This window comes from Actinomadura sp. GTD37, from assembly GCF_041951365.1.
Classification (GTDB): Bacteria; Actinomycetota; Actinomycetes; order Streptosporangiales; family Streptosporangiaceae; genus Spirillospora.
In genome coordinates, this window is sequence record NZ_JBGNUS010000009.1 from 170,077 (window position 1) to 255,085 (window position 85,009).

General features: G+C 73.1%; 81 protein-coding genes, 1 tRNA gene and 1 pseudogene (1 of these 83 cut by a window edge). 30 read left to right on the forward strand and 53 right to left on the reverse strand.

What is annotated here, in order from left to right; genetic code table 11:
- Positions 1-448: the 5' portion of a TetR/AcrR family transcriptional regulator gene (locus ACA511_RS34455; RefSeq protein WP_375028887.1), read on the reverse strand. It extends 167 nt beyond the left edge of the window; only the first 448 of its 615 coding nucleotides appear in the window; the start codon lies at positions 446-448; its stop codon lies off the left edge, out of view.
- A gap of 210 nt (positions 449-658) precedes the next feature.
- On the opposite strand from ACA511_RS34455, the gene ACA511_RS34460 reads away from it, so the two are divergent.
- Genes ACA511_RS34460 through ACA511_RS34470 form a run of 3 tightly spaced genes read left to right on the forward strand, consistent with a single transcriptional unit; the run spans position 659 to position 3,848 of the window.
- Entirely contained in the window at positions 659-2,125 is a 1,467-nt protein-coding gene (locus ACA511_RS34460) for a flavin-containing monooxygenase (protein WP_375028888.1), read from the forward strand.
- Positions 2,126-2,139: 14 nt separating this feature from the next.
- Positions 2,140-2,460, forward strand: coding sequence for a twin-arginine translocase TatA/TatE family subunit (locus ACA511_RS34465; protein WP_375028889.1), 321 nt, complete (start codon positions 2,140-2,142; stop codon positions 2,458-2,460).
- Between the two features lie 47 nt (positions 2,461-2,507).
- Entirely contained in the window at positions 2,508-3,848 is a 1,341-nt protein-coding gene (locus ACA511_RS34470) for an oxygenase MpaB family protein (protein ID WP_375028890.1), read from the forward strand.
- Between the two features lie 35 nt (positions 3,849-3,883).
- On the opposite strand, the gene ACA511_RS34475 is transcribed toward ACA511_RS34470, so the two are convergent.
- Genes ACA511_RS34475 through galU form a run of 4 tightly spaced genes read right to left on the reverse strand, consistent with a single transcriptional unit; the run spans position 3,884 to position 6,982 of the window.
- Positions 3,884-4,351: a molybdenum cofactor biosynthesis protein B gene (locus ACA511_RS34475; protein ID WP_375028969.1), complete on the reverse strand. Its 468-nt coding sequence runs from the start codon at positions 4,349-4,351 to the stop codon at positions 3,884-3,886.
- 8 nt (positions 4,352-4,359) lie between these two features.
- The gene (moaC, locus tag ACA511_RS34480) at positions 4,360-4,827 is read right to left on the reverse strand and encodes a cyclic pyranopterin monophosphate synthase MoaC (RefSeq protein WP_375028891.1); all 468 of its coding nucleotides are present in this window, start codon (positions 4,825-4,827) and stop codon (positions 4,360-4,362) included.
- A complete protein-coding gene (glp, locus tag ACA511_RS34485; RefSeq protein ID WP_375028892.1) occupies positions 4,824-6,029 on the reverse strand; it encodes a gephyrin-like molybdotransferase Glp in 1,206 nt (401 codons plus the stop codon). The genes moaC and glp overlap by 4 nt, the downstream gene beginning before the upstream one ends.
- A 26-nt stretch (positions 6,030-6,055) precedes the next feature.
- The gene (gene galU / locus ACA511_RS34490) at positions 6,056-6,982 is read right to left on the reverse strand and encodes a UTP--glucose-1-phosphate uridylyltransferase GalU (protein ID WP_375028893.1); all 927 of its coding nucleotides are present in this window, start codon (positions 6,980-6,982) and stop codon (positions 6,056-6,058) included.
- A 33-nt stretch (positions 6,983-7,015) separates the two neighbouring features.
- Between galU and ACA511_RS34495 the strand changes: the two genes are divergently transcribed.
- The 8 genes from ACA511_RS34495 to ACA511_RS34530 all read left to right on the forward strand — a co-directional run bounded on the left by ACA511_RS34495 (position 7,016) and on the right by ACA511_RS34530 (position 15,658).
- Positions 7,016-7,597, forward strand: a complete 582-nt coding sequence (locus ACA511_RS34495) for a 5-formyltetrahydrofolate cyclo-ligase (protein ID WP_375028894.1) — start codon at positions 7,016-7,018, stop codon at positions 7,595-7,597.
- An 89-nt stretch (positions 7,598-7,686) separates the two neighbouring features.
- Positions 7,687-8,676: an NAD(P)-dependent oxidoreductase gene (locus tag ACA511_RS34500; protein WP_375028895.1), complete on the forward strand. Its 990-nt coding sequence runs from the start codon at positions 7,687-7,689 to the stop codon at positions 8,674-8,676.
- Between the two features lie 103 nt (positions 8,677-8,779).
- Positions 8,780-10,264 (forward strand): potassium/proton antiporter, encoded by a 1,485-nt coding sequence (locus ACA511_RS34505; RefSeq protein ID WP_375028896.1) that lies wholly within the window; start codon positions 8,780-8,782, stop codon positions 10,262-10,264.
- A 190-nt stretch (positions 10,265-10,454) separates the two neighbouring features.
- Positions 10,455-10,838: an FmdB family zinc ribbon protein gene (locus ACA511_RS34510; protein WP_375028897.1), complete on the forward strand. Its 384-nt coding sequence runs from the start codon at positions 10,455-10,457 to the stop codon at positions 10,836-10,838.
- Between the two features lie 315 nt (positions 10,839-11,153).
- The gene (locus tag ACA511_RS34515; protein WP_375028898.1) at positions 11,154-13,277 is read left to right on the forward strand and encodes an MMPL family transporter; all 2,124 of its coding nucleotides are present in this window, start codon (positions 11,154-11,156) and stop codon (positions 13,275-13,277) included.
- 160 nt (positions 13,278-13,437) lie between these two features.
- Complete coding sequence (locus ACA511_RS34520) at positions 13,438-14,259, forward strand: S-methyl-5'-thioadenosine phosphorylase (protein ID WP_375028899.1); 822 nt, start codon at positions 13,438-13,440, stop codon at positions 14,257-14,259.
- Positions 14,256-15,062, forward strand: coding sequence for an SAF domain-containing protein (locus ACA511_RS34525; protein WP_375028900.1), 807 nt, complete (start codon positions 14,256-14,258; stop codon positions 15,060-15,062). Before ACA511_RS34520 ends, ACA511_RS34525 begins: the two co-directional genes overlap by 4 nt.
- A 182-nt stretch (positions 15,063-15,244) precedes the next feature.
- The gene (locus tag ACA511_RS34530) at positions 15,245-15,658 is read left to right on the forward strand and encodes an MscL family protein (protein WP_375028901.1); all 414 of its coding nucleotides are present in this window, start codon (positions 15,245-15,247) and stop codon (positions 15,656-15,658) included.
- Between the two features lie 7 nt (positions 15,659-15,665).
- Here ACA511_RS34530 and ACA511_RS34535 read toward each other — a convergent pair whose 3' ends face one another.
- Together ACA511_RS34535 and ACA511_RS34540 are read right to left on the reverse strand one after the other, a co-directional pair.
- On the reverse strand, positions 15,666-16,754 hold the full coding sequence (locus ACA511_RS34535) for a D-alanyl-D-alanine carboxypeptidase family protein (RefSeq protein WP_375028902.1): 1,089 nt from the start codon (positions 16,752-16,754) through the stop codon (positions 15,666-15,668).
- An 82-nt stretch (positions 16,755-16,836) separates the two neighbouring features.
- Positions 16,837-17,277, reverse strand: a complete 441-nt coding sequence (locus ACA511_RS34540) for a hypothetical protein (protein ID WP_375028903.1) — start codon at positions 17,275-17,277, stop codon at positions 16,837-16,839.
- A 133-nt stretch (positions 17,278-17,410) separates the two neighbouring features.
- On the opposite strand from ACA511_RS34540, the gene ACA511_RS34545 reads away from it, so the two are divergent.
- Positions 17,411-17,486, forward strand: a tRNA-Arg gene (locus tag ACA511_RS34545).
- A gap of 194 nt (positions 17,487-17,680) precedes the next feature.
- Here the strand turns inward: ACA511_RS34545 and ACA511_RS34550 are convergent.
- The 14 genes from ACA511_RS34550 to ACA511_RS34615 form a co-directional block, all read right to left on the reverse strand.
- Positions 17,681-19,117: an aldehyde dehydrogenase gene (locus ACA511_RS34550; protein WP_375028904.1), complete on the reverse strand. Its 1,437-nt coding sequence runs from the start codon at positions 19,115-19,117 to the stop codon at positions 17,681-17,683.
- Between the two features lie 2 nt (positions 19,118-19,119).
- Entirely contained in the window at positions 19,120-19,314 is a 195-nt protein-coding gene (locus tag ACA511_RS34555) for a 2-hydroxymuconate tautomerase (protein ID WP_375028905.1), read from the reverse strand.
- Complete coding sequence (locus tag ACA511_RS34560; RefSeq protein WP_375028906.1) at positions 19,305-19,904, reverse strand: cysteine hydrolase family protein; 600 nt, start codon at positions 19,902-19,904, stop codon at positions 19,305-19,307. The genes ACA511_RS34555 and ACA511_RS34560 overlap by 10 nt, the downstream gene beginning before the upstream one ends.
- Positions 19,901-20,620 (reverse strand): FadR/GntR family transcriptional regulator, encoded by a 720-nt coding sequence (locus tag ACA511_RS34565; RefSeq protein ID WP_375028907.1) that lies wholly within the window; start codon positions 20,618-20,620, stop codon positions 19,901-19,903. Before ACA511_RS34565 ends, ACA511_RS34560 begins: the two co-directional genes overlap by 4 nt.
- Complete coding sequence (locus ACA511_RS34570; RefSeq protein WP_375028908.1) at positions 20,617-21,720, reverse strand: amidohydrolase family protein; 1,104 nt, start codon at positions 21,718-21,720, stop codon at positions 20,617-20,619. Before ACA511_RS34570 ends, ACA511_RS34565 begins: the two co-directional genes overlap by 4 nt.
- Positions 21,713-22,042: an extradiol ring-cleavage dioxygenase gene (locus ACA511_RS34575; RefSeq protein ID WP_375028909.1), complete on the reverse strand. Its 330-nt coding sequence runs from the start codon at positions 22,040-22,042 to the stop codon at positions 21,713-21,715. Before ACA511_RS34575 ends, ACA511_RS34570 begins: the two co-directional genes overlap by 8 nt.
- A 32-nt stretch (positions 22,043-22,074) precedes the next feature.
- On the reverse strand, positions 22,075-22,923 hold the full coding sequence (locus ACA511_RS34580) for a hypothetical protein (RefSeq protein WP_375028910.1): 849 nt from the start codon (positions 22,921-22,923) through the stop codon (positions 22,075-22,077).
- Positions 22,916-23,815 (reverse strand): creatininase family protein, encoded by a 900-nt coding sequence (locus ACA511_RS34585; protein WP_375028911.1) that lies wholly within the window; start codon positions 23,813-23,815, stop codon positions 22,916-22,918. The genes ACA511_RS34580 and ACA511_RS34585 overlap by 8 nt, the downstream gene beginning before the upstream one ends.
- Positions 23,812-24,666 carry an ABC transporter ATP-binding protein gene (locus ACA511_RS34590; protein ID WP_375028912.1) on the reverse strand — a complete coding sequence of 285 codons (855 nt, stop codon included), beginning with the start codon at positions 24,664-24,666 and terminating at the stop codon, positions 23,812-23,814. Before ACA511_RS34590 ends, ACA511_RS34585 begins: the two co-directional genes overlap by 4 nt.
- Positions 24,663-25,451: an ABC transporter permease gene (locus ACA511_RS34595; RefSeq protein ID WP_375028913.1), complete on the reverse strand. Its 789-nt coding sequence runs from the start codon at positions 25,449-25,451 to the stop codon at positions 24,663-24,665. Before ACA511_RS34595 ends, ACA511_RS34590 begins: the two co-directional genes overlap by 4 nt.
- Complete coding sequence (locus tag ACA511_RS34600) at positions 25,448-26,320, reverse strand: ABC transporter permease (RefSeq protein WP_375028914.1); 873 nt, start codon at positions 26,318-26,320, stop codon at positions 25,448-25,450. Before ACA511_RS34600 ends, ACA511_RS34595 begins: the two co-directional genes overlap by 4 nt.
- 1 nt (position 26,321) lies before the next feature.
- Positions 26,322-27,317, reverse strand: a complete 996-nt coding sequence (locus tag ACA511_RS34605; RefSeq protein WP_375028915.1) for an ABC transporter substrate-binding protein — start codon at positions 27,315-27,317, stop codon at positions 26,322-26,324.
- Between the two features lie 41 nt (positions 27,318-27,358).
- A complete protein-coding gene (locus tag ACA511_RS34610; RefSeq protein ID WP_375028916.1) occupies positions 27,359-28,144 on the reverse strand; it encodes a 2-keto-4-pentenoate hydratase in 786 nt (261 codons plus the stop codon).
- Between the two features lie 158 nt (positions 28,145-28,302).
- The gene (locus ACA511_RS34615) at positions 28,303-29,295 is read right to left on the reverse strand and encodes a LacI family DNA-binding transcriptional regulator (RefSeq protein WP_375028917.1); all 993 of its coding nucleotides are present in this window, start codon (positions 29,293-29,295) and stop codon (positions 28,303-28,305) included.
- 282 nt (positions 29,296-29,577) lie between these two features.
- Between ACA511_RS34615 and ACA511_RS34620 the strand changes: the two genes are divergently transcribed.
- Complete coding sequence (locus ACA511_RS34620) at positions 29,578-30,966, forward strand: glycoside hydrolase family 16 protein (RefSeq protein WP_375028918.1); 1,389 nt, start codon at positions 29,578-29,580, stop codon at positions 30,964-30,966.
- Between the two features lie 74 nt (positions 30,967-31,040).
- On the opposite strand, the gene pabB is transcribed toward ACA511_RS34620, so the two are convergent.
- Positions 31,041-33,113, reverse strand: a complete 2,073-nt coding sequence (gene pabB, locus ACA511_RS34625; protein ID WP_375028919.1) for an aminodeoxychorismate synthase component I — start codon at positions 33,111-33,113, stop codon at positions 31,041-31,043.
- A 183-nt stretch (positions 33,114-33,296) separates the two neighbouring features.
- Here pabB and ACA511_RS34630 point away from each other — a divergent pair, with 183 nt between their 5' ends.
- Together ACA511_RS34630 and ACA511_RS34635 are read left to right on the forward strand one after the other, a co-directional pair.
- Complete coding sequence (locus ACA511_RS34630; RefSeq protein ID WP_375028920.1) at positions 33,297-35,813, forward strand: DUF4118 domain-containing protein; 2,517 nt, start codon at positions 33,297-33,299, stop codon at positions 35,811-35,813.
- Positions 35,810-36,475 (forward strand): response regulator, encoded by a 666-nt coding sequence (locus ACA511_RS34635; RefSeq protein ID WP_375028921.1) that lies wholly within the window; start codon positions 35,810-35,812, stop codon positions 36,473-36,475. Before ACA511_RS34630 ends, ACA511_RS34635 begins: the two co-directional genes overlap by 4 nt.
- A 59-nt stretch (positions 36,476-36,534) precedes the next feature.
- Here the strand turns inward: ACA511_RS34635 and ACA511_RS34640 are convergent, their stop codons facing one another.
- The 9 genes from ACA511_RS34640 to ACA511_RS34680 all read right to left on the reverse strand — a co-directional run bounded on the left by ACA511_RS34640 (position 36,535) and on the right by ACA511_RS34680 (position 44,288).
- Entirely contained in the window at positions 36,535-36,699 is a 165-nt protein-coding gene (locus ACA511_RS34640) for a DUF397 domain-containing protein (RefSeq protein WP_375028922.1), read from the reverse strand.
- 35 nt (positions 36,700-36,734) lie between these two features.
- On the reverse strand, positions 36,735-37,229 hold the full coding sequence (locus tag ACA511_RS34645) for a hypothetical protein (protein WP_375028923.1): 495 nt from the start codon (positions 37,227-37,229) through the stop codon (positions 36,735-36,737).
- A complete protein-coding gene (locus tag ACA511_RS34650) occupies positions 37,229-37,675 on the reverse strand; it encodes a hypothetical protein (protein ID WP_375028924.1) in 447 nt (148 codons plus the stop codon). The genes ACA511_RS34645 and ACA511_RS34650 overlap by 1 nt, the downstream gene beginning before the upstream one ends.
- A complete protein-coding gene (locus ACA511_RS34655) occupies positions 37,662-38,987 on the reverse strand; it encodes a hypothetical protein (protein ID WP_375028925.1) in 1,326 nt (441 codons plus the stop codon). Before ACA511_RS34655 ends, ACA511_RS34650 begins: the two co-directional genes overlap by 14 nt.
- A 334-nt stretch (positions 38,988-39,321) precedes the next feature.
- Positions 39,322-40,230, reverse strand: coding sequence for a potassium-transporting ATPase subunit C (locus ACA511_RS34660; RefSeq protein WP_375028926.1), 909 nt, complete (start codon positions 40,228-40,230; stop codon positions 39,322-39,324).
- A gap of 1 nt (position 40,231) precedes the next feature.
- Positions 40,232-42,364 (reverse strand): potassium-transporting ATPase subunit KdpB, encoded by a 2,133-nt coding sequence (kdpB, locus tag ACA511_RS34665; protein ID WP_375028927.1) that lies wholly within the window; start codon positions 42,362-42,364, stop codon positions 40,232-40,234.
- Positions 42,361-44,025 (reverse strand): potassium-transporting ATPase subunit KdpA, encoded by a 1,665-nt coding sequence (gene kdpA, locus ACA511_RS34670; protein ID WP_375028928.1) that lies wholly within the window; start codon positions 44,023-44,025, stop codon positions 42,361-42,363. The genes kdpB and kdpA overlap by 4 nt, the downstream gene beginning before the upstream one ends.
- Positions 44,026-44,115 (reverse strand): potassium-transporting ATPase subunit F, encoded by a 90-nt coding sequence (locus tag ACA511_RS34675; RefSeq protein WP_375028929.1) that lies wholly within the window; start codon positions 44,113-44,115, stop codon positions 44,026-44,028.
- Positions 44,112-44,288, reverse strand: coding sequence for a hypothetical protein (locus tag ACA511_RS34680; RefSeq protein WP_375028930.1), 177 nt, complete (start codon positions 44,286-44,288; stop codon positions 44,112-44,114). Before ACA511_RS34680 ends, ACA511_RS34675 begins: the two co-directional genes overlap by 4 nt.
- Positions 44,289-44,448: 160 nt before the next feature.
- On the opposite strand from ACA511_RS34680, the gene ACA511_RS34685 reads away from it, so the two are divergent.
- Positions 44,449-44,844, forward strand: a complete 396-nt coding sequence (locus ACA511_RS34685) for a YchJ family protein (protein WP_375028931.1) — start codon at positions 44,449-44,451, stop codon at positions 44,842-44,844.
- On the opposite strand, the gene ACA511_RS34690 is transcribed toward ACA511_RS34685, so the two are convergent.
- Positions 44,822-45,412: a hypothetical protein gene (locus ACA511_RS34690; protein ID WP_375028932.1), complete on the reverse strand. Its 591-nt coding sequence runs from the start codon at positions 45,410-45,412 to the stop codon at positions 44,822-44,824. The genes ACA511_RS34685 and ACA511_RS34690 overlap by 23 nt on opposite strands.
- Positions 45,413-45,575: 163 nt before the next feature.
- Between ACA511_RS34690 and ACA511_RS34695 the strand changes: the two genes are divergently transcribed.
- Positions 45,576-46,031, forward strand: coding sequence for an ROK family protein (locus ACA511_RS34695; RefSeq protein ID WP_375028933.1), 456 nt, complete (start codon positions 45,576-45,578; stop codon positions 46,029-46,031).
- Here ACA511_RS34695 and ACA511_RS34700 read toward each other — a convergent pair.
- From ACA511_RS34700 to ACA511_RS34735, 8 genes are all read right to left on the reverse strand, one after another.
- The gene (locus ACA511_RS34700) at positions 46,028-46,435 is read right to left on the reverse strand and encodes a cupin domain-containing protein (RefSeq protein WP_375028934.1); all 408 of its coding nucleotides are present in this window, start codon (positions 46,433-46,435) and stop codon (positions 46,028-46,030) included. The two genes, ACA511_RS34695 and ACA511_RS34700, sit on opposite strands and share 4 nt — an antisense overlap.
- Positions 46,436-47,257, reverse strand: a complete 822-nt coding sequence (locus ACA511_RS34705; protein WP_375028935.1) for a phosphoenolpyruvate hydrolase family protein — start codon at positions 47,255-47,257, stop codon at positions 46,436-46,438.
- Entirely contained in the window at positions 47,254-48,456 is a 1,203-nt protein-coding gene (locus tag ACA511_RS34710) for a Tm-1-like ATP-binding domain-containing protein (RefSeq protein WP_375028936.1), read from the reverse strand. The genes ACA511_RS34705 and ACA511_RS34710 overlap by 4 nt, the downstream gene beginning before the upstream one ends.
- Before the next feature lie 98 nt (positions 48,457-48,554).
- Positions 48,555-49,370: a TrmH family RNA methyltransferase gene (locus tag ACA511_RS34715; RefSeq protein WP_375028937.1), complete on the reverse strand. Its 816-nt coding sequence runs from the start codon at positions 49,368-49,370 to the stop codon at positions 48,555-48,557.
- A 149-nt stretch (positions 49,371-49,519) separates the two neighbouring features.
- Positions 49,520-50,212, reverse strand: coding sequence for an ABC transporter ATP-binding protein (locus ACA511_RS34720; RefSeq protein ID WP_375028938.1), 693 nt, complete (start codon positions 50,210-50,212; stop codon positions 49,520-49,522).
- Complete coding sequence (locus tag ACA511_RS34725) at positions 50,209-51,123, reverse strand: ABC transporter ATP-binding protein (protein ID WP_375028939.1); 915 nt, start codon at positions 51,121-51,123, stop codon at positions 50,209-50,211. Before ACA511_RS34725 ends, ACA511_RS34720 begins: the two co-directional genes overlap by 4 nt.
- Positions 51,124-53,688, reverse strand: coding sequence for an ABC transporter permease (locus ACA511_RS34730; protein ID WP_375028940.1), 2,565 nt, complete (start codon positions 53,686-53,688; stop codon positions 51,124-51,126).
- Positions 53,685-57,002: an ABC transporter permease gene (locus ACA511_RS34735; RefSeq protein WP_375028941.1), complete on the reverse strand. Its 3,318-nt coding sequence runs from the start codon at positions 57,000-57,002 to the stop codon at positions 53,685-53,687. Before ACA511_RS34735 ends, ACA511_RS34730 begins: the two co-directional genes overlap by 4 nt.
- Positions 57,003-57,236: 234 nt before the next feature.
- Between ACA511_RS34735 and ACA511_RS34740 the strand changes: the two genes are divergently transcribed.
- Positions 57,237-57,797 carry a dihydrofolate reductase family protein gene (locus ACA511_RS34740; protein WP_375028942.1) on the forward strand — a complete coding sequence of 187 codons (561 nt, stop codon included), beginning with the start codon at positions 57,237-57,239 and terminating at the stop codon, positions 57,795-57,797.
- A gap of 1 nt (position 57,798) precedes the next feature.
- Here the strand turns inward: ACA511_RS34740 and ACA511_RS34745 are convergent, their stop codons facing one another.
- Complete coding sequence (locus ACA511_RS34745; RefSeq protein WP_375028943.1) at positions 57,799-58,698, reverse strand: helix-turn-helix domain-containing protein; 900 nt, start codon at positions 58,696-58,698, stop codon at positions 57,799-57,801.
- Positions 58,695-59,516 (reverse strand): SAM-dependent methyltransferase, encoded by an 822-nt coding sequence (locus ACA511_RS34750; protein ID WP_375028944.1) that lies wholly within the window; start codon positions 59,514-59,516, stop codon positions 58,695-58,697. The genes ACA511_RS34745 and ACA511_RS34750 overlap by 4 nt, the downstream gene beginning before the upstream one ends.
- A 269-nt stretch (positions 59,517-59,785) precedes the next feature.
- Between ACA511_RS34750 and ACA511_RS34755 the strand changes: the two genes are divergently transcribed.
- Both ACA511_RS34755 and ACA511_RS34760 read left to right on the forward strand, forming a co-directional pair.
- Positions 59,786-60,142, forward strand: a complete 357-nt coding sequence (locus ACA511_RS34755) for a YciI family protein (RefSeq protein ID WP_375028945.1) — start codon at positions 59,786-59,788, stop codon at positions 60,140-60,142.
- 181 nt (positions 60,143-60,323) lie between these two features.
- Entirely contained in the window at positions 60,324-61,505 is a 1,182-nt protein-coding gene (locus ACA511_RS34760) for an RNA polymerase sigma factor (protein WP_375028970.1), read from the forward strand.
- Here ACA511_RS34760 and ACA511_RS34765 read toward each other — a convergent pair.
- Entirely contained in the window at positions 61,499-62,656 is a 1,158-nt protein-coding gene (locus tag ACA511_RS34765; RefSeq protein ID WP_375028946.1) for an FAD-dependent monooxygenase, read from the reverse strand. The two genes, ACA511_RS34760 and ACA511_RS34765, sit on opposite strands and share 7 nt — an antisense overlap.
- A 202-nt stretch (positions 62,657-62,858) precedes the next feature.
- Here ACA511_RS34765 and ACA511_RS34770 point away from each other — a divergent pair, with 202 nt between their 5' ends.
- Complete coding sequence (locus ACA511_RS34770) at positions 62,859-63,791, forward strand: threonine/serine dehydratase (RefSeq protein WP_375028947.1); 933 nt, start codon at positions 62,859-62,861, stop codon at positions 63,789-63,791.
- Between the two features lie 18 nt (positions 63,792-63,809).
- Here ACA511_RS34770 and ACA511_RS34775 read toward each other — a convergent pair whose 3' ends face one another.
- Positions 63,810-65,198 carry a serine hydrolase domain-containing protein gene (locus ACA511_RS34775; RefSeq protein ID WP_375028948.1) on the reverse strand — a complete coding sequence of 463 codons (1,389 nt, stop codon included), beginning with the start codon at positions 65,196-65,198 and terminating at the stop codon, positions 63,810-63,812.
- A 129-nt stretch (positions 65,199-65,327) separates the two neighbouring features.
- Positions 65,328-66,230, reverse strand: a pseudogene (locus ACA511_RS34780) (RNA polymerase sigma factor); the annotation flags it as partial.
- Between the two features lie 193 nt (positions 66,231-66,423).
- Between ACA511_RS34780 and ACA511_RS34785 the strand changes: the two are divergent.
- Positions 66,424-67,038: a TetR/AcrR family transcriptional regulator gene (locus tag ACA511_RS34785; protein ID WP_375028949.1), complete on the forward strand. Its 615-nt coding sequence runs from the start codon at positions 66,424-66,426 to the stop codon at positions 67,036-67,038.
- Between the two features lie 68 nt (positions 67,039-67,106).
- Here the strand turns inward: ACA511_RS34785 and ACA511_RS34790 are convergent, their stop codons facing one another.
- The 4 genes from ACA511_RS34790 to ACA511_RS34805 form a co-directional block, all read right to left on the reverse strand.
- Positions 67,107-70,484 (reverse strand): pyruvate carboxylase, encoded by a 3,378-nt coding sequence (locus ACA511_RS34790; RefSeq protein ID WP_375028950.1) that lies wholly within the window; start codon positions 70,482-70,484, stop codon positions 67,107-67,109.
- A gap of 240 nt (positions 70,485-70,724) precedes the next feature.
- Complete coding sequence (locus tag ACA511_RS34795; RefSeq protein ID WP_375028951.1) at positions 70,725-71,453, reverse strand: hypothetical protein; 729 nt, start codon at positions 71,451-71,453, stop codon at positions 70,725-70,727.
- A complete protein-coding gene (locus ACA511_RS34800) occupies positions 71,450-71,788 on the reverse strand; it encodes a PadR family transcriptional regulator (protein WP_375028952.1) in 339 nt (112 codons plus the stop codon). Before ACA511_RS34800 ends, ACA511_RS34795 begins: the two co-directional genes overlap by 4 nt.
- A 38-nt stretch (positions 71,789-71,826) precedes the next feature.
- Positions 71,827-72,573 (reverse strand): CPBP family intramembrane glutamic endopeptidase, encoded by a 747-nt coding sequence (locus ACA511_RS34805; protein WP_375028953.1) that lies wholly within the window; start codon positions 72,571-72,573, stop codon positions 71,827-71,829.
- Between the two features lie 221 nt (positions 72,574-72,794).
- Between ACA511_RS34805 and ACA511_RS34810 the strand changes: the two genes are divergently transcribed.
- Positions 72,795-72,977: a hypothetical protein gene (locus ACA511_RS34810; RefSeq protein WP_375028954.1), complete on the forward strand. Its 183-nt coding sequence runs from the start codon at positions 72,795-72,797 to the stop codon at positions 72,975-72,977.
- A gap of 78 nt (positions 72,978-73,055) precedes the next feature.
- On the opposite strand, the gene ACA511_RS34815 is transcribed toward ACA511_RS34810, so the two are convergent.
- Positions 73,056-73,727 (reverse strand): TetR/AcrR family transcriptional regulator, encoded by a 672-nt coding sequence (locus ACA511_RS34815; RefSeq protein ID WP_375028955.1) that lies wholly within the window; start codon positions 73,725-73,727, stop codon positions 73,056-73,058.
- Positions 73,728-73,873: 146 nt separating this feature from the next.
- Here ACA511_RS34815 and ACA511_RS34820 point away from each other — a divergent pair, with 146 nt between their 5' ends.
- Positions 73,874-75,700, forward strand: a complete 1,827-nt coding sequence (locus tag ACA511_RS34820; RefSeq protein ID WP_375028956.1) for a serine/threonine protein kinase — start codon at positions 73,874-73,876, stop codon at positions 75,698-75,700.
- 209 nt (positions 75,701-75,909) lie between these two features.
- Here ACA511_RS34820 and ACA511_RS34825 read toward each other — a convergent pair whose 3' ends face one another.
- Entirely contained in the window at positions 75,910-76,161 is a 252-nt protein-coding gene (locus tag ACA511_RS34825) for a DUF397 domain-containing protein (protein ID WP_375028957.1), read from the reverse strand.
- Positions 76,161-76,982, reverse strand: coding sequence for a helix-turn-helix domain-containing protein (locus tag ACA511_RS34830; protein WP_375028971.1), 822 nt, complete (start codon positions 76,980-76,982; stop codon positions 76,161-76,163). The genes ACA511_RS34825 and ACA511_RS34830 overlap by 1 nt, the downstream gene beginning before the upstream one ends.
- Before the next feature lie 379 nt (positions 76,983-77,361).
- Here ACA511_RS34830 and ACA511_RS34835 point away from each other — a divergent pair, with 379 nt between their 5' ends.
- From ACA511_RS34835 to ACA511_RS34860, 6 genes are all read left to right on the forward strand, one after another.
- Entirely contained in the window at positions 77,362-77,874 is a 513-nt protein-coding gene (locus ACA511_RS34835; RefSeq protein WP_375028958.1) for an ATP-binding protein, read from the forward strand.
- Between the two features lie 144 nt (positions 77,875-78,018).
- Complete coding sequence (locus ACA511_RS34840) at positions 78,019-78,372, forward strand: STAS domain-containing protein (protein ID WP_375028959.1); 354 nt, start codon at positions 78,019-78,021, stop codon at positions 78,370-78,372.
- Between the two features lie 243 nt (positions 78,373-78,615).
- On the forward strand, positions 78,616-79,872 hold the full coding sequence (locus ACA511_RS34845) for a M16 family metallopeptidase (RefSeq protein ID WP_375028960.1): 1,257 nt from the start codon (positions 78,616-78,618) through the stop codon (positions 79,870-79,872).
- Positions 79,869-81,233, forward strand: a complete 1,365-nt coding sequence (locus ACA511_RS34850; RefSeq protein WP_375028961.1) for a M16 family metallopeptidase — start codon at positions 79,869-79,871, stop codon at positions 81,231-81,233. The genes ACA511_RS34845 and ACA511_RS34850 overlap by 4 nt, the downstream gene beginning before the upstream one ends.
- Positions 81,234-81,430: 197 nt before the next feature.
- Positions 81,431-83,314 carry a sporulation protein gene (locus ACA511_RS34855; protein ID WP_375028962.1) on the forward strand — a complete coding sequence of 628 codons (1,884 nt, stop codon included), beginning with the start codon at positions 81,431-81,433 and terminating at the stop codon, positions 83,312-83,314.
- Between the two features lie 105 nt (positions 83,315-83,419).
- Positions 83,420-84,301, forward strand: a complete 882-nt coding sequence (locus ACA511_RS34860; RefSeq protein WP_375028963.1) for a hypothetical protein — start codon at positions 83,420-83,422, stop codon at positions 84,299-84,301.
- Here ACA511_RS34860 and ACA511_RS34865 read toward each other — a convergent pair.
- On the reverse strand, positions 84,302-85,009 hold a 708-nt coding region (locus tag ACA511_RS34865; RefSeq protein WP_375028964.1), incomplete at its 5' end, for a hypothetical protein. It abuts the gene before it with no gap.

Consider the following 85,009-nt stretch of genomic DNA (forward strand, 5'->3'; position numbering starts at 1 on the left):
CCGCGGCGCGGATGTCGTCGCCGAGCAGGGCCGTCACCGCCTGGGTGCGCGACTCCCGGATGCCCAGGCGGACGGTGCGGATCTCCGGATCGTCCTCCCCCGTGGCGTCGAACAGCACTTTCCTCGCGGCGGGGCTGGTTTCGGCGAAGCTGAAATAGGCGTCGATCGTCGACCGCATCCGCTCCTCGGCCGGCCCCGAACCCTTGATGCGGGCCCCCACGTACTCCACCAGCGCAGCGTTCTGCTCCTGCATCACCGCGAGGAGGAGCACCCGCTTGGACGGGAAGTGGTCGTACAGGACCGTCCGCGCCACCCCCGCCGCCTTCGCGATCTCACCGAGCGACGTCCCGTGGTACCCCTTGCTCGCGAAAATCCGCACCGCGGCGGCAGTGATCAACGCGCGCCGCGCGGAGGCGCGCATCCGCGTCTTGGGGGGATTTTCCGTCATCGTCTTGACTCCCGTCGCTAGTTCCGTTCACTCTATCCGACATAGGTGTCGGTAACTGCTGAGCCAGATCGGGGGCGCGTTCCGCCCGGACGCGAACACCCGGCACCGGCACATGACAGCACAGGGACGCGCGGCCCGGCACCGGACGAGCCGGCACAGGGCCGACCGGCACCGAACCGAGAACGCGCGACCGGACAGCAGGGAGCCGCCATGGGGCGCAGGAACCCGTCGATCGCCATCGTCGGAGCCGGATTCAGCGGCATCGGCCTGGCCATCCGCCTGAAGCAGGCCGGCTTCACCGACCTCACGGTCTACGACAAGGCCGACTCCCCCGGCGGCGTCTGGCGCGACAACACCTACCCCGGCGCCGCCTGCGACGCCCCCTCCCACCTGTACTCCTACTCCTTCGAGCCCAAGCCCGACTGGACGCGCCGCTTCGCCGAGCAACCCGAGATCCTGGCCTACCTGCGGCACTGCGTCGCCGAGTACGGCCTGACCCCGCACCTGCGCCTCGGCACCGAGCTCACCCATGCCGAGTTCCTGCCCGCCGGGGCCTGGCGCGTGCACACCCGGGACGGCGACTGGCACGATCACGACCTCGTGGTCGCCGCCTGCGGCCAGCTGTCCAACCCCGCCGTGCCCGACCTGCCCGGCCAGGACGCCTTCACCGGCACCGTCTTCCACTCCGCCCGCTGGAACCACCACCACGACCTCACCGGCGAACGCATCGCCGTCGTCGGCAACGGGGCCAGCGCGATCCAGTTCGTCCCGCACATCGCGCCGGACGCCGCGTCCCTCACGGTCTTCCAGATCGAGGTCCACTGGATCAGCCGCAAACCCGACCGCCGGTACCCGCGCTGGCGGCACGCGCTCAACCGCCGCGTCCCCGCCGTCCAGCGGCTGTCCCGCCTCGGGATCTTCCTGTGGTTCGAGCTGCTGCTGAACCCGAGCCTGATCGCCCCCCGCGCGCGCCGCGCCCTGTCCTTGCACATCCGCGCCCTGTGCAGGTTCGCGCTGCGCACGGTCCGCGACCCCGCGCTGCGCGACCGGCTGACGCCCCGCTACGAACCCGGGTGCAAACGCATCCTGACCTCCAGCGACTACTACGCCACCCTCAACCGCCCCAACGTCGCCGTCGTCGACAGCCCCATCACCGAGGTCACCCCGCGCGGCGTCCGGACCGCCGACGGCGGGCACCACCCCGCCGACACCATCATCTTCGCGACCGGATTCCGGTCGCAGGACTTCGTCGCCCCCATGCGCGTCGTCGGCGCGCACGGCACCGAACTCAACGCCGCCTGGAAGGACGGCGCCCGCGCCTACCTCGGCCTCGCCGTCCCCGGCTTTCCCAACTTCTTCCTCATGTACGGGCCGAACACCAACGTGGGCTCCGGCTCCATCGTCCACATGCTGGAGAGCCAGGCCGCCTACATCGTCCAGGCGGCCCGTCTCCTCGCCCGCGGCGCCGCCACCCTGGAGGTCCGCGAGGACGTCCTCGACCAGTTCGACGCCGAGACCCAGCGCCGCCTGTCCACCTCGGTCTGGAACCGGGGCGGCTGCGACAGCTGGTACCTGGACGCCGACCGCCGCAACACCAACAACTGGCCGGGCTCCATGACCGGCTACCGGCGGCGCACCCGCCGCCTCGCCCCCGCCGACTACCACGTCCAGCACTGACGGAAGGAGAGACCGTGGCCGGCCTCGGCACCACCGAGATCCTGATCATCCTGCTGGTCGTCCTGCTGCTCTTCGGCTCGACGAAACTCCCGCAACTGGCCCGCTCCCTCGGCCGGTCGGCGCGCATCCTCAGAACCGAGACCCAGGGCCTGCACGACGACGAGCCCGACGACCGGCCCGCGCAGCGGGCGGGCGGCGCCCGGGAACACGCCGCGCACCCGCACGAGGAGGACGCACGCCATCGACCGCCGACGCGGCCGCAGGCATCGCTCCCACCCGGACGACCGCCCCAAAGGGCCCCCGGCGAGACCAGCGACACCCGCCCGGCCACATAGCCGGAGCCGACCGCCCGACCGTCGTCCACCTTGGAGCGCCCCACCACATGCTGAACGAACGCGCCGCCGCCCGGCCCGCCGCCGCCCGGCACCCCTACGACTACTACTACCGCGAGGGCATGACACTCCGGCCGGTCCCCGAGACGGCCGCCGTCTCCGATCTCTGGCGGACCAAGCCCCACATCGAGCAGTTCTCCCCCTGGATCCCGGTACGGCGCGTCCCCGTGCAGACACCGCTGACCAGGCTCTTCGACGACCACCGCTGGCAGGGCGACGAACTGATGGACGCCGTCGTGCTCGCCTTCCGCGAGACCGGGATGACCCGGGGACGCGCCATGCTCGACCAGGCGCTCGACCAGGGAATCGACGCGGTGGCCGACCCCCCGCCGGCCCTGGTGGCCCTCTTCCGCCGGCTGGACGACCCGCCGGACTGGTTCGACGCCGGCACTTGGGAGCGGGGACGTCGCCTGTGGATCAACGCGTCCCTCTCCGGGAAGCTCACCATGACGCTCAGCGACGCCATGGGGACCTTCGTCGGCGCCGAGGTCTCCTCGGCGACCGGGCAGACCCGCAGATTCCTCACCGACTTCCGCCGGCGGGAACTGGAGACCGTCACCTGGTTCCACGGCGTCACCCGCCCCGGCGGCGCCGACCGCCACTCGCCGGTCTTCAAGAGCATCCTGCGGGTCAGGCTGATGCACGCCCAGGCACGGCTCGCCCTGCGCCGGATCTGGGGCGACGACCACTTCGCCCGGCACGGCAACCCCATCTCCAACGCCATGACCATGGGCGCGGCGGTGACCTTCGGGCTGCTCCCCCTCCTGTTCGACCACGCCCACGGACGACGCGTCACCCCGGCCGACCTGGACAGCGTCATGCTGTACTGGGCCTACATCGCCCACCTGATGGGCGTCGCCGACGAACTCGTCCCGCGTAACGCCGTCGAGGGCCTGCAGATGGCCCACCACATGATCCTCACCGCCGGCGGCCCCACCGAATGGACCGACACCACGGTCAAGGCCGCGTGCGCGCACGTCCTCAGCCGCAATCCGGCACTGCGGCGGCTGCAGATCCACGCGTCCGCCCCGGCACTGGGCCTGGTCTCCGCCCTGACCGGCGAATCCCTCGTCCGGGCACTGCTGCGCGCGTCACCGTTGGCGGACGTACGGCTCCGGCCCTGGCAGGACATCGCCGAACACCTTGTCCACCTCAACGTCGTCCTGCGCAGAGCGGGCGACCGCCTCCCCGGCGCCGAACGCAGGCTGGAGCGGCGAGCGCGCCATGGGGACGCCTGGCAGAGAGCCGGCGTCGCCCTGGCGACCAGGCTCGCGGCCCGCTCGGGAGTGTCCGGCACCCCCTACGACCACCACGACACCAGCGTGAAATGAACTCCGCGGGAATCGCCCCGGAAACACGGTCGGGGTCAGGGGCGGGGGTGGTCGCCGCCCCTTATCTGGTCTACCGCGTGGGACAGGACGCGGCCCAGGACGGTCATTCCGTCGCGGACGCCGCCGGTGGAGCCGGGGAGGTTGACGATCAGGGTGCGGCCCGCCACGCCGGCCAGCCCCCGGGAGAGGATCGCGGCGGGCACCTTGTCGCGGCCCTCCAGGCGGATGGCTTCGGCGATGCCCGGGATCTCCCATTCGAGGACTTGGCGGGTCATCTCGGGGGTCTGGTCCATCGGGGTCAAGCCCGTGCCGCCGGACGTGACGACGACGTCGTAGCCCTGGGCGGCCGCGTCGCGGAGGACTTCGGCGACCGGGGGGCCGTCCGGGATCACCACCGGGCCGTCCACCTGGCAGCCCAGGTCTTCCAGCATCTCGACCAGGGCCGGGCCGGACTTGTCGGCGTAGACGCCGGCCGCGGCGCGGTTGGAGACGGTGACCGCCATCGCGCGGATCACCGGCGCCACACCCCGGTCTTGCCGCCGGTCTTCTCCTCGACCCGGACGTCGGTGATCACCGCGGCGGGGTCGACGGCCTTCACCATGTCGATCAGGGCGAGGGCGGCGACGCTGACGGAGGTGAGCGCCTCCATCTCGACGCCGGTGCGGTCGGCGGTGCGGGTGACGGCCTCGATCGCGACGCCGTCGTCCCCGATCTCCAGGTCGACGGTGACGCCGTGCAGCGCGATGGGGTGGCACAGGGGGACGAGGTCGGGGACGCGCTTGGCGCCCATGATCCCGGCGATGCGGGCCACGGACAGGGCGTCGCCCTTCGGGATGTCGCCCGCGCGCAGCAGGGCGACGCACTCGGGGGAAAGGCGGACGAAGCCCGTCGCCGTCGCGGTGCGGGCGGAGACGTCCTTCGCCGACACGTCGACCATGCGGGCCGATCCCGTGTCGTCCAGGTGGGTGAACTCTGTCACGACGGCAACCTCAGCACGTTGACGTGGGACCCGGCGGGCATGGCCTCGGCGTCCTCCGGCAGTTCGATGAGCGCGTTCGCCGCGGAGAGGGAGCCGAGCTGGTGCGACCCCTGCACGTCGGCGGCGGTGACGCTGTAACCGCGGTCGAACGACAGCCGGCCGCGCAGGTAGTGGCGCAGCCCGGCCGGTGACTTGACGTCCTCGGCCAGGACGGCGCTCACGGTCGGCAATGCCTCCGGGGGCAGGCCCTGCATGGCCAGCAGCGCGGGACGGACGAAAACCTGGAACGAGACGTAGGCGCTCACCGGGTTGCCGGGGAGCGTGAACACGGGCGTGCCTTCGAGGAGGCCGAACCCCTGCGGCTTACCGGGACGCATCCGCACCTTGTGGAAGTTCACCGTGCCGGTGCCGGTGAGCACTTCTTTGACGACGTCCCTGGTGCCCATGGAGACGCCGCCCGTCGTGACGATGGCGTCGGCCCGGACGAGTTGGTCGTGGAGCATTTCCAGGACCTTGCCGGGCTCGTCCTCGACGGTGGGCTGCCGGAAACCCACTCCGCCCGCCTCGACCACGGCGGCGGTGAGCATGAAGCTGTTCGATTCCCAGATCTGGCCCGGCGCCAGAGTCGAACCGGGCTCGCGCAGCTCGTCGCCCGTGGAGACCACCACGACGCGGGGTTTCGGACGTACCGTCACCCGGGGCCGCCCCACCGCCGCGATCATGCCGAGCTGGGGCGCGGTGAGCCGGACGCCGGCGTCCGCGACGACCTGCCCGGCGAGGACGTCCTCGCCGGCGCGCCGGATGTAGTTGCCGGGCGGGGCTGCGCGGAAGATCTGGACGTTGGCGTTCCCGCCGTCCGTCCACTCGACCGGGATGACCGCGTCGGCTCCGGCGGGCAGCGGCGCGCCCGTCATGATCCGCGCGGTCAGGCCGGGCCGGATCGCCGACACGCCGGAGTCGCCCGCGACGATGTCGCCGACGACGGGCAGCGCGACCGGGGCCGCGTCGGTGGCCGCCGCGATGTCGGCCGCGACGACGGCGTAGCCGTCCATCGCGGAGTTGTCGAACGGCGGCAGCGGCACCGGCGCGGAGACGGGCTCGGCGAGCACCGTGCCCTGCGCCTCCAGCAGCGCCAGGTCGAGCGGCGGCAGCACCCGCACGCTGCCGAGGATCTCCGTCAGATGCTCATCGACCGTTCTCATGACCACCCTTCCAGTCTGGCGGGTGGTCACGCGTCCCCGGCGCCGCCCACGCCGTCGTGCTCGCGGACGAACTCGCGCAGCCACGGGATGAACTCCGACGCCAGGTCGGGGCGTTCCGCGGCGAACTGGACGACGGTCCGCAGGTACTCCAGCTTGTTGCCGGTGTCGTAGCGGCGGCCCCGGAACTTCACGCCGAAGACGCCCCCGCCCTGCTCGGCGGGCGTGTCGGCGAGGGTGCGCAGCGCGTCGGTCAGCTGGATCTCGCCGCCGCGGCCGGGCGGGGTCTTCTCCAGGACGTCGAACACCGCGGGGTCGCAGACGTACCGGCCGATGATGATCCAGTTGCTCGGCGCCTCCTCGGCGGCGGGCTTCTCGACCAGGTCGGAGATGCGGACGACGTCGTCCTCGTCCGTCGCCTCGATGGCCGCGCACCCGTACGCGGAGACCTGGTCGGGCTCGACCTCCATCAGCGCGATCACGCTGCCGCCGTACTGGCCGCGCACCTCGATCATGCGGCGCAGCAGCTTGTCGCGGGCGTCGATCATGTCGTCGCCGAGCAGCACCGCGAACGGCTCGCGTCCGACGTGCTGGCGGGCGCAGTGCACGGCGTGCCCGAGCCCGCGCGGCTCACCCTGCCGGACGTAGTGCACGACCGCGAGGTCGCTGGCCTCGCGCACGGCGTCCAGCCGCCCCTCGTCGCCCTTCGCGCGCAGCGCCTCCTCGAGCTCGTAGGCTCGGTCGAAGTGGTCCTCGATGGACCGCTTGCTGCGGCCGGTGATCATCAGGACGTCGCTGAGGCCGGCGTCGACCGCCTCCTCGACGACGTACTGGATCGCCGGTTTGTCGACGATGGGCAGCATTTCCTTGGGTGTCGCCTTGGTGGCGGGCAAGAATCGGGTACCGAGGCCGGCCGCCGGGACGACCGCCTTGAGCACTGGTGCAATGTCGGCCATGTACCGACCCTAGCCATCCGTGAGGACGACAGCGTGCAGGACATCGTTACGAAGACCGATCTCCGTGCGGAATTGCTCGGACGACGTGCGGCGAGGCCGCCGGAGGCCCGTGCCGCGGCGGCACGCCCGATCCGGGACGCCCTGCTGACCGCCCCGGAGGTGGAGATGGCGGGGACGATCGCGGCGTACGTGTCGATCGGCGACGAGCCGGACACGCGGAGCCTGCTGTTCGCCCTCTGGAAGCGCGGGACGTACGTGATCCTCCCCCGCCTGCTCCCGGACGGCGATCTCGACTGGGCGTCCTACGAGGGCCCCGACTCGCTGGTCCCGGGGCCGCGCGGCTGCCTGGAACCGTCCGAGCCGCCGCGCGGGCCCGGCACCATCGCCGGCGCGGACGTCGTCCTGGCCCCGGCGGTCGCCGTCGACCGGACGGGCGTGCGCCTCGGCCGCGGCGGCGGCTCCTACGACCGGGCGCTGGCGCGCGTCGGCCCGGCGATCCTGACGGTGGCGCTGCTGTACGACGGCGAAGTGGTGCGGGAGCTGCCGGCCGAGCCGCACGACCAGCGGGTCCGTGCCGTCGTGACGCCGTCGGAGGGCCTGGTCAGGTTCGGCTGACCCGCCCCGTCCGGACGGCTCGTAGGGTGGGGAGCAAGATCGCGTAGCCGGTGGACGCGGGCGGACGAGGGCCCTTCAGGAGGTTCGAGATGACGGCGCCGTGGCGGATCCTTTCCCTGCCCCCGATCGGTCGGGAGGTCGTCCGGGGCATGTTCGAGCCGCTCGGCGACGCCGCCGAGGTGGTGTTCCCGCAGACCGGGGACCGCGCCGGCCTGCTCGCCGCGCTGCCGTCCGCCGACATCGTGATCGCCGACTTCGCGCGCGGGTTCGTGCTGGACGCCGAGGCCGTGGCCGCCGCGCGGCGGCTGTCGTTCGTCCAGATGCCGGCGGTCGGCGTCGACCGCCTCGACCTCGCCGCGCTGACCGCCGCGGGCGTGCCGGTGGCGAACGCGGCGGGCTTCAACGCCCGCGGGGTCGCGGAGTGGGTGCTCGGGGCGGCGCTCGCGCTGTGCCGGAACCTCGCCTGGGGCGACCGGGCCGTCCGCGCGGGCGGGTGGCCGCAGACGGAGATGGGTGGCCGGAACCCGCGCGAACTCCACGACCAGCGGGTCGGCGTCGTCGGGTTCGGCGCGATCGGCCAGGAGACGGCCCGGCTGTTCGCGGCGCTGGGCTGCACCGTCTCGTACTGGACGAGGCGGCGGCGTCCCGGGGCCGCGGCGACGTACCGCGAGCTGGACGACCTCATGGCGACGTCCGACATCCTCGTCGTCGCCCTGCCGCTGACGGACGGGACCAGGGGCCTGATCGGGCCGGAACGCCTCGCCCTCCTTCCGGCCGGGGCGCTGCTGGTGAACGTGGCGCGCGGGGGCATCGCGCCGGACGACGCCGTCCTCGGCGCCCTGGATTCGGGACGGCTGGCGGGCGCGGCCCTGGACGTGTTCGACCGGGAGCCCCTGCCGCCGGACCATCCGCTCCGTTCGCACGAGGAGGTCCTGCTGTCGCCGCACACGGCGGGGGCGTCCGTCCAGTCGCAGCTGAACCTGATCGCGGCGGTGCGCGACAACGTCACCGCGGCCGTCCAGGGACGAGACGTGCAGAACATCGTCAACGGGGTAAAACCGCAGGTCATACGGCGATAACGAGCTTTCTCGACATGCCGTCCCTGAACTGGAAATGCGCGATCGGGCGTTGAATCTGTAGGATTCCTAAACGATCAACTTTGACGACCTCGAAGGGTGGGATGTGCACCTCGACATCTGGCTACTCCTCGGGGCCGTGCTCGTACTCAGCGCCATCATCGCGGTCCGGCTGTCCCACAAGGCCGGCCTCCCGACCCTGCTGGCGTACATGGCCCTCGGCCTCTTCATCGGCGAGTCCGGCCCCCTCCACATCCACTTCGACGACGCCGCGCTGGCCGAGACACTCGGCCTCGCCGCGCTCGTCCTGATCCTCGCCGAGGGCGGCGTCACCACCGACTGGCGGCGGATGCGCCCCTCGGTCCCCGTCGCGATCAGCGTGTCCACCATCGGCACCCTGATCAGCATCGGCGTGGTGGCGCTCGCCGCCATGTGGCTCATCGGAATGGACTGGCGTCCCGCGTTCCTGCTCGGCGCCGTGCTCGCGCCGACCGACGCGGCGGCCGTGTTCTCGGTGCTGCGGCGGCTCCCCCTGCCGTCCCGGCTGATGGGCCTCCTGGAAGGCGAGTCCGGGTTCAACGACGCCCCCGTCGTGATCATCGTCGTGACCCTCAGCGCGCACAGCGCCGCCCCCGACCTGGCCGAGCTGTTCGGCGTGATGGTGTACGAACTGGCCGCCGGCGCCGTCATCGGCATCGCGATCGGCTGGCTCGGCGCGCAGGGCCTGCGCCGCATCGCGCTGCCCGCCTCCGGCCTCTACCCCATCGCGGTGCTGTCGCTCGCCGTCGGCTCCTACGGCGCCGCCTCCCTGCTGCACGCGAGCGGGTTCCTCGCCGTCTACGTGAGCGCCGTCGTCCTCGGGAACGCGCGGCTTCCGCACCGTCCCGCCACGCGCGGCTTCGCCGAAGGCGTCGGGTGGCTCGCGCAGATCGGGCTGTTCGTGATGCTCGGGCTGCTGGCCGACCCCGGCGACCTCCCGGGTCAGACCGTGCCCGCGCTCGTCGTCGGGTTCGTGCTGCTGCTCGTCGCCCGTCCGATATCGGTCGTGCTGTCGACGATCGGGTTCAAGCTGACGTGGGGCGAGAAGATCTTCACGTCCTGGGCCGGGCTGCGGGGCGCCGTGCCGATCGTCCTCGCCACGATCCCGATGGTCGCGGACGTCCCGGGCGCCGACCGGCTGTTCGCGATCGTCTTCAACATCGTCGTCGTGTTCACCCTGCTCCAGGGCCCGACGCTGCCGCTGGTCGCGCGCTGGTGCCGGCTGGAGAGCGACGAGCAGGCCCGGGAGCTGGACGTGGAGGCGGCGCCGCTGGAGGAACTGCACGCCGACCTGCTGGAGGTCCGGATCCCGGGCGACTCGATGCTGAACGGCGTGGAGATCTTCGAGCTGCGGCTGCCGCCCGGCGCGTCCATCACGCTGATCGTGCGGGACGGGTCGAGCTTCGTGCCCGAGCCCACCACGCCCTTGCAGGCCGGCGACACGCTCCTGGTCGTGACCACCGACTCCGTGCGCGAGGCCACCGAACGGCGGCTGCGCGCGGTCAGCCGCAAGGGCAGGCTGGCGGGCTGGTTCGGCGAGACCGGCGCCTGACCGGGCCGGGCGGCCGCCTGACTGGCCGGCGGCCGCCCGGCGCGACCGGCGGGACCGGCGCCCGGACGGTTCCCTGACCGGTCAAGGAACAGGGCGGGGGCGAAACGTGTTCCACACCTGGGTACCATTAGCAGTCGTTCAGAGTGAGTGCCAGTCCGGACTCGCCGGGCTGAGTCAGCTAGGAGGAACCGTGCCGACGTATCAGTACGTTTGCACCGAGTGCGGCGAGCCCCTGGAGGTCGTGCAGAAGTTCAGCGACAACGCGCTGACCGATTGCCCGGCGTGCAGCGGCAGGCTCCGCAAGGTCTTCTCCGCGGCGGGGATCATCTTCAAGGGGTCGGGCTTCTACCGCACCGACAGCCGCGGCTCCGGCAAGTCGTCCTCGACCACGGGCGCGGCGTCCAACGGGTCGTCCTCGTCCAACGGGTCGTCCTCGTCCGAGGGTTCGGCCGGCGGTTCCTCGGGCGGCGACTCCGGCAAGTCGGACTCGTCCTCGTCGTCCTCCTCCTCGTCTTCGGGGTCTTCGGGCGGCTCCTCGTCGACCGGCAAGTCGTCCTCCGAAAAGGTCGCCTGACCTCCTAGGACTCCTTCACGACCGACCCGGCGGATCCAGCGGAGATCCGCCGGGCCTTCGTCGTGCCCGGCCGCCGACTACATCTCAAGAGGTAGTCGGCGGCCTTCCCATGCCTCGCACGACGTAGCGGCGTTCCCTTCTCGCGCCGGACGCGCGGCGCTCGCCTCCTCGCGACGATTGAGGGGATGGGAGCCGGGCGCTCCGCCTCCTCCCAGCCATCCGGGAATCGCGATACTACTTGACATCTCTCGACAAGCGAGAGATCGTTGCCAACGCGACATATCTCGATAACGCCTTAGGCTTCAGGAGAGGGACATGAGCGGACCAAGCCCGGCGCCACCCAGATCGCCGGCCCACCGGCTGGCCGGAGTCATCGCCGGACGGCGCGGCAAGTGGGCCGTCCTCGCCCTGTGGATCGTCCTGCTGCTGGCCCTCGGCCCGCTCGCCGGCAAGCTCGGCGACGTCGAGGAGAACGACGCGGCCGCCTGGCTGCCCACCGGCGCCGAATCGACCCGGGTCGTCGAGCTGGAGGAGCAGTTCCGCAAGGACGAGACGATGCTCGCCGTCATCGTCTACGAGCGGTCCGGCGGGATCACCGCGGCCGACCGCGCCAAGGCCGCCGCCGACGTCGCCGGGCTGCAGAGGCTCCCCGGCGCCCAGAAGGCGCAGGGGCCGTTCCCGTCCAAGGACGGCAAGGCACTGCAGACGCTCGTCCCCCTCACCGACGACGACGTCACCAAGGCCGTCGACGACGCGCGCGACCTCGTCCAGCGCGGGCCTCCCGGGCTGGACGCCCACGTCGCCGGGCCCGCCGGCAGCGGTGCCGACATGTTCAAGGTCTTCAACAGCATCGACGGCTTCCTGCTCATGGCCGCGGGCCTCGTCGTCATCGTCATGCTGCTCTTCATCTACCGCAGCCCCATCCTGTGGTTCGTTCCGGTCCTCAGCGCCGTCGTGGCCTTGGGACTGGCCCAGTCGATGGTCTATGTGCTCGCCAAGTACGGCGACCTCACCGTCAACGGGCAGAGCGCGGGGATCCTGACCGTCCTCGTCTTCGGTGTCGCCACCGACTACGCCCTGCTGCTCGTCGCCCGCTACCGGGAGGAGCTCCACCGCCACGAGGACCGGCATGAGGCCATGGCCTTCGCGCTGCGCCGCGCGGCGCCCGCCATCATCGCCTCCGCCGCCACCGTCGCGGTCGGCCTGCTGTGCCTGCTGCTCGCCGACATGAACTCCACCGCCGGCCTGGGCCCGGTGGCCGCCGCAGGCGTCCTCACCGCCCTCGCCGCCATGACCACCCTGCTGCCGGCCCTCCTGGTCATCTTCGGCCGCTGGCTGTTCTGGCCGCTCATCCCCCGGTACGACGAGAAATACCTCAAGCCGGAGGCGTACGAGGCCGAGCACAGCGTGTGGAGCCGTGTGGCCGGTCTCGTGGGCAGGCGCCCGCGCGCGCTCTGGGCCCTCACCATGCTGGGCCTGATCGTCCTCACGCTCGGGTTGGGCTCGCTCAAGGCCGACGGACTGTCGGACGCCGGGCAGTTCACCGGAACGCCCGACTCGGTGAAGGGATCGGCGGCCGTCGCCCGCCACTACGCGGCCGGATCCGGCGCCCCCGCCGTCGTCATCGGCCAGGCCGCGGCCTCGGACCGGCTCGCGCAGACCGTACGCGGGACGTCCGGCATCGCGGAACTCGGGCCGCCCGTCACCGCGGACGGCCTGGTCAAGTACGAGGCGGTGCTGAAGGACCCGGCCGACAGCGAGGCGGCGCGCACGACCATCGACCGGCTTCGCGCCGCGGTGCACGACGTCCCGTCCGCGGACGCGAAGGTCGGCGGCACGACCGCGACCTCGCTGGACATCGGGCGCGCCTCCACCCGCGACAACAAGGTGATCATCCCGGTCGTGCTGGGCGTGGTCCTCCTGATCCTCATCGCGCTGCTGCGCGCCGTGGTCGCGCCGCTGCTGATGATCGGCACCGTCGTGCTGTCGTTCCTGGCCTCCCTCGGCGCCTGCGCGGTGATCTTCACGCACGGCTTCGGGTTCGAGGGGACCGACGCGGGCTTCCCGCTGCTGGCCTTCATCTTCCTGGTCGCGCTCGGGGTCGACTACAACATCTTCCTGATGCACCGCGTCCGGGAGGAGTCGCAGGCCCTCGGCACGCGCCGCGGCATCCGGCGCGGCCTCACCGTCACCGGCGGAGTGATCACCTCGGCCGGGCTGGTGCTGGCCGCCACGTTCGCGTCCATGGTCACGCTGCCGCTGGTGGGCATGGTGGAGATGGGCTTCGTGGTCGCCTTCGGCGTCCTGCTCGACACGCTCATCGTCCGGTCCCTGCTGCTGCCGGCCCTGTCGCACGACATCGGGCGGCGGATCTGGGCGCCGGGACGGCTCGCGAAGGAACCCGTCGCCGAGCCCAAGGTCCTGGATCCGGTCGGCTGATCGAAAGCCCGGCTCCGGCCGGGCAGGGGCCCGGCTCCGGCCGGGGTGGGCCCGGCTTCGGCCGGGGTGGAGGGGCCCGGCTTCGGCCGGGCTCCTCGGGTTATCCACAATTGGCGGACGGTCTGCCGGCGGTGGCGGCGGGATGGCTAATGTCGGCGCCATGTCCACTACCGGTTCCCAGCCCACCGCCGAGATCGGGGTCATCGGCGGCTCGGGGTTCTACTCGTTCCTCGACGACATCGAAGAAGTCCGGGTCGACACCCCCTTCGGCGCGCCGAGCGACCCCATCGCGGTCGGCGAGCTCGCCGGCCGCCGCGTCGCGTTCGTCCCCCGGCACGGCCGCGACCACCGGTTCCCCCCGCACCGGATCCCCTACCGGGCCAACCTGTGGGCGCTGCGCTCCCTCGGCGTCCGGCAGGTCCTCGCGCCCTCGGCGGTCGGCTCCCTCACCCCCGACTACGGCCCCGGCACGCTCGCCGTCCCCGACCAGCTCGCCGACCGGACGTCCGGCCGCGACCAGACCTTCTACGACGAGGGCGCCGCGATCCACGTGTCGTTCTCCGACCCGTACTGCCCCACCGGCCGCCGCACCGCCGTCGAATCCGCCCGCACCGCCGGCTGGGCCCCGGTCGACCGCGGCACGCTCGTCGTCATCGAGGGCCCGCGCTTCTCCACCCGCGCCGAGTCCCAGTGGTTCGCCTCCCAGGGCTGGACGCTGATCGGGATGACCGGCCACCCCGAGGCCGTCCTCGCCCGCGAACTCGCGCTCTGCTACACGTCCCTGTGCCTCGTCACCGACCTCGACGCGGGCATCGAGGAGGGCGAGGGCGTCACCATGCAGGAGGTGCTCCGCGTCTTCGGCCAGAACATCGACCGCCTCCGCACCCTCGTCGCCGACGTGGTCGAGGCGCTGCCCGCCGAACGCGCCTGCCCCTGCCCGAGCGTCCTGGACGGCGTGAAACTCCCCCTGGAGCTGCCGTGACCGCCCGCTTAGCCCGCCTGCGGCGGCCCCTGGCGGCCCTGTTCGCCGCGGCCGCCGCCGGCCTCGTCCTGCTGGCGCTGCGCCCGGGGCCGCCCCCGTCCGTCCGCGTCCTGGCCGCCGCCCGCGACCTTCCCGCCGGGAAGCGCCTCGCCCCGTCCGACCTGCAGCGGGTGGCCCTGCCGCCGTCCGCCGTCCCGGCCGGCGCCCTCCGCGAGGGCGCCGGCCGCGTCCTGGCCGGGCCCATGCGGCGGGGCGAGTCCCTCACCGACGCCCGCGTGATAGGCGACGCCCTGCTCCAGGGCTACGGGCCCGACACGGTGGCCGCCCCCGTCCGCATCACCGACCCCGCCGCCGTCCGCCTACTGCGCCCGGGCGACCGGATCGACGTCCTGTCCGCCCCGACCGACGAAGCCCGCCCCTTCCCGCCGGCCGAGGGAGCCGGCACACCCTCCTCGCAGCGGCCCCCGGCCGCCGTTCCCTCCGACATCCGGCCCGCCCCGCCGGGGGCCGCGCCGTCCGAGAACGTCCACCAGGCCGCCGAGCACAGGGCCGCTCGCGGCAACCCGTCCGCAGACCCGGCGGCACCGCGGAACGCGCTGACGGCGAGGCTCACGGCCCAGGGCGCGCCGAATTGGACCACTGCTCGGGTAGTGGTCTCGGACGTGCCGGTCGTAGCGGTCCCCCCGCCGGACGAGAACGGCGAGCAGCAGGGAGCGCTGCTCGTCCTCGCGACCGACAGAGCCCAAGCCCTGGCCCTGGCAGCCGCCGGCCCACTCCTCTCCCTGACGATCACCGGTCACTGACGATCCGATCGCCCCGCCGACGCGGCACCACGCGTGGCGGGTGGGCGGCGGGGGCCGGGAGATCGCAGGTGGGAGGCGTTTGCGGGCGACTTGGCGAATGCGGACGGGTTCATTACTATCCGTAGCCATTCCCGTGCCCCTGTCAGACGGAGGGGCACGCCCCCGACATCTCTGGAGCCCCCATGAGCGGATTCAAGAAGTTCCTCTTCCGCGGGAACCTGGTCGACCTCGCGGTCGCGTTCGTCGTCGGAGCCGCGTTCGCGGGTCTGGTGAAGGACTTCGCGACTTCGTTCATCACCCCGCTGATCGCGCTCCTCGGCGGAAAGCCCGACTACACCCGGCTGGCCGTCACCATCGACGGGACCGCGTTCCCCTACGGGGTCTTCGTCACGTCGGCGATCGCGTTCACCATCACGGCGGCGATCGTCTACTTCCTGGTCGTCCTGCCGACGTCGAAGCTCATCGAGCGGATGGACCGCGGCAAGGAGGCCGCCGAGCGCGAATGCCCGCAGTGCCTCAGCGACATCCCGGTGAAGGCCCGCCGCTGCCGCTACTGCACGGCGGAGATCGTCCCCGCCACCGAGGTCCCTTACTAGACCCGAGTCACTCGTTCTCGGTGCCGAACTCCCAGTGCCAGGGCTCGAACGGGTTGCTGTAGGCCCACGCCGGATGAATCCAGCCGTACTTCCCGGCGTGGGCCTCCATCCAGTTGAACTGGAGCGAGCCCGAGCTCTGCACACCGCCGCACAGGTCGAGGGCCTGGCCCTTGCCGTGGTTGCTCGTCCCCGGGACGGCCGCGAACCCGGGGCGGTTCGCGTAGACGGCGTGCTGCTCCGACAGGCTCCGGTACGCGTCCGTCACGCACATGTCGCGGCCGAACCGGCGCTTGTACGCGGCGTTCAGCTTGTAGAAGGTGAGCGCCGCGTCCGCGCGCAGCTTGTGCCCGCCCTTCTGCGGCAGCGGGCACAGGTACTTCGCCGGGATCAGCCCGTTGGGGAACTTCTTCGCGTCCGCGGCGAGACTCTTGTCACAGCCCAGTTCCAGCCGCTTCTGCCGGCTCACCGCGAGCTTGTCGAGCATCGCGTTGAGCTGCTGCGTCAGCTGCGCCGACTTGCTCTTCAGCCCGTCCACGTCCTGCTGGAGGCGGGTCTGCTCCACCGCGTTGCGCGACTGCAGGTCCTGCGCGGTGGACGCGAGCCGCTGCCGCCGGTCCTGCAGCTCGTCGGCACGGTCCACGAGCGCCTGCTGCGACTGGGCGAGCAGCGTCACGTCCGCCGTCGACCGCAGCGCCTGGCCCGGATCGCCGCCGCCGAAGATCGCCATCGAGCCGGCCGCGCCGCTCTGCTGGTAGGACGAGTTCGCCAGCCTGGCCAGCGGCTCCCTGATCCGGTTCAGCTCGGCCTCGGCCCCGGCGAGGTCCTTCAGCGTGCCGCGCAGCTTGACCTGCGAGGACGCGAGTTCCTTCTGCCGCCCCTTCATCTGATCGGTGGCCTTCTCCAGCTGGTCACGGGCCTTCGACGCCTCGCGCCGCAGCGACTCCAGCGTGTCGGCCCGGCCGCCCGAGGCCGCGTCCGCGACGCCGCCCGAGGCCGCGTCCGCGGCACCGCCCATAGCCGCGTCCGCGGCGTGCGATGACAGCGTCGCCATCACCAGGAATACCGCGGTCAGCGCCGCCGACCGGGGGTTCGGCACGGTGGTCTTCCTCCTGATGCCCAGATGCGAAACAGCGGCAGAACGCTACTACAGCTTCTACGATGACCTGTGCGTAACCGGTTCAACGGTCACCGTAACCGTGGCGCTCGCACCACCGGCGCATCCACCAGACGTCGTCCCAGCCCGCCGGGCACGGCCGCCGCGACTGCTCCGGCGGCGACGGCTTGGGCGCGACGGTCCTGCGCGGCTTCGCCACCCGCGCGGGCGGCCGCTCCGGCGCCTTCGTCGCGACCTGCGGCTCCGACTCGGGCGGCACGTACTTGCCGTACGTCGGCTCGCTGTCCGGCGTGGCCGACGCGAGGCTCTGCACGGGCGTCCCCGCCGTCTCCGGCCGCTCCCGGACGGGCTCGTCCCGCATCCCGACCGCGATCACGGACGCCACGAGCACGGGAACCAGGAAGGCGCCGACGATCACCGCGACGCGTCCACGCCGGGACGCGCGCTCGTCCACCTCGTCCTCGGCGTCCCTGATCTTCGGCTGCCCGCGATGCCGTCCCGTCACGGCACCGAAGCGTACCCACACCGGCCCCACCCGGCCTAGAGCCCCAAGGGACCCCATAAGGGGAAGCGTTCACCGCTCCCTTTCCCCTACCCTGTACATGCCGTCCGCTACGCTTTTGCGCAAGCGACGACACGCCTCCGTAGCTCAGGGGATAGAGCACCGCTCTCCTAAAGCGGGTGCCGCAGGTTCGAATCCTGCCGGAGGCGCCACCTTCCCCGGCACGAACAAGCCCCTGACCAGTACCGACACCGGACAGGGGCGTTGCTCTGCATACGGCTCCGCGCACAGCCGTGCGCGACTCCTTGCCGAGCAGGATCGTGCGGCGGCGCCCTGCGCTCGGGACGAAGTGCCAACTGGGGGCGAGGGCACGTCGGCACGGGGATGTGGTGGGGTTCCTGGGTGGTCAGTCGTCGATGGCCATGACCACTGCCTTCGGTTCGGTGAAGAACTCCCGGCTGTAGGTGCCGCCCTCGCGGCCTAGGCCGGAGTCGCCGACGCCGCCGAAGGGGGCTCGGAGGTCGCGGACGAAGAAGCAGTTCGTCCAGACCGTGCCGGCCTTCAGGGAGGCGGAGACGCGGTGCGCGCGGGACAGGTTCTCGGTGAAGACCATGGCGTTCAGGCCGTACGGGGTGTCGTTGGCCGCGGCGACGGCCTCGCTCTCGGTGTCGAAGGGCGTGACGACGGCCACCGGGCCGAAGATCTCCTCGCGGCACACGCGGGCGGCGGGCGGCGCGTCGACGACGACCGTCGGCCGCACGAACAGGCCCTCGGAGGCCGCGCCGCCGGTGGCGATCTTGCCGCCGTCGGCGGGGACGGTGTCGAGGTAGGACGTCACCTTCGCGTAGTGCTCCGCGGACGCGAGGGGGCCGAGTTCGGTCGCGGGGTCCTTGGGGTCGCCGGCGGTGAGGGCCTCGGCGGCGGCGGTGAAGCGGTCCAGGAACTCCTGGTAGACGTCGCGCTGGACGAACAGGCGGCTGCCGGCCAGGCAGACCTGCCCGGCGTTGCTGAAGATGGCCTTGATCGACCAGGAGACGGCGAGGTCGAGGTCCGCGTCGCCGAACACCAGGTTGGCGCCCTTGCCGCCGAGTTCGAAGCTGACCGGGGTGAGGTTCGCGGCGGCCGCGGCGGCGATGGCGCGGCCGGTGGCGGACTCGCCGGTGAAGGTGATGCGGTCGACCCGCGGGTCCGTGGTGAGCGCCTCGCCGGCGGATCCGGGTCCGTGACCGTGGACGACGTTCAGCACGCCGGGCGGCATCCCGGCCTCCAGTGCCAGCTTCGCCAGCAGGGACGCCGACGCGGGGGTCTGCTCGGCGGGCTTCAGCACCACCGTGTTGCCCCAGGCGAGGGCCGGGGCCACCTTCCAGGTCTCCAGCATCAGCGGGAAGTTCCACGGGGCGATGGCGGCGACGACGCCCGCCGGTTCGAAGCGGGTGTAGGCGTGGTGGCCGCTGTCCATCGGGAACGCGTCGGCGGCCGACAGCCGCGCGTGGTCGGCGAAGAACCGGAAGTTGGCCGCCGACCGCGGGACGTCCTTGCCGCGGGTGTCGGCGATGGGCTTGCCCATGTCGGTGGTGTCGGCGAGCGCCAGCGCGTCGAGATTCGCCTCCATCAGGTCGGCGAGCCGGTGCAGGATCGCGCCGCGCTCCGCGTACCCCATGCGCGGCCACGGGCCGTCGTCGAACGCGCGGCGGGCGGCGGTGACCGCGAGGGCGGCCTCGTCCCGGCCGCCGAGGGCGACGTCCGCCCAGGGCCGCTGGGTGAAGGGGTCGACGGTGGGGAACCGGGCACCGTCGCGGGACTCGGTCTCCCGGCCGTCGATGACGTGGCGGATCAGGTCCATGGCTACTCCTGGTTGCGTTCTTCGATGGTCACGTCGCCGGCGGCCCAGTGCGCGGCGGGCACCTCGCGGAGGATGACGCGGATGCTCGGCCGGGGCGCGCCGACGGCCTCCTCGGCGGCGTCGGTCAGCCGGCTGATGAGGGTGCGCAGCTGCTCGGGCGTCCGTCCGGCGACCAGGGTCACCTCGATCAGCGGCATCGGACGCCTCCCGGCGCGGCGAGCGCCGCGGCGGCGTCGTCCGCGGAGACGACGTCGGCGAAGACCGTGCCCATCAGGCGGAGGCTGTTGAGGTGCAGGTCCTCGACGTATCCGGCGACGGCCTCCCGCGCCACGACCGCTCTCAGGTCGCGGAAGAAGGCCGCGCGGACGGTCGACTCGACGCAGAAGTCGGTGCGGACGCCGGCGAAGACGAGGGTCCGGACGCCGAGGTCGCGCAGCAGTTCGTCCAGGCCGGTGCGGTGGAAGGCGTCGAACCGCGGCTTGACGATCTCGTGGTCGCCGGGGGCGCGGTCGAGGCCGGCGACGAGTTCGGCGCCCCAGGTTCCGCGCCGCAGGCCCCGCTCGCGCAGGAACGGGCTCCGTTCGGCGAGCAGCCCGACCTCGGCGTCCTCCGCCCATTCCATCCGCACCCAGATGACGGGGCGTCCGGCGGAGCGGGCCGCTTCGGCGAGGGTGTTGACGTTCCGGACGAGGCCGTCCAGGCCGGTGACGCGCAGCCCCGCCCCGGCGAACACGCCGTCGGGGTGGCAGTAGTCGTTCTGCATGTCGATGACGAGCAGCGCGGTCATGTGGCGCCCCCGCGGGCCGCGGTCAGCCGGCTGTGCGCCTCGACGGCCGCGTCCAGCCGCTCGGGGTCGTCGCCCGCGATGGCCTCCACCAGTTCCCGGTGGACGGCCGGGCCGTCCGCGTAGCGGGTGGCGGGCTCGTCGGGGGTGACGCCGCGCAGCCGGTTCTCCACGAACTCCAGCAGGGAGACGTAGGTGTGCTGGAGGACCTTGTTCGGGGTGATGTCGGCGATCCGGCGGTGCAGCGCCCAGTTGGCGGCGAGGTAGCCGACGCCGCCCTCGGCGTCCGCGGCCACGGCCATCTCGCCGGCGAGGCGGCGCAGGTCGGTGATGTCCGCCTCGGTGCGGTGCCGCATGGCCTCGCGGGCGAGCAGCGGCTCCAGGGCGTCCCGCATCACCAGGCAGTCGGAGACCGGGACGGAGTCCCCGCTGAGTTCGAGCATCTTGCGGCCGAGCCGCACCAGCGGCGGCGGGGTCGCGACGAAGACCCCGCCCTTGACGCCGGGGCGGACGGAGACCGTGCCGCGGGCGCTCAGCAGCCGGACCGCCTCGTTGAACGTCGCGGCGGCCACGTCGAACTCGCGGCGCAGGCTGTCCCTGGTGCCGAGGCGGTGCCCGTTCGGCAGCGCGTCCTCCGCGATGCGCGCCTCGATCCGCTTGGCGACGGTCTCGGCGAGGGAGAGCCGGGGCAGGTCTGCGGCGGGCCTGTCGATGCTCATGGTGTACGTCCTTCGGCAGCGGTCGGGAGGGGTGGTGCGGCACGGTCGCCGGAGTCGCGCAGTCCGAGCAGCCGTGCGGCGTTCCCCCCAAGGATGGCGGCCTCCCGCGCCGCGTCCACGCCCAATGCCCGCACCGTCTCCAGCGGGTCGTGGTCGACGAGGTCGAACGGCGTGTCGGTGCCCAGCAGGACGTGCCCGGCCGTCATGTCCTCCACGAGCCGGCCGAGGGCCCTGGTGTCGAACACCGCCGTGTCGTACAGGAGGCGGCGGAGGTAGTCGCTCGGCGCGCGGTCCGTCACCCGCGCGACCGGTTTGCGCCGCCAGCCGAGGTCCAGGCGCCCGCCGACGGCGGGGACGCAGCCGCCGCCGTGCGCCAGGCAGAGGACGAGGTCGTGCCGGTCGAGGACGCCGCCGAAGATCAGCCGGGCGGTCGCCAGCGCCGTCTCCACGGGATAGCCGAGCAGCTGCACCAGGTGGTAGTCCGCGAGCCGGTCGCGGGACGAGACGCGGCTCGGATGCAGCAGCGTGAAGCAGCGCCGCGCGTCGAGGGCCTTCCACAGGTCCTCGTTGACCGGGTCGTCGAGTTCGCGGCCGCCGCCGAAGGTGCCCATGGTGGCGCCGGCGAGGCCGAGCTCGTCCAGGCAGCGGGTCAGCTCCGCCACCGCGCCGGGGTGGCCGACCGGGACCGTGCCGAGGCCGGAGAGGCGGCCGCCGGAGCCCGCGGCGAACTCCGCGAGCGCGTCGTTGGCGAGGCGCGTGACCTCCATGACCAGCTCGTCGTCGTCGGATTCGGACGCGAACACGAACGGCGGCGCGGCGACGACCTGGTGGTCCACGCCCATGGCGGCCAGGGACGCGAGCCGCAGCTCCATGTCGTGCTGCTCGGGGGCGAGCGGGATGGGGGATCCGGGTGCGAGCCCGCAGAGGGCCGGGTCGAGGTTCAGCACGCGCTCCGCGCTGCGGGACAGGTCGGCGAGCCCTCTGCGCTCCAGCTCCCGCAGGAACGGCATCGGCATCGCGTGCGTGTGGACGTCGATGACCGGCGTGCGCGGACGCGGCTCGGCCCCGGTGGGGTCTGCGCCGGGCAGGGGGTTATTCACCGCGCTCCGCCATGTAGGACTCGTACCGGTCCCCCAGCAGGGACTTGATCAGCGCGGTCGCGGCGCCGGAGGTGCCGGCCTTCTCGCCCGTCCCGTAGACCAGCCGCGCGAGCTGGCCGAGGAGGTAGGGGTGCAGGCCGAGTTCGAACAGCGTCCGGAAGTCGCGGTCGCGGATCGCGTCGCGCTCCGCGGGGGTGAGCGGGTAGGCGTCCAGCACCTCCTTCTCGGACGTCTCGAACCGGGCGCGCAGCTCGCGGTCCCATTTCAGTTCCTGGACGAGGTCGTTGGCCCGCAGCCGCGGGTCGAAGTGCTCGAGTGCCATTTCGGGAGCGTCCGTTCCTCCGGTCGGCGGGGTCATGACAGGTCCCAGCGGACGGCGCCGAAGCCGCAGCGCCACTGGTCGACGGCGGCGTAGCCGAGGGCCTCGCACGGGCGGGGGCCGATCGCGCCCATCACGACCATCCAGGACAGCAGTTCGGAGGTGCCGCCGGAGCCGGCCTCCTCCATGCGCTCGAACGTGACGTCGGCGAGGATCCGCTCGTGGTCGCCCTCCACCAGCAGGTCCATCCACCAGCGGTCGAACTTCTCGTCGATCTCCAGGTAGCGGGGCCCGCCCGGCTCGTGGGACAGGCCGCCGGAGCCGAGCAGCCCGACGCGCAGCCCGTCCGGGAGGCGGGTCCTGACGGCCTCGCCGAGCGTCGCGCCGAGCCCGTAGCAGACCTTCTCGTCCGGGACGGGCGGGACCGTGCAGTTCTGCAGCACGGGGACGACCGCGACGCCCGTCGAGACGAGGCCGGCCATGGTGGTCGGGACGGAGAGGTTGTCGTCGTAGCGCAGGTTCTCGCGGACGGCGCGGACGCGCGGGGCGCAGTCCTTGACGCTCTCGTACAGGACCTCGCCGACGTCCGGGCGTCCGGGGAGCTCGTAGTCGGGGACGCGCAGCCACGGCTTGAACCACTCGTCGGGGCCGCTGTGCCGTTCGGCCAGCCCGAAGGTGAAGTCGTTGTAGTCGCTGACGAATCCGTTCGCGATGTGGTCGTTGGCGATGACCAGGAGCACGTCGGTGCGGGTCTCGACGATGGCGTCGTGGATCTCGGCGTAGGCGGCGAGGACCGTCTTCTGGTCGGCCTCGGGCGCCTTGTCGAACCAGCCGGTGAGGCCGGGAGCGTGGCTCACGGCCATGGCGACGCTGATCTCAGCCATGGTTCCTCCGTCCTTCGTGGGGGTGGGACGACGCCGCGCGCCGCAGGCGGAGCGCGATGGCGTCGGCGGCCTGCTCGACGGAGGCCGCCTGGATGCGGTGTCCTTCATCGGCGCCGGCCGCGGCCGGGTCGCCGAAATAGCCGTCGGGGGTGACGCGGCGGGCGTCGGCGAACCCCTTGCGCCAGACGGCCAGCTCGCTCGGCCCGAGGCCGCTGGGCTCCAGCCGTGCGCGGACGTCCTCGCGCACCAGTCCCGGGTGCAGGTGCATCATCAGGGACGTCTCCCACCGTCCGGCGTGGACGTCGACCGGCCCTTCGGGCGGGGGCTCGTCCGGCCCGCTGAGCGTCAGGTGCGGGTCGTCCAGGCCGAGGCCGATGCGGCGGGCCAGCGCGGGTTCGGTCACGAAGCTCGCGTCCACGGGGGCGCGTTCCGACGCGGCCCGCACGCCGTCGTACACGGTGCGGTTGTGCAGCGCGTCGCCGTGGCCGGAGAAGCAGAACACGTGCCGGAAGCCGTCGCGCGCCATCCCGGCGAGGAGGTCGGCCATGACCTCGCGCATCAGTTCGGGCCGCACGCCGTAGGACGCGGGGAAGGCGCCCGACACGACGTTCACGCCCCAGTAGTAGGGCGGGACGATCAGCGCCTCCACGCCGCGTTCGGCCAGCAGCGCCCGGACGCCGCGCAGCCGCGCGCCGGGCAGGTAGACGTCGGTTCCGGTCGGCAGGTGCGGGCCGTGCTGCTCGATCACGCCGAAGCCCCAGAGCAGGACCGCCCCGGACCTGGCGGCCCGGTCGACCTCGTGCCAGGTCAGCTCCGCGAGCGTGCCCGCGAAGACATCGCCGCGGGCATCGCCGCCGCGGGCATCGCCGCCGCGGGCGAAGACGCCGCTCACGGCCGGGGCTCCGCGGGGTCGGCGTCGTGGTAGGTCTTCGCCTGCTGGACGAGCGAGTAGACGCGCGCCCGCAGCTCGGCGAACCGGGGGGTGGAGCGCGTCGCCAGCTGCTCCCGTTCCGCGGGCAGGTCGATCGCGACGTCCTCGATGATCACCGTGGGGGCGGCGGACAGCACCAGCACGCGCTGCCCGAGGTAGACGGCCTCCTCGATGTCGTGGGTGACGAACAGGACCGTCATGCCGAGCCGCCGCCACAGCTCGCGGGTGAGATCCTCCAGCTCCGCGCGGGTCTGGGCGTCCACCGCGGCGAACGGCTCGTCCATGAGCAGCACCGACGGCTCGTAGGCGACGGCGCGGGCGATCGCCACCCGCTGCTGCATCCCGCCGGACAGCTGCCACGGGTAGGCGTTCGCCGCGTCGGCGAGGCCGACGGCCTCCAGGGCGTCCGCCACCAGTTCGGCGCGCCGCCGCTTCGGCACCTTCTTCTGCTTCAGCGGCAGGTCAATGTTCTGCTGGACGCTCATCCACGGGAACAGGCTGCGCCCGTACTCCTGGAAGACGACCGCCATGTTCTCGGGCGGCCCGTGCACCGGGCGGTCCTCCAGGACCACCTCGCCGCCGCTCGGCGCGAGCAGGCCGGCGACGCACTTCAGCAGGGTGGTCTTCCCGGCGCCGGACGGCCCGACGATGCAGGCGAGCTCGCCGGCGGCGATCCCGAAGGTGAGGTCGCGCACCGCCTCCACCGTCCGGTCGGCGGCCTGGTAGGTCTTGCGGAGCCCGCGCACGTCGAGCAGGGCGGGGCCGCGCGCGCCGTCCGCCGTGGTGCGGGGCGCGATGTCCGTGCCGGTCATGACTTTCCTCTCTGGGCTTGGCGCCACCCCCGGTGCCACCGGAGCACGCGGGACTCGAACCGTCCGAACAGCAGCGAGAGCACGAACCCGAGGAGGCCGAGCAGCAGGATCCCGCTCCACATCTCGGGGACCTCGAACCCGCGCTGGAACTGGACGATCGTGTAGCCGAGGCCGCTGGAACTGGCGAACATCTCGCTGATCACCATGAGGATGATCGAGATCGACAGCGCCTGCCGCATGCCGGTGACGATCTGCGGCGCGGCGGACGGCAGGACGAGGCGGCGCACCCGGGCGGCGCCCGTCAGCCCGTAGGAGCGGGCGGTGTCGGCCAGCACGTCGTCGATCGCGCGGACGCCCTCGGCGGTGTTGAGCAGCACCGGCCACAGCGAGCCGAGCACGATGACGGTGATCTTCATGGTGTCGCCGATGCCGGTGAACAGCATCAGCACCGGGATCAGGACCGGCGGCGGCACCGCGCGGAAGAACTCCAGCACCGGCTCGGCCAGCAGCCTGGTCCGGCGGCTGGACCCGAGCAGGACGCCGATGCCCACGCCGAGCACCACGGCGCCGAGGTACCCGGCGGCCAGGCGCAGGACGCTCGGCAGCACGTCGTCGACGATCCGTCCGGAGAACCACGTCTCGCCGAAGGCGCTCAGGATGGTGCGCAGCGGGGGGAAGTAGAAGCTCGTGCTCTGCGCGGTCAGCACCCACCAGAGCGCCAGCAGCAGCGCGGGGAGCCCGAGCACGTAGCCGAGGCGGACGGCGCCGCGCAGGGCGGTCCTCATGCCGGCACCTCCGTCCGGACGGAGGTGTGCCAGGCCAGCACGCGCCGCTCCAGCGCCCGGGTGAGCAGGTTCACGCCGACTCCGAGCGCGCCGGTCACGAGGATCAGCGCGTACATCTCGGGGACGGCGTTGCTCGCCTGGGCCAGCGCGATCTGGCTGCCGAGCCCCGGCGCGCCGATGATGAGCTCGCCCGCGACGGCCAGGATCAGCGCCACCGAGGCGGCGAGCCGCACGCCGGTCATCAGGTACGGCAGCGCGGTCGGCCAGACCACGTGCCGCAGCCGGGCCCACCGGGAGAACCGGAAGGTGGCCGCGGTCTCCCGCGCCACCGGGTCGACGTCCTGCACCCCGTGGACGGCCTGGAGCAGGATGGGCCAGGTCGCGGCGTACACGACCAGCATGAGCGTGGAGCCGAGCCGCGTGCCGTACAGCAGCACGGCCAGCGGGACGAGGGCGACCGACGGGATCGGGCGGAGGAACTCGATGGTCGAGGCGGTGGCCTCGCGCAGGAACGGCACGCTGCCGATCAGCAGGCCGAGGCCGAGCCCGGCCGCGAGCGAGATGGCCAGCCCGTAGCCCCAGCCGCGGAGCGTGTCGAGCAGCGCGCCCCAGAACTCTCCGGTGCCGGCCTCGTCGGCCAGCGCGCGGACGATGGCGCTGAACGGGGGCAGCTCGTCCGGCGAGACGACGCCGATCCTCGGCACCGCTTCGAGCAGGACGACGAAGGCGGCGATGCCGATCGGGCCGAGGAGCCAGTCGGGCACGAACCCGCCGCCCCGGCGGCGGCGCGGCCCGGCCGCGGCCGGCGCGGGCCGTCCGGCCGGGGCGGGCCGCCGCCCGTTCGTGATCATCTGCATGGTCCTGGTCATGTCACCGGTCGAGCAGCTCGTCGAGCGGGCGGGTGCCGCCGATGAGGCCGGCGTCGACGGTGAGCTGCGCGAGCGGCGCGATCTCCGCTTTCCCCGCCTCCGGGTTCCAGCCCGGCAGGGTCACCTTGCCGCTGAGGCCGGGCTCCAGCTTCAGGTAGCCGTTCAGCGCCTCCCGGGCCTCGTCCGGATGGGCCTCGGCGTAGGCCATGGACTCCTTCAGCGCGGCGGTGAACCTCTTCACGACGTCGGGGTTCTGCGCCGCGTACTGCTTGGACGCGAACCAGCCCGCGAACGGCAGGTTCGCGCCCATGCCCGCGTAGCTGACCGGCAGCGGCTTCGCGCCCTGCCCCGCGGCGACCGTGATGAACGGCTCGCTGAGCATCGCGGCGTCCACCTGCCCGTTCTTCAGGGCCGCGGGCATGTTCGGGATGGGCATCTCGACCAGCTTGGCGTCGCCGCGCTGCAGCCCGTTCTTCTTGAGGACGGACGCGACCGCGACCTCGTTGATGCCCTTGAGGGTGTTGACCGCGATCTTCCTGCCCTTGAGGTCGGCCACCTTCGCGATCTCGGCGTCGCGGGTCATCAGCTGGCCGGACCCGTCGTCCATCGGGTCGTCGGACGCGCGGGCGCCGATCGACACCATCGTCACCGGGACGCCCTTCTCCCGGGCGACGAGCAGGCTGACGATGTTGGAGTAGCCGAACTGGAAGTCGCCGCTGACCACGGCGGGCACGATGGCGGCGCCGCCCTGCGCGTCCTGCGTGGTGACCTTCAGCTTGTGGCGGGCGAACACGCCCTTGGTGATGCCGAGCTTCACCGGGGCGATGTCGATGATCGGGATGACGCCGAGCTTCACCTCCGCCGTGCCGTCGGAGGAGACCTCCGCGGAGCCGGAACCGCAGCCGCTGAGGGCCGTCAGGGCCAGCGCCGCGGCGGCCGCGCCCGCGGCGAGCCGGCCGGAGCGGCGACCGTGGTGGTCGCGATGGAGAAGGGACATGTGTACTCCTGGGAGGAGGCGCGCCAGGCGCGGCAAGGTCGTCACTGGGTTCCGGTGAGGGACAGGGCTCCGAGTGAGGCGAACTCGGCGGAGACGGTCCCGCCGGGTCGCAGTGGATGGGCGTCGGTGAGGCCGCCGGTCAGCACGATCCAGCCGGGCTCGATGGCGAGGCCGCGCTCGGCCAGGCCGTTCGCGGCGAGCGCGAGGGCGTTGCCGGGGTGGCCGAGGACGGCCGCGCCGGTCGCGGTGTCGACGGTGCTCCCGTCGACGTCCAGCCGGCATTTCTCGTTCGCCAGGTCCAGGCCGCCGGGGGCGACGGGCCGGTCGGAGACGACGAACCGGCTTGAGGACGCGTTGTCGGCGACGACGTCGGGCAGGGCGAAGTCGAAGTCGCGGAAGCGGCTGTCGATGACCTCGAACGCGGCGTGCACGCTCCCGACCGCCCGCATCGCCTGCTCCGCCGTCACGTCCGGGCCGCTCAGCCGCTCGCCCATGACGAACGCGATCTCCGGTTCGGCGCGCGGGTGGATGAGTTCCCCGACGCGCACCGGCTCGCCGGGCGCCAGGGTCATCGCGTCGGTGAGCCAGCCGGTCAGCGGGACGTCGACGCCCATGCGGCGCTGCTTGGCGCGCGAGGTCAGGCCGAGTTTCACGCCGACGACGGCCTCCCCGGCGCGCACCTTGCGGTCCAGCACGGTGTCCTGGATCCGGTAGGCGGTGCCGAGGTCGAGGTCCGGCCACCGCTCGGTGACCTTGCCCCCGTCCTCGCGGTCGCGCTCGCGGCGCAGCAGCTCGGCGACGGCGATGTCGATGGTCCATTCAGCCATGCCCTGACCCCTTCGGCGGCGACGCGTCCTGATGGCGCACCAACTTAAGGGGCCTAATGAATATATTCAATAGATCGATACCATCTTTTTCCAGGCAGGAGGGCTCCACGACCGTGCGATGGGCTCCCCGGCGCGCCGCACGCGCTGCCGGACAGGGCTCAGGCGGAGTCGCGGACGATCAGTTCGGTAGGGAAGATCTCCGGATCGGCCCCGCCGTCGGCACCGGTCAGCAGCATCCGGACGATGGCGCGGGCCACCTCGGCGATCGGCTGCCGGACGGTGGTGAGCGGCGGGTCGGTGAACCGGGCGCCGGCGATGTCGTCGAAGCCGACGACGGCGACGTCGTCGGGGACGCGGCGGCCCGCCCTCCGCAGCGCGTGCAGGGCGCCGGACGCCATCAGGTCGCTCGCGGCGAACACCGCGTCGAGGCCGGGGTCGTCCTCCAGGAGCTGGCGCATCGCGTCCGCCCCCGACTCGCGGGTGAAGTCCCCGATCGCGGCCAGGGACCGGCGGCCGTTGCCGGAGAGGACCTCGCGGTAGCCGGCCAGCCGGTCCAGGCCCGCGGACATGTCGAGCGGGCCGGTGATGGCGGCGATGCGCCGCCGCCCCCCGGCCAGGAGGTGCTCCACGGCGGCCCGCGCGCCCCCGACGTTGTCGACGTCGCAGTACGGCGGCCTGGCCGTGGACACTGGGCGGCCGTGCGACACCACGGGGACGCCCGTCCGCAGGAGAGCTGCGGGCAGGGGGTCGGAGCCGTGCTGGGAGAGCAGGATGACGCCGTCCACGTGCCGGCCCGCGACGTACCGCTCGACCCTGCTCTGCCCCGCCGGCGAGGAGGGCATCATGAGCACGACCTGCTTGTCGGCGGCCTCCAGCTCCTGGCTCACGGTGCGGACGACCAGGGAGAAGAACGGGTCGTCGGAGAACACCCGGGCGGGCGGCTCGGAGACGACCAGCCCGATCGATCCGGTGCGCCGGGTCACCAGGCTGCGGGCCGCCGGGTTGGGGATGTAGCCGAGTTCGTCGACGGCGCGCAGGACGGCCGCGCGGATCTCCGGGTTCACGGTGGCCGAGCCGTTGACCACGCGCGACACCGTGGCCCGGGACACTCCGGCCCTGGCCGCCACGGCCTCCAGCGTGGGACGTCTCATGCCGCCTCCCCACCGGACGCCGCCGCCGGATGCGACGCCACCGCACACAATGCCACGCGTCCCCGGCGGGCGGGGCGGCCGGACGCGGCGAGAGAGCGATTTCCCGGCAGCCGCTGCCATGGTGCGCACCGATGGGTGCTGGTCAGCGGGAAGACCGGTCGGGGCAGTCGAGAGAGCGCTCTCTTGGGTCTTGACGGAGCGGTTCGGGCGGGTGACATTGAGGCCGACCAGAGGCAGGCACCCCGCGCTTGCTCCCGCCCCCACTCTGGAGGTCCCCCCGCCATGACCCCACCGAGACGTCCAAGGCTCTGGCGCAGATCCGTCCTCGCCGTGCTCGCCGCCGCGCTGCCGGCGGTGATCGCCGCCACGGTGACGCCGCCGGCCGGCGCGTCCGTCCCGCCGCCCCCGTCGGGCTGGAGCCTGGTCTGGAGCGACGACTTCGACGGCGCGGCCGGGCAGTCCCCCGCGGCGGCGAACTGGATCATCGACACCGGCCACGGCTACCCGGGAGGCCCCGGCAACTGGGGCACCGGCGAGATCCAGAACTACACCGCCGACCCCGGCAACGTCAGCCTGGACGGCGGCGGCAACCTGCGGATCACGCCGGTCAGGACCGCTTCGGGCGAGTGGACGTCGTCCCGCATCGAGACCCGGCGCACCGACTTCAAGCCCGCGGACGGCCGCGTCCTGCGCATCGAGGGACGGATCCAGATGCCCGACGTCACGGGCGCCCAAGCCCTGGGCTACTGGCCCGCGTTCTGGGCGCTGGGCTCCCCGTACCGGGGCAACTACCAGAACTGGCCGGCGATCGGCGAGTTCGACATCATGGAGAACGTCAACGGGATCAACTCGGTCTGGGGCGTCCTGCACTGCGGGACGAACCCGGGCGGCGCGTGCAACGAGACGAGCGGGATCGGCGCCAGCCGCGCCTGCCCGGGGACGTCCTGCCAGGCGGGCATGCACACCTACCGCTTCGAGTGGGACCGCAGCGTCAGCCCCGCCCAGCTGCGCTGGTACGTGGACGGCCAGCAGTTCCACAGCGTCAGCCAGAGCCAGCTCGACGCCGGGACGTGGGCGAACATGACCGGGCACGGCGGCTACTTCCTGCTGCTCAACGTGGCCATGGGCGGCGCCTTCCCCAACGGCGTCGCCGGGCACGGCACGCCCACCGCGGACACCGTCTCGGGACGGCCGATGGTCGTCGACTACGTCGCGGTCTGGCAGAGCGGCGACTCCGGCACCCCGCCCACGGGCGACACGGTGGACGCCCGCTCGACCATCCAGGCGGAGAGCCGCCAGGCCCAGTCGGGCACGCAACTCGAAGCCACGACCGACGCCGGAGGCGGCCAGGACGTCGGCCACATCGGCGACGGCGACTGGCTGCGCTACGACAACGTCGACTTCGGCGGCGCCCCGGCGACGCAGTTCCAGGCGAGGGTCGCGTCGGGCGCGGCGGCCGGGGTCAGCGGCCTGGTGCAGGCCCGGCTGGACAGCCCGACGGGCCAGGTGCTCGGCAGCTTCGCCATCGCCGGGACGGGCGGCTGGCAGAGCTGGCGGACGGTCCCCGCCAACATCACGGGCGTGACCGGCGCCCACACCGTCTACATCACCTTCAGCAGCGGCCAGCCCGCCGACTTCGTCAACCTCAACTGGTTCACGTTCGCCGGCTGACGACCGCCGCCGACCCGCCGCCGACCCGCCGAGGGCCGGCGGCGGGAGGGCGCGCTCCCGCCCGCCGGCGACGCTCAGCCGGGGACGCGGTCGGGCGCGTCCGCGCGGGCCGCCCCGGGGAAGGGCAGGCCGAGGAGGCGCAGCAGCGGGGCCGCCTTGACCGCGGTCTCCTCGAACTCGGCGGCCGGGTCCGACAGCGCGGTGATCGCGCCGCCGATGCCGAACTCGACGCGCCCCGGCGAGAGCACGGCGGTGCGGATCACGATGCTGAAGTCGGCCGCCCCGGACAGCGAGAAGTAGCCGAGCGCGCCCGAGTACACGCCGCGCGGCCCCTCCTCCAGGCGGTCGATGATCCGCATGGTGCGGATCTTCGGCGCGCCCGTCATCGAGCCGCCGGGGAACGCCGACCGCACGCACCGCACCGCCGAGACGTCCGGGCGGAGCCTCGCCCGGACCGTGCTGACCAGCTGGTGGACGGTCGTGTAGCTCTCCACCTCGAAGATCGGGTCGACGGCGACCGACCCGGTCTCGGCGACGCCGCCGAGGTCGTGCCGGACGAGATCGACGATCATGAGGTTCTCCGCGCGGTCCTTGGCGCTGGACGCCAGGTCCGCGCGGAGCCGCCGGTCCCGGGCCGGGTCGGGCGAGCGCGGCCGGGTGCCCTTGATCGGCTTGGACTCGGCCTCCCCGTCCGCCGACACGCGCAGGAAGCGCTCCGGCGAGGAGCTCAGCACCGCCAGGTCGCCGAACCGCAGCAGCGCCCCGAACGGCACCGGGTCGCTCCGCCGGAGCCTGCGGTAGAGGTCCCACGGGTCGGCGCGCACCGCGCCGGTGAGCATGTTGGTCAGGCACACCTCGTAGGTCTGCCCGGCGATGATCTCCCGGCGGCTCTCCGCGATCTTGCCGAGGTAGGCCCGGCGGTCGTGCCGCAGCGCGAGCCCCGGCGGCGCGGCGACCGGGCCGGGCGGCCGTGCGGGCGCGGCGAGGTCCGCCAACCGGGACTCCGTGCCGTCCAGCCAGGCCAGCGCGGCGCGCTCGTCGCCGGCCGGGCAGAGGGCGAGCAGGTGGACCGCGCCGTCGCGGTGGTCGAACGCCAGCGCCCGGTCGGCGAAGACCAGGGCGGCGTCGGGGTGCGGGGAGCGGTGCGCCCGCGCGCCGCCCGTCTCGGCCTTGAGCTCGTAGCCGAGGTAGCCGACCCAGCCGAGCGCGAAGCCGAACGGCAGGTCGGGGGTCTCGGCCGCGTGCGAGCGCAGGTCGGCGTCGAGCCAGTCGAAGAAGGACGCGCGGTCGATCCGCGTCCGTCCGCTCGCCGACTCGACCGTCACGGCTCCGGCCGCCACGTCGAACGCGGCGAACCGCGCCAGCGGCCCGCCGGCGTCCCCCATGAAGGAGAACCGGCCGCCGTGCTCGCCGGTCCGGCTGCTGTCCAGCCAGAACGCCCGCTCGGACGAGGCGAACAGCGCGCCGAAGACGTCCTCGGCCACGGCCGGTGCCCGGAGCCGGCGCGCGATCACCTTGAACGGCTTGGACCGCGCCTCCGGCACGGGCGGCGCGCGGCGGCGCGGCGGCGCCGTGACCGGTCCGGCCTGCGCCAGGAAGTTCGCGACGATGCGCCGGCCGTGCTCGGTGCACACCGATTCCGGGTGGAACTGGACGCCCCAGATCGGTCTCCGCCTGTGCCGCACGCCCATCAGGACGCCGTCGGACGTCCACGCCACGGGTTCCAGCACGGGCGGCAGGCCGTCCACGACCAGCGAGTGGTACCGCACCGCCGCGAACGGCGACGGGACGCCCTGGAAGAGGTCGTCGCCCGTGTGCTCCACCCATGACGGCAGCCCGTGCCGGACCTCGGGGGCGGGCACGACGCGTCCCCCGAAGTGGTGGCAGATCCCCTGGTGGCCGAGGCACACGCCGAGGAGCGGGACCCGCGCGTGTTCGATCACGGCCGCGCAGATCCCGAAGTCCGCGGCGTGCTCCGGCGAACCCGGGCCCGGCGAGATGACGACGTTGTCGAACGGGCGCAGCAGGCCGGGGCTCCACTCCGCCTCGTCGTTGCGGAGGACGACGGGCTCCGCGCCCGCCTCCGCCACGTACTGGACGAGGTTGTGCGTGAACGAGTCGTAGTTGTCGATGATCAGGGTTCGCACGGGCGCTCACTGGAGGACGGGCGGTCCTGTTCCGCCGACCGAAACGCTACCGCGCGGATCGTCCTGCTCCGTCCGGCGGCGTATGGAATGCGTCAAGACGGGATAGCGACGTGCGTTCCGGGCGTTGAGTCCCAGGCGAACCCCCACCGGAGGGTGGGTCTTCGGCTGGGAAAGGATGGGGGTATGGCCAGGGGGCAGCTCCGCGTCTACCTGGGGGCGGCCCCGGGCGTGGGCAAGACCTACGCGATGCTGTCGGAGGCGCGGCGGCGCTCAGAGCGCGGCACCGACGTGGTCGTCGGGTACGTCGAGACGCACGACCGGCCGCGCACCGAGGCGCTGCTGGACGGCCTGGAGATCGTCCCGCGCAAGGCCCTCGCGTACCGCGGCGCCGAGTTCACCGAGCTGGACGTGGCCGCGGTGATCGAACGCGCCCCGGCGGTCGTGCTCGTCGACGAGCTGGCGCACACGAACGCGCCCGGCGCCGGGCACGCCAAGCGGTGGCAGGACGTCGAGGAGATCCGGGACGCCGGAATCGACGTGGTCTCCACGGTGAACGTCCAGCATCTGGAGTCGGTCAACGACGTCGTCGAGCAGATCACCGGGGTGCCGCAGCGGGAGACCGTGCCGGACGAGGTGGTCCGCCGCGCCGACCAGGTGGAGCTGGTCGACATGGCCCCGGAGGCGCTGCGGCGGCGGATGGCGCACGGCAACGTCTACCGGCCCGAGAAGGTCGACGCGGCCCTGTCCAACTACTTCCGGGTCGGCAACCTGACCGCGCTGCGGGAGCTGGCGCTGCTGTGGCTCGCCGGCAAGGTCGACGACCAGCTCGACCGGTACCGCGCCGACCACGGCATCGGCGGGACGTGGGAGGCGCGCGAGCGGATCGTGGTCGCGCTGACCGGCGGCCCGGAGGGCGCCGCGCTGCTGCGCCGCGCCACCCGCATCGCGGCCCGGTCGAAGGGCGCGGACCTGCTCGCCGTGCACGTCGCGCGCGGCGACGGCCTCGCCGGGGCCCGGCCGGGCGACCTGGCGCGGCAGCGGCAGATCGTGGAGGGCCTCGGCGGCACCTACCACCAGGTCGTCGGCGACGACGTCCCGCGGGCCCTGCTGGACTTCGCGCGCGGCGTGAACGCGACGCAGCTGGTCCTCGGGGTGTCGCGGCGGGGACGGTTCGCGCAGCTGCTGCGGCCCGGCATCGGGGTGACCACGACGGCGCGGTCCGGCTCGATCGACGTGCACATGGTCACGCACGACCAGGCGCGGCGCGGGGTGGGGCGTCCGGGCCGGGAGCAGGGCCTGTCGGTGAGCCGCCGGCTCGGCGGGTTCCTGCTGGCGCTGGCGGGGCTGCCGCTGCTGACGTTCGGGCTGCTGGAGGCGCGCCCGGCGATCTCGCTGCCGTCCGACATCCTGTTCTTCCTGGCGGCGGTGGTCGCGATCGCGCTCGTCGGCGGGATGCGGGCGGCGCTGTTCACGGCCGTCTTCGGGTTCCTGCTGCTGAACTGGTTCTTCACCCCGCCCGTGCACCGCTTCACCGTCGCCGCGGAGGAGAACCTGCTGGCGCTGGCGGTGTTCGTGCTGGTCGGGATGGGGGTGAGCGTCGTGGTGGACCGTGCCGCGCGCCGCTCCCGGGAGGCGGCGCGGCTGGGCGCGGAGGCGGAGGTCCTGTCGACGCTGGCGGGGGACGTCCTGCGCGGCGAGCACGCGCTGGACGCGGTGCTCGGGCGGCTGCGGGAGACGTTCGGGCTCACCTCGGTCACGCTGCTGGAGCGTCCGGCGGAGGAGGACGACTGGCGGATCGTCGCGACCGTCGGCGGCCGGCCGTGCGGCGCGCCCGGCGACGGCGACGCCGAGATCCCGGTCGGGGACGATCTGACGCTGGCGATCCGGGGCCGTCCGATGCCGGCCGGGGACCGGCGCGTCCTGGAGGCGTTCGCGGTGCAGGCGGCGGGCGCGCTGCGGCAGCAGCGGCTGCGCGCGGAGGCGGAGCGGGCGCGCCCGCTGGAGGCCGCCGACAAGATGCGGACGGCCCTGCTGAACGCCGTCAGCCATGACCTGCGCACCCCGCTGGCCTCGGCGAAGGCCGCGGTGGACAGCCTGACCGGCACGTCGATCGCCTGGACGGACGAGGAGCGCGCCGAACTGCTCGACACCGCGCGGCTCTCCCTGGACCGGCTCGACCGGCTGGTCGCCAACCTGCTCGACATGAGCCGGCTCCAGGCCGGCGTGCTCGGCATCGCCGCCCGGCCGCTGGCCCTGGACGAGGTCGTGCCGCGCGCCCTCGACGATCTCGGCGGCGACGACCCCGGCGGCGAGGTGTCGGTGCGGCTCGGCACCGACCTGCCCGAGGTCGCCGCCGACCCGGCCCTGCTGGAGCGGGTCCTCGTCAACCTCATCGGCAACGCGCTGCGGCACGCCCCGTCCGGCGGGCCCGTGCTGATCACGGCGGGCGCGATCCGGGACCGGGTGGAGCTGCGGATCGCCGACCGCGGCCCCGGCATCCCGCCGGGCGAGCGGCAGCGGGCGTTCCTGCCGTTCCAGCGGCTCGGCGACCGCGACAACCACACCGGCGTCGGGCTCGGGCTGGCGCTGGCCCGCGGGCTGACGGAGGCGATGGGCGGGGAGCTGATCCCCGAGGACACTCCGGGCGGCGGCCTCACGATGATCGTCTCACTGCCCGTGCACCGGAAGGAGACGCCATGACGCGCGTCCTCGTCGTCGACGACGAACCCCAGCTGCTGCGGGCGCTGCGGATCAACCTGCGCGCCCGCGACTACGAGGTGGAGGTCGCCGCCGACGGCACCACCGCGCTGCGCCGGGCCGGTTCGTGGCATCCCGACCTCGTCGTCCTCGACCTGGGCCTGCCCGACCTGGAGGGCATCGAGGTCATCCACGGGCTGCGCGGCTGGACGGAGGTCCCGATCGTCGTCCTGTCGGGCCGGGCGGGCAGCCACGACAAGGTCGAGGCGCTGGAGGCGGGCGCCGACGACTACGTCACCAAGCCGTTCGACATCGAGGAACTGGTGGCCCGCATCCGTGCCGTGTCGCGCCGGACCTCGCCCAGCGAGCCGGTCGCGCCGGTCCGGGTGGGCGAGCGGACGATCGATCTGGCCGCCAAGACGGTGTCGGGCGGCGTGCACCTGACGCCGACCGAATGGCGGCTGCTGGAGGTTCTGCTGCGCAATCCCGGCAAGCTCGTCGCGCAGCAGCAGCTCCTCGCGACGGTGTGGGGCCCGGCGTACAAGAGCGAGACCCACTACCTGCGCCAGTACATGGCTCAACTGCGGCGCAAGCTGGAGAGCGACCCGTCCCACCCCCGGCACCTGCTGACGGAACCGGGCATGGGCTACCGCTACCAGCCCTAACGCTCAACGCCACCCTGGCCCCGACCGCCAAGAATCCCAGCTCACCGACGATGTCGGGGTCAGCGATTTCGCGTGCGAAGCCCGTGCAGAAGGTTCGGGCCAGTGCCGTACAGCTTGGCGTCCCGGACGCCGATCGTGCCATCGGACGCCCGGCCCACTTCGACACAGTGGCCATCGGGGTTGCCGCGAACGGATTCGCGCCAGCCAGAGTGGTTCTTGGCCATGTAGACGATCCTGTCTAGAAGTCGCGCCGCCGCGCCTAGCGCTGCTCGGCCGGCTCGTTCCGGCGTGCGGCAAGCCACTGCCTGGTGTAGGCGGTCGCCTCGTCGATGAACTGCTCCAGCCCCGCCCCATCGAAGTCCGCTTCACCGACGAGGTACAGCAGGACGAAGACCTCGGCGTACAGCACGGCCCGTACGTCATCCGGCCCGCCGTCTTCGAGCGGAGGCGCACCGACGACACGGCGGATCATGTCCTCGGCCACGAGCGCGTTGACCAGCCCCGCGTCCTCTTCCGCCCTGATCCGCACGTCCGCCACGAGCCTGACGACCTCGCCCACCGTGTACCTCGGCGAGAACCTCCGCCGCACCGCGACACAGAACGCCCCGTAGAGCAGCGACATGTACCCGGCCGCCGTCTCATCATCCGCCTGGATCTTCTCTTCCAGGGCCACCCACGCCTCCGGCCCCTCCAGCAGAAAGGCCCGCAACGCCAGGATGTTCTCCTCACCAATACGGACAGCCGAATAATCCATTACCCGAGCAACTCGTCCGCAAGCGATCGAGCATTGTGCAGAAATGCGTCGAGTTCGGTTGAGGTGAACCGCTCCTCGCCCACCATCGCCGCGAGAAGGACGGTCTGATGGCCGAACCTCGTGTCTGGATCAGCGTCGACCATGGCACCTTTGCCGAGCAAATCGAGTATCATACTCTCCGCGATCTGCGGCTTTATCAGCCGGGAAGATTCGTCGTTCGTCTCGCGCACCTTGGCAACGAAGTCGATGACCTCTGCATCGTCGGCGACTTTGCCGTCTTCAATGAAGCGTCGCTCGGCTGCCTCGATGAAGGCCGCGGCGACCAACGCCGTGTAGGAAACGTTGGCTTCGTTGGAATCGAGTTGCCCCATCAACCTAAGGTGCTCCTCGCGGTTCCCGGTCAGTTGGGCGCGGAGTACCGCTACCTGCTCATCAGTTATCGGCATGTTCTCTCCCTCTTGCTTGCCGTGCAAGATTGACGATGGAGCGGACGACCTCAGTTACGACGATCGCCGCTCCGACAGCCCCGACCACTGCATCACCAACATTGGCGCTCTGATCGGACGACCTCATTTGATCGTTTTCGGGACGCGCACTACTTAGCTGACCTGTTGGCTGCACGCGCTCCAGGTTCTTCTGAGCTGTTTCTGAGTATGTGTTCGTCGCATCCTTCGCGTCACTTGCAGTGTTGAGGAACCTGCGGAGGCTGTCTCGCCCGGGAGATGGACTGTCGGGGTCGCTCTCCTGATAGTCGCGGGAAGCGGGGTCGTCGTCGGGGTCGCGGGGTTCGCCGCGGCCGGCGTCGCCGGCTTGGGCTCCCGCGGGGTCGAGGTCTTCGCGGGTCGGGAGTTCCGCGGGTTCTGTCGTTTCGGGTTCGTTCCGTGCCGACTCGGTGCCGGGCCGGGCCGTCTGCTCTCGTCCATACCGGGCTTCGACGTGTACTTGGCCGCTGCCGTCGGTGTACACGTCGGAAAGAATGGGATTGGCGTGGGCCTCCGGGTTGGTCTCATTTGTCTCGTTCAGGTCCTGCTCGGTGCCGTCGTCCTCGGCTTTCTTACCACGGTCGCCATCGGCTTCGGCGCGAGGTTCTTGCGTCCCGTGATTCTCGGCGGTCTCTTCGGACAGGGGTTGCTGTTCGGAAATGGGCTGTGGGTCGCCCGGTTCCGCTGCTTCGGGCGAGGACGCTGGGCCGTCGTCGGTGTCGCCGGTCTCCGGGGCGGTGGCGGGGGTGTTCTGTTCCTGGGCTTGGCGGGCGCGGGCGCGGCTTTCCAGGCGGGACGGCTGGCCGGGTGATCCGGGGTTGTCGGCCGGCAGGGTGTACGGCTGTGCGGGGGGAGCGGGCTTGTCTGCCGGCTCGGTGCGGGTGTCGGTCTCCCGTTCGGTGCCCTGGGTTTGAGGACGGTCGCGGCTGCCCGGAGAGGGTCCGCCGGTTCGGGCGCCGGTGTCGCGTGAACGCGGGTCCGCGTTCTGCGGGCCGCTCTGCCCGGTGTCCGGTCTGCCTTGGGTCCCCGTGCTCTCGGTTCCGGCCTGCGATGAGCCGGGCTTGGTGTCACGGGGTCCGGCTGCGCTTTGGGCGCCGCTGGTGGCGGGGGTGTTCTGTTCCTGGGCTTGGCGGGCGCGGGCACGGCTTTCCAGGCGGGACGGCTGGCCGGGTGATCCGGGGTTGTCGGGCGGTGGGGTGTAGGGGCGGTCCCCGGACTTCGGCCTGTCCGTGGTCTCGGTGCGGGGGCCGGTCCCGCCGTTGTCCTCCACGCCCACGCTGGCAGGCCCTTTCCACGAGGGGCGCGAACCGGTTCATGGCAACGGTTCGCGGGTCATGTCCCATGACGCGCGGGGCCGACGTCCAGGGCGCAACCGGACCCTATGTAACCGTGCACGTGCGGACTTTGCACGTGCGGAAATCGGACGTGCAATTGCCGTTCCTGCGTTTCGGCTTCCGAGTGGGAGGCAAGGCCCGCGATTCGTCCTCAAGAAGTGCTTGCTCTGGGAGGGGCGCTGAATCCGGCGGTCGGCAATCAAGTGATGCGTCGCCCCGGCAGGCCCACCCCCGGCGCCTGGTCACGGAACCGGGGATGGGCCACTGCCACCGGCCCTAACGGGAGGGGTACGCGCGGTCCAGGGCGAGGTTGAGCTTCAACACGTTCACGGTCGGCTCGCCCATGAAGCCGAGGGCGCGTCCGGTCGTGTTCTGCTGGACGAGCCGCTCGACCCGCGCGGCCGGGACGCCGCGCGTCTCGGCGACCCGGGTGACCTGGAGGTCGGCGTAGGCCGGGGAGATGTGCGGGTCGAGGCCGCTGCCGCTCGCGGTGACCGCGTCGGGCGGGACGGCGGGGTCGGCCGGCGCGTCGCCCCGGACGGGGACGATCAGGCCCTTCGCGTAGTCCTCGCCGAAGCGGGCCAGGTCAACCTTGACGCCCTTGTAGGACGCGACGAACGGCGCCTTCACCGCGCCCTGCGCCTCGTTCACGCTGACGACGCGGGTCGGATGCGGGACCGTCCCGTCCGGGGTGCGGTGTCCGAAGACGGCCAGTACCGCGCCGGCGCCGCCGGGCGTGCAGAACGGGCGCGCCCCGCTCACCCCGTTGAACTCGCCGACCGCCTTGCTGCGCTCGCAGACCTGGGTGAGGAGGCTCTGGGCGGCGTTCTCGTCCTCCTCGCCGGCCGCGGCCAGCGCGGGATCGGGCAGGGTGTCGACGACGTCCTCCGGGCCGAGGTTGCTCGCCCCGGACGCGGCCGGATCGTAGTCGCCGGCGGACGGACGGCTCTGGAAGTAGCGTCCCAGCGGTTCGCCGTCCGCGCCGGTGAACGACTGGCCGATCAGCTCGCTGCCGACCGTCCGGCCGCTGGACGTGACGAGCGAGCCGTCGGCGTGGCCGTCCAGGCCGGGCAGCCGCCCGGCGGCGAAGACGGCCAGCGGGTAGGCGACGCCGAGCACCGCGGTCAGCACGAGCAGCGCTCGCACGGCGGCCAGATGCACCCGGAGCCAAGCGGGAAACCTCATGTCAGGACACCCCCGGAAGGAACTGGACGAGCAGGTCGATGATCTTGATGCCGAGGAACGGGGCGACGAGGCCGCCCAGCCCGTACACGCCGAGGTTGCGCGACAGCAGCCGGGACGCGCCGCCCGGCCGGTAGGACACCCCGCGCAGCGCCAGCGGGATCAGCGCGACGATCACCAGCGCGTTGAAGACGACCGCGGCCAGGATCGCCGACTGCGGGCTGTGCAGCCGCATGACGTTCAGCGCGTCGAGCCCCGGGTACAGGCCCGCGAACAGCGCCGGGATGATCGCGAAGTACTTGGCGACGTCGTTGGCGATGGAGAACGTCGTCAGCGCGCCGCGCGTGATCAGCAGCTGCTTGCCGATCTCCACGATCTCGATGAGCTTGGTCGGGTCGGAGTCGAGGTCGACCATGTTCCCCGCCTCCTTGGCGGCGGACGTGCCGGTGTTCATCGCGACGCCGACGTCGGCCTGCGCGAGCGCGGGCGCGTCGTTGGTGCCGTCCCCGGTCATCGCGACGAGCCGGCCGCCCTCCTGCTCCCGCTTGATCAGCGCGAGCTTGTCCTCGGGGCGGGCCTCGGCGAGGAAGTCGTCCACCCCCGCCTCGTCGGCGATGGCCTGGGCGGTGCGCGGGTTGTCGCCGGTGATCATCACGGTGCGGATGCCCATCCGGCGCATCTCGTCGAACCGCTCCCGCATGCCGTCCTTCACGACGTCCTTCAGGTGGACGACGCCGAGGACGCGCGCGGCGCCGTCCGACCGCTCCCCCACGACGAGCGGGGTGCCGCCCGACGCGGAGATGCCGTCCACGATCCCGGCCAGGTCGGACGGGACGTCGCCGCCGTGCTCGCGCACCCATTCGGCGACCGCGCCCGCCGCGCCCTTGCGCAGCATGCGGCGCGGGCCGTCGAGGTCGGCGCCGCTCATCCGGGTCTGCGCGCTGAACGGCACCCAGGTGGCGTGGGCCAGCTCGCCGGGCGTCCGCTCCCGCAGGCCGTACCGCTGCTTGGCGAACACGACGACCGAGCGTCCCTCCGGCGTCTCGTCGGCGAGGCTGGACAGCTGCGCGGCGTCGGCCAGCTCGTCCTCCGCCACTCCGGCGACCGGGACGAAGCCGGCCGCCTGCCGGTTGCCGAGCGTGATCGTGCCGGTCTTGTCGAGCAGCAGCGTGCCGACGTCCCCGGCCGCCTCGACGGCGCGCCCGCTCATCGCGAGGACGTTGCGCTGGACGAGCCGGTCCATGCCCGCGATCCCGATCGCGGACAGCAGCGCCCCGATCGTGGTCGGGATCAGGCAGACCAGCAGCGACACGAGGACGATGCCGGTCACGCCGTCCCCGCCGAGGGCCGGGCCGTCGGGGACGCCCGGGTTGACGTCCTTCGCGTAGATCGCCATCGGCTGGAGCGTCGCGACCGCCAGCAGGAACACGATGGTGAGCGCGGCGAGCAGGATGTTGAGCGCGATCTCGTTGGGCGTCTTCTGCCGGCTCGCGCCCTCCACGAGCGCGATCATCCGGTCGACGAACGACCGGCCCGGCTCCTGGGTGATCTCGACGACGATCCGGTCGGACAGCACCCGCGTCCCGCCGGTCACCGCGGACCGGTCGCCGCCGGACTCGCGGATCACCGGGGCGGACTCGCCGGTGATCGCCGACTCGTCCACGCTGGCGATGCCCTCCACCACGTCGCCGTCGCCCGGGACGACGTCCCCGGCCTCGACGACGACGCGGTCGCCGAGGCGCAGTTCCGGTGCGGGGACCTGCTCCTCGGGGGCGTCCGCCCGGCCGGTGAGGCGGCGGGCGACGACGCCGGTCCTGGCCTTGCGCAGCGAGTCCGCCTGGGCCTTGCCGCGTCCCTCCGCGACCGCCTCCGCCATGTTCGCGAAGAGGACGGTGAGCCAGAGCCACGCGACGATCAGCCAGCCGAACGCGGACGGGTCGAGCGCCGCGAGGACGGTCGTCCACACCGCGCCGATCTCGACGATGAACATGACGGGGTTGCGCCAGAGCGTGCGCGGGTCGAGCTTGCGGAACGCGTCCGGCAGCGACCTGAGCAGCCGGCCGGGGTCGAGCAGCCCGCCGCCGGGCCCGCGTTCCGCCGGACGCGGCGGGGCCGGTTCGATCGTCTGCGTGGTCATGAGCGGATCCCTTCGGCGAGCGGGCCGAGCGCGAGCGCGGGCAGGAAGGTCAGCGCGACCAGGACGACGGTCACGCCGACGACCATCCCGACGAACTGCGGACGGTGGGTCGGCAGCGTCCCGGCCGACTCGGGGACGGCGCCCTGCCGCGCGAGCGACCCGGCCAGCGCCAGGACGAACACGATCGGCAGGAAGCGGCCGAACGCCATGCAGAGGCCGAGCGCCGTGTCGTAGAAGACGGTGTTCACCGTCAGCCCGGCGAACGCCGAGCCGTTGTTGTTGGACGCCGAGGTGAACGCGTACAGCACCTCGCTGAAGCCGTGCGGGCCGGCGTTGAGCATGCCGGCGCGCCCGTCCGGGGTGGCCATCGCGACCGCCGTCCCGGTCAGCACCAGCAGCGGCGTCGCCAGGAAGTACATCGCGGCGAACTTGATCTCGCGGGGGCCGATCTTCTTGCCGAGGTACTCGGGGGTCCGGCCGACCATCAGCCCGGCGACGAACACGGTGATGACGGCGAGGACGAGCATCCCGTACAGGCCGGAGCCGGTGCCGCCGGGCGCGACCTCGCCCAGCATCATGTTCAGCATCGTCATCATGCCGCCGAGGCTCGTGTAGGAGTCGTGGAACGAGTCGACGGCGCCGGTGGACGTCAGCGTGGTGGCGCCCGCGAACGTCGCCGAGTTCGCGACGCCGAACCGCGCCTCCACGCCCTCCATGGACGCTCCGGCGGCGGTCGGCACCGTGCCGTGGTGCATGAGCTGGAAGGCGTTGACCAGGGAGACGCTGACGAGGGCGATGGTGCCCATCACGGCGAGGATCGCGTAACCCTGCCGGTTCTGGCCGACCAGCCGGCCGAACGTCCGGCACAGCGCGACCGGGATCAGCAGGATCAGGAAGATCTCCAGCCAGTTCGTCCAGGTGGCGGCGTTCTCGAACGGGTGCGCGGAGTTGGCGTTGTAGAATCCGCCGCCGTTGGTGCCGAGTTCCTTGATGGCCTCCTGGCTCGCCACGGGGCCGCCGGGGATCTGCTGCCGCGTCCCGGTGATCGTCTCGGCCAGGTGGCCGCCGCCGAAGTTCTGGACGAGCCCGCCCGCGATGAGGACGACCGCGCCGGCGAAGGCGATGGGCAGCAGGACGCGCAGGCAGGTCCGGGTCAGGTCGACCCAGAAGTTGCCGAGGTCGCCGGTCCTCCTGCGCGCGAATCCGCGGATCAGCGCGACCGCGACGCACATGCCCACGGCGGCGGACACGAAGTTCTGCACCGCGAGCCCCGCCATCTGCACCAGATGGCCCATCGTCGCCTCGCCGGAGTACGACTGCCAGTTGGTGTTGGTGACGAAGCTGACGGCGGTGTTCCACGCCTGGTCCGGCTTGACCGGGCCGAATCCGAGGCTGAGCAGCAGGTGGTTCTGCAGCCGCTGCAGCCCGTAGAGGAACAGGACGCCGGCCGCGGAGAAGGCGAGGACGCTGCGGGCGTACGCGCCCCACGTCTGCTCCCCGTCCGGGTCGGCGCCGACGAGCCGGTACACCGCGCGTTCGGCCCGGCTGTGCCCGGGACGGCGGTAAACGCGGTACATGTAATCGCCGAGCGGCCGGTAGACCACGGCCAGGGCGAATATCAGGGTTCCGATGAAAAGGATCCCCGCGAAAGTGGTACCCATTCAGAAACGCTCCGGAAACAACAGTGCGGCGACCAGGAACAGAATCAGGACCGCCGCGAGCGCGAGCCCTACGGCGTTCTCCGCGGTCACAGCTTTTCCACGCCCTTCACCAGCAGGCCGAGCAGGGCGAACACCGCCACTGTCAGCAGCACGAAGACCAGGTCGTCCACGATCGGCATCCCCATCGAATTCCCCGGCGCGCGCACGTGTTCGGCCGGACGAATCCGACGATATGGATAGATTTCCGTCGCAGTGTCGTTCACTACGCGATATTGACACCGCCGCCGCCGATCCTGACGCCGCGCTGACGCCGGGGCGTTCAGGTTCAGGTGAGGCGGCGGGATACCCCTCGTTGAACAGCGGGTACGCGACGGCGCCGTCCGGCGGGATCCGGCACGCGGCTCCGCAGGGCACAATTCTCCTGTGGCGAAGAGATGTCCGTGCGGTTCCGGCTCCCCGTACCGGGACTGCTGCGGCAGGTTGCACCGGGGTGAGGGCACGGCCGCGACGGCCGGGGAGCTGATGCGGTCGCGGTTCAGCGCGTTCGCCGTCGGGGACGAGGCCCATCTGCTGCGGACGTGGCATCCGGCGACGCGTCCGGAACGGATCGGTTTCGAGGACGGCACGCGCTGGACGCGTCTTGAGATCCTCCGGGAGGAGGACGGCGGCCCCGGCGACGAGAAGGGCGTCGTGGAGTTCCGCGCCCATTTCCTGACCGGCGCCGAGCCCGGGGAACTGCACGAGGTCAGCCGGTTCGTCCGGCGGGACGGCGACTGGGTCTACGTCCGGGGCAGGATCATCGGCCCGCCGCGGGCCTGAGCCGTCCGCCGCACCGGACGAGCAGCGCCGGCAGCAGGCCGGGCGCGACGAAGACGGCGGCGCGGAGGGCGGTGAGGTCGGCGAGCGTCCCGAGGACGAGCGGCGCCACGCCGATCGCCACGCCGAGCCCGGCGACCAGCAGGCCGGCGACGGCGAGCGGGGCGGGCGACGCCCACAGGATCGCGAACCCGGCGACGCCGGCGAGCGCGGCCGCGGCGAGCAGGCGGTCGGGCCGCCCCGCGGCGCGGACGATCGGCGCGGACGCGGCCCGCCCGGCGGCCATGCCCAGCACGAACGCGGCCGACAGCGTGGCCGCGGCTCCCGAGCCGAGCCCCTTCACGTCGCCGAGGAAGTCCGCGCCCCAGAAGACCAGGGGCGGCTCAAGGCGGCCCGGCTGATCGACGAGGACGCCCCGGCCCGCACCGGCGGACGCGGCCGACCCTCGCCCGCGCTCACCGCCCATCCGGAGGGCCCGCTCGTGTGCGTGGCCGACATCAGCCATGAGGGATGGCGGGTCGCGGCCGTCGAACTGGGCGGCGGCGTCCTGGCGGAGGCCGACGGCCGCCACACCGGCTCGCCGGACGTCCGCGGCCCGCTGGCCGGACGGGTCGCGGCGCTCCGGGCCCGCTACGGACGGCGGCTGCGCGCGGTGTCCGCCTGCGTGGCGGGGACGGTCAGCGGGACGACGGTCGTCCAGGCGTCCGGCATGGGGTGGCGCGACGTTCGGCCACATGCCGTTCGGCGACCCCGCGCTCGACTGCCCGTGCGGCGCCCGCGGCTGCTGGGACCTGGAGGTCGACGGCCGCGCCATGGCCCGCGCGCTCCGCCGTCCGCCGCCCCGCGACCCGCGCACGGCCGCGGAGGAGATCATCGCCTCGCCCGCCCCGCAGGCGCGCGAGGCCGTCGCCCGCGCCGCCCGCGCCCTCGGCCGGGGCATGGGCGCGCTGGTCAACGCCCTGGATCCGGACGCCGTCACGCTGTCGGGCCTCGCCGTCGACCTGGCCGCGACCGCGCCGGACGCCCTCGCCGCCGGTTACACGTCCGGCCTGATGCGCTACCGGCGGGCCGCGCCGCCGCCCGTCCGCCCGTCGACGCTCGGGCCCCGCGGCCCTCTCACCGGCGCCGCCGACGCCGCCTTCGACGTCCTCCTCACCGAAGAGGGCCTGGACGCCTGGTCGCGCGCCTAGGCCCGGCGCCACTCCGGCACGGCCCCGGCCTCGTGGACGCAGAAGTCCGGGGCGCCTTCGAGGGACTTCTCCTCGCCGCCCGGCGTGTACGTCACGATGAGGCGGAGCGGACGCCACGTCGCGTTGTGCGTGGAATGCCAGGCGCCCTTCGGGATGTGGACGGCGTCGCCCTCGCGGATCGGGAACGGCTCCCCGTCGTCCACCATCTGCGTCGCCTCACCGGAGATCACGTAGATGACCTCCTCGGCGCCCGGGTGGTTGTGCCGCGCGTGCCCCTTGCCCGGATTGACGATCACCTCCCCCAGCGTGCTGCTCGCGCCCTCGACGCTCGACGGGGTGACGAACCATTTGATGGACCCCCAGTCGAAGGTCATGGTCGTCACGTCACCGGGATTGACCAGCATTCAGAGCTCCAGGTTCTTGAAGGCCGCCACCTGCCGCGTGATGGCCTGCTCGGTCGGCAGCCGCTCGACCGAGGAGGCCCCGAAGAAGCCGACGACGCCCTCCGTCCGCGAGAGCACGTAGGCGGCGTCGTCGGGTTCGGCTATGGGCCCGCCGTGGCACAGGACGATGATGTCCGGGCGGGCGGCGAACGCGGCGTCCCGCATGGCCTGCACCCGCTCGACCGCCTCGTCCAGCGTCAGCGCGGTGCCCGCGCCGATGCTGCCCTTCGTGGTGAGCCCGACGTGCGGGACGAGGACGTCCGCACCCGCCTCCGCCATCGCGCGGGCCTGGTCCTCGTCGAACACGTACGGGGCGGTGACGAGCCCGCGCTGATGCGCGAGCCGCACCATCTCGACTTCGAGGCCGTACCCCATGCCGGTCTCTTCGATGTTCTGCCGGAAGACCCCGTCGTAGAGCCCGACGGTCGGGAAGTTCTGCACTCCCGCGAACCCCATGGCCTTCAGCTGGTCGAGGAAGACGGGCATCACCCGGAACGGGTCGGTGCCGCACACTCCCGCCAGGACGGGCGTCTCCTTCACCACCGGCAGCACCTCGGACGCCATCTCCACCACGATCTGGTTGGCGTCCCCGTAGGGCAGCAGCCCGGCCAGCGAGCCGCGCCCCGCCATCCGGTACCGGCCCGAGTTGTAGATGATGATCAGATCGACGCCGCCGGCCTCCGCGCACTTGGCGGACAGCCCCGTGCCCGCGCCCGCGCCGATGATCGGCTTGCCCTCCGCGACGGCGTTCCGCAGCCGGAACAGCACGGTCTCACGGTTCACCGCGACTCCCCCGAGATCATCCGGTGCAGGCGGTCGGCCATCGCGCGGCCGAACGCCGGATCGTTGATGTTCATGTCGAGCCTCTCCGTCTCCGCGGCGCCCTCCAGCGCCGCGAAGCACGCCGCGTCCGCGTCCGGGTCGTGGAACGGCATGCCCGGCGCGTCCAGGGCCGACACGCCGCCGAGCGGCAGGAACAGCGCGGTCGGCCCGGTGGCGGCGCGGAGCTTCGCGGCGATCCGCCGCCCCAGCTCGGCCATCTCGTCCCGGGTCGTCCGCATCAGCGTCACGGTCGGGTTGTGGACGTACAGGTTCCGCCCCTCGAACCGCTGCGGGACGGTCTCCCGCGGCCCGAAGTTGACCATGTCCAGGGCACCGGGGGCCACGACCTGCGGGACGCCCAGCCGGCCCGCCGCCGTGAGCCGCTCGGGCCCGGCGGACAGGACGCCGCCCACCAGGTCGTCCGCCAGTTCGGTGGTGGTCAGGTCGAGCACGCCCGCGATCAGCCCGCTCTCCACGAGCCCCTCCAGCGCCCGCCCGCCCGCGCCGGTCGCGTGGAAGACGAGCACCTCGTAGCCCAGCTCGTCCAGCCGCTCCCGGGCCGCGTCCACCGCGGGCGTGGTCACGCCGAACATGGACGCCGCGACGAGCGGCCGCTCGTCCGCGACCGCGGACCGGGCCTCCTCATGGGCCTTCGCCATCCCGGCGGCCGCGCCCGCGGCGTTCCCGAGGATGAGCCGCGACACGCGGTTCAGGCCCGCGATGTCGACGACGCTGTAGGTCAGCGTCACGTCCTTGGCGCCCACGTAGGGCGCGACGTCCCCGGACGCCATCGTGGAGACGATCACCTTGGGCAGCCCGATGGGCAGGTCGCGCACGGCACGGGCCGCGATGGACGACCCGCCGCTGCCGCCGACCGCGAGGACGGCGTCGATGCGCTCCAGTCCGGCGAGGACGGCCGCCGCGCCCTCGCCCATCGCGGTGACGGCGGCCCCGCGATCGCCCGCGTCCCGCAGTGCCTGGAGGGAGGCGCCCCCGGCCCGCGCGACCTCCTCGGCCGAGACGTCCGGCGCGCCGCCGGATCGCCCGACCCCGGCGTCCACGAGGACGACGTCGCACCCGAGTTCCCGCACGCGGTCACGGAGCCACGCGTACTCGTCCCCCTTGGTATCGAGCGTCCCCACCAGAACCACAATCGCCATGAACGATCACTTCCCGCCCGGCGGGCCCGCGAACCGAGGCCGATCGATCTTCGTAGTCCTCCCGGATCGGCGCATAACCGTGGGCCGCGGGGCTTCGGCTAGGAGCGGCGGGCGCGCTGGCGGGCGGCCTCGTACAGCGCGACCGTGGCGGCGGAGGCGGCGTTCAGCGAGCTGGCCGCGCCACCGATCGGGATGCGCGCCATCGTGTCGCAGCCCTCCCGCCAGCCCGCGCTCAGCCCAGCGGTCTCGTTCCCGATCACCAGCAGGACGGGGCCGGTCAGGTCCACGTCGGCGATGTCGGCGGCGCCGTCCTCGTCGGTACCGACCACGGTCAGCCGCCGACCGGACGCCCGTTCCCGGTGGACCCACTCCAGCACCTCGCGGTGCGAGCGGACGCGGACCACCGGCACCGTCAGCAGCGACCCGGTGGAGGCGCGCACGGCCTTGGGGTCGTAGGGATCGGCGGCGTGCCCGGTGACGATCAGCCCCCCGCCGTCGAACGCGTCGACCGAACGCACCATCGTGCCGATGTTGCCGGGCCCGGTGGGCCGGTCGAACACCACCCCCGCGAACGACGGCCCCACCGAGATCCGCGACAGGTCGTCGGCGGGCAGCGCCACCACCGCCACCAGCTCGGGGACCTCCTGCTCCTTGCCGCTGAGCCGGCCCAGCAGCTCGGGCGTCATCGTCACCCGCGCGGCGCCGGCGCGCTCCAGCATCTCGGCCGCCCACCGCGACAGCGGCCGCTCGGCGTCGTACAGCAGCGCCCGCACCGGCCAGCCGCGCTCCACCGCCAGGCTGATCGCCCGGACGCCCTGTACCAGGAACTCGCCGGCCCGCTGGCGCTTGTTCCGGTTTCGCAGCAGCGCCTCCCACTGCTGGAACTGCGCGTTGGGCCGCGAAACCCGCAGCACACCTCCCACCGGACGCCCCCATCGTCGTGTTTCACCAGCGAACGGCCCAGTTTCCCACAACAGAGCCTCCCGCCGTGCCTCCTCGGAACAGCGCGCAACCGGCCAGAACGCGCGTGCGAGACCCGTCTGAAGGGACCCGGCGGCTCCCTTCAGACCGGGACGGACGCCTCGGTGATCACGCCGTCCTCCAGGTTCAGGACCCGGTCGGCCTGGGAGAGGAGGGCCTGGTCATGGGTGGCCACCAGGACGGTCACGCCCTCGCTGGCCACCACCGCGTGCAGCAGCGGCATGATCGCCGCGGCCGTCTCGGAGTCGAGCTGGCCCGTGAGCTCGTCGGCCAGGATCAAGCGCGGGCGGTTGGCCAGGGCCCGCGCGATGGCCACGCGCTGGCGCTGGCCGCCGGAGAGCTCGTAGGGACGCTGGGCCGCGTGGTCGCTCAGGCCGACCAGTGACAGCAGGACGCGTACCCGTTCGTCGCGCTCGGCCGGGTCCTTGCGGACCAGGCGGAGGGGGACCTCCACGTTCTCGGCCGCGGAGAGGACCGGGATCAGTCCGTGCGACTGGAACACGTAGCCGATGTGGTCGCGGCGCAGGGCGAGCAGGTCGTCCTCCGGGAGGGCGCCGACGTCGTGGCCGTCGACGCGGACGGTGCCGCCGTCCGGGGTGTCCAGGCCGCCGATCAGGTTGAGCAGGGTCGTCTTGCCGGAGCCGGAGCGGCCCTTGATCGCGACGAGTTCCCCGGCGGCGACGGTGAAGGACGCGCCGCGCAGCGCGGGGACCTCGATCTTGCCGGTGCGGTAGGTGCGGGTGAGGCCCTCAACGGCCACCATCGGGTCGGTCATTCGGTCTCCTGCCGGTCGGGCCACACGCCCACATGGTCTCTCTCCAAGGCGAGGCGGACGCGGTCGCGCAGGTCGAGGGCCTCGGTGAACGCGGCCGGGAGCTGGACGCGGCCCGCCCGGTCGAGGAGCGCGTACTCCTCGGCGGTCCCGCCGCCGCGCCGGACCTCGACGCTGGTACGGCCGTCGCGGATGCCCACGGTCCGATCGACCTGCTCGGACACCTGCGCGTCATGGGTGACGACGACGGTGGTGGTCCCCAGTTCCTCGTTGACGCGGCGGAGCGCGGCGAACACCCCGGCGGCGGTGGCGGTGTCGAGTTCCCCGGTGGGCTCGTCGGCCAGCACCACGTGCGGTTCGTTCGCCACCGCGACGGCGATCGCGATGCGCTGCTGCTGGCCGCCCGACAGTTCCTCGGGACGGCGGCCCGCGCAGTCGCCGACGTCCAGCATGCCGAGCAGCTCGGCGGCGCGGGTCGCACGCGCACGGCGGGACCGTCCGGCGAACTTCATGGGCAGCTCGACGTTCTGCGTCGCGGTCAGGTACGGCAGGAGGTTGCGGGACGTCTGCTGCCAGATGAACCCGACCTGCTCGCGCCGGAACCGCAGCCGCTCCTTGGACGCCATGGTCAGCAGGTCCGAACCGGCCACACGCGCCACGCCGGCGGTCGGCACGTCCAGGCCGGACAGGATGTTCAGCAGCGTCGACTTCCCCGAACCCGACGCGCCGACGATCGCCACCAACTCGCCCGGATCGACGAGCAGGTCGAGACCCTGCAGCGCGACGACCTCGACCCCGTCCGTCTTGTAGATCCGCACGAGGTTGTCGCAGACGATATGCGCGCCCTCACCGTAGACCGGGCCGCGTTCGGCGGCGCGGCGCTCCAACTCGGCGAGATCCGGTGCGTTGGCCATTCAGTCCCCCGTTCTCAGGGCGGTTCCGGGGCGGGTGTCGAAGAGGCGGTCGACGGCGACGGTCGCGGCGGCGCTGAGCAGGAGCGCGCCGGCGAGGCCGAGCAGCGCCGGCCAGCCGGGCACGTGGGCGGTGACCGCGAAGCCGCCGGTGTAGGGGCGCAGGTCGACGACCGGGCCGGTGATCTCGGGCAGCAGGAGGCCGAGCACCCAGCCCGCGCCGACCGCGCAGAGCAGGACGGGCGCGATCTCGACCAGCGCGAGACCCCGGCTCTGCCGCCGGCTCATCCCGAGGGCGCGCAGGTGCGCGATGGTGCGGCCGCGGGCGCGGGCCCCGACGACCAGGACGAGGAGGACGGCGAGCAGCCCGAACGCGCCGCCGATGAGCGCGCCGTTCAGGAACGTCTCGTGGACGACGGTGACCATGGGCGTCCCGGTCATGCCGCGCAGGACGTCCTGCCGCATCTGGACGGGACGTCCGGAGGCGGCGGCGCTGAGGGCCTTGGCGTCGAGGCCGTGCCCGGTGACGAAGACCTGGGACGGGAAGCCCTTCTCGGCGGCGATCAGCTTGTACGGGACGATGACGAACGCCGTGCCCTTGCCCTGGCCGGGGAAGTGGTCGATCCGCCCGGACGGCTTGACCTTGATCGGAGAGAGTCCGGGACGGCTGAGGGTCACCTCGCCGGAGCCGACGGTGACGGCCGCGAGCGGCGACAGGAGCACCCCCGGGTCCGGGACTCCGGGCACGCCGGGCGCGAATTCGCGGTAGGCGTCGAGGTCCACGCCGACGAGGGTCATCGGCGCCGAGTCCGTCGAGGTCGACACGCCGGCGACGATCCGGGCCCGGAACACGCCGGTCACGCCGTCGACCGCGCGGACGCGGGCCAGCGTCGCGTCGTCCACCGGCCCGGTGTCGATGCGGGCGTCGGCGCCCGTCTCCGACCAGGAGGCGCGCACCTGGCCGTCCCGCAGCGCGGTGTCCACGGTGGCGGTGAAGCCGGCGACGGCCGCGGCCAGCAGCAGGACGACGAGCGGCAGCGCGCCCACGAGGTTCTGCCGGGACGCGCGGGCGACGCCGATGAACGCGACCGCGCCGCTGCGCCGCCGCAGGAACGGACCGGCCGCGCGCAGCAGGTAGGGGTAGCCGCGCAGGACGAGCACGCCGAGCGCCGCGCCGAGCAGCACGGGGACGGCGGCCGTCAGCGGGTCGGTCCCGGCGGACGCGCCGCGCTGCCGCAGCAGCACGGCGGCGATCACCGCGAGCGCGACCAGCAGGCCGTCCAGGACGAGCCGCCGCGCCGAGGGCCGCGCGGCGACGAGGTCGTCGCGCCGGTCGGTGGCCGAGCCGAGGCCGCCGCCCCGCTCCCGCGCGACCATGGCGGCGGGGACGGCGAGCGCGGCCAGGATCAGCGCGGCGATCACGTAGCCGGAGGTCGGCTGCGGCGGCCCGGCGTCCAGCAGCCGTCCCGCCCCGTAGCCGAGGAGGGCGGACGGGACGACGGCGAGCGCGGTCAGCCCGACGGCGGGGACGGCGAGCTGGCGCAGCGAGGCGCCGCGCGCCCGCATGATGCCGAGGACCGGGCGGAGCCGTTCGCCGAGCAGCCCGGCGGCGAGCAGCAGTACACCGGCGGCGACGGCGGCGAGGCCGCCGAGCGCCAGGCCGAGCACCGACCGGGCGGTGTGCAGCCGTCCGGCGAACTCGGTCAGCCGGTCGTCGAGCGGCGTGACGACGCTGCACGGGAAGAGGCCGCCGCGGCCCTGCACGGCGGAGCGGAACGCGTCGAGGTCGTCGGCCAGGCCGCCGGCGTCCCCGGCGTCGACCGCCCCGCTCCGGACCGGGAACCGCCAGCTGAACGTGAACAGGGTGCCGGTGGTGCGCGCGATCCGCGAGTACCCGTTGGCGTCGAGCAGCATCGTGCCCGCGTCGGCCTGGCCGCCGTCGCCGCCGAGCGACTCCTTCACCGACTGGAGCATCCGCGCGCGGGGCCGCCAGTACGGGTCGGCGGGGTTCACCGGGGCGTACAGGCCGGAGATCTTGAGGCTGAGGCCCTTGACGTCGATCCGGTCGCCGACCTTGTAGCCGAGCTGGGCGGCGTACTTCTCGGCGACCATGACCAGCACGTCGCCGCTCAGCTCGGTCGGCGAGTTGAAGGAGGGCGTGCCGGCGACGACGCGGGCGCGGCGCCAGGTCCCGGGGTCCCAGCCGAGGTAGAGGCGCCGCGGCTCCAGGAAGTGGCCGATGACGTCGATCCGCTCGCTGGTGACGGACGGCTCGGGTTCCCCCGCGACCCCCGCGAGCGAGGACGGCAGCATCTGCTGCCAGGTGACCGAGTTCGCGCCGAGCGACGCCTCGCTCGGGACGACCGTCCACGCGGCGCCGCCCTTCGCCTTGCCCTCCACCCGGATGTCGGCGTCGGGCCCGATGGCGGCGGCCGCGGCGCGGTCGTAGCCCGCGGCCGTCCGGGACGGGACGGCCACCGCGAACACCGCCGAGATCAGCGAAAGGACGGCGAGCGCGACGAGCGGCGCCCACTGCGCCCGCGCCAGCCGCATCCCGGACCCCCTCATCGGTCCTCCCCCGCGCGCAGTCCGGCGCCGAGGTTGCGGCGCCGCAGCATCCGGATCACCGGCGGCAGCACGACGCCGAGCACGGCGGCGACCCCCGCGAGCATGGCCAGCACCACGGGCCATTGGACGACGAGTTCGGCGGGCGGGTACGGCTGCGCGGACTGCACGCTGAGCACGATGTGCGGGACGACCAGCCGCGCCACGATGAGGCCGAGGAACGTCCCGCCGAGCAGTCCGAGCGCGACCAGGTACGCCTGTTCGATCGCGAGCACCCCGGCGACCTGCCGGGGATGGACGCCGAGCGCCCGCAGCACCGCGAACTCGCGGGCCCGTTCCCCGGCCGTCACCGCCGCGTTCACCACGAACGCGATCACGGCGAACGCCAGCGCCGCGCCGAAACCGAGCACGAGCGCCCCTTGCAGCGCGGCGCCCAGCGGGGCGTCCCGCAGTTCCGCGCGCACCTGGACGCGGTCGGCGGCGACCTCGCCCCAGTCGGGGTGCCGCGTGAGTTCGCGGACGGCGGGGCCGGTGGCGCCGCCGCGCACGGACGCCCACCATTCGCCGGGTTCGGTGCTCTCGTCGTGGGTGCCGCTGGCGGCGAGCCTGGACTGGGTGAGCGTCGGCAGGTCGACGAGGACGCCGGGCTCACCGGCCGGGACGCTCGGCAGCGCGGGCGCGATCCCCGTGACCTTGACGGGCTGCTCGCCGTCGACGGTGCTGAGCGTGACGGTGCCGCCGACGCCGACCTTGCCGCGTTCCGCCGTCTCGCGCGTGATGACGCCCGGCACGACCGGCTGGAGATCGGTGTTCTCCCGCCCGTGGGACGGCTTCGCGCCCGTCCCGAGGACCGCGTGGACGGCGGCGCCGTTCCCGCTGCCGGAGAAGATCGGCCCGGTGTCGTCGCCCTGCCGGAAGTTCTCGGCGGGCGTCGCGGGGATGGACAGCTCAGGGTGGGGGTCGGACGCGTCCTCGGCGCTCGGCTTGAGGGGCTTCTCCACGTGCGAGGAGTCGCCGAACACGTCCCAGCGGGCGCCGGCGGGCGGCCGGGCGTCTCCGGTGCCGTCCCCGCGCACGCCCGCGACCTTCAGGTCGAGCGGCCCCGAGAACGTGTTCTCGTCGTAGGCGTAGTGGAAGCCCCGGACCGACAGCGGATAGGAGGGCACGCCGCCCGGACCGGCGAGATCGGCGGTGCCGAGCGCGACCGTGTGGTCGTCGCCGTCGGCGGGCACGCCGGGCAGCGCCACCTGCCGGGCCAGCCCGTGCGCGTCCGCGACACTGACCGTGATCTTGAACTTCGTGCCGGCCGGCGGTGCGTAGCCGCCGGTTCCGGGCGCCGGGCCGGTGCTGGTGAGCCGCAGATCGAACAGCAGCCGCTTCGGCCGGCCGGGGACGGTCAGCGCCGGGGCCGCCGGACGGGCCTTGGCGAGTTCGTCCAGCCGGAGGTCGTCGCGCAGGCCGGGCTGGACGCGCAGGAGCGGTCCAAGGGCGTCGGTGTCGACGCCGAGCAGGGTCACGGGCTCGTTGCCCAGGTCGGCCTCCGCGCGCAGCACGCCCGTCGCGGCGGTGACGCCGGGCAGCGCCGCGAACCGCCCGCCCTGCCCGAGCGAGGCGGGGCCGCCGCTGGTGGAGGCGGAGACGCGCAGGTCGGCGCCGCTCTGGAAGTCGGCCTGGTCGGTCTGCGACTTCCGCCAGGTCGCCATCGTCGTCACCGACAGGATCCCGACGGCCATGGCCATGACCAGCAGCAGGACGGGTCCCGCGTAGCGGAGCTGGCGCCGCCCGACCTGCCTGGTGCCGAGGACCGCCACGAGCCCGCGTCTCCGGGTCGCGGCCCGCTCGGCGACGCGCGAGACCACGGGCACGACCCGCAGCAGCAGCACCCCACCGGCGAGCAGGGCCAGCGCCGGGCCGGACACGATGAACGGATCGATCCCCGACGTGCCCTCCCCGGCCGCGCCCGCGCCGTCGGCTCCGTACCGGGTGAGCTGCCAGATCGCGAGCCCGGCGACCAGCAGCAGCGCCAGATCGATCCCCGACCCGCGCAGCCCGCCGCGCCTCTGCCGTCCGATCCCCGCCTGCGTCTCCACGAACGTGCGGTTCGCGCCGCGCAGCGTCGGGATCGTCAGGGCGCACGCGCAGACCAGCGCCGTCAGCACCGACACCGTCCACAGCGGCGCGAGCGGCCCGGTGTCCAACCGCAGCCCGGCGTCCCGCACGGCCGGGGCGTGCCCGGCGAGCCGCAGCAGCGGCCCGGCCAGCAGCGGCCCCAGCACCGCGGCGGGCAGCACGATCAGCAGCCCCTCGACAAGACCGAGCCGCGCGAGCTGCCGCATCCCCATGCCGCGGGTGCGCAGCAGCGCGACCTCACCGCGCCGGTGATCGGCGAGCAGCCGGGCGACCAGCAGCCACGCGCACCCCGCCAGCAGCACGAGCTGGATCACCGGGATCAGCATCGTGGACCGCGCCACCAGGATCGCGCCGCGCAACTGCTCGGTCAGCACCGGAAGCTCGGTCACCACCGTGACCTGGTCGCCGCCGGCGCCCTCCAAAGTCCTCCCCGCACCCGCCACGCGGTCGCCGAGCGGCCCGAGATCACCGGCCGCGACACCGCGCAGATCGGGCATCACGGTGAAGCGGGCATCGATGGCCGTCCCGGTGAACCGCTCCGCGAACACCTCGGGACGCACCACGAACGGCCCGCGCGTCGTGTAGTCGAGCCGCTCGACACCGGTCGTGATCAGCCGGTCGTCCTGCCAGAAGTAGTGCTGCGGATCAGGGACGTCGAACAACCCGACGACCCGCACCCGCACGACCGACTTCTTGTCGACCCGCCCGTGCAAGGCCAGGACATCGCCCACGTCGGCGTGGACCGCGCGAGCGGCCGCCGCGGGCAGCACCGCCTCCACCTCGCCCGACTTCGCCGCACCCGCGCCGGGCCAGCGCCCCGCAGCGAGGCGCGCATGCCTCTCGATGCCGGTGTAGGTCTCGAAGGCGGTCAACTCGGGATGGTCGCTCTTCTCCTGCCCGGGCAGGGTGAAGGAATCGCTGCGGACGCTCATCGACGTCGCCAGCGGCACGTCCCGATAGATCTGCCCGAGCCCGCGACCGACCCGGCCCTGCACCTCGGTGAGCCCCCCGGCGGGGACGTGCGTGCCGACCGTCGCCCCCACGGAGGTGAACGTCGCGTCGGCCAGCGTGCGCCGCAGCCCCTCCCGGATCACCGACCCGGTGTAACCGACCAGCGCCGCAAGGACGGTCGTGGCGAACAACGCCGTCGCGCAGGCCGCCAGGACCAGCGTCCGATCGCCGGCCATCCGCCTGAGCACAAGCCCCCGTCGCCCCACAACCGCTCATGATCAATTGCTGACGGCCCGGACTGCAAGGGGCCGCGACCCTACCGTGACGTTCCGCAATGCTTCCGAAATATATGACAAACCACCCACAACTCCGTCCGGTGCGGACGGCGGCGCGCCGCGCGAGTGAATCGGGCACGTCGCGCGGACACGGACGACAGAATCGTGCGGACGGCCGGAACCGGGGAGGGACCGATGCGCAAGATCATCAACTCGACGTACATCTCGCTCGACGGCGTCATCGAGAACCCGCAGAACTGGACGCCGGCGTACTTCCAGGACGAGGCCGCCGCCTACGCGCGGGAGCTGCTGTTCTCCTGCGGCGCCCTCCTCATGGGGCGCAGGACGTTCGACGGCTTCTCGCAGGCGTGGCCCGCGATGGAGGAGGCGGCCGGCGACTTCGGCGTCCGGATGAACCGCCTGCCCCACTACGTCGTGTCCGACACCCTGAAGAAGCCCGGCTGGGGCGACACGACGGCGATCCCGCGGTCCGCGGCCGTCGCCGAGATCACCCGGCTCAAGGAGCGGGACGGCCGGGACATCCTGCAGTACGGGTTCGGGGCGGTGTCGCGGACGCTCGTGCGGCACGGCCTCCTGGACGAGCTGCGCCTCTGGATCCACCCCGTGTTCGTCGGCCCCGCCGACCGCGCGGAACTGCTCACCCGCGCCGACTTCGCCGCGTCGTTCGAGCTGGCGGACACCCGGACCTTCGCGACCGGCGTGATCGTCGCGACCTACGTCCCCGCCGCGCGGTAGTTCAGCCGCGCGGGACGGCCCGCAGGATCTCCGCCGTGCGGGCCGGCGGCTCGGCCTGGACGCCGAGCTGGTTCAGGACGTCCCGGTAGCGGGCGATGTCGGCCGCCCGGTCCGGGTAGAGGGCGCCGGCGAGCTGCTCCAGGTAGACGACGTCGGGCAGTTCGGGCTCGGCGAACCGCAGCAGCGTCACCGGGCCGCCCTCGCCCGCGTGGCCCCCGGACGCGAACGGCAGGACCTGCACCGTGACGTTCGGCAGCTCCGCCATCTCGACCAGGTGCTCGATCTGCGCGCCCATCGTCGCGGGACCGCCGACGGTGCGGTGCAGGACCGCCTCGTCCAGGACGGCCCACAGCTTCAGCGGGTCGCGGCGCGCGAACACGCGGCGGCGCTCCATGCGCAGCTCGACCCGGCGCTCGATCTCCTCCTTGGACGCGTCCGGGTGGCGGACGCCGAGGAGGGCGCGGGCGTACTCGGGGGTCTGGAGCAGTTCGGGGACCTCCTGGACCTCGTACACGCGGACGAGCACGGCGCCCTGCTCCAGCCCGAGGTAGGGCTCGAACCAGCCGGGCACCACGTCGCCGTACGCCTGCCACCAGCCGGGCGTGTTCGCGTGCTCCGCCAGCTCCAGCAGCGTCTCGCGGACGCCGGGGTCGGTCACGCCGTAGAGGGTCAGCAGGTCGGCGACGTCGCGCTCCTTGAAGCCGACGCGGCCCAGCTCCATCCGGCTGATCTTGGAGTGGGAGCCGCGGATCTCGTATCCGGCGTCCTCGGTGGAGATCCCGGCGGCGTCGCGGAAGCGGCGCAGCTGCGCGCCGACCACCATCCGGAGCACGGTCGGCCCGGCGGCGCGCAGATCGGGGGCGACCCGGGTCGGCCGTTCCGGGCGTTCGGCGGGCCTCATCTCTTCACGCCCACGGCGCAGAACTCGTCGACCTCGTCCGGCTCGCCGAACGGCCCCGGCTCGGCGCGCCACCGCGACACCGGCACGACGCCCGGCTCCAGGATCTCCAGCCCGTCGAAGAAGCCGCCGATCAGCTCGGGCGTCCGCAGGTGGTAGGGGGTGTCGCTCGCCTGGTTCCACAGCTCGATGGCGCTCCGGAACGCCTCGCCGGTGACGACGTCGGTGCCGTCCGCGACCGCCAGGTGGCTGCCGGACGGCAGCGCGTCCATGAGCCGCCGCACGATCGAGCGCGCCTCGTCGTAGTCGGCGATGTGCCCGAGGATGTTCAGGAGCATCAGCCCGACGGGGCGGTCGAGGTCGAGCGTGCGGCCCGCCTCGGCGAGGATCCGGCCGGGGTCGCGGAGGTCGGCGTCGACGTAGCTGGTGACGCCCTCCGCCTTGCTGGTCAGCAGCGCGCGGGCGTGGGTGAGGACGAGCGGGTCGTTGTCGACGTACACGATGCGGGCGTCCGGGGCGGCGCGCTGCGCGACCTCGTGGGTGTTGTCGACGGTCGGCAGGCCGGTGCCGACGTCGAGGAACTGCCGGATCCCCGCGGTGCCCGCCAGGTACCGCACGGCGCGGGAGAGGAAGGCCCGCGAGTGCCGGGCGACGTCCACGATCTGCGGGTAGACGGAGACGAACTGGTCTCCGGCGGCCCGGTCGACGGGGTAGTTGTCCTTGCCGCCGAGCCAGTAGTTCCAGATGCGCGCGGACTGCGGGACCGAGTCGTCGACGTCGGGTGCGGGCCGCGCGCCGCCGTCCGGCGCTGGGTCTCCCACGGAAATCCTCCTCGACGCGCAAGAAAACTACCTACGGGAAGAAGTTACTCGACCGTGGGCCGCTTGCCCACCTGCCCCGAAGCTCCCCGTTTGTCATGTTCTACTGCAACGTCCAGCAACGATTCTGGTCTACCGGACGCTGACCTGGCACTATCCCGTGCCAAGAAAATAAACCGGAGAAATCCGGGGCGCGATGTCGATCCGCTCCCACCCTGTTCGACGCGTCAGCAGAGGCCGGGGATGACCCGCCACCGACGAAGGAGACAGCAATGCGGTTCCTGATGATGACGACGGACTCCGGCGCCGACGAAGGCGGCCAGCCGGACGAGACGATGCAGCAGGAGATGGGCCGGTTCATCGAGGAGACGGCCAAGGCCGGGGTGCTCCTCGCGACCGGCGGGCTGGAGCCGCACGGCACCCGCATCGCCTCGACCGGCGGCAAGGTCACCGTGACGGACGGCCCCTTCACCGAGGCCAAGGAGGCCGTCGTCGGCTTCGCGCTCGTCGAGGTCCGCACCCGCGAGGAGGCGATCGAGCTGTCCAAGCGCTTCTACACGATCGTCGGGGACGGCGAGGGCGTCATCAAGCAGGTGTTCGGCCCGGACGACCCCTTCCCGGGGCAGTGAGCCCGCGGCACGTTTGACCTGAGCTTGCGCGGCGGCCGGTGCGGGTGCTCTCATCGGCAGCGTGACGGCTTCGAACGGGTCCGGCGCGCACCGGGCGGACGCGCGCCCCTCCGGCGTGCACGCGAGCATCGACGCGGTGTGGCGGCTGGAGGCCGCGCGCATCATCGGCGGACTCGCCCGCATGGTGCACGACATCGGACTCGCCGAGGAACTCGCGCAGGACGCGCTGGTCGCCGCGCTCGAACAGTGGCCTGAGTCAGGCGTCCCGGACAACCCGGGCGCCTGGCTCATGGCCGTCGGCAAGCGCCGCGCGATCGACCGCATCCGCCGGCGGCAGCGCCTGGAGCACAAGCTGGAGGAGATCGGCCGCGACCTGGAGGACCAGGCGCCGCCGGAGTTCGACCTCCCCGACGACGACCACATCGAGGACGACGTCCTCCGGCTGATCTTCACCGCCTGCCATCCCGTGCTGCCCGTGCACGCGCGGGTCGCGCTGACGCTGCGGATGCTCGGCGGTCTCACCACCGACGAGATCGCGCGCGCGTTCCTCGTCTCCGAGCCGACCGTGGCGCAGCGGATCGTCCGGGCGAAGCGCACCCTGTCGGACGCGGGCGTGCCGTTCGAGGTCCCCGAGGGGCCGGACCGCGCCGAGCGGCTGTCGTCCGTCCTCGAAGTCGTCTACCTGGTGTTCAACGAGGGGTACGCGGCCACCGCCGGCGACGCCTGGGTGCGGACCGACCTGTGCCGGGAGGCGCTGCGCCTCGGCCGCGTCCTCGCCGGGCTCGCGCCGGGAGAGCCCGAGGTGCACGGGCTCGCCGCGCTCATGGAGATCCAGGCGTCGCGGGCCCGCGCGCGCACCGGGCCGTCCGGCGAGCCCATCCCGATCCTGGAGCAGGACCGCGGCCGCTGGGACCGGCTCCTCATCCACCGCGGCTTCGCCGCCCTGCTCCGCGCGAAGGACATCGGCGCGCCGCCCGGCCCGTACGTCCTGCAAGCGGCGATCGCCGCGTCGCACGCGCAGGCCCTCGCCGCCGAGGACACCGACTGGGCGCAGATCGCGTCCCTCTACGAGGTCCTCGCGCACGTCGCCCCGTCCCCCGTCGTGGAGCTGAACCGCGCGGTGGCCGTCGGGATGGCGCACGGCCCGGAGAAGGGCCTCGAGATCGCCGACGCGCTGGTGGACGAGCCGTCCCTGCGCGACTACCACCTGCTGCCGAGCGTCCGCGGCGACCTCCTCGAACGGCTCGGCCGCCGGGACGAGGCCCGCGCGCAGTTCGAGCGCGCCGCGGAACTGACCCGCAACGCGCCCGAACGCAGGGTGCTCCTCGACCGCGCCGCCGCCGTGGGCGGACGCGCTCAGTAGTCCTTCACCCGGATCCCGTTGACGATCTCGCCGAAGTCCTGGAAGTCGGCCGTCTCGGCCGTGCCGTCGCGCTGCGCCTCCACCCGCGCCTTGTTGGTCAGCGCCAGCTCCTGGTTGGCCGCGACGTACCCGCGCAGTTCCCGCTCGTAGTTCGCGAACGCGGCCCGGTGGTCGCCGCCGGCCGCCTTCAGCTCCCCGGCCAGGACGTACGCGCCGACCATCGCCATGCTCGTGCCCTGCCCGGACAGCGGCGACCCGCAGTACCCGGCGTCCCCGAGCAGGACGACCCGCCCGTTCGACCACGAATCCATGTGGATCTGCGCCATCGAGTCGAAGTGGAAGTCCCCGGCCCCCCGCATCGCGTCCAGCAGCTTGGGGATCACCCAGCCGGCGCCCGCCAGCGCGTCCGCCATGATCCGCTTCTGCGCGGCGGTGTCGCGGTAGTCGTAGTCGATCGGCCGCTCCGACTCGAAGCCCAGGTAGACGCGGACCTCCTCGTTGCCGCGGACGCTCATCACGCCGCCGCCCCAGCTGCTGCCCGGCACCTGGTGGAAGACCTGCCAGCGGTCGAGGCCGAGGAAGTTCGGGGCCGTCCAGACCGCGAGGTAGGTGCCGAGGTGCGTGATGTAGTCGCGCTCCGGGCCGAACGCCAGCCGGCGGGTGTTGGAGTGCAGGCCGTCCGCGCCGACGACGAGGTCGAACGTCCGGACCGTCCCGCTCTGGAAGATCACCCGGACGCCGTCGGCGTCCTGCTCCAGCCCGGCGATCGAGTCGCCGAACAGGTACTCGACGCCGTCGCCGGCCGCGTCCACGAGGGTCCGCGCCAGGTCGTCGCGCAGGATCTCGATGTCGGCGCTGCCCAGGTCGCCACCGGTGAGCGTGTGCTCCTCGCTGCGGTACAGCTCGGCGCCGTCCCCGTCCACCATCGACATTCCGCGCATCTCGACGCGCTGGGCGCGGATCCGCTCCAGCACGCCCATCCGCTCGGCGACCTCCAGCGCCGGCCCGCGCACGTCGACCGCCTGCCCGCCGGCCCGCAGCCCCGGCGACACCTCCACGACCGTCACGGCGAACCCGTACCGGTTCAGCCAGTACGCCAGCGCGGGCCCGCCGACGCTCGCACCCGAGACGAGAACGGTGGTGTTCTTCATGTCGACTCCCTGTTCAGCCGGGCGGGAGGTGTTTCCCGCGCCATGAACAGAGATTCGCCGCTCCCGCTGACCGGCCTCGCACCACCCGCTGACCGTCCTCCGGTCGGCCCGCACGCGGGCGGTCAGCACACGGCACGGGTGCCGGTCATGTCCCAAGGTGTGCTTGGCTGCTTATGCAGACCGAGGCGCGGGAGGAAGACCGGTGATCGCTCATTCGGACGTCCAGGCCGCGGCGCGGCGTGTCGCGGGGCACGTCCGCCGCACTCCGCTGATCGAGGTCGACCCGGGGGAGGCGGGCCGGATGTGGCTGAAGCTCGAACTGACCCAGCACACCGGGTCGTTCAAGGCGCGCGGCGCGTTCAACCACATCCTCGCCGCGCGGGACGAGGGGCGGCTGCCGGGCGTCGGCGTCGTCGCGGCGTCCGGCGGCAACGCGGGTCTCGCGTTCGCCCACGCGGCGGCCGAGGCGGGCGTGCCCGCCGAGGTGTTCGTCCCGGAGACGGCGCCCGCGGTGAAGGTCGCGCGGCTGCGCGCGCTCGGCGCCGCCGTCGTCCAGGTCGGGACGCGGTACGCCGACGCGCAGGACGCCGCCGTCAAACGCGCCGCCGACACCGGGGCGCTGTTCTGCCACGCCTACGACCTGCCCGAGGTATGCGCCGGCCAGGGGACGCTCGGCCTGGAGCTCCTGGAGCAGACCGGCGGCGCGGTCGACACCGTCCTGATCGCGGTCGGCGGCGGCGGGCTGATGGCGGGCGTCGCCGCCGCCCTCGAAGGGACGGCCCGCGTCGTCGGCGTGGAGCCCGAGACCATCCCGACGCTGGAACGCGCCCTGCACGCCGGACGCCCCGTCGACGTGGACGTCTCCGGCGTCGCCGCGGACTCCCTCGGCGCCACCCGGCTCGGCGGCATCGCCTTCGCCGTCGCGTCCCGCACCGGCGTGCGCCCCGTCCTCGTCTCCGACGAGGCGATCATCGCGGCCCGCCGGCACCTGTGGGCCGAGTACCGCCTGGTCGTCGAGCACGGGACCGCCGCCGCGCTCGCCGCCCTGCGCACCGGCGGCTACCGCCCGTCCCCCGGCGAGCGCGTGGCGGTCGTCCTGTGCGGGGCCAACACCGACCCGTCCGACCTGGCCTGACCCCGGCCGCCGCTGCGGTCAGCCGGCGCCGGGCAGCGACTGGAGCGGCAGCAGCCGCAGCGGCTCGTCGGGACCGGTCGGCCCCGCTGCGGACTCCGTGCCGCAGAGCGCCTCCACGACGTGCGCGGCGAGCGCGTTGTCGATCGGGTGCGGGACGGGCGTGCCGTTGGCGTTGAGCTGCTGGTACTTCATGAGGTTGAGCGCGACCGAGACCTGGCGGGCGCCGCCCGCGGACGACAGCGACTGCGTCCCGGCCCCGAAGACGGCGCCGTCGTGGCCCCAGAACGTCCCGCAGGGGAGGTCGAGCGAGTAGACGCCGAGGCCGTAGTTCATCAGGACGTTGCCGTCGGCGTCCTTCACCGGGACCGTGCGCTTCATCTGCGCCAGCGCGTCCTTGCCGATGATGCGGCCGGTGAGGAGCCTGCGGTAGAAGCGGTTGAGGTCGTCCATGGTGGAGACTAGTGCGCCCGCAGTCGAGGCCCAGCTCATGTCGAACACGCTGTAGTCGCGGGGTGGTTTCACGTGCTGGTACAGCGATTCGTACATCCGCGGGTGCGGCCCCACCACCCACGGCGAAGACGGGAAGTAGGTGTGCTTGAGCCCGGCCTTCTCGATGACGTTCCGCGTGATGTACTGCTCTGCCTTGGTTCCGGTCACCCGCTCCAGGAGCCGTCCGGCGATGATGTAGTTGGTGTTGGAGTACGACCAGCGCTCACCCGGCATCCCGGTGCGGGGTGCGCTCAGCCCCCACTTGATGAGCTGTTCCGGCGGGACGTCACGGAACCGGAAGTCGTCCAGGCTCTTCGGTGACAACTCCCCCAGCGACGGGAACGCCACGGTGACGTAGTCGCCGATCCCGCTGGTGTGGTCGAGCAGCATGCGCACGGTGATCTGCGTGCCGAGGCCCTGGGGAACGAGGCCGGGCAGGTAGTCGTCGACCGGTGCGTCGAGGCGGACGCGGCCCGCCTCCACCTGCTGGAGGATCGCGGCGGCGACGAACGTCTTGGTGATGCTGCCGACGCGCTGCCGCATGCCGGGCTCGACGGGGCGGCGGGTGCGCGCGTCGGCGACGCCGGAGGCGCCGTCCCAGCGCGTCGCGCCGTCGCGCGCCTCGGAGAACAGCCCGTACATGCCGGCGTCGCGGGTGGCGTCGAGGGTGGCGCGCAGCTTGGCCGGGTCGAACGGCATGGTCGGCGGGCGCCGGACGGCCGCCGCGGACGGTGCCGCGGGAGCGGACGGTGCCGCGGGAGCGGACGGTGCCGCGGGAGCGGACGGTGCCGCGGGAGCGGACGGTGCGGCGGGGACGGCGCCCGGCCCCGCGGCCCGTGCCGGGAGCTGGACCGGCCCGATCGCCAATGCCGCCGCGACACCGGCGGCGGCCGCCCGCCGCCCGAACCGCCTCGCCATCATCCCCAACTCTCCACGTACGGAACGTCCAGAGAAAGTGTCCTCGGCGATCAGCCGCTCTGTCATCCCAATACGTGAGAATCCGGCGGCCCGGTTCGGCGGGGAACCGGGCCGGACGCGCCGCGGGCGTCAGCCGAGCAGGTCGGCGAGGGTCTCGCGGCGGGACGGATGGCGCAGCTTGTGCATGCCCTTGGACTCGATCTGCCGGATGCGCTCGCGCGTCACCCCGTAGACCTTGCCGACCTCTTCGAGCGTCTTCGGCTCGCCGCCGGACAGCCCGAACCGCATCGAGATCACGCCCGCCTCGCGCTCGGTGAGCGTCTCCAGGACGGCGTCGAGCCGCCCGCGCAGCATGGAGGTCGCGACGACGTCGGCGGGGTCGCCGCCGTCCGGGTCCTCGATGACGTCGCCGAGTTCGCCGTCGCCGTCCTCGCCGAGGGGGGTGTGCAGGGACAGCGGCTCCCGGGCCTGCCGCCGCAGCCACTCCACCTTCTCCGGCGTGACGTCCAGTTCGACGGCGAGTTCGGGCGAGGTGGGCTCGCGGCCGAGGTCCTGCATCATCCGCCGCCGGGCGCGCGTCATCCGGTTGAGCACCTCGACGACGTGCACGGGGATGCGGATGGTGCGGCTCTGGTCGGCCAGCGCCCGGCTGATCGCCTGCTTGATCCACCAGACGGCGTAGGTGGAGAACTTCAGGCCCCGGCGGTACTCGAACTTCTCCACGGCGCGGATCAGCCCGAGGTTGCCCTCTTGGACGAGGTCGTTCAGCGGCAGGCCGTGGCCCATGTACCGCTTGGCGAGCGACACGACGAGGCGGAGGTTGGCCTCGACCATGTGCTCCTTGGCGCGGCGGCCGTCGGCGGCGATCCACTCCAGGTCTTCCTTGTCCTGGAGGCTGAGGTCGTCGCCGAGGGCTTCGAGGCGTTCGCGCGCGAACAGTCCGGCCTCGATGCGCTTGGCCAGGTCGACCTCCTGCTCGGCGGTGAGCAGCGCGGTGCGCCCGATGCGGGACAGGTAGTCCTTCATCGGGTCGACGAGGTTCACGGTGGCGCGGGAGGACGCGCTCGTCGTGCGGCTGGCGTTCAGGGCGGTGTCCTTTGCTCGTCCGACCGGGAGGGAACGGGTCACGCGATCTCGGTACCCGCCTGCCCCGCGACATAAACTTAGGCTGGACCTAAAAGTGTGTCAAGTACAAACTTAGGTCGAACTATGAGACGATGGCCGCATGGGACTGCGGGAGATGAAGAAGCGGCAGACGAGGCAGAACATCTCGGATCAGGCGACGCGCCTCTTCCTGCGGCACGGCTTCGACCGGGTGACGATCGCCGACGTCGCGGCGGCGGCGCAGGTCGCGAAGATGACCGTGACCAACTACTTCCCCCGCAAGGAGGACCTCGCACTCGACCTGCACGAGGAGTTCACCGGCCTGCTGGCCGACACCGTCGCGCGGCGGGCCCCCGGCGAGTCGGCCCTGGACGCGCTGCGCCGCGCCTTCCTGGACGCCGCCGGCCGGCACGATCCCGTGATCGGCTTCTCCGGGCCGGAGTTCGCCCGCATGCTCACCGAGAGCCCGGCGCTGGTCGCCCGGCTCCGCGAGTTCCACGAGGAGCGCGAGGACGCCCTGGCCGCCGTCCTCGCCGAGGAGACCGCCGCCGCCCCGGACGACCCGCTCCCCCGCCTCGCCGCCGCCCAGCTGGGCGCCGTCCACCGCGTCCTCTTCCGGGAGACGTTGCGCCGCACCCTCGACGGCGAGTCCCACGAGGAGATCGCGGCCGCGCTGTCCAGGTCCGCCCGCACCGCCTTCGACCTCCTGGCCCCGTCCCTGGGCTCCTATCCGTGAACGCCCGCCGGGCGCGGGCGTGCGCTGTGCCCTCGGCGCCCGGCACGCCGAGGGCACAGCCGTTCGTCCTAGGCGGGCTGGATGACCAGGAGCAGGTCCCCGGCCTGGACGGGGGTCGCTCCGGGCACGGCGAGGCGCGCCACCGTGCCGGCCACGGGGGCGGTGATGGCGGCCTCCATCTTCATCGCCTCGATCGTGGCCACCACGTCGCCGGCGGCGACCTCGTCGCCCTTGGCGGCGCGCAGGGTCACCGAGCCGTCGAACGGGGCGGCGACATGGCCGGGCTCCGCCGGGTCGGCGCGCTCGACCGGCGGCGCGTCCGACACGACGGACTTGTCGCGGACGGACAGCGCGCGCAGCTGGCCGTTCACCGTGCAGATGACCTGCCGGACGCCCGCCTCGTCGATGTCGCCGACCGCCTCCAGCCCGGCGAGGACGCGCACGCCGGGTTCGAGGTCGAACGCGACCTCGTGCCCGGTGCGGAGCCCGTAGAGGAACGGACCGGTCGGCAGGACGGACAGGTCGCCGTAGGCCGCGCGGGCCTCGCGGTAGTCCTTCGCGGGGCCCGGGAAGAGCAGGCGGTCGAGCGTGTCGCGGACCTCCGGGCCTGCCAGGGCCTTCTCTTCGGCGCCGTCCAGTTCGGCTCTGGCGGGCGTGTACTGGCGTCCTGCGAGGGCCTTGGTGCGGAAGGGCTCGGGCCAGCCGCCGGGCGGGTCGCCCAGCTCGCCGTTGAGGAACCCGATGACGCTGTCGGGGATGTCGTAGCGCTCCGGGTTCTCGGCGAAGTCATCGGGGTCGGCGCCGGCGGCGACCAGGTGCAGCGCCAGGTCGCCGACGACCTTGCTGGACGGGGTGACCTTCACGAGCCGTCCGAGGATCGCGTCGGCCGCCGCGTACAGGCGCTCGATCTCCTCGAAGCGGTCGCCGAGGCCGAGCGCGACCGCCTGCTGCCGCAGGTTGGACAACTGCCCGCCCGGGATCTCGTGCTGGTAGACGCGCCCTGTCGGCGACGGCAGGCCCATCTCGAACGGCGCGTACAGCTTGCGGACGCCCTCCCAGTACGGCTCCATGACGGTCAGCGCGTCCAGGTCGATTCCGGTCGCTTGGGCGGTGAAGTCGGTCGCGGCCACGATCGCCTGGAGGGGCGGCTGGCTCGTGGTGCCGGAGAGCGGCGCGGCGGCGCCGTCCACGGCGTCGACCCCGGCCTCGATGGCGGCGAGGTAGGTGCCGATCTGCCCGCCTGCCGTGTCGTGGGTGTGCAGGTGGACGGGCACGTCGAAGCGCTCGCGCAGAGCCTTCACCAGTGTGCGCGCGGCGGGGGCCCGGAGCAGGCCCGCCATGTCCTTGATGCACAGGATGTGGACGCCCGCCTCGACCAGTTCCTCTGCGAGGCGCAGGTAGTAGTCGAGCGTGTAGATCCGTTCTTCGGGGGACGAGAGGTCGCCCGTGTAGCAGAGGGTGCCCTCGACGAGCGCGTGCGTCTGGAGTACCGCGTCGATCGCCGGACGCATGCGTTCCACGTCGTTCAGGGCGTCGAACACGCGGAAGATGTCGACGCCCGTACTGGCCGCCTCCTTCACGAAGGCACGCGCCACCGAGTCGGGGTACGGCGTGTAGCCGACGGTGTTCCGCCCGCGCAGGAGCATCTGGATGCACAGGTTCGGGGCGGCCGCACGGATCGCGGCCAGCCTGTCCCAAGGCGACTCCCCCAGGAAGCGGAGCGCGACGTCGTACGTTGCCCCGCCCCAAGCCTCGATGGACAGGAGCTGCGGCGTCATGCGGGCGAGGTAGGGCGCGGCGGAGAGCAGGTCATAGGTGCGTACTCGCGTCGCCAGCAGCGACTGGTGCGCGTCCCGGAACGTCGTGTCGGTGACGGCCAGAGCGCTCTGGTTGCGGAGCTGCTCGGCGAACGCGCGCGGGCCGAGCGCCAGGAGCCGGTCGCGCGACCCCTCGGGGAACGGGCCGTCAAGGTCGAGCGGCGGCAGCTTCGTCGCCGGGTCCAGGTCGGTCGGCGCGTCGCCGTGCGGCTTGTTGACGGTGACGTCCGCCAGGTACCGGACGAGCCGCGTCGCGCGGTCGCCGCTCGACCGGGCCGTCAGCAGGCCGGGGTGGTCGGCGATGTAGGACGTCGTGACGCCGCCCGCGCGGAAGTCGGGCTCGTCCAGCAGCGCCTGGAGGAACGGGATGTTCGACGCGACCCCGCGGATGCGGAACTCGGCGACGGCCCGGCGCGCCCGCCGCACCGCCTCCTCGAACGTCCGGCCGCGGCAGGTCAGCTTCACCAGCAGCGAGTCGAAGTGCGGCGACACGATCGCGCCGCCGTACGCGGTGCCGGTGTCGAGCCGCACCCCGGCGCCGCCCGGCGACCGGTACGCCGAGATCTTGCCCGTGTCGGGGCGGAACCCGTTCGCGGGGTCCTCGGTGGTGATGCGGCACTGCACGGCGAAGCCGCCGACGGTCACGGTCTCCTGCGCGATGCCCAGGTCGGCGAGCGTCTCGCCGCCCGCGATGCGCAGTTGGCTCTGCACCAGGTCGACCCCTGTGACCTCTTCGGTCACGGTGTGCTCGACCTGGATGCGCGGGTTCATCTCGATGAACACGTGCTCGCCGCGGTCGTCCACAAGGAACTCGACGGTTCCCGCGTTCTTGTAGCCGATCTCTTGGGCGAACTTCACGGCGTCCGCGCAGAGCCGCTCCGCGACCTCCGGGGCCAGCCGGGGCGCGGGCGCGATCTCGACGACCTTCTGGTGGCGGCGCTGCACCGAGCAGTCGCGCTCGCGCAGGTGGACGATGTGCCCGGCGCCGTCCGCGAGGACCTGCACCTCGATGTGGCGGGGCCGGTCGACCGCCTGCTCCAGGAACACGGTCGCGTCGCCGAACGCGCTCTCGGCCTCGCGGCGCGCCGTGTCGACGGCGGCCTCCAGCTCCTCGCGGTGGTCGACGCGGCGCAGCCCGCGCCCGCCGCCGCCGGCCGCGGCCTTCACGAACAGCGGGAAGCCGACCTCGTCGGCCGCGGCCAGCTCGCCGCCCGGCTCGGGCGTCGTCGAGCGCAGCACGGGCAGGCCCGCGCGCCGCGCCGCCGCGACCGCCTCGATCTTGTTTCCGGCCAGGCTCAGCACCCGGGACGGCGGTCCGACGAACTCGATCCCGTTGCGCTCGCACGCCTCCGCCAGCTCGGGGCTCTCGGACAGGAAGCCGTAACCGGGGTAGACGGCGTCCGCGCCGACCCGCAGCGCGGTCTCCACGATCCCGTCCACGTCCAGGTAGGCGCGGACGGGGTGGCCGTGCTCGCCGATCTCGTACGCCTCGTCCGCCTTCTGCCTGTGCAGGGACAGCCGGTCCTCGTGCGCGTAGACGGCGACGCTGGCGATGCCGAGTTCGTAGGCCGCGCGGAAGGCGCGCACGGCGATCTCGCCCCGGTTGGCGACGAGCAGCTTTCTGATCAACGTATCTCTCCCAGGAGACGGCGCGGGCGCGTCCGCCCGCGTCCGGCGGTCTCCTGGGCTCCACGCTGAGCCGCTCTGGGGCGGGACCAGCCCGGCGGGCGAACCGAATCTTCGGATACCTACCCAGTTGAGCGGTCCGGCGAGCGTCGCACAGCGACCCGCGTCCGTGAACAAAGTGACAGATGTCGCTTAGAGGGAAAAACCCGCGATTGTTCGCGTGCTGTCAGGTTCAGTGCTATCTCACCGCGTCTGACGCGAGCGGTGGCCGCGCCACAGGCGCAGGCCCATGATGACGGCGACGATGATGGCGCCGACTAGGAAGCCCCCCAGGAAACTGGAGCGCGAGCCGTCCGGCGCGAACGCGGCCCAGGCGAGGGACACGGCGGCGATGTAGCCGACGTAGCACGCGAGGAAGAGGTAGAAGCGCCTGCTCCAGAAGAACCGCCGGGACGGGGCGGCCTCGGGCGGGAGGCCGAGGTCGCCCTCCAGGCCGAGGACGACCGCCTTGGGGCGCTTGAAGTACCCGAAGAGGATCCAGGAGCCGCACGGCTCCCAGCCGTCCGGCGCGAGGCGTCTCACGAGGGCGTCGCCGCGTCCGGGCAGGACGGTCTCGCGGCGGTACTCCCAGCGCAGCGGGTGGTCCCCGTCGCGGCGGCAGACGAAGCGCCCGGCGGCGTCGATCCGCTCGACCTCCCAGCCCTCGTCGCCGAACCGGTCGAGCATCCGCCGGTCCTGGAAGGCGTCGGCCGTCCACGTCCACGTCTCGGCCGAGGACCCGGGACCGGGCTCCGCGCCCGGCTGGACGAGCCGGGCCGCGAACTCCTCCGGCGTGCCGAACTCCTCCTCCGGGTCGGCGCCGGACTCGGCCGCGTACGCGGCGAGGTCGTCGATCGTCCCGGCGACCTCGGCCTCCGGCAGGCCGCTGCCGCGCAGCCGTTCGGCGAGGTCGGCGAAGTAGGGGGTGGTCATCGGCCGGCTCCCTCGGTGAGGACCCTGCGGACGGACGCGTCGAACTCCAGCCACAGGCCGCTCTGCTCGGCGAGCGTCGCGCGGCCCGCGTCCGTGAGGTGGTAGTAGCGGCGGCCGGGGCCGCGGTCGGCGACGCGGAACTCCGCGGACACCAGCCCCGCCTCCTCCAGCCGGTTGAGGACGGGGTACAGCGTGCCGCCCTTGATCTGGCCCAGGCCGGCGCCCGCGAGCGTCTTGGCGATCTCGTACCCGTAGCTCTCGGCCCCGGTGAGGCTGGCGAGGACCAGGAGGTCGAGCACGCCCTTGAGCCAGCTAGCGCGGCGGTCGGCGGCCATGGCGGTCATCCTCGGGGTTTTGCGTGCGGGTGCGCAAACTAGCTCCGGGCGGTCTCCGGCGCGGCCTGCGCCGTCCGGCCCGCCACCATGGGGACGACCACCAGGGCGAAGACGTCGATGGCGACGTGCAGGCCGACGGGCACCAGGAGGCTGCCGCTCGTGACGTACAGGTAGGTCAGCAGGTAGCCGATCGCGGCGACGGGGAGCACGCCGCGCCAGCCCTGGTACAGGTGGCCGATGACGAAGAGGACGAGGGCGGCGCCGGCGGCGGTCTTCACGCCCAGCCCGAGGACGCCGACGCCGAACGCGATGAGGAAGCCCCGGTAGACGAGCTCCTCGCAGACGCCCGCCGTCACGGACATGCCCAGGGTGTACCAGCGCTCGGTGGACGTCCTGGGGTGCATCTCCGTGACGGCGCTCTGCGCGACCCTCGGCACGCTCTTGCGGGATTCGCGCCGCAGGAAGAACAAGACGAGCGGGGCGGCCACCGCGATCGCGATGAACATGCCGGCGGCGCGGCCCGGCTCGTCCGGCAGGGCGAGCCCGAGGTCGGACGCGGCGACGCCCGGCGAGGCCACCAGGACGGCGAGCACGGCCAGGGCGGACGCCCATGCCATCGCGATCCACATCCGGAACATCCTGACCAGCGCCTTCGGGTCGCGGTCCCGGTCGCGCACCATGCGGTCGTAGCTCAGCTTGCCGACCAGCCACTCGACGAGCACGTAGCCGATCAGGGGCACGGTCAGCACCAGGCCGAAGGCCGAGAAGTCCGGCGAGATCTCCACCGCGGCGTCCCTCCACTAGTTGGTTCGACGGGCTATAACGTACGCCAACCTAGTTAGGGATACAACCTAGGTAGCCCCGGCGAAACGAGGGGCGGCCGGGATCGGACGCGCATAAACGGAACGATCACTCGGAATAGCGGGAAGGATCTTGCGGTTGCAACTACCGTGCGTACACCGGCGCTCCGGGTAGCACCCATGTCCACGACCCATGGAGGTGAACCGTGCCGAGCAGCATCCCCCGCACCCGTTCCAACAACGGACGGAAACATGTGAAGACCACGTCGCTGCGCGCCCTCGCGGTGGCGGCCCAGTTGGAACGAAACCACGCCCAGGAGGGTCCACCGGGCAAGGTGGACGGCCGGATCGAGTCCCGCCCAGAGCGGCGGACACCCGACCCGGCCTGACCCCACCCCGCCCTGGCCCCCGCCTAGAGCGACGCAAGCCCCCGTGCACTCGCACGGGGGTTCTGTCGTCCCGGAGGTCTAGCGGCCCACCGCGTTGAAGACGGTGTGGACGGCGGCGCGCGTGCGTACCCTCCCCACGCTCTCGACCATCGCGGTGAGGTGCTCGGCGCCGAGGACGGCCAGCAGGGCATGCGCCGTCGCCTCGCAGTCTGACACCGCCTCGCAGTCCGGGACGGGCTCGCCGTCCGGAACCGCCGCGTCCATCTGGTCGAGGAGGATCACCAGGTGCCGGTGCCAGAACCCGTAGGCGCCGATGCGGTACCGCGCGCCCGGCGACGCGGTCTCCGACATGCGCACGAGGGACATGTGGCCCAGCACGTAGTCCAGGTAGGCGTCGGCGAAGGCGTGCAGGCGGTCGGACGGCGAGGCGGCCGCGTCCCCTTTGCCCGGCCCGAGCGGGGACGGTCCGGACAGGATCGCGTTCTGCAAATCGCGTTCGCGGTGGTTCAGGAGGGCCGCGGCCAGTCCCGCCTTGTCGCCGAACCGGCGGAAGAGGGTCCCCTTGCCGACGCCCGCGGCGGCGGCGACGGCGTCCATCGAGACCGACTCGACCCCGTGCCGGGCGAAGAGGGCGGCGGCCGCGTCCAGCACCTTCACCCGGTTGCGCGCGGCGTCGGCGCGCTCCTTGGGCGGCGGCGTCCGCATCAGTTCGAGGTCGACGCGCCGGCCGCTCGCGGGTCCGCGGTCCATCGGCGCCTCCCGGGTCGGATCAAGCGGACTTTAGTCCTGTTGGTCTCCGGCCACCAATCCGCCCGGCGGGACCGCCTACCATCGTTTGCCCATAGTCTTGCTGAACGATCTTGCAGGCGAGCGGGAAGCGACGGGGAGCGAGTGGTGTGACGGACAGGACGATGCCGGACGCCCTTCCACTGCGGTCGGGCGACCCCACCGAGTTGGGCGGATACGAGATCCTGGGCCGCCTCGGAGAGGGCGGGCAGGGCGCGGTCTTCCTGGGCCGGCGAGCCGGCGAGAGCGGAGCGCCGCGCACCGCCGACCACGTCGCGATCAAGCTGCTGCACGGCGGGCTCACCGGCGACGAGTCCGCCCGCGCGCGCTTCGTCCGCGAACTGGAGGTCGCCAAGCGCGTCGCGCGGTTCTGCACGGCGCAGGTACTCGACGCGGACGTCGCGGGCGACCAGCCCTACATCATCAGCGAGTACGTGCCCGGCCTCTCCCTGCACCACGTCGTGCGGACGGAGGGCCCGCGCATGGGCGGCGCTCTGGAACGGCTCGCCATCAGCACGCTGACCGCGCTCACGGCGATCCACCAGGCCGGGATCGTCCACCGCGACTTCAAGCCCCACAACGTGATGCTGGGCCCGGACGGGCCCCGCGTCATCGACTTCGGCGTGGCGCGCGCGCTGGGCGCGGCGGGCGAGACGCAGAACGTCGGCACGCCCGCCTACATGTCGCCCGAGCACTTCACCGGGGGCGAGGTCGGTCCCGCCGCCGACATGTTCGCCTGGGGCACGACCATGGCGTTCGCCGCGACGGGACGTCCCGCGTTCGGCAACGACGAGATGGCCACGGTCATGCACCGGATCCTGACCTCCGAGCCCGACCTCGGCGACCTGCCGGACCCGATGCGCGAACTGGTCCTGGCGTGCCTCGCCAAGGAGCCCGCGCAGCGCCCGACCGCCCGCGAGGCGCAGGAGCGCCTGGTCGGCGCGGCCAGCGGAACGTCCTCGGCCGGGTCGCCGGTTCCGCCGCTGCCCGCCTTCCCCGGGCTGCCGGCCGACGCGCCCGCGTCCTGGCAGGCGGCCGCGCCGCCGGGCTCGACCGACCCGCACGCCTCCCCGCCGGTGATGGCGGGCGCCGTGCTGCCTCCCGACAACCTCACGGACCCGTCCGGCATCAGGCACAGGACGGCTCCGCAACCGCCGCCCTACGAGGAGATGCCCCCGCCTCCCGGCGGGCTGCACGGCGCGCCCCCGCCTCTTCCTCCCGGCCCGCCGCACGCCCAGGGGCACGCCCCCAGGAAGCGCGGACGGCTCATCGTGCCCCTCGCGGCAGCCGCGGCGGTCGCGGTCGTCATCGCGGGCGGCGCGGCCTGGGCGGCGACCAGGGGCGGCGACGGCGCCGACAAGGGCCAGCCGGTCACGGCGTCCGACCAGCAGCAGGGTGTGGCGGGCGGCGCCGGGGCCTCGGGGAGTGCCGGCAACGCCGCCCGGAATCCGGCCAAGACGAAGCCGGGGCAGCCGCAGGGCAGCAAGAGCGGAGGCCCCACGTCCCCTAACTCGTCCAAGAAGCCGGGGGCTCCGCAGCAGCCGGGCGGGTCGACGCCCACGCAGGGCACCGGGGGCGGTGGAGGCGGAGGCTCCACGACCACCCGGGAGCCCGCCAACAAGTACACCCCGCAGCAGGCGTGCAACAGCGGCGGACATGGGAGCGGGTACTACGTGCAGCGCTCGCTGAGCGTCTCCGGCGGCGCGGCCTACCTGCTCTACAACAGCTCCGGCTACAACTGCGCGGTCACCATGAAGACGCAGAACGTCGGCAAGAAGTCCCCTGTCTCGGTCTGGATCCAGAAGCAGGGCGGCGGTTCCATCGCCGACAGCGGATCGTTCGCCTGGTACGCGGGGCCCGTGTACGTGAAGGCGCCCGGGGCGTGCGTCCGGTTCGGCGGAAACGGCCGCAGCGCGCCCTACGGCAACTGCGGCTGACCCCGCCCGGGAGCGGCAGGCGGCGGGGAGCGGCGGGCGACGGGAGCGGCGGGCGACGGGAGCGGCGGGCGACGGGAGCGGCCCGGAAAACCGAAAGGCCACCCTCGCGCCTGGGTGGCCTCTGCTCTGTTCCGCGGCCGGGTCGACGTTCGGTGCTCCGGAGCCGACCCGTCCGTTCTCGGATTGCTTGGCGGTTTCGCTAGGTCGATTCAGTTGTGGGAGGCGATGAGATGGTCGAAGTCGCCGTCCTTGGCTCCAAGGATCAGCGCCTCGATCTCGGGGCGGGTGTAGATCAGGGCGGGTCCGTCGGGATGACGGGAGTTGCGCATCGCCACCTGCCCGCCGGGCAGCTCGGCGATTTCCACACAGTTCCCCTGGGAGTTGCTTCGCCGGGACTTCAGCCACCGCGCCCCTTGGAGGTCGGCGGCCGAGGTCCCGTTGTCGTAATCGGTCTGGAGCATCATGTCTCTCTGAGAAGATCACCGAGAAGCTCGACGGTGCGCTCCGGGGTCGCACTGTCGACGCACAGGCGTTCCATCGCCTGCAGATAGGTGTCGACGTCGTCGCGCTTGTCCAGGTACATCGCGCCGGTGAGGTTCTCGACGTAAACCACGTCCGGCAGGTCCTGCTCGGGAAAGCGCAGGATGGTGAAGGCCCCTCCCTCGGCGGCGTGGCCGCCGAACCTGAACGGCATGGTCTGAATGGTGACGTTGGGCAGCTTGGACATCTCGATGAGATGCTCGAACTGGCCCCGCATCACCTCCGGGCCTCCGATGGGACGCCGGAGCGCCCCCTCGTCCACCACGGCCCACAGCCGCGGCGCGTCCGGGCCCGTCAGGCGCCCCTGCCGTTGCATGCGCAGTTCCACGCGCTGGTCGATCTCGTGTTCGGCGGCACCGGCGTTGCCCAGGCGGATCACCGCGCGCGCATACCCCTCCGACTGCAGCAGTCCCGGGACGAACTGCAGTTCATACGTGCGGATCAACGCCGCCGACTCCTCCAGGCCCACATAGGTCTGGAACCAGCCGGGCAGCACGTCGTTGTACCGGTGCCACCAACCGGGGGTGTTGGCCTCCCGCGCAAGCTGTAGCAGCGCCTCGCGTTCCGTCTTGTCGCCGACGCCGTACAACGTGAGCAGGTCGTCCACGTCGCGTTCCTTGAAGCTGACCCGGCCGAGCTCCAGGCGGCTGATCTTCGACTCCGACGCACGGATGACGTAGCCGGCGTCCTGACGGGTCACGCCCGTCTGCTCGCGCAGACGGCGAAGCTGCGACCCGAGCAGGATCCGGCGAACCGTCGACCCGCTTCCCGGCGTCTCTGGAGTCACGTCCAACCTCCCGGCTAATCGGCGGACAGCGAACCTAGTGTGCCACTGGCCTGAGTGTCCTGCGGTTACCTCCGTTCACCCGCGTGCGATCCGCGTCGTCCCACACCCTCACGACCCGGATGCACGTGCATTGGGCCTTGCATTCGCACGCTACGATGCGCAGGATAACGCACGAGACTTCCGAGCCACGGCTGCACAACGAGAACACTCTGCGGGGTCCGGTGGAATGACGTCACGCCACGCGCACGACGACACGCGGTGGGAGCTCGGCCCCGTCGCGGGGCCGTGCGACCCACGGGACCACGCTGGGCGCTCCACACCCGTCCCAGAGTCGGTGAACCTGCCGCCGCGGCTGGACACGGCCGTCACGGCGCTGACCCAGCTGCGCGGCTCGACCGTGTCGTTCACCGTCGACCCCGACCCCGAATCCGTCACCGCGGCCCGGCACTTCGCCGTCTCCCGGCTCGCCGAATGGAGTCTCTCCGAGCTCTGCGACGACGTCGGCCTCGTCGTCTCCGAACTCGTCACGAACGCACTGCGGCACAGCGGAGGGGTGAACACCAGCGGGCGGCCGGGCGTCGACGTGCACCGCGAGGGCGTGTACGGCGACCCGGCCGACCCGCTGGGCTCCGCCCCGTCCGCGATAAGGCTGCGCCTGGGGCACGAGGCGCCCTGGCTGCTCTGCGGCATCATCGACACCAGCCGCACCGCCCCGCGCCGCAAAGAGCCCGACTACATCGCCGAGACCGGACGCGGGCTCCACCTCGTCGAGTCGTTCAGCGTCCGGTGGGGGTGGCGGGCGCTCCACCACGGCAAAGTGGTGTGGGCGCTGTTCCGCTCCCCTTGAAAGGGGCGCAGGGCTTGAAGGGGGCGCAGGGCGGGGCGTACCCGACCGAAGCGCGTAACGGCGCGCGACAGGGGTAGCTATTCATTTCCCCCCGGCGGGCGCTCGCGCAGGGCCCGGCGAGACGAGCGAACGAAAGGAGCACCGGTGGACTTCGCCGTCGAGCATCGGGTCGAGAAGGGCCTCACGGTCGTCAAGATCAGCGGTGAGATCGACGTCTTCACCAGCCCCCGGCTGCGGGAGGCGCTGCTCGAGATCATCGACAACGGCGGCGCGCACCTCGTGATCGACCTCAGCGACGTGACGTTCCTCGACTCCACGGGCCTCGGCGTGCTGGTCGGCATCTACCACCGGCTCCGCGCGCGCGACGGCTCGATGTCCTTCATGGGCGTGAACGACCGGGTGCGCCGGGTCTTCCACGTCACCCAGCTCACCAAGATCTTCGTCCTGCACCGGTCGCTGGAGGACGCGATCGCGGCGCACGAGTCCGCCGCGTCCTGAGACCCCCGCCTGCCGCTCCCCGCTCCCGGCCCGCCGGTTCCCGCTCTGCTTAGGCCGGACTTCCGCCCTGCTTCGCCTGCGCTCGTACCGCTTTGCCGTACGGGTTATCCACAGGTTGGCGCGAACGCGACCCCGGTCGGACGCAGCCGGTACGGTGAGACCGAGATCAAGCCGCGCCGCCCGGGCACGTCCCGCCGACGCGCGCGGCGCCGGCCGCAACTCCGAAACGGACGGGAGCGCTCCGTGGCAGAACAGCCGCTGCATGAGCACACGCTCGGCAATGGCCTGCGCGTGGTGGTCTGCGAAGACCATGTCGTACCACTGGCCGCCGTGAACATCTGGTACGGGGTGGGATCGCGGCACGAGCGGTCCGGCCGGACCGGGCTCGCCCACCTCTTCGAGCACCTGATGTTCCAGGGCTCGGCGAACGTCGCCGAGGGCGAGCACGCCGCCCTGCTGGAGAGCGCGGGCGCCGCGTTCAACGCCAGCACGTCGTTCGAGCGCACGAACTACTACGAGACGGTGCCGGTCAGCCATCTGGAGCTCGCGCTCTGGCTGGAGGCCGACCGGATGGGCACGCTGCCCGCCGCGCTCACCCAGGCCAACCTCGACAACCAGCGCGACGTCGTGAAGAACGAGCGCCGCCAGCGCTACGACAACCAGCCCTACGGCACGGCGTTCGAGCGGCTGTGCGCGCTGACGTTCCCCCAGGGGCACCCGTACGCGCACACCCCGATCGGGTCCATGGACGACCTCGACGCCACCACCCTCGAAGACTGCACCGACTTCTTCGCGACCTGGTACGCGCCGGGCAACGCCGTGCTGTCCGTCGTCGGCGACGTCGACCCGGCCGCGACCATCGCGGCCGTCGAGCGCTACTTCGGCGGGCTCCCCGCGGGGCCGGAGAAGCCCGCCGCCCGTCCCGGCGAACTGGGGCCGCTGGCCGGCGTCCGCGAGGAGACGCTGCGCGAGGACGTCCCGTCCCCCGCCTACTTCGCGATGTTCACGCTGCCGGCCGACGGCGGCGACGACATCGAGGCCGCCGAGCTGGCCGTCGAGATCCTCGGCGGCGGCTCCGGCTCCCGCCTCTACGACCGGATGGTCCGCCGCGACCAGATCGCCACCGAGGTCTGGGCCGGGGTGACGCGGCTCGCCTCCGGGCAGTCCCTCGCGATCGTCGACGCCATCGGGCCGGAACCGGACAAGATCGCCGCCGTCCTCGACGAGGAGCTCGAACGCTTCGCCGCGCACGGCCCCGACGCCGACGAGACCGCCCGCGCCACCGCCCAGGCCGAGCGCGGCTTCCTGGAGCAGACCGAGACGGTGACGGGCCTGGCCAACGCGCTGTCGCAGAACGCCACCCAGTTCGGCGACCCGGCCCGGGTCTTCACCGCCCCCGGGCGCGCCGCCGCCGTCACCGGGGACGCGATCAAGCAGATGGCGGGCCACTGGCTCGCCCCGGGCGGCCGCACCGCCCTGACCTACGGAGGCACCTCGTGAGCAGCGGCCTGGCACTGCAGCCCCGTCCCGTCCCCGGTCCCGTCCCGGCCTGGGCGTTCCCGGCCGGCGTCGAGGGCCGCGTCCCGGCCGGCCCGGCGACGCTCCGCTGCGACCTGCCGGGGCGGCGGCTCGCCGCGGTCCGGCTCGTCCTGCACGCGGGCGCGGGCCGCGAGCCCGCCGGCCTGGACGGCGTGGCGACGCTGGCCGCGCACACGCTGATGGAGGGCACCGAGCCGGGCGGCGGCACCGCGCTGACCGCCGCGTTCGAACGGCTCGGCGCCAGCTTCTACGCGGCCGCCGACCTGACCGCGCTGCGCATCGCGCTCGACGTCCCGACGTCCCGACTCGGCGCCGCCCTCGACCTGTTCTCCGAGGTCGTGCGGCGTCCCGCGCTCGACGACGGGGACGTGCGGCGGCTCGTCCGCGAGCGCCTGGAGGAGATCGCCCAGGAGGACGCCGACCCCGGCTCGCGCGCCATGCGCGAACTGCGCGCGGTGATGTTCCCGGCCGAGGCCCGCGCGTCCCGTCCGACGGGCGGCGACCGGTCCTCGGTCGGCGGGCTGCAGGGGTCCGACATCCGCGCCTTCTACGGGTCCGTCGTCCCCGCCGAGGCCACCGCGGTCGTCGCCGGCGACCTCTCCGGCACGGGCGTCGACGCCGCGCTCTCCGGCGCGCTGGAGTCCTGGGCCGCGACCGGCGAGCCGCTGCCCACCGCCGACCGCGTCCTGCCCGGCTCGGCGGCCCGCATCGTCGTGGTCGACCGTCCCGGCTCCGTCCAGACCTACCTGAGCTTCGGGCACGGCGTCCCCGACCGCTCGCACCACGACTGGCCGTCGCTGACGGTCGCGGCGCACGTGCTCGGCGGCGGCCTCACGTCCCGGCTGAACGCGGTGCTCCGCGAGGAGAAGGGCTACACCTACGGCATGCGGGCCGGGCTGCTCCGCATGCGGCACTGCGGCCTGTTCATCGCCCAGGGCTCCGTCCACACCGAGGTCACGGCCGACGCCGTCGCCGACGCGCTGACGGAGCTGCGCAGCATCGTCTCCCGTGGCATCGACGCCGAGGAGCACGGCCTGTCCGTCCGCGCCCTGGCCGACCGGGCGCCCGCCGAGTACGAGACGGCACGCGCCGTCGCCGCCGAACTGGCCGACGCGTCCGCGAACGGCCTGGGCGCCGGCTACCCCAGCGCCTACCTGGCCGCCGTCCGCGCCTCCACCCCCGACGGGGTGGCCCGCGCCTACCGCAAGCACGTCGACCCGGAGGCCCTCACCGTCATCGCCGTGGGCGACGCCGCCCAGATCCGCGAACCTCTGGAGAAGCTCGGCTACGCCACCGTCACGGTCACCGCCAAGGAAGACTGACCCGCCCGCCCCGCACCCCGCCCAGCGGGAGATCCCGTTTGCGGTGGGGAGGGCGGCGGCGGAGAAATCGGCTCGGGATTCCGCTTCGGGCGGTGAACCGATGTCATGGTGGAGTAGGTCTAACTTGCGTGGCCCAGGGCACGCGGGCTGAGGAGCGCGGGGAGGACGTCCCCGCGGTCGGGAGAAGGGAACGGCCGGTGTCCTACGGGCAGATGGCGGGTGGCGGGCCGTCCGTCGACACGATCCTCGCGGAGCCGAACTGCAAGCCCGGCGGGGTCGTGGCGGGCAAGGTGCACCTGCGCGGCGGGGCCGGGTCCGTGGAGATCCGGCACGTGACGCTGGCGCTCATGCCGCGCATGCTGAACGGCTACGGCGGCGAGACCGCCGGGCCCGAGGTGTACCGGGGCGCGCTGACCCGGGGCTTCCGGCTGGACGCGGCGCAGCAGCGCGATCTGTCCTTCTCCATCCCGCTGCCGTACGAGCTGCCGTTCACGACCGTGCTCGGCCACGAGCTGCCCGGCTTCACGATCGGCATGTGCACCGAGATCGACGCCGTGGGGCAGCCCGACCCGGGCGACATCGACCCGATCTCGGTGGAGCCGCTGGAGTCCCAGCAGTGGGTGCTCGCCTCGATCGCCCAGCTCGGTTTCCAGGTCGCGAACGTGACGTTCGAGGAGTCGAAGCTGCGGGGCGTCGCCCAGCAGCTGCCCTTCCACCAGGAGATCCACCTCAACCCGCCGACGGCGTACCAGGGGCGGATCGACCGGGTGGGGCTGAGCTTCGTCGCCAGCCCGCGCAGCATGGCCTTCGTCCTGCGCGCCGAAGACCGCGACACCCCGAAGGACGAGTCGTTCGGGGTGTTCCAGGTCGCGCACGCCGAGGCCGCCGAGACCGACTGGAACGCCAAGATCGGCGATTGGCTGGAGGCCGCCGCCGCGCTGCCCCGCGCGCAGGGCGCCGCCCAAGGCCAGGCGCCCCTCCCGCCTCCCGGCGGGGCCTTCCCCCCGCCACCGCCGGGCGACCCGGCCGCGGCGTCCTACGGGCAGCAGGGCAACGCCCAGTTCCCGCCGCCCGCCCCCGCCCCCGGTCAGGCGCCGGGCCCCGCCTACCGACCCGAGCCCGGTTACGCCGGAGCGTCCAACTCCGCCTATCCCCCGCCGGGCGCCCCGAACGCGCCCATGCACGGGCACGCAATGCACGGCTCCGTACCTCCTGCCGCCGGCCTGCCCGCCCACGGCCAATTCGGAGCCACGCCCCCTCCGCCGCCCGGCCACACCGGCCCGCCCGGACATCTCCCGCAAGGCGGGGCGTTCGCGCCCGGCCACGGCGGGCCGCCGCCCCCACCGGGCCAGGGCCCGTACGGAGCCGCGCCGCCGCCCCCGCACGGCCAATCCCCGCACGGCGCCCCACCGCCTCCAGGCGGGCAGGTCCCGCACGGCGCACCGCCGCCGCCGGGCGGCCCGCCCTACCCGGGGCACGGCGCTCCACCGGCCGCACCGGGGCAGGTCCCGCACGGTGCCGTGCCGCCGCCCGCGCCGCCCGGGCCCGGCGGGATGTCCGCACCCGGCCACGCCGGTCCGCCGCCCGCACCCGGGCAGCTCCCGCACGGCGCCCCGCCGCCCGGAGGGCCGTACGCGGCGGGCCACGCGGGCCCGCCGCCGCCCGCTCCACCCGGCCCGGCGGGTTACCCGCCCGCGGCGTACGGCCACCCCGGGCCGCCGCCCGTGCACGTCCACCACGGCTCGCCCGGCTACCACCACGGCCATCGCGGGCACCACGGCGCCGTCGCCGCGGCCGGCCTGGTCGGCGGCGCCGCGGCGGCGGGCATCGCGGGCGGCATGGCCTTCGGGGCCATGGGCGACGCGGCCGGCCAGGTCGCGAACGTGGCGGGCTACGTCGCGGGCGCCCCGGTGGACGCGTTCGGCAACGCCGTCGCCGGATACGCCGGCAACGTCGCCGGAGGCATGATCGCGGACGCGGCCGGCGGCGTCGCCGGGGACATCGCGGGCGACGTGGCCGGGGAGATCGCCGGCGGCGCCGCCGAGATCCTCGGCGGCCTCCTGGGCGGCCTCTTCGGCTGACCCCACCGAAAATGCCGGACGTTCTGGACGAGATGCGCCGCGTCCTCGTCCAATCCGGCCACGCACGGTTATCGTCGAGAGCGCAGCCGCTTCCCGAGGAGTCACATGACCACCGTGATCCTGGTCCTGCTCTGCCTTGCGATCGCCGGACGCGAGCTCTACCTGGCGTCCGACAAGCGACTCCCCCGCGCCCAGGCCGACCTGCGCCAGCTCCATCGGCAGCTGGACGACCTCGCCCGGGACCACCAGGCGCTCAAGACGGTGGTGGACGAGGCCACCGAGCCGGCCGGCATCCCCATCCCGCCCCAGCCGGAGGGGACGCCCTCCGACGTCGTCGAAAGGCTCGACTCCGTCACCGGGCGGGTGGAGCGGCTGGAGAAGCAGTTCAGCGACATCTCCGCGGATCTGGCCGGCGCCGACCTCGACCGCGACGCCCAGCACGCGCTGGCCCGCTCCCTCGACGCCGTGGAGCAGGACGTCCTGGAACTGCACCGCGAGATGCTCGACCGGCTGGACCGCGAGGAGGGCGTCGTCACCGGCGCCCTCCTGAGCGAGGAGGGCGAGAGCGAGACGCTGCTCGCCGAGGCCTACGAGAAGTGCGCGACCGAGTGCGGGCTGCGCGTCCGCATCCGCGACCAGCGTCCCGCGCAGGCGACCGGCGCCTACTGGGGCACCGTCTACCACATGTCGGGACGGCGCCCCGACGTCCTCGCCGAAGACCTGTTCTCCTACGTCCGCGGCCTCTACGACCCGCAGGACGCGTCCGCCGTGAACGCCCTGCTCTCCGAGCTGGCGTCGCTGCGCGGCGGCGGCGTCGCGCAGTTCGGCCCGTTCGTCGCGGTGAGCACGCAGAGCGCGCTCCTGTGCGGCGTGCTCCCGGACGACGAGAGCACGCCGCCGACCGAGCCGTGGCAGCTCGTGGACCACATCCGCGAACTGCCCGCCGACCGGCAGCGCGACCTGTCCTGGCTGCGCTCCGACGACTGATCACGGACGGACGAACCGGGGCGCGCCGTCCGCCTCGTCCACGCCGAACGCCAGCAGGCACCGCGGGACCCGCGCCGCGTCGATCTGCAGGCACACCCCGAGCCGCAGTTCCGGGTCGACGAACACGACCCGCCGCAACGCCCACAGCGCCCGCCGCGCACGCGCCCGCGTCTCGTCCCGTCCCGGTTCGCGCAGCGTCCCGGTGACGACCCGGCCCGCGTACCGCCACAGCGCCGCCGAGTCCAGGACCCGGACGCCCGCCTCGGCGAGGTTCGCGACGATCACGACCCCGCTGTCGTCGTCCTCCGTCCCGGACGGCGCCCGCAGCGCGCCCTCCCCCGGCAGGTCGCGCGGGGCCTGCGGCCCGCCCACCGCGCGGTGGTAGCGCAGCGGGTCGAGCGTGTCGATGACGAACGCCCCCGCGTAGGGCCGGGACGCGCGCGGCGGAACCGCCCGCCCCGGCGGCACCCGCACGGTGCGCAGGCCCAGGTGGGCGCTGAGATCGAACACCATCCCGGCGTCGTCCCGCCACGCGGGCACCCCGAGCTGCACCGCCGCCTTCCGGTCGAGCGGGTCCATCGCCACATCACCGCGCCGCGAGAGCGCCGACGCCATCCCGAGCCCCGGAAACGCGCTCTCCAGCACCGCGAGCATCGCCCGCCACGTGGTACTGCCGACGAACTCGTCCGCGAACGCGTCCGCCGAACC

What these genes read in the sequence shown, in the direction of transcription:
- ACA511_RS34460 (WP_375028888.1), top strand. Translation starts at nt 659, where the DNA reads ATGGGGCGCAGGAACCCGTCGATCGCCATCGTCGGAGCCGGATTCAGC.
- ACA511_RS34470 (WP_375028890.1), top strand. Translation starts at nt 2,508, where the DNA reads ATGCTGAACGAACGCGCCGCCGCCCGGCCCGCCGCCGCCCGGCACCCC.
- ACA511_RS34475 (WP_375028969.1), bottom strand. Translation starts at nt 4,351, where the DNA reads ATGGCGGTCACCGTCTCCAACCGCGCCGCGGCCGGCGTCTACGCCGAC.
- glp (WP_375028892.1), bottom strand. Translation starts at nt 6,029, where the DNA reads ATGAGAACGGTCGATGAGCATCTGACGGAGATCCTCGGCAGCGTGCGG.
- galU (WP_375028893.1), bottom strand. Translation starts at nt 6,982, where the DNA reads ATGGCCGACATTGCACCAGTGCTCAAGGCGGTCGTCCCGGCGGCCGGC.
- ACA511_RS34500 (WP_375028895.1), top strand. Translation starts at nt 7,687, where the DNA reads ATGACGGCGCCGTGGCGGATCCTTTCCCTGCCCCCGATCGGTCGGGAG.
- ACA511_RS34515 (WP_375028898.1), top strand. Translation starts at nt 11,154, where the DNA reads ATGAGCGGACCAAGCCCGGCGCCACCCAGATCGCCGGCCCACCGGCTG.
- ACA511_RS34520 (WP_375028899.1), top strand. Translation starts at nt 13,438, where the DNA reads ATGTCCACTACCGGTTCCCAGCCCACCGCCGAGATCGGGGTCATCGGC.
- ACA511_RS34530 (WP_375028901.1), top strand. Translation starts at nt 15,245, where the DNA reads ATGAGCGGATTCAAGAAGTTCCTCTTCCGCGGGAACCTGGTCGACCTC.
- ACA511_RS34550 (WP_375028904.1), bottom strand. Translation starts at nt 19,117, where the DNA reads ATGGACCTGATCCGCCACGTCATCGACGGCCGGGAGACCGAGTCCCGC.
- ACA511_RS34555 (WP_375028905.1), bottom strand. Translation starts at nt 19,314, where the DNA reads ATGCCGCTGATCGAGGTGACCCTGGTCGCCGGACGGACGCCCGAGCAG.
- ACA511_RS34560 (WP_375028906.1), bottom strand. Translation starts at nt 19,904, where the DNA reads ATGACCGCGCTGCTCGTCATCGACATGCAGAACGACTACTGCCACCCC.
- ACA511_RS34565 (WP_375028907.1), bottom strand. Translation starts at nt 20,620, where the DNA reads ATGAGCATCGACAGGCCCGCCGCAGACCTGCCCCGGCTCTCCCTCGCC.
- ACA511_RS34575 (WP_375028909.1), bottom strand. Translation starts at nt 22,042, where the DNA reads ATGGCACTCGAGCACTTCGACCCGCGGCTGCGGGCCAACGACCTCGTC.
- ACA511_RS34580 (WP_375028910.1), bottom strand. Translation starts at nt 22,923, where the DNA reads ATGGCTGAGATCAGCGTCGCCATGGCCGTGAGCCACGCTCCCGGCCTC.
- ACA511_RS34590 (WP_375028912.1), bottom strand. Translation starts at nt 24,666, where the DNA reads ATGACCGGCACGGACATCGCGCCCCGCACCACGGCGGACGGCGCGCGC.
- ACA511_RS34595 (WP_375028913.1), bottom strand. Translation starts at nt 25,451, where the DNA reads ATGAGGACCGCCCTGCGCGGCGCCGTCCGCCTCGGCTACGTGCTCGGG.
- ACA511_RS34600 (WP_375028914.1), bottom strand. Translation starts at nt 26,320, where the DNA reads ATGACCAGGACCATGCAGATGATCACGAACGGGCGGCGGCCCGCCCCG.
- ACA511_RS34605 (WP_375028915.1), bottom strand. Translation starts at nt 27,317, where the DNA reads ATGTCCCTTCTCCATCGCGACCACCACGGTCGCCGCTCCGGCCGGCTC.
- ACA511_RS34610 (WP_375028916.1), bottom strand. Translation starts at nt 28,144, where the DNA reads ATGGCTGAATGGACCATCGACATCGCCGTCGCCGAGCTGCTGCGCCGC.
- ACA511_RS34615 (WP_375028917.1), bottom strand. Translation starts at nt 29,295, where the DNA reads ATGAGACGTCCCACGCTGGAGGCCGTGGCGGCCAGGGCCGGAGTGTCC.
- ACA511_RS34620 (WP_375028918.1), top strand. Translation starts at nt 29,578, where the DNA reads ATGACCCCACCGAGACGTCCAAGGCTCTGGCGCAGATCCGTCCTCGCC.
- ACA511_RS34630 (WP_375028920.1), top strand. Translation starts at nt 33,297, where the DNA reads ATGGCCAGGGGGCAGCTCCGCGTCTACCTGGGGGCGGCCCCGGGCGTG.
- ACA511_RS34635 (WP_375028921.1), top strand. Translation starts at nt 35,810, where the DNA reads ATGACGCGCGTCCTCGTCGTCGACGACGAACCCCAGCTGCTGCGGGCG.
- ACA511_RS34640 (WP_375028922.1), bottom strand. Translation starts at nt 36,699, where the DNA reads ATGGCCAAGAACCACTCTGGCTGGCGCGAATCCGTTCGCGGCAACCCC.
- ACA511_RS34645 (WP_375028923.1), bottom strand. Translation starts at nt 37,229, where the DNA reads ATGGATTATTCGGCTGTCCGTATTGGTGAGGAGAACATCCTGGCGTTG.
- ACA511_RS34650 (WP_375028924.1), bottom strand. Translation starts at nt 37,675, where the DNA reads ATGCCGATAACTGATGAGCAGGTAGCGGTACTCCGCGCCCAACTGACC.
- ACA511_RS34660 (WP_375028926.1), bottom strand. Translation starts at nt 40,230, where the DNA reads ATGAGGTTTCCCGCTTGGCTCCGGGTGCATCTGGCCGCCGTGCGAGCG.
- kdpB (WP_375028927.1), bottom strand. Translation starts at nt 42,364, where the DNA reads ATGACCACGCAGACGATCGAACCGGCCCCGCCGCGTCCGGCGGAACGC.
- kdpA (WP_375028928.1), bottom strand. Translation starts at nt 44,025, where the DNA reads ATGGGTACCACTTTCGCGGGGATCCTTTTCATCGGAACCCTGATATTC.
- ACA511_RS34695 (WP_375028933.1), top strand. Translation starts at nt 45,576, where the DNA reads ATGCCGTTCGGCGACCCCGCGCTCGACTGCCCGTGCGGCGCCCGCGGC.
- ACA511_RS34700 (WP_375028934.1), bottom strand. Translation starts at nt 46,435, where the DNA reads ATGCTGGTCAATCCCGGTGACGTGACGACCATGACCTTCGACTGGGGG.
- ACA511_RS34710 (WP_375028936.1), bottom strand. Translation starts at nt 48,456, where the DNA reads ATGGCGATTGTGGTTCTGGTGGGGACGCTCGATACCAAGGGGGACGAG.
- ACA511_RS34720 (WP_375028938.1), bottom strand. Translation starts at nt 50,212, where the DNA reads ATGACCGACCCGATGGTGGCCGTTGAGGGCCTCACCCGCACCTACCGC.
- ACA511_RS34725 (WP_375028939.1), bottom strand. Translation starts at nt 51,123, where the DNA reads ATGGCCAACGCACCGGATCTCGCCGAGTTGGAGCGCCGCGCCGCCGAA.
- ACA511_RS34730 (WP_375028940.1), bottom strand. Translation starts at nt 53,688, where the DNA reads ATGAGGGGGTCCGGGATGCGGCTGGCGCGGGCGCAGTGGGCGCCGCTC.
- ACA511_RS34735 (WP_375028941.1), bottom strand. Translation starts at nt 57,002, where the DNA reads ATGGCCGGCGATCGGACGCTGGTCCTGGCGGCCTGCGCGACGGCGTTG.
- ACA511_RS34740 (WP_375028942.1), top strand. Translation starts at nt 57,237, where the DNA reads ATGCGCAAGATCATCAACTCGACGTACATCTCGCTCGACGGCGTCATC.
- ACA511_RS34745 (WP_375028943.1), bottom strand. Translation starts at nt 58,698, where the DNA reads ATGAGGCCCGCCGAACGCCCGGAACGGCCGACCCGGGTCGCCCCCGAT.
- ACA511_RS34755 (WP_375028945.1), top strand. Translation starts at nt 59,786, where the DNA reads ATGCGGTTCCTGATGATGACGACGGACTCCGGCGCCGACGAAGGCGGC.
- ACA511_RS34760 (WP_375028970.1), top strand. Translation starts at nt 60,324, where the DNA reads ATGGTGCACGACATCGGACTCGCCGAGGAACTCGCGCAGGACGCGCTG.
- ACA511_RS34765 (WP_375028946.1), bottom strand. Translation starts at nt 62,656, where the DNA reads ATGAAGAACACCACCGTTCTCGTCTCGGGTGCGAGCGTCGGCGGGCCC.
- ACA511_RS34775 (WP_375028948.1), bottom strand. Translation starts at nt 65,198, where the DNA reads ATGGCGAGGCGGTTCGGGCGGCGGGCGGCCGCCGCCGGTGTCGCGGCG.
- ACA511_RS34785 (WP_375028949.1), top strand. Translation starts at nt 66,424, where the DNA reads ATGGGACTGCGGGAGATGAAGAAGCGGCAGACGAGGCAGAACATCTCG.
- ACA511_RS34795 (WP_375028951.1), bottom strand. Translation starts at nt 71,453, where the DNA reads ATGACCACCCCCTACTTCGCCGACCTCGCCGAACGGCTGCGCGGCAGC.
- ACA511_RS34800 (WP_375028952.1), bottom strand. Translation starts at nt 71,788, where the DNA reads ATGGCCGCCGACCGCCGCGCTAGCTGGCTCAAGGGCGTGCTCGACCTC.
- ACA511_RS34815 (WP_375028955.1), bottom strand. Translation starts at nt 73,727, where the DNA reads ATGGACCGCGGACCCGCGAGCGGCCGGCGCGTCGACCTCGAACTGATG.
- ACA511_RS34825 (WP_375028957.1), bottom strand. Translation starts at nt 76,161, where the DNA reads ATGCTCCAGACCGATTACGACAACGGGACCTCGGCCGCCGACCTCCAA.
- ACA511_RS34860 (WP_375028963.1), top strand. Translation starts at nt 83,420, where the DNA reads ATGACCACCGTGATCCTGGTCCTGCTCTGCCTTGCGATCGCCGGACGC.